Genomic DNA, 115,343 nt, shown 5'->3' with positions numbered 1-115,343 from the left:
TTGTTTTTAAAACTTTTAAATAAGACTTTAAATAAGATAGAAATTATTTCCCTAAACCTTTACTCCTGCTTTCATAGAACTCAATAGATTGATCAATTTCATTTTCGGCCAAGGGTAAAATTTTAATTTTAAAAACCATACTTCGCATTCAAACGTCGTTCTACTTCCTCCCACGAATCTGCTTCTTTTTCATTAGAAAGATATTTTGCTCTTTCTTCAGCAACTAAATCATAATGGGAATCGGAAACAATTGACTTTTTTTCGTCATGATTTATGGCATCAAAAACGCTTTCTAAAATTTCCAATTTAGAATCGTCTTCAATAAATTTTCCAAAATCTTTTATCAATTTACGTCGTAGTTCTTTTGTTTCCATTTCATTTGTATTTAATTCAAATTTAAGCCTTTTTGTTTTTGAATGTGTTAAGATTGCTTTCTTTTTTGCTCGTGAAGTCGCAAAGTTTATACACAAACTTGCCATCCTGAGCAACGAAGGATCACATCAATAACTTAACAAGGATGGCAATTTTGTTTACGGAATTTCATGTGTAATCCTTCGTTCCTCCGGATGACAGGAAAAACTTTGCGAATTTGCGGGATTATTCTAAAAACTTAACCCCTCAAAATCTTAGAATCATAAAAAAAGCCTCTGAGCCTTTGCACCTCTGAACCTTTGCCCCTTTCTCAAAAAATCACCGTCGAATTCTTCACTTCACTAATCATAAACATGCTTTGTGTGCTTCCGATGTGTTGTAACGAGGTGAGTTTGGTTACAAGAAATTCTCTGTATTCCTCCATATCTTTCACTAATACCTTTAAAATATAATCGTAATCACCACTAACGTGATGACATTCGAGAACTTCGTTGAGTTTTATGACTTCGCTTTCAAATTTGGTTAGGAATTCTTTGGTATGCTGAATGAGTTTTAAGTGACAGAAAACTACAAATCCTTTGTCGATTTTGGTTTTATCTACTAATGCCACATAGTTTTTGATTATGCCTTCCCGTTCTAATTTTTTGATGCGTTCGTAAACTGCTGTTACCGAAAGATTCAGTTTTAAGGACAATTCTTTGGTTGTTTTTTTACTGTCGGTTTGTAGTAAGACCAGGAGTTTTTTATCGGTGGCGTCTAAAGTCATTTTTAGGGTTTATGGGTTGTTGTTGCGATGTAAGAAAATCTATTGATTTGGATTTTCTAAATCAAATTTAGATAAATAATCTTAAATAAGCCATTTGTATAGTTTTAAAATCTAATTATCATCTGTACTGTTGATTAATTTTCTCAATAAACGTTATTTTGAATAGAATTTCTTTTGAAAATGAATCTCCTGACCCCGATAGCAGCGACATCTTTTTATGATAGGTTCAGCATAAAAGAGATAGCAGATAGCAGGACAAAGGCGATAGCGAACTGATGCAGTAAATAGCTCCTAAAATCCAGGTTGGAATTCTGCAAGCAAAGAACTTGAAACAAACAAAAACTTGAAACTAAATAAAATGAAAAACTTTAACCCAGCAGACAAAATTCAGGATTTGCAATACTTTGGTGAATTTGGCGGTGTGAACCCTTCGATTTCTGATTCTTCGACTTATACCTTTCTTTCGGCAAAAACGATGTTTGATACTTTTGAAGGGAATATGGAAGGCTGCTATTTGTACTCACGCCATTCTTCGCCTAGTAATTTGTACTTAGATCAGGCTTTGGCGGCGATGGAAGGAACAGAAACAGCCAATGTTTCGGCTTCAGGAATGGGCGCAATTACGCCTACACTATTGCAATTGTGCGGTGCGGGCGACCACATCGTTTCGAGCCGAACGATTTATGGAGGAACTTATGCTTTTTTGAAGAATTTTACACCTCGTTTTGGCATTGAAACCAGCTTTGTAGATATTACCAAACTGGATGTTGTCGAAGCGGCAATTACAGCAAATACAAAAGTTTTATATTGTGAAACGGTAAGTAATCCGTTATTAGAAGTAGCGGATATTGCGGGTTTGGCTACAATAGCTAAAAAACATAATCTGAAACTGGTGGTCGATAATACGTTTTCGCCTTTATCCGTTTCTCCGGCAAAACTTGGTGCTGATATCGTAATTCATAGTTTGACAAAGTATATTAATGGCAGCAGCGATACAGTGGGCGGCGTAACTTGTGCCTCTAAAGAATTTATCAATTCACTGAAAAACGTAAACTCAGGCGCAAGTATGCTTTTAGGACCAACGATGGATAGTTTAAGATCTGCAAGTGTGATGAAAAACCTTCGCACGTTGCATATCCGAATCAAACAACACAGCCACAATGCTCATGTGCTGGCTGACAAGTTCGAAAAAGACGGACTTAAAACGGTTTATCCGGGATTAAAAAGCCATCCGAGTCATGATTTGTACAAAACTATGATTAATCCTGAATATGGTTTTGGCGGAATGCTGACAATTGACGTTGGAACTTTGGCTAAAGCCAATGAATTAATGGAATTGATGCAGGCCAGAAACCTGGGTTACCTGGCGGTAAGTTTAGGATTCTACAAAACACTATTTAGTGCTCCGGGCACTTCGACTTCAAGTGAAATTCCGTTAGAGGAACAACACGAAATGGGATTAACTGATGGGTTGATTCGATTCTCGATTGGTCTGGATAACGATATTGAGCGTACGTATCAAATGATGAAGGCTTGTATGGTGGAACTTGGGGTCTTGTAAAGCTAATTTCACAGAGAGTTTACACAGAAAGAGAGATACATAAAAGTTATTTTACGCAGATTTTGAAAGATTCCGGCAGATATAAACAGATCTTATTTATTACGATCTAAATTAAACCTGTGGGAATCTGCAAGATCTGCGTGAAAAAAACCTTTTTTAACCTGCTGTAAAACAAAACATCCGTTCTGAAATCTATCAGAACGGATTTTTACTTTATCTTGGTCCGTAATGACTAAAGGATTTCCAATACTTATCCTTATAGATTTCATAACTTATTTCAAACGCCTTACTATGTTTTTTTATTAATGTATCTAAAACTTTGGGCGGTTTTCGGAAATCTTTACAGGCAAAAAAGATTTCCCGTTTATTATTTGCTGTTTCGCGTCCAACATTTAAATATCCCTCTGAATCGGGTAAACTTAACATTATTTCCTCTTCGATTTTATCTAATTGTTTATAGGTTTCCTGATCAGGCATACCACTTTCGTTTGTTTTTTTAAATGGAATTTCAACTATCAAAATCCAGGGATGTGATGCTTTTTTATCCCATTCTATAAGAGTTGTATTGATCACTGCTAAAATAATTCCACCCTCATTTGTTTTTCCTTCAAAACTTCCGTAGCCATCATTTTCAGTATCATGTCTGGTACCTTCGTATTTTTCGATAAACTCTTTTTCTCTCCAGATTAAATAGTCTTTTAATTTTTCGACTGGAATTAACTCTTCAACAATTTCATGGTTCCCGGTCACATTCATTTTATCTATTAGCGTAACAGAATGCAATTCTCCCAGGTAATTATCAAGAAAAATATAAACCCCATTTGTTATGGCTGCTTTTTTGCTTTCTTCAAAATGATCGTAAACAATGGTCAAATCAATTTCGTCGGGATAACCTTTATGGATATTAGGATAAAATTTTAAATTATCTTTATTAAAATCAAAATTTTCATAACTGATTCCAACATCTTTAATATCTGAAGCAGATTTAAGGGCAGTAAACTTCCAGCCTTCTATTTTTGGGGCCGCATTTACCAGCTCTTCAATCACGTATATATTTTTAATTGCTCCGTCAGGGGTTAAAATCAATTCGGCAGTCTGATCATTAAACATTCCTGTCAAAAAATAAATTCCGGGGTGAATTTCATTCAGTTTAGGAGCCAGTTTATCAAAGAAACCTGCATGTATATTTTGACCACTTTTTACAATATTAAAAAACTCTTTTTCATTTTTTAAAAACCAATTCCAAAAATCATCATACGAATCTATTGGGGATTGTTTTTTACCCAATATTTTATCAAAAAAACTCATGTATAAAAAATTAAATTTAAAAATTTACGAAAAACAAACCTAAGAAAAAACGTTCAAAAAATAGCGTATTATATAAAAAAAAAGCATAAAAAAAAGCCGTTCATAATTTGAACGGCTTATCACTTTTAACTCTTCACTTTATAACTTCTCTACAAAGTTTAGTTTGCTGTTTTTTCGACTATAGGTAAAGTAAATCAACAATCCGATTAGCAACCAGATGGTGAAATAAATCCAGTTCCAGACACTTAGTTCGGCCATCATGTAAAGACAGCAAATAAGTCCTAATAACGGAATTAAAGAAAGGTTTTTTCTAAAAGCCCAAACGGCTAATCCCGCTAAAACGAATAAAAATATCCACATTGGGATTTTGTGTTTGAACAAACTAAAACCTGATTCGTATTTTAGTGAATCCTTGATTGGCAATCCTTTTACTACCCCGGTATATTTAGCATCATCGTCCTGGTATTGACTCAATAAATGTTCTAAATCCGAAGTTTCGGCAGTTTTGTTCTGCACATCGATACTTTCTAAATAATGGAAAACTTTTGCTGATTCTTCTTTATCTAAAGACGTAATAATGGTCGTTGCATCGTTTGTTTGTGCTTCATTATTAATAAAAGCCATTGTTGCCTTATTGTTGAAAGCAAAAGCGTAATACAATCCGGCAATCATTAAAACCGGTAAAACAAATTTTGAATTAATATAAGGTGTCCTGAATTTTCCTCTTGGAATTTCGGGCTTATTTTGCAAGACCAAAACTCCCGCACAAACCAAAACAAAGGCAAATAAAGTCCCGATACTGCATAAATCGGTTACCATCGTTAAATTTAGAAACAAGGCAGGAACTGCTACTACAAAACCGGTAACGATTGTAGCAAATGAAGGCGTTTTATATTTTGGATGAACGGTAGAAAATTTCTTTGGCAATAAACCATCACGGCTCATACTCATCCAGATACGGGGTTGCCCCATCTGGAAAACCAGTAAAACACTCGCCATCGCAATTACGGCACTTACGGCAATAATTCCTGACATCCATTTTAAGTCTAATTTATCGAAAACAAATGCCAGAGGATCCCCAACATTTAATTCGTTGTAACGTACCATTCCGGTTAAAACCAAGGCAATGGCAATGTATAAAATAGTACAAATAATAATGGCCCACATCATTCCGCGTGGTAAATCACGTTGCGGATTTTTACATTCTTCGGCAGTTGTCGAGATCGCATCAAAACCAATATAGGCAAAGAAAACAGCCGACACACCTTTTAAAACACCACTAACTCCATTTGGTGCAAACGGATGCCAATTGGCTGTGTCTACGTAAAAAACACCTACGGCAATAACCAAAAGTACGATGCACAGTTTTACAATAACCATTAAATTACTGGCATTACGGGATTCTTTCATTCCTCTGTAAACCAAAGCAGTAATTAAAACAATAATAAACAAAGCCGGTAAATCAGCCACAAAATGGAAAGATCCAATAGTTGGTGCCGTAGTCCAGGCTGTATAGGCTGCCTGCAAAGAAGCGCTTAAATTTTCGTATGTTTTTCCGCCTTGCATTAAAGCTGTGGCATCTTTAAATCCGTTTGAAGCCGTTAGATAGTCCATCTGGATCCATTGCGGGAGATGAATTCCGCCACTCTGGAGCAGTCCCGTAAAGTAATCACTCCACGATATGGCAACCGTTATATTTCCGACAGCATATTCCATGATTAATGCCCAGCCAATAATCCAGGCAATTAGTTCTCCAAAAGCAACATATGAGTACGTATAAGCACTTCCTGAAACCGGAACCATTGAGGCAAATTCGGCATAAGCAAAAGCCGCAAAGCTACAGGCTAATGCTGTAAATAAAAACAAAAAGATAACTGCCGGGCCACCATCTGCACTGGCTTTTCCGATGGTACTAAAAATTCCGGCTCCAACAATAGCGGCAATTCCAAAAGCTGTTAAATCTCTGGTTGTTAAATGCTTTCCTAATGCATTATGACCATCTGCTTCGTTTTTTGCAACTTGTTTCAGAATATCTTCTACCGTTTTTTTTCGGAATAAACCTGATAATGCCATATGTGGTTTTGCTTTTAAAATTAATTTATTTCGGTCTTTATGGTTTTATTTTGCAAATAATGCAAAAATTATCCTGATTTCAAATATATAAAACGATTTTGTTTTAGCACATGTTTTTTTCGCCACGAATTGCACAAATTTTCCCGAATTATTTTTTCTGCCACAGATTAAAATGATTTATACAGATTATTTTCTATCAATTTCACGCAGATTTAAAAAGATTAAGCCGATTTTTTAATCTTTGCGAACTTTGCGGTTAAGACTTACTTCAGGCAATTCCTCAAAATACTCACCGGATGCTGTGCTTCTCTGTTTGTTCCGTCAAAAATTTGATGGCGGCAGCTGGTTCCTGCGGCAGCAATTTTTACGTTTTCGGCGGTGGCGCGCACTTTTGGGAATAAAGTATCTTCTCCCATTTGCATACTGACCTGATAATGTTCTTTTTCGTAACCAAAAGATCCCGCCATTCCGCAACAACCGGAATTGTAAATCGTAACCGTATTATTTTTAGGTAAATTCAGCATGGCGAAAGTCGCTTCTACCGAACTCAGTGATTTCTGATGGCAATGTCCATGAATCTTGATTTCTTTCTTTTCTTCTGAAAATGAATCCGGCGTTATTTTACCGTCAATGATTTCTTTTTTAAAGAATTCTTCGATAGTAAAGGCGCTTTGCGAAACTCTTTCAGCATTTTCTTTATCATCTGCCAAACGTAAATATTCATCTCTAAAAGTCAGAATTGCCGAAGGTTCGATTCCAATTAAAGGCGCTTTTGCAGAAACCAAATCTTTAAAGATATTTACATTGACATTGGCAATCTTTTTGGCTTCTTCCAGGAATCCTTTCGATAAATACGTTCTTCCGCTTTCTTCGTGATCTACAACAAGCACTTCGTAACCTAATTTTGTCAGTAATTCAAAAGCATCGATTCCGATATTGACATCGTAATAATTCGTGAATTCATCATTAAACAGATATACTTGTCCGTTCGGAAAATCGGTTTGTTGCGGTTTATGATTTTCGTACCATTTTTTGAAAGTTCGTTTTGCCAATAGCGGAACTTGTCTTTCCGGCGCAATTCCCATGCTTTTTTTTACCAGGGATTGGTTCGAAATAAAATTGGTGATCGACGGAAACAAACTTCCCATTTTATTCAGTTTTGCGTTGTGTGCAAAAATCTTATTTCGGGTCGAGAATCCGTTTGCTTTTTGGTATTGGTATAAAAATTCAGCTTTTAAAGTAGCAACGTCTACATTACTCGGACATTCGCTGGCGCAGGCTTTACAGCTCACACACAACTCAAAAACTTCATATAATTCTTTCTGGTCAAATTTATTTTCTTTTTCAGAATACGTCAAATATTCACGCAACGCATTGGCTCTTGCACGCGTTGTTTCTTTTTCGTTTTTGGTCGCACGATAACTCGGGCACATCGCTCCTCCTGCCGATGGCAATTTTCGACAATCTCCCGATCCGTTACATTTTTCGGCAGCACGCAAAATCCCTAAACTGTCTGAGAAATCCTGAAACGTTTTAATATCCGGTTCTACCCTGCCCGAAACCACACGATGGTTTTCATCCATTTTTAAAGCGTTTACAATCTTCCCGATATTCAAAACCGAATTCGGGTCAAACGCTAATTTGATTCTTTTCAGCAATTCGTAATTCGTTTCGCCAATCATAAACGGAATAAATTCACCGCGCACAATTCCGTCGCCGTGTTCCCCGCTTAAAGAACCTCTGTATTTTTTGACCAAAACCGCCACATCGGTCGCGATGGTTCTGAATAATTTTAAATCAGATGTTTTTTTCAAATTCAAGACTGGACGCAAATGCAGTTCTCCCGCTCCGGCATGCGCATAATAAATCGCACCTTGACCGTGACGTAACATCATGGCCGAAAACTCTTCGATATAAGCCGGTAAATCGCTCAATTCTACTGCTGTGTCTTCTATCGAATCGGCGGCTTTGTCATCGCCAACGATACTTCCTAAAAGTCCGAGGCCGGCTTTTCTAAGTTCGTTTACTTTTTCGATATCAGAACCGTAAATTTTTACAAGTGCGTAACCAAAGTTATTTTTTTCTAAATCGGCCACCAAGGCATTTGCCTGATTTTCGGCATCTGCTGCGTCATTCGAAGCGACTTCAAACATCATAATCGCTTTGGGTTCTCCAACCAAAAAGAATCTGTTTTTAACATGTTCACGACTTGTTTTCGTACAATCTAAAATTGTGTCGTCGATCATTTCGCAAGTGTACAAATGGTGTTTCATGGCCACTACAACAGATTCCAGCGATTCCTGAATGCTATGATAATGCGCCACGACCATAATATTATGTGCTGGCGGCAAATCGTCAACCTTTAACGTAATTTCTGTGGTAAAAACTAAAGTTCCTTCGCTTCCGCAAAGTAATTTTCCAATGTTAATTGTCGGTTCAGTTCCGCCAAACAAATCCGATTTTAGTAAAACATCAACAGCATAACCCGTATTTCGTCTGTGAATTTCAGGTTTCGGAAACTCTTTTATAATCTCGTCCTGCGTTGCTTTTACCGAAAGTTCGTCGTAAAGGCTTTTGTATATTTTATTTTCCAGAGTATCACCTTTGGTTTTTTCGATAAATTCAGCCGAGGTCAGTTCCTTAAAAACCACTTCAGCACCATCGCTCAAAAGCCCTTTGATTTCTACAATTTTATCGCGCGTAACGCCATAACGAATCGAAGTAGTTCCCGAAGAATTATTCCCCACCATTCCGCCAATCATACAGCGGTTTGTGGTTGAAGTATTCGGTCCAAAAAATACGCCGTGAGGTTTTAAAAATAAATTCAGTTCGTCGCGAATCACGCCGGGCTGAACCGTAACTGTTTTTTTTACCGGGTCAAAATTCAGGATTTGAGTAAAGTTTTTCGAAACATCGACCACAATTCCGTCGCCAACGGTTTGTCCGGCAAGCGAAGTTCCGGCGGTTCTTGGCGTAATCGAAATATGATGCTGCGCCGCAAACCGGATTATTTTACTAATATCTGCTATCGTTTTGGGCACGGCAACCGCTTTTGGCCGGATTCGATACACCGAAGCATCGGTCGAATAAAGCGTTTTATGAAGATCATCGTATAAAAGTGTTCCTTCTAATGACGTGGCTAATTGTTCTAACTCCTTATTTATTGACATTATGGCTGAATTTATCGCTTACAAAAATAAGTTTTTTTTAGCTACAGAGCTGCAAAGAGACAAACGTTCAGCGGTTTCTTTTCTTTGCCTTTTTTACACAATTGTTGCGGTGATCCTGGCAGAAGACTTTTGAAATCCGAAATTTGAACTTTACTTATTGGAATTTTTAGAAGCTATTCCTGCTATCCGTTACAATCTTTTGTGCCGAACCCCGGCAAAAAAGGATTTTCACTCCTATCAGGGCTAGCGCAATTGGTTTCATGAGAAAGTTCTTTTAAAAATTCAGTTTAGACAAAAAACAATTATATATTATTTTTCTTACTATTAAAACTTTCTTTTTCTATATTTGCGCTTCCTAATTTACAAAATCATGACATCTAAAAAACTTTTGCCTGTGTGGTATGGTTGCGGTATTGGAAACAACCGTAACACTTCTGTAAGTCTAGGACACCTTAGCTATACGGGTTTTATATTTCCTAAATTACAGAGTTATGAGTACAAACAACCTATCAAAAGAAGCCGAAACAAGGCTCATGAATTTTTCAAAAACACAATTGATCCGCAGGAAATAGCGAAATCTCTAAGACAAGTAAATTATGTTCTTGCTTTAGGACCTTTGAGGCAACATGAAACGCTTCAAAACGAAAAAATAAACCTGGAAAACAACTTTTATTGCCTCAATGAATTGGCCGAAATTTTGCATCCGTATCTGGATGCAGAGTAGATTTCTTTTTTTACAACTTAAACCTCGATCTTAAAAAATCGAGGTTTTTTTATGGATACAAGATTTTATCTCCCTCTTACTTTCTTAGAATAGTATAAATGTCTGATAGTGTTGTTTTAAAAACGTATTGTGACGGTTTTATGCAAAACATTGTTTTTATTTTGCTGATCAAGCATAAGTTAAATAACCGAAAAATGTTGGATACAGTGTATTGGAATAGGAGAAAAATAGAACTTGGCATGGGTTTAAAATGGTATTTTAGTATTATGCTTTTAATGCCGATAGTAGTTTATTCTCAGAAGGAAGATTTTAAGAATAAAGGATTTAGCGTTGAAGCATCAGCGATAGTCCTATTTCCATATGATTTTAAAATACCTTCTGAACATGATGAAATATCTGAAACCAGTACAAAATCCAAAATATTAGGAACAAGTGTACACTTAAATTATTACATCTCTAAGAGTTTTGCTTTTACAGCAAGTAGTGGTTATGAATCTATCAACCAGCCAAAAATTGCTTACATCCCAATTAGCAGTGGAATTAAATGGGTCCTTAACGACACAAAAGAAAGCCTTTTAACTTCTTTTGATTTTGGAGGCCATTTGGGACAAGTAGAAAAATTTGGTGTTTTATTAAGAATAGGTGTTGGATATCGATTTGTGACTGCAAAAAAAATACTTGGCGATTTTGAATTATGCTATTCTCATCAAAATTTATATAAAACATTTATCAAGCAGGATAACCGAACGATAGATTATCACAATATTGAAAGTGCCGGATTTAAAATAGGAATAGAAATATATTAAATAATTTAAACAATGAAATTATCAGAAATAATAACCTTTTGATTTGTACTAATATTTGGAACAAAGAGTATATCCCTCTGCTCGCGGGAGAGTATAAACAATAAAGAAAAGAAGCCGCCACCATATATGAGACGGCTTCTTTTTTTTTAAAAAACAATAATATTGCTTACAAAATTTTAATTTATAATTGCAAGCCTAAAACATTTATAAAAACCATTTGTTTATTAGCTTCAGTTTTCGCCAAAATTAATCTCTTAGCTTCTGGTAAATAGTTTGTAAAAGTTGTAATTATTGTACCATTATCATCTAAGTTCACTATTTTAAGGTTGTTGTCAATCGAATCGTTATTCAGTCTGTAAATTCCCGGAATTTCATATTGCCCTTTTAAAAACGTATTTATAAAATAATTTCCTTTGACATTTTTCACACCAATTGATTTATAACCTTCTCTGGTTGATCGTACATTATAATCTACCGTTCTTTTTAATTCTCCATTCAGATCAAATATTAACAAACTTGGGTAACCATTTGAGTATTCAGGAACTTTAAATGTAGAATTAGGAAAAGTAGGATCTGGTTTTGTTCCACTTTGAAAATCACAATCTACAAATAAATGAATTTCATCATTTTGTATAAACAATGAATTGAAATTAACTTTGGATAAATCTTTAATATTTCTCAAACTCTCGACAGGACTATTTTTCAAGACCGTTCCTACATTTAAATCATATACAAGAACTTTATCATATTCTCCGCGATTTATTCCGTGAGCATAATTATCAAATGCAATCAAATACTCGTTTGGACCAACAGAAAATGAAATTGGTTTTTTTATTTTAACATCTTCTTTACCAAAATCTTTATTTTCAATTGTATTTCCGTCTGCAATCGCCAGTACGTTTTGAGAACCTGTCTCCTTTGTTGTTCTTACGAAAATAAATTTTCCTCTGTCACTTAAAACAACGCTTTCTGTAAACGAGAGTAAAGGAAAAGAAACTGGCTTATTCCAAAGCAAATCTCCAGTTCTGCCGTCAATAAGGGTGCATTCATTTTCTTCGGCAATTTTTTTATTGGCAAATTTACTATAAACAACCCCTATGTAATTTTTGTTTTGCGAAACCATTGCATATGTTGTTCCTGATTTTGAAAGACTTTCAAAAGTATATTCTGCAACAAGTGCTTTATCGAACGTACCCGTTTTTTTATCAAAAGTTATTTTATGGATTTCTTTCTTTTTTGTTTTGTTTGAATAGCAATCAGTTAAAACGACTAATTTTTCATTTCCTAATTCAAAACTTCCAAGGTAATTATGTAATGTAAAAACATCTTTATATGGAAACTCTTCTGTAAATGTTTCTACTAACTGATTTTTTTGATCAAACTTTCTAATAATAATTTTGTTAGTAGCCTGCATTCCGCCGTCAACATTAATTACAGACGACATAAAATGATTGTAGTTATCTACAAGAACTACTTTCTGATCGATTTCTTTTAAATCATAGTCAAATTTGGTTCCGTATTCTTTTGTAATCTGGCTAAATCCAGACATGCCAAAGAGTAAGAAAAGAAACGATAGTATTGTTGTTTTCATATTATAATTTTTATGTAGTTTTATAAATTTGGCTTTCGATGGCTTTTAATTCTGTTTCTTCATTTGAATTTAATTTCATATAAATTAAGTTTTCCTGCATCTCATTGAGTACTTTTTCTGCATCCGTTTTTTTATCCAGGGCAAGATTCAGATTCATCAAATTAAAATAAATAAACTTTGCAATTTTAGCATTAAAATCAGCTTTTGGATCTTTAAAGTCAACCTTAGTAAGTGTTTCTTTCCAGATATCTATTCCTTTTTGCATTCCTGTAAGGGCAGCAGTATTAATTTGTGGATTTGTAGGATTTAGTTTTTTTAAATTAGTCGAAACATAAATATCTGCCTTTTCTAAATCATCATATTGCCCTTTATTTTTAACGCTTTGAAGTTTTACGCTGTATTTTATTGTTTTAAAAGCAAATGTCTGGTTTAAATATTCATTTATAAAAGCCACCACTTTTTTTAAATGCATTTGCTCTTCATAAGGTTTGTTGATATTATTTGTAGGAGACGAACTGATATATTTATATTCCTGAAAAAAAGTTTTATTTATCTTTTCTTGTCCATTTTGCTTCACAATCAATGTAGTCGGCTGGTTAGCATATGTTTGCCCGGAATTATCCTGAAAATTTGTCTTTTTTATGTCTAATGAAATAGTAAGATAATTTCCGTCTTTACTAAATCCATCAATATTTATCTGAGAAGCCAATACATTATTATCTATAATAACATAGTTCTGAAGATTGGGTTCATGATAAACAGGTTTAATAGGAGCTACATAAAGTGGCCTGTTTGGAAGAACAAGTTTAGGATTTTGGCCTTTATCTGTAAGGGTTAAACGTTCTAACAAGGAAAGCTTTTTAAATTCTTCCGATTCTGACTTATATTTAGCATTTGCTTTTGCTACATCAGCGTCATAATCGGCTAGTTTTTGCTGAAATTCTTTTTCGCTATTGGCATTTACTTTATCAAAGTTGTTTAGCTCGTTCTGAAAATCGGTTTTAGATTGAGCATAAACTTCATCGCTTGTTAAATTGTAAGGAGAACTAACTGTAACTGAATACTGACGAGAACCTGCGTCAATGATAATTTTTGGTTCTTTTAAAAGTTGATAAGGTATCAACTCTGCAGAAATACTTTGAGCATTCGAAGCAAACAACGGAAGCAGAAAGAATCCTATGAGGTAATTTAATTTCATATAATAATTTTTATTTGTTTAAAATTCCTACGAAAAAATAGCGTAATATAAAGTGGAAAACACTATAAAACATTTATTCAAAATGTTACTATTTATTATGTCCAAAAAAAACAAATATTTATGAAAGAAACTTACGGTTTTCCTCAAAATGTATTAAATAATAAAAACCAGCCTTTTTGATTTAGCCGAAAATAATTCAATCTCCCGCTGGCACTGGCATCCCGCTCATGAACTCAAAGTTTTTTTAATAGAAACGTCTTTGTAAGTAATACTGCAAACTGGAAATAAGGTTCGGCAAGAAACTATGCAGATAATGATTAAACTGTTTTACTGTATGTACATGAGGGAACACTCGCGCTACAAACACCTGAGAAACTTCTCTTTAAGGGCACGGATTGCCAATCTGCGCTATCAAACGGACACTAAAGTAACTTATCCCAAATACCAAGATTTATCCTTTAAATCTATTAAGCCCGCTATGCGAAGTCTCCCGACTTCGTACCCGTTCCAATATTTCTTTTTTAACTTCTGAACTTTTCACTAATTAAGCTGTTCTTAATGAGCATTGTCGCTGTAAAGCCAAGAAACTTTGCAGATCGGATTAATGATACAGCATAAAAAAAGAGACCCGCAAGTCTCTTTTTTATTTAATATATATTTACAAATGATTATTTATCTTTTAATATTTTTTCCAAATACTCAATTTTATCTTTTTCAGCCTGTAATAAACGCTCGTAAAGCTTTTTATTTTCTTCTATAGATTCCATTAATTTATCTAAAGGATTGAAAGTACAATGATTATTAAATGTTCCATTTCCTCCGCCGATACTATTATCATAGAAATTATTGAAATAATTAATTGCAGCTTCGTCTGAGAAATTTTTAAGAGCTTCAACACTTACTCCCAAAGCTTTTGCTACATCAATAAGTTTTTCATCGCTTATAGTTTCACTGTTTTCAATTGCAGATATTGCCTGTTGGTTGGTTCCTAAAGCTTGTGCCAAAGCTTCTTGTTTCATATCACGAAGTTCACGAATACGGCTAATTTTTCGCCCTATGTGGTTTGGTTTTGTAAGTGTGCTCATAATTCAAAGATAATAATTAAGTATAATAAAGCGCAATAGGTAAAAAACATATTTATCGCTGTACCATACGGCCAAAAATGATTTGATACTCTGCAATCTATTTCTTTCTTATCCAGGCCAACCAAAAGTACAATTTTTCTTACAATAAAAATAATGAAAATCTAATTGTAAAATGATTAACAAGTTACAACTAAAAAATGTACGCCTTATGGAAACCAATGAAATTAAAAAATTAGAGAAATTAACCCGCTGTGCGAAGCCTACCGAATTCGTAATCAGCTTTTAATCTTTAAAAAACAGCCTGTCATTTTTGCTTTATTTCTTACGGAGCATATTCTTTTTCTTTTGGAATTATACATTTGATACTTGTTCCCATTATTTTATTTAAGTTAACAATCAGGATTAAACAATTTATTTCCAAAAATAATCAACGCCTTTTTTAAAATGCTTATGTAATCACAAAGGAAACAGCAGGTTACATCACTAAACAGGTTTACTGGTATTATTCTTCTAAATACAACTTTGCTTTTTTTCGTGCTTTATAATACTTTATCAAAAGCGCAATAAACCCTGAAAACAAATTAAGTAAAATCATAAATAAACAGAACTGAAAACCGAACAAATTCTTAGCTATAATCAAATCTAATTTGGTAGATATAATCTGTTGATGATGGTAGAATTGCCAATTTTCATAGTTGCTATATTCGTCATAGTTACTCTTTATTACTTTTAGGAACCAGGCACATATTATAAAAATGAATACCGAAACGAATACAGATACTTTTTCGTTTATATAATAAATTATGCCCGAAAAAATTAGGTTTGTAACAGTACCCAAAAGTACTACAGGCACAAAAAATAGTGCAAACACAGCTGGAGAGTCAAAAAAAACGAATACCGCAATTATCAGAATGACACTACTCGAAATTGTAAATTGTATACCAAACTGTTTCATCCTTATTTTTAGCTGCGCCTTTTCTATTATTTCCTTGAAATTAGGTTCAAATATATCATTCTTTATTAAAATTCAGTACTGCTATTTATAATGCCAGCGCAAAAAATAACTTGCGACTCAAAACAACCGGGCGCCAGCATCGGCAAAATTTTTAATTCGGGGACTGTTAGGGCTTAATTCGGTTACGATAGCATCTATTATATTCAGGTCACAAACTTTATGGGGCATTTTACCATTGATCTTGTCTGAAGTTGCCAGAACAATGACTTTAGCCGAAGCTTTGATCATTTCTTTTTTAATAACCGAAACTTCATATCCCATCTCGGTAATCCCCTGATTGACATCTAAACTGCTCACACCTATAAAACAAACATCGGCCTTAATTTTTGAGAGCACCTGAACTACATCTATGCCCACAGTTACCATGGCATTTTTCTCTAGTTTTCCTCCAATAAAAATCAGTTCTATATGAGGGTGCTGCGACAATTGCATGGCAATAGGCAGGCTATAGGTATAAATAGTAGCAGAAAAATCAAGCGGAATTAGCTTGCAAAAAGATAAATTGGTAGTTCCTCCAGTCATGATAATTACCTGTCCTTCACTTAAAAACGATAAGGCTTTTTGCCCCACGATCATCTTCTTATCTTCATTGATAATCGCGATATCAAATACATTCTTTGGCTTATCCTTTACCAGAAAGGCACCTCCATATACTTTATCAATCAGGCCTTTGTTATTCAATTCATTAAAATCCCTGCGTATGGTATCTTCGGAGATATTTAACTCCAGTGCGAGATCTATTGTATTGATTTTTTCGACATTCTTAAATTTATTCATGATAAATTGATGTCTTTCCCTTTTAAGCATCTGATTTTTTTAACAAATATAAAATATAATGCATTATTATGCACGATTAAAGGATGCCAATTTAAAAATCACGGGCTTAAATTAAAAATAAACATTAAACCAAAAAATAAAATGCATTATTATGCATTTTATACAGATTAAATTAAATAAGACGCAAAAAATGGCATTAATTAAAAATAATTTCTACATTTAGATTCTCTAACTAAACAAAAATTTTAAAATGAAAAAACTATTATTTATTTTATTTGGAATTATCTTGTTTGCGCAACCCGTTTTTGCCCAATCAAAAACCGTAACCGGTACAATTACAAGTGAAACTGATGGACTTTCTCTACCAGGAGTATCGGTTCTAATTGAAGGAACATCTAAAAGTACCGTAACCGATCTAGATGGAAAATTTAGCATTGCAGTAAACGAAAACGAAACGCTTCTTTTTAGTTTTGTTGGGTTTGCTACCAAAAAAGTTAAAGTTTCAGCTAACACGAATTCAATTAATCTTAAACTGGCCGAGGAGCTCAACACACTTTCTGAAGTAGTTGTATTAGGATCTACTGTTCGTGCAACCCGTAAAGAGCTCGGAAATGCCGTTACCAGTTTAAAGGGCGAAGACCTTGTAAAAGCGCAGCCAGGCGGACTTTCGACCGCTTTGCAGGGTAAAATTGCCGGTGCCCAGGTTTCTCAAAACTCAGGTGATCCTGCAGGGGGCTTTAGTATTAAACTAAGAGGAACTTCTTCTATATTAGGTTCTTCTGATCCGTTATACGTTATTGACGGGGTTGTTTTAAATAATGCCACGACCAATGTGACCAACTTAAATGTAACCACCGGAAATTCTAATATGCAAATTGGTCAAAACAGATCTTCAGATATTAATCCGAATGACATACAAAGTGTTGAAGTATTAAACGGAGGAGCGGCCGCAGCTATCTATGGCTCAAGAGCTGCTAACGGAGTGGTTTTAATTACGACTAAAAAAGGTGTAGCCGGTGAAACCAAATATACTTTTTCGACTAGTGTAACGTCTAACCAAATTCGAAAAAAATTAGACCTGAATATGTCTGACAAACAGTTTGTAAGCACTTCTCCTGCTTTGTTTCCTATTCAGGGAAATCCTGCCAGTTCTACTACAGTAAATGTATTAGGAAGAGATCTTGAAACGAGAACGACAAATGTACAACGATACGATTATCAGGATGATATTTTTACTACGGGAGCGGGAACTGATACTTACTTTTCGCTACAAGGAGGAGATGAAAAAACAAAATATTTTGCTTCGCTTGGCTATTTAGTAAACGAAGGAATCATTAAAAATACCGATTTTAAAAGAGCCGGTGCAAAAGTAAGACTGAAACACGATTTCAATTCGAAATTATCGGCAACTGTAGGATTGAATTACATTAATTCAGGTTCAAATGAAAAACCGGATGGAAACGTTTTCTGGAGTCCTATTAACGCTATAAACATTACCAATAATACGTACGATATTAAACAAAAAGATGCCAATGGCAATTATTTAGCCGTTGACCCTAACAGGATTAATCCGCTTTCTATTATAGATAATTTCAAAATCAAACAAAATACAGATCGTATTATTACAGATTTACAATTGAACTATGTTCCGTTTAAAAACTTCAATGCCGATATGATTTTTGGTTTAGACAATTATAACCAAAGAGGAAATGTATTTATCCCGAGATACACCTACACGGTTAACCCTGCTTATTATAATGATGGATATGTTTCTGAAGCTACTAACCGAGTGGTTCAGTTTAATAACGACCTGAATTTAAGATACCTTTGGAATATCAGCCCAAACTGGAAAGCCACCACTTATGCGGGTTATAATGTGCAGACTTACCGTGATAATTTTGCTGCTGTTGAAGGACGTAACTTAAAACCTTTTATCGAAACCATAAATGCTTTTAATACTTTAATTCCGGGTTCACCAAGTTCCAGCCAGTCCAGGTACAATTTGTGGGGTTATTATCTTCAGGAAACTTTTGGTTACAAAGATAAATTATATGTAACCGTGGCAGGAAGACAAGATGCTTCGACGATTTTTTCTAAAGACAACAGATCCCAGTTTTATCCAAAAGCAAGTTTAAGTTATGTGCTTTCTGATGAGAAATTTATGGAAGGCATTCATGATATCGTGAGTTCTGCCAGACTTAGAGGTTCCTGGGGAAAATCAGGTAGTTTAACCGCTATTAAACCTTATGCCCGTTTTACCAATTATGCTACCGGAACACTTTTAGGAAACAGTACTTTTACAATTGAAGGATTCAAGCAAGGAAATTTAGACTTAAGACCGGAACAAAGTGTGACGTATGAAGTAGGTGGTGATTTTGGATTCATCAAAGATCGTCTGAACCTGTCTTTTAGTTATTATAATGCTGATATTGATGACTTATTGTTGCCGGTGCAGTTAGCAGCTTCTGAAGGAGCAACAAACACGATCAAGAACATCGGACAAATGAACAATAAAGGATTCGAAGTGAATCTTAAATACGATCTTATTAAAAAAGAAAACGTACGCCTTGATGTTTTTGTAAACTACAGCAGCAACAGAAACAAAGTAACAGGATTGCCGCAACAACGTTTTAAACTGGATAGCAATTTAGCCGGGGCGCCTGTTTTTGTTGAAATGGATAAACCTATCGGGATTTTCTACGGTACTTATTTTGCCAGAAATGCAGATGGGAGTTTATTGCTGACCCCTGGCGGATATCCTCAAACTGAAAAAGGGGACGTAACTACCGGTGCACCACAAAGAGATGCCAACGGGCAACCAACAGGAACGATTCTGAACAAACAAATTGGAAATCCAAATCCGGATTATATCATTTCGTTTGGAGCAAATCTGAACTACAAAAAATTTGGTTTATCTGTATTATTTGATGGTGTTCAGGGCGTAGATGTTTTTGATGCTGATTACAGAACCCGACAAGGGGTTGGATCCGGAACATTGGTTACCAAAGAACTTAACGGAGAATTACCACGCGGCTATATCTGGTCTGTTTACAATGTAGAAGAATTCAGGGTCGTTGACGGTAGTTACTTAAAATTAAGAGAGGTATCTTTAAACTATTCTTTTGGAAAATTAAACAATTTCTTCGATGATTTAATTGTTACCGCCAGTGGAAGAAACCTGGTTTCATGGGATAAATTTACAAGTTTCGATCCCGAAACAAATTCCGGCGGACAATCTTCGGTTGCGAAATACAATTTTGGAACAGTGCCAATTCCTAGTTCTTACTCATTGGCTGTAAAAGTTCAGTTTTAATCAAATAAAAAATATCATGAAAAAAATATTCATCCCTATAGTAGCCTTTGCATCACTTTTAATCAGTTGCAATGAAGAGTATTTAGACCCAACCAAACCGTCTCAGGAATTAGTTTTTGGTTCTCGTGAAGGTCTTATTGGTGCCGCAAACGGATTGCAGCAACTGTGGAGTATTGACAGAACAAGCCCAGTTTACAATACCATTACCGGTAACGGATTTACAACAAAAGAACTCCGTTTACTAAATGCCGGAAATGTTGACGAAGGAGAACTTTCTGTTGGTGGCGAAGTGCTTTCTACCAAAAATAATGTAGTAAATAATCTATGGTCACAATGTCTTGTGATTAAAGCTGAATCGCAAAAAGTAATTGATCATATCGATGTTTTAACAGCCGAAAATGAAAAAGCAAGTGTTCTGGTTCATGCCACTATTTTTAAAGCAATGGCAATTACAACCCTGGTACAATATTTTCAAAGTGTTCCCCTAAAAACAGGAAAAAATGCCACTTTTGATACCAGAACCGATGTGCTAAACGAAGCTATTAAAATCTTAAAAGCAACAGAACCATATCTGGAAAAAGCAACCGGTGTTTCAGGTTTGGTAAGTACGGTTAATTACAAAAATACCGTTTACGCACTTTTAGCCCGAACCTATTTAATGGCCGGAGATTATGACAATGCCATCGCTTATGCGACCAAAGTAGATCTTTCGGCAAAATCGGTATTCGCTTTCGATCAGATTAGTCCAAACCCAATTGCCTATATTTCGATTACCACAAACAATGTATTTCAACCGGTTGATTTAACATTAGGGTTGCCGGCAGCCCTGGCTCCTTCAAGTGCTGACGGAAGATTGAATTTTTATATCAAACCCGGTTCAAATCCTACAACAGCAACTGGTTTCTTTGACACGAACATCAAATCAATCCCCGTTTATTTACCTGGTGAAATGACACTGATTGTAGCAGAAGCATACGCCCGAAAAGACAACTTACCACAAGCCGTTATTGAACTCAACAAAGTTTTGACCAAAACAGCCGCAACAGATGCTTACGGAATTGGGGCAAACCTGGCGCCATATACCGGAGCGGTAACGAAACCAGCTATTTTAACCGAAATTTACAGAAACCGTTGTATCGAAATGTACATGTCAGGTTTAAAATTTGAAGACAGCAGAAGATTTGAACGTCCTGCTGCAGGAACAGCCGGTGCCGAAAGAAACCGTAACTGGTACCCTTATCCGGATTCTGAAAGAAATAATAATACCAATACCCCTGCAGATCCTGCAATATAAATATGCTAAAAAACGGGGCATTGTGTTATGCCCCGTTTTTTTGTTACCTATTTTTAGATTCTTGCCTGATTACTATCCTATCAAAAAAAGAACCGGAAAAAAAACAAAAATCAATTATATGAAATCCACATAAATAGCGTTCAAATTATAATTTATGAATTATTTACTATAGTCCGCTAAAAAAACTATTTTTGGTTTCTGTTAAAAAAGATTGAAATGCATAAAAATCAGCTACTACTATTCTCTATTCTATTTTTATTTTTCTTTGGATGGAATTCCAACGCACAGGAAAAAATCGTATACCCTAAAAACGAGTTCAGAGGGGTATGGATTGCTACTGTAGTCAACATCGACTGGCCAAAAACAGCAATAGACGGTGTTGAAAAAGAAAAAGCAGATTATCTGGAGATTTTAGAAGCCTATAAAAAACTAAATTACAATGCCGTAATTGTTCAGATTAGAAGTGTTGGTGATGCCTTTTACCCGTCAGAATTGGCGCCGTGGTCCCGTTTTTTAACCGGAAAAGAAGGTCAGGCACCCAATCCGTATTACGATGCATTGGCGTGGATGATCGAAGAAGCACATAAAAGAGGTTTTGAATTTCATGCCTGGCTGAATCCGTATCGTGCGACCTTCGACTTAAACAAACAGTTATTAAGCCCAAATCACGATATTTTTAAGCATCCGGAATGGATGATCGAATACGGTGGAAAATATTATTATGATCCTGCCTTACCTGAAGTTCAGGAACATTTGACCAAAGTGGTAAAAGAAGTCGTTGATAAATACGATATCGATGCCATACATTTTGATGACTATTTTTATCCGTATACCGTTCCCGGAAAAGTATTTAATGATACTGCATCTTATAAAAAATATGGTGCAGGCTTAAGCATTTCAGATTGGCGTCGTGCCAATGTAAGTAACTTTGTACATACAATTTCAACTACAATAAAAGCCAGTAAACCGTGGGTTCAGTTCGGAATAAGTCCGTTTGGGGTTTGGCGTAATAAATCAGTTGACCCTAAAGGTTCTGAAACACAATCGACTTCAAATTACGACGATTTATATGCCGATCCGGTTTTATGGATGGATCAGAAATGGATCGATTACATCCTGCCACAATTGTATTGGAGTATGAATAATCCAAGGGCTTCTTACTCGAAATTAGTAAAATGGTGGTCCGAAAACTCTAATAATACTGCCCTTTATATTGGTCATGCGTCTTATAAAATCAGAGGCGACAGCGACAAAAGCTGGAATTTTGCTACTGAAATCCCAACACAGATTGATTTTGCAAGAAGTTTCAAAAAAGTAGGCGGAAGTGCGTATTTCAGTTCTAAATGGTTTATGACTAAAAACTTTGATATCGTGCGCCTTTTAGAAGAAAACCAATACAAGTACCCTGCTCTTCCGGCAGCAGTGCCAAATTTAAAACATATTGTTATTGACATTCCGGTAGTGAACGAATATCAAAAAGACAGCGTTCACTATGCTTTCAATATTAAAGCGCCATTGAATACAAAGGTGCGCTATATCGTACTTTATGGAGGAGAAAGCACCTCTAAAACAGACATCAACGACGCTACAAAAATAATTGATAAAATTGCCGTTTGCGAAACTAACGGAACTATTTTATTCTCTATCCCTGCCGAAAAAATGAATCAGTACAAAGCTTGTGCAGTAACATTTATTGATTATTTTGCAAACGAAAGTACCCCGACTACGATCGACCTAAAAAAGACATTTAAACTCTATTCACCTGCACAACCTAATGAAAACAGATAATAAACCCTGGTTCTGGATTCCGCTTCTTAATTTTGCATCTGGCCTGCCGTATGCTGTAATCATCTCAGTTTCTGTCATTATGTACAAAAATCTGGGTATTTCAAATGAAGATATTGGCGTCTACACCAGTTTATTATACCTCCCGTGGGTTATAAAACCACTTTGGAGCCCGTTTATAGAGTTAACAGGAACCAAAAGAAAATGGTTTTTATCGATGCAATTGCTTATTTCGATTGCCTTTTTATTAGTCGGTTTTACAATTCCCGCAAGTGGATTTTTCATCATGACCTTAGCTATTTTTTGGGTTGCGGCTTTTGCTTCGGCTTCTAATGATATTGCCAGCGATGGATTTTATTTATTGGTCTTACCAAAAGAGCAGCAATCTTTTTTCCTGGGAATCAGAAGTACTTTTTACAGGCTTTCGATGCTTGCCGGAAACGGATTAATCGTTTTGTTTGCCGGTTACCTGGAACATAAATACGGAGACAATACCAAAGCCTGGTCGTATACCATGATTTTCGTTGGTTTATTGATGACATTTATTACGATTTACAATTTCATTTTTACTCCAAAAAATGAAATACATACAATTGAAAGTAAAGACAAAGCACACCAGCAAAACTTTGCCACTATATTTATAAGTTTCTTTCAAAAAAAACAAATTGGGGTTATTCTGGCTTTTATCCTGGTTTTCAGACTTGGAGAATCTCAGTTACTTAAAATGTTAAGCCCATTTTTACTGGACGGAAAAGAGTTGGGCGGAATGGGATTAGATACTGAAGCCGTTGGAATAATTTACGGAACTTTAGGCATTTTTGCTTTGACCATTGGAGGTATTCTGGGAGGCATTGCCATCTCTAAACACGGCCTTACCAAATGGATGCTTCCTATGTTTCTGGCTATGCATCTTCCTATTATTGGTTTTATCGGATTAGCCCATTTTCAGCCGGATGCGATTTTTCATCTCCATTTAAATTTTTATTTTTTCGAAATCAATTCTCCTCTTAACCTGTATACCTGCATTACTGTTATTCTGGAACAATTTGGATACGGTTTTGGTTTTACAGGTTTTATGATGTATTTAATACATGTTGCCGAAGGAGAATCCAAAACAGCACATTATGCACTTGCAACTGGTTTTATGGCATTGGGAATGATGCTTCCGGGAATGCTAAGTGGTTTTATACAAAAATATTTAGGTTACGAAAATTTCTTTGTTTGGGTATTACTTGCCACAATTCCCGGTTTGGTACTTTCCAGATTTTTAGATTTTCCAAAAGATTTCGGTAAAAAAACAGAATAACAGCTATACAATATAACGCCCATGGAAATCAATGAAAACATCCAGGTTGAACGAAACCTGAAAGCAATTGAATTGGAAAAAGCAGGAGAAATTGAGAAAGCAATTGCGTTATACGAAGAAAATATTAGCGAAGGTTTTAAAGGAAATCATCCTTATGACCGACTGGCAACGATCTACAAAAATCAACTTGATCTGGACAATGAGATCAGGGTTTTAGAAAAAGCCATTATCGTTTACGAAGAAATCACTCTCGAAGACCGGTTAGAAGGTTTACCTAAACTTTTTCGTTTCAAAAACCGACTTGAAAAAGCCTTACACACCAAAACACAGCTTGCCAAACAAAAGAAAAGCAAGCTTAAATAAGCATCAATTTTAGCATATTTTATCATGACCAGCTTAAAAAGAACCAACTCTGACGATATTGATTTTAAAAACCTGGTAGTTTTATTAGATCAGGATTTAAAAATCAGGGATGGAGAAGATCACGCCTTTTACAATCAGTATAATAAAACGGATACCATAAAACACGTTATCGTTTATTATGAAAATGAAATTGCCGTAGGTTGCGGTGCCTTTAGAGAAAAACAAAGCGATACCGTCGAGATCAAACGCATGTTTGTACATCCTGACTACCGCAAAAAAGGAATTGCATCTGCTGTCTTAGCCGAATTGGAAATTTGGGCTGCCGAAGCAAAGTATGCTTGTACCATTCTGGAAACCGGAAAAAATCAGCCGGAAGCCATTAACTTATATCAAAAATTAGATTATACCATCATTCCAAATTATCCGCCTTATGAAGAAATGGATAATAGTGTTTGCATGAAAAAGACTTTATAATAATGAAAATAACACCTCAAGGATTAAGACAAAAAGTGGGACAATTCTTTTTTCCCGCCGTATTCATCAATGATACCGAAGAAAATATTCAGGAAACCGAACGTTTGATAAAAGAACATAATATTGGCGGACTCACCTTTTTTCACAGTCGTGCCAGTGCCGCTACAAACTACGAAAGCAAGAAACAAGTCGTTTTTAATGATGATAGTTATCAAAAAATCAAAGACCTGATCGTTCGTTACCAAAAAGCCGCTTCTACTCCACTTTTAATCAGTATTGATGCCGAATGGGGATTGGCGATGCGTATCGAAAAAACTCCGCAATATCCGTATGCCATTACACTTGGTGCTTTGCCGGAAAGTAAATCAAATCTGGTTTACGAAGTGGGGAAACAGATTGGTTTAGACCTTAAGGCTGCCGGAATTCATTATAATTTATCGCCTTTGGCAGACATTAACAATAACCCAAATAATCCGGTTATTGGCTATCGTTCTTTTGGTGAAAATAAAGAAAAAGTCGCTGATTTTTCGATTGAATATTTAAACGGAATGTCGGAAGTTGGCGTTTTAGGCTGCCTGAAACATTTTCCAGGACACGGAAATACCAATATCGATTCGCATTTGGGATTACCGGTTCTAAACGAAACGCTTGAAGAATTATTAGAAAACGAATTGTATCCTTTCATCAAAGGAATCGAAAATAATGTCGATTCTATTATGATTGGCCACCTTGCCGTTCCGAGTTTAAACGACGGAAAAGACACATCGGCAACCTTATCAAAATCCATTATCGAAACTCTTTTACGCAAGCAATTAGGTTACGACGGTTTAGTAATTTCTGACGCGTTAAATATGCACAGCGTTTCTAAGTTGTATGAAACCAAAGGAGAACTGGAATGGGAAGCTTTCAATGCAGGAAATGATGTTTTGTGTTTTGCCGAAAATGTTCCCGAAGGAATTGAGTCAATTCTTAAAAAGGCTTCGCCGGAACGTATCGAAGAAAGCTTCAACAGAATCATGAAAGCCAAAGAAAAAGTTGGCATTTTGTCTGATAAAATTTTTACTTCAGGTGAATTAGATTTCGAAAAAGCATCCCAATTAAATCTTGAAATTGCCCAAAATGCAATTACAAAAATAATAGACAATTCGAATACTGAATTAGCTTTCGAAGCACAAAAAAACAATCAATTAGCAAAATTAAGTTTATATAAAGGTGTCGGAAATACATTCTTTCAAACCTTACATTCAAAATTAGAATCTCCTGAATTTGCTTTTGAAAATTTAGAATCTTCCGATATTTCAACCATAAAAACAGCATTAGAAAATTTCGAAACCATTTTGATTGCATTATTTGTTCCAAAAGCAAAACCAATGCATAATTTCGAAATCAATAATGAAGTTTTAGAATTACTTTCTGATTTACTTGAGACTAAAAAATGCATCGTTTATGTTTTCGGAAACCCGTATGTTTTACCTATTATTCCAAACCTTAAAAAGGCTTCAGGGGTAATTCAGGTCTATCAGGATTTTGAAGAATTTCAAAAAACAGCCGGAATTCAATTTTTAGAAAATATTTCCTGCAACGGCATACTTCCGGTAAATATTGACATTCAATAACTTACAATTAAATATAACTAAATACTATCAACTTATAAATATTAATAATCACATCTTATTGTAAGAACCCTTAGTTATGTCCTACTTTTGCACCAGAAATAAATTTTTAACGTAAAACGAAAAATATGTCTTTAGTAGGAAAAAAATTCCCAAGTATTGCAGTAGATGCTATCTCAGAAATGGGTGACAATTTAAAAATCAACATTTTTGAAGAAGCAGTAAACAACAACAAAAAAGTATTATTGTTTTGGTACCCAAAAGATTTCACTTTTGTATGTCCAACTGAATTACACGCCTTTCAAGCTGCATTACCAGAATTTGAAAAAAGAAATACTATCGTAATCGGAGCTTCATGTGATACTAACGAAGTACACTTCGCCTGGTTAAACACTCCAAAAAACAACGGTGGAATCGAAGGTGTAACTTACCCAATCTTAGCGGATACAAACCGTAACTTAGCGAACATTTTAGGTATCCTTGATATCGAATCTACAAGCTACAGCGAAGAAACTGACTCAGTAGTTATCGAAGGTTCAAATGTAACTTACAGAGCTACTTACCTTATCGACGAAACGGGAAAAATCTTCCACGAAAGTGTAAACGATATGCCATTAGGCCGTAACGTAAACGAATACTTACGTATGGTTGATGCTTATACTCACATCCAGGAAAAAGGTGAAGTTTGTCCTGCAAACTGGGAAGCCGGAAAAGAAGCAATGTCTGCAGACAGAATTAGTACTGCTGAATACTTAAGCGCAAACTAATTTTTTATAAAGACACAAAGGTTCATAGGTACAGAGTGACAAAGTTTTTTTGTTACGATCTACAAAGTTTTAAACTTTGTCCCCTTGAACCTTTGTTCCTTTAATACTCCTAAAAACATACGGTAAAGATTAACAACAAAGCTTTTTGTTGCGACATTTTATGAAGTTTAAAAACTTTGTCCCTTTGAACCTTTGCCACTTTGAACCTTAAAAACAAAAAACATGTTAATCGACTTAAACGAAGATACGTTAGCAGATTTAGTTGCTAAAAACGAAAAAGTAGTAGTACAATATTCAGCTTCATGGTGTGGAAATTGCCGTATTATGAAACCAAAATTCAAAAAATTAGCCACAGAAAATGAAGCTATCACTTTTGTTTTGGTTGATGCAGAAAACGCTCCTGAATCAAGAAAATTAGCCAATGTAAGCAACCTGCCAACATTCGCCACTTTCGTAAACGGAAAATTAGTTGGAGAAACCCAAACCAACAAACAAGAAGTTTTAATCGACCTGGTAAACGCAATTGCGTAAATTTAGACAGTTAGACTGGCTTAGATTTTTAGACTTCTTAGAAGTTGTCTACAAACTTTAAAAAGGTCTAAGAAGTCTAAGAATGTCTAAAAATCTAAGAAGTCTCAATATGAAATTACCCGTAATAAAGCAATTGACCCAATTCATCGAAGAAAACGATCAGGATTATATCATTGAAACAATCGAAGTTCTGGAAGCAATGACTGAAATCCCGTCTTTAAAAGATGAAGAACTTGATGTAATTGGCGAATTAATATCCAATATGTACGGTGCGCTTGAAGTACACAAAATGGTAGTTCAGGGCACAGATAAAAAAGAAGCCTTAAATGCGTTTATGAAACGTGTTCTAGGTTCTATCGATAAATAATCGGCCTCTTTTTCCTAAGAAGAAAAATAAAAAACATGACGTAAGAAACGCTTTCATTCAAAGAGAGCGTTTTTTTTGTTTTCAGTTTTCGGTCTTAAACCCAAATTTGTGATCCTTCGTTCTTCAGGATCACAAAACAACAATAGAATAATCTGTGTAAATCAGTTTAACCTGCCTTATTTGCGGGCAATAGGTACAGAAATCTTTCATGAAATTGTTTTGTTTCCAACAATGACAAATCCAACTCTTAATCTATACTTAAACCCCTAACAAATACTTTTAGATTCAAATATTAATCCTTACTTTTGAACCTCATTAATTTAAACAAACATCATGGCTTCAATAACATTAGGAGGAAATCCGGTACATACTTCAGGTGAATTACCAACAGTTGGATCACAACTAGCTGATTTCAAATTAGTACAAAACGATTTGTCTGTTGCTTCATTAAGTAACTTCGCAGGAAAAAAATTAGTTTTAAATATTTTCCCAAGTGTTGATACAGGAACTTGTGCAACTTCTGTTAGAAAATTCAACGAAAGTGCAAGCGGTTTAGAAAACACTACTGTTTTATGTATCTCAAGAGATTTACCATTTGCCCAAAAACGTTTTTGTGGTGCAGAAGGTTTAGAAAACGTAGTAAACTTATCTGATTTTCAAGAAGGTAGTTTTGGTAAAGCAAACGGTTTAGAAATCGTTGACGGACCTTTGGCAGGTTTACACTCAAGAGCAATTATTGTTGTGGATGAAAACGGAAAAATTACACATACGGAACAAGTTGCAGAAATTGCAAACGAACCAAATTACGAAGCAGCTTTAGCAGCACTATAATACCTATAAATGGAATTTCAAAAAGACAATACTTTTGTTACAGGCCGTTTAAAAAGCATGACGTATGCTTTTAACGGTGCTGTAAAACTTATCCGGACAGAACACAGCATCATGGTTCAATTCTCCCTGGGGATTTTCATGACCATTGCCGGGTTCTATTTTCATATTACACAAACTGAATGGCTTTGTCAAACCTTGGCAATTGGTTTAGTTTTAGCTATTGAAGGACTAAACACAGCGGTTGAAAAAATAGCTGATTTTATTCATCCTGATTACAGCAAACGAATCGGATTTATTAAAGATATTGCTGCAGGAGCGGTATTTTTTGCCGCAATGACAGCAATCGCAATAGGCTTGATTATTTATATTCCAAAATTCATATAGGCAAGGAACGCAAGAATGGCAAAAACAAAAAAAGAAACTGTAGACAAAAAAAACGAATCCAAAACTGAGAATTTAAGATCCTGGAGGCCCAACAAACAGCAACGTTTTGTTTTGGGTTGCCTTTTGATACTCTTTTCTGTTGCATTACTGGTTGCATTCATTTCATTTTATGTCAACGGACAATGGCAGACAGATCAAAGTGCCGTAAGCCAGCTTGGTGACCGTACTGAAGTGGTCGAAAACTGGCTCGGAAAATTCGGAGCTTATCTTTCTGATCTTATAGTCTACAGAGGTTTTGGTCTCGCTTCTTTTATCTTAATACGTTTATTTTTCCTAACCGGATTATTTCTGGCGTTAGAAATGTCAACCAAAAAACTAAAAAGCATTTGGTTTTGGGATTTATTTGCTATTATTATAGTTTCTGTTTTATTTGGATTTTTCGCCACTTCTGCTCCTGAACTGGGAGGAACAATTGGATATGAATTAAACTTATTCCTGCAGGATTACATTGGAAAAACAGGAACCCTGCTGACCTTACTCTTTGGATTAATCATCTATTTAATTTTTAAAATTAAATTATCACCGGAGAAAATTCAGTCTTATTTTGATTCTACCAAAAAAGAATTGAAATCAGAATTAGGGACTTTAAAACCACAACAAGCAGAAAGCGCTTATAACCTGGAAGAATTTGCTATCGAGGAAGATCCTGAGCTAGACAATATTCATTTAAAATCTGATGTCAGCCAATTCGAAATCAATAAAGAAGCTTTAAAACCAACCATTAATCATTCATCCGAAATTGATCTGAACCCGGTTTTAAAACCTCTTCAAATGGACATCAATCCGGTAACCGTAACTCCGCCTGTACATACAGAAGAATTTGTTATCGAAAAAGCAGAAGAAGAAGATATTATCGAAGAAAACCTGGCTTCACGCCTCGTTGCCGACTTTGGATTATTTGACCCTACTTTGGATTTATCCAACTATAAATTCCCAACCATCGATTTATTAAAAGAATATTCGACTGGCGGAATTACAATCAATCAGGAAGAATTAGAAGAAAATAAAAACAAAATTGTAGATACACTGCGTAACTACAAAATTGAAATCGCACAAATTAAAGCAACCGTTGGTCCGTCGGTAACTTTATACGAAATTGTACCGGAAGCCGGAATCAGAATTTCAAAGATTAAAAGTCTAGAAGACGATATTGCGTTATCTCTTTCGGCATTAGGAATTCGTATTATTGCACCTATTCCCGGGAAAGGAACAATTGGTATCGAGGTTCCTAACAAGAACCCTACTATGGTTTCGATGAAAAGCGTTATTGGATCTGCGAAATTTCAGGAAGCCGAGATGGAATTACCAATTGCTTTAGGGAAAACCATTTCGAACGAAACTTTTGTTGTTGATTTAGCGAAAATGCCCCATTTATTGATGGCAGGAGCTACAGGGCAGGGAAAATCGGTTGGACTGAATGCCGTTTTAACGTCCCTTTTATACAAAAAACATCCCGCCGAAGTAAAATTCGTCTTGGTCGATCCTAAAAAAGTAGAGTTAACATTATTCAATAAAATTGAAAGACATTATCTGGCCAAACTACCTGATACGGAAGATGCTATTATTACCGATAATGCAAAAGTAGTCAATACATTAAACTCACTTTGTGTTGAAATGGATAACCGTTATTCTTTATTAAAAGATGCGATGGTTCGTAATATTAAAGAATACAACGAGAAATTCAAAGCCCGAAAATTAAATCCCGAAGCCGGACACCGATTCTTACCTTACATTATATTAGTTGTCGATGAGTTCGCCGATTTGATTATGACTGCCGGTAAAGAAGTCGAAATTCCGATTGCGCGACTGGCCCAATTGGCGCGTGCTATTGGTATTCACCTGATCATTGCAACGCAAAGACCGTCCGTAAATGTTATTACAGGTTTAATTAAAGCGAATTTCCCTGCGAGAATTGCTTTTAGGGTAACTTCTAAAATTGACTCAAGAACTATTTTAGACACACAGGGAGCTGATCAGTTAATTGGCCGTGGAGATTTATTATACACCAATGGTAACGATGTGGTTCGTGTACAATGTGCTTTTATAGACACTCCTGAGGTTGAAAAAATCACGGATTTTATTGGTTCTCAAAAAGCATATGCCACAGCTTATTTGCTTCCGGAGTTTGTTGGGGAAGAAACTGGCATTAATCTTGATATGGATATTTCCGAAAGAGATACCTTATTTAGAGAAGCTGCTGAAATTATTGTCAATGCACAGCAGGGTTCCGCTTCATTATTGCAAAGAAAATTAAAATTGGGTTACAACAGGGCCGGTCGTTTGATCGATCAGCTGGAAGCAGCTGGAATTGTTGGTCCGTTTGAAGGCAGTAAAGCAAGAAGCGTAAACATATCTGACTTAAGTGCTCTTGATCAATTTTTTAATAATGAACAAAATTAATCCCATCATGAAAAAAATTCAGGAAATCCAAAACAATTCTATTACTAAGATGACTAAAAAGTGCTTTCAAATGGCCGTTATTTTGCTATTGAGCTTCACTTCTATTCAGGCTCAGGATAAAAAAGCAAAAGATTTATTGAACGAAGTAACTGCTAAAATAAAAAGCTACGACAATATTGTTATTGATTTTAAATATTCTTTGAACAACGCCAAAGAAAACATCAATCAGGACAGTAAAGGAAATGTAACCATGAAAGGAAATCAATATGTATTGAATTTTATGGGCGTTACTAAAATATTCGACGGGCAAAAAACATACACAATCAACCCTGAAGACGAAGAAGTTACCGTTTCTAAAGTAAATGAGAAAGACGATAACGCTATTACACCTTCAAAAATGCTTACTTTCTTCAATTCCGGCTACAAATACAATATGGATATTGTACAAAATGTTAAAGGAAGAAAGATTCAATATATCAAATTAGCACCTACAAGTACTAAAGATCAACGAAAAGAAATCCTGCTAGGCATTGATATTCAGACTAAACACATCTACAACTTAATCGAAACCGGGAAAAATGGAACAAAAACCACTTTAACCGTTAATTCTTTTAAAACCAATCAGCCTTTATCAAAAAATCAATTTACCTTTGTAGCGAGCAAATATCCAAAATACTACATCAATAAATTAGATTAATTACGAGGTTGAAAATTTTAGACAAATACTTACTAAAAACATTTCTGATTACGTTTACTACGGTATTCGTAATCCTTTTTTTTATATTCATACTTCAGACTGTATGGCTTTTTATCTCTGAACTTGCAGGTAAAGACCTGGATTTGATGTTGGTTGTAAAATTCCTGTTATTCTCAATGCCCCGAATAATTCCATTGGTTTTACCACTATCGGTTTTATTGGCATCTATTATGACTTTTGGAAACCTGGCTGAAAACTACGAATTTGCAGCAATGAAGTCATCCGGAATCTCTTTACAAAGAGCGATGCGGGTGCTAATCATCTTTATCTTTTTTTTAAGTATAGTGGCCTTTTGGTTTGCCAATAACGTCATTCCCTATGCCGAATATAAATTTATCAACTTCCGAAAAAACATAGCCCAGGCAAAACCAGCAATGGCAATTGCCGAAGGTCAGTTTAACGATGTGGGGTTCTACAATATTAAAGTCAATAAAAAATCCGGAGAAAACGGAAACATCCTAACAGGAGTTACCATTCATGAAAAGCCTAGTAATAGCGGTGAAAATAAAACAGTTATAAAAGCTAAAAACGGTAAATTGATGAGCAGTGAAAAGTCAAGCATCTTAAAACTCGTTTTAAATGACGGTTATTACTATCAGGATGTTACCCCAAAAAAATACGAAGATCGAGCAAAACTGCCTTTTATAAAGGGAGCTTTTAAAAAGCAGGTCATTAATATTGACTTATCCGAATTAAACAAAGTAGACGAAGACAAAGAGAATGTCGGCAGCACAAATGCAATGCTTAATGTTAATGAACTGCGTTATACTTTAGACTCTTTAAATAAAAATCTGGACAATGAAATTATCTCTTTTTCAGAGAACATAAACCAACGTGTTGGAATCAGAAAACCACCGGTAACCATTAAAACAGATAAAAAGAAAAAACCTTTACCAGATAATCTTTTATCTTTATATACAAACAAACAGAAATCTGATATCCTCAAAATGGCCAGCAGCAATGTAACCAGCAATATCTATTCTATTGAAACAACCCAAAAAGACCTAAAAGACAAACAACGTGAAATCAACAAACACTTAACTGCTCTATACGAGAAGTTTGTAATTGCTTTTGCCTGTTTTTTAATGTTTTTCATAGGAGCTCCGCTTGGTGCAATTATTCGAAAAGGAGGACTTGGTTTACCAATTGTCTTTGCCGTTTTAATTTTTATTACTTTTCACTTTATCAATACTTTTGGAAAAAGGCTTTCGCAGGAAGGCGGAATGTCTCCGTTTATGGGATCATGGATGTCCTCTTTTATATTATTGCCATTGGCTGTATTATTAACATATCGTGCAACAAACGATAATGGATTAATCAACTTTGATGCGATAACTACCCCAATATCACAACTATTTCAAAAAATTGCTGAGCGGTTTTTCCCTGCTCAAAACAAACAATAATTATGTCAACAACAAAAATACAACTGAATACCATTGAAGAAGCTATAGAAGATATTCGTCAGGGTAAAGTAATCATTGTAGTCGATGATGAAGATCGCGAAAATGAAGGTGATTTTTTGGCCGCAGCCGAAAAAGTAACACCGGAGATGATCAATTTTATGGCTACTCACGGACGTGGTTTAATTTGTACCCCTCTTACTGAAAGCCGTTGTAAAGAATTAGATTTACGGGCAATGGTAACCAACAATACAGATCACATGGAAACTGCTTTTACGGTTTCTGTAGATTTGAAAGGAAATGGGGTTACCACAGGAATCTCTGCTGCTGACAGATCTAAAACGGTTCAGGCACTAGTTGACGGAAATACCAAACCACATGATTTAGCACGCCCGGGTCACATTTTTCCTTTGATTGCAAAGCAAGGTGGTGTTTTAAGAAGAACTGGCCATACAGAAGCTGCTATTGATTTTGCAAGACTGGCCGGATTTAAATCGGCTGGTGTGATTTGTGAAATCCTAAATGAAGACGGAACGATGTCCCGTTTACCTGAATTGATAAAGGTCGCAAAGAAATTTAATTTAAAATTAGTTTCAATTGAAGACCTTGTAGCCTATAGAATGCAACACGACAGTCTAATTGTCAAAAAAGAAGATTTTGATATCGAAACCCGTTTTGGAACTTTTAGATTAAGAGCTTACGAGCAAACGACAAACAAACAAATCCATATTGCTTTAACAAAAGGAACCTGGAATCTTGGAGAACCAATTCTAACCAGAATTCACTCCTCACAGGTAAATAATGATTTATTAGGCACATTGACTAATAACGCAGAGCAACAATTAGACGATATGTTTAAGGTTATTAATGAGAATGGAAAGGGCGCTGTTATTTTCATCAATCAGGATATGACGGCTGTAAATTTGTTAAACCGAATTGCAGAGCTTAAATCATTGCAATCGAACGGAACATTAAAAGCGCCGAAGATAATTATTGACAGTAAAGATTACGGAATTGGAGCTCAAATCCTGCATGATATTGATATTTCTAAAATTAGACTGGTATCAAACACAGAGCAAACAAAACGTGTAGGAATGATTGGATATGGTCTTGAGATCACAGAATATGTAAACTACTAATAGATGGGAACATTAGAAGAAAGAATTCAAAAATCTGAGACACATATATTCAAAGCTGTTTTTCCGAGTACTACGAACCATTATGACACGCTATTTGGCGGAACTGCTCTTCATCTTATGGACGAAGTTGCTTTTATTTGTGCCACGCGTTTTAGCCGTAAAAAAGTAGTTACAATATCTACAGGTCAAATTGACTTTAAAAAAGCGATTCCAGCAGGAACTTTAATTGAATTAGTAGCAAAAGTAGATAGCGTTGGAAGAACCAGCTGCAAAATTCATGTTGATATTTTTATGGAACAGATGTATTCAGAACTTCGTGAAACGGTAGTTTCAGGAACTTTTTCGTTTGTTGCAGTTGATGAAAACAAAAAACCAACACCAATTTTAGACGATCTGGAGTAATTTTAAAAAATAATAATTTTCGGGAATACTGATAATTAGACACTTAAAAATTAACTTAAAAAAAGAAGTGAAAAAGTTTTTATAATCGGAAAAGCGCACTATATTTGCACTCGCAATCACAAAATGATTGCGACATACTGGAGAAATGGCAGAGCGGTCGAATGCGGCAGTCTTGAAAACTGTTGACTGTAACAGGTCCGGGGGTTCGAATCCCTCTTTCTCCGCTGAAGGCTTTAAACGAAAGGATAGCAAACTTTTCAAAGTTTATAAAAAAGCCCGAAAAAAGCAGTAAACCCTGCAAATCAAACGATTTGCAGGGTTTTTCCTTTTATACCACTTTTCAATATTTATATAATCGAACAAAATCTTTGTGGCACATTCGTGGCACATTTGGAATGGAGTGGATACCTTTTCTGCCACAAAAAGTTAAGGCGGTTTTCTAAAAATTTCACCAGTCTAAGTTTTGTGGCAGAATCGTGGCACATTGTATTTTTGAAAACCAGATAGTCAACAAAAACAAGGGTTAAGCAGTTTAGGTTCGAAACTTTTAGAGTAAAATTTTAGAACCATAAAAAAATTCCAAAATCATAAGGCTTTGGAGTTTTTTAAATTCTGTGGGCTGTCATGGATCATAGTCGAACACCTTGCGCCTTTTTTAACTCTTTTAATGAGATTTAAAAATTATTAATTCACTAATTATCAATGCTTTAATTTCAATTTATTGTAACCGTTATTTCTACTTTGGAATATGGAATTTATTATTTTATTGTAAGGTTGGTCAATAGTTAGCATCAAAATGGGGGTGAAAATGTCTATTTTCATGTATGAGGGTTTATCGAACACTATTGATAAGCCATAATGTGAGTTTCAGAACGTTTTTTGAAATGAGGGCGAGGAAGAGTGAGCGGACTAAGTTCTTGAATAGTTTGTGGGATACTTTGGTTAGGAGAATGGATGAGGTTTAGTATTTAAAGGCTATGTCAATACGTTTACTCTTATAGAATTATGTAAGCTTGTATAAATATTTTTGGGTCCGAGCATTTTACTGAAACTAGCGAAATTGAACTTGGACGTTTCATTAAAAAAAGCCGAAACAATTGTTTCGGCTTAATAAAAAATTAAAGCTTTAAGTTTTTTTACTAGCTTAACGTCCAATTGCTTATAGAGTCATATGAAGTTTTGTCGCAATTCACAGAAACATGGATGTGTTTGTCATGAGGGTTGGTGCCATTGTATGCCCGCCATGTCCATGCTGCGCTACCGCCAACGGGAGTGGAATACATTTTTTTCTTGTTCCAGATGACATATTTTATCCTTGGATCCTTATTTTTTTCAAACCATTGTGCAAGTACCGAACAATCACATTTGTTTTTGACATCATGAGTAATGTCGAAGGCGGTCACAACCCCTTTGTTTGTTTCTGCATCCCAAACCCAGGGATTGTGGTCGGATTCGGTTTCCTGATGGGCCGCATCACCAAACCAACCGTCTGAAAGTTTGCTCCTGTTTGGCGCCATTGCATTTACTTGGCTTCTCAGTTGGGCCAGACTTTTTGCGATTCTGCTGTCGTCTATTTTCCATGGCTTTGGGTTGGTGTTTTGTTCGCAAGAATCAAATCCGGCCACATTTGATAATTCTATTTTTGCATCTGAATCGTCGCAATGGTTTGTCGTTACATCAACATCTGCAAAACTGAACGTTTGCTGCGGTTTTTGCAGGCTCAGGATTTTATTTTCCAATTCCTGGATCTTTTTTTGTTGCTCGTCAAGTTTTTTCTGTTGTTCCTCTTGTTTGACAGTCAGCTTCACGATGATGAGCGAACCAATACTGCGGATAATCCTGACACTCGAATAACCAAATACAATTCCGTATCCAAAAAGGATGAGGTAATACCAGCCATCAATTCCCGGACAGACAGGTTTTCCATTGACCTGAGTGAAAATGCATTCTGCGTGCATCTTAAATTTTTCAATCCCGCCGAGGCTGTGGTTGGTCATTTCGTAGATGAGCGGTGTGAGAAATGCACCGGCAACACCTATGGTAAGATAGCCGAACAGTTGCCAATGGTCTTTTACAAATTTAAAAATCGTTTGCCAGAAGCCTGGTTTTTCTTCTTCTTGGAATGAAGCTGCGGCCGGAGGCTGGTAAAGTGGCAATCCTTTAAAGTCTACAAAATACTGAATGAGACCAGCTAGAAGTCCGGCTAAAAACAAAGTAATAATCATTTCTTCCATTTTTTTTTGGTTTATTGGTTAAAGAGCATCAAAATTCTCGATTAGGTTGAACATGGAAGGACCCGGGCTCGAAGCCCTGACACCCATGCCAAATTTGGCAAACGAACTCCAGAACTGCCGTATGGCTTCCGTTCTGTCGGCAGCTGTTACAAGATGATCGTCCTGCATCGATTGCAACGCCCTGAAGATTGCATTGCGGGCATCGATGAAACTCGGATTGGCGTTGGTGAGCTTCAATCCATCAACAACCGATTGCCAACAGATGTAATAGGATTTGTCTTTCCCGATACTGCGAGATAAGTGCCTTGTCCAATGCATCAGCGTTGCGCACCATAGTTCCCCACGATTGTGCGGACCGCTTATTTTATCGATTTTTCCATAGGTTAAAAACTGGTCATAATCATCATTGTAAACGTGTTTACGGATACCGCCTGCTTTATTGGTTACCCAGTCACCGGTGATATTTTTTTCATCTGTACTGTAATAATTCTGGATTGACAGTGCGAAATAATCGCTCCAGCCTTCGCCCATTGCCTGACTTTGAGGCTCTCGTAAAGATCCGTCATTCATCTTCCCGCCAACAAGCCTCGTGGTGACGCCATGCACGTATTCGTGGAAAACCACATCTGCATCCAATGCGGTATGGCGTCCTGAAGCGGCCAACCCCATTCTCATAACAGGCGAGGAACCATCGATCGGGGTCGACATGGTCGCTGTGCCTGAAATTGGCCCACTGAACGCTTTGGCAATTACCGGATCGTCATCGTCAAAACTTCCCGCTTTAGAATCAAATCCCAGCAAATAGAAGAAATCGTGGAGGTAATTGCAAAAATAGAAGATGTTCAGTGTTTGCTGTTCCTTTTCGTCGGAGGTGTTAAAAACCACCTTGTTCATTCCGTCGACAATTCCTTTCACGTGATTCAAGCCATCGCTTTGAAAGGCAATAACATTTGTGCCTTTGGTTTCAGATGATGTTACCCATTCCTTGAATGTTACCGAAGTCCCATTGCCGGCAAACGGATAATCATTTCGTGTAAGCGGAAATGTGACCTCTTCCTTGGGATAGCCGCCGTTTTTTTTATGAACATAACCTACTGCATCGGCGTGGAGGGAAATTTTTTTCAAGTACAGGATTTCGATGTGTTCATTATTAGATGCCGAAACAACTGCTTCGTACTGCAAACCTTCCTCATCAACAGTCACCGTGAATTTCCACGAAAGTTCTGCAGTTGGCCCAATGTAAAAGATCACGAGGTTGGCCCGGATGTAATCGGCAAATATACTTTTGTCTAAAACCGTTGGGAGACAGGTGAGCTGTGGAAATTCTATTATTTTTTTAGGTACAAAATCGGCGGACGGATCAAATGTGCTTTCAATCGGCCCACCAAGCCAGTCTGTGTCATCTTCTGATTTGTCGGTCTTCAAATAATCGGCAACCACCGCCATGGCTTTGCCGGCAGTTACCTCTGGCCGGATGTTTATGGTCTCGGAAATCGTAACGCTGTCGCCAACAGCAGACTCCAGGCCGCCTTCGGAATTGAAAATTACCGCACGGTTGATCAGAAAAACCGGAATTCCTTTATAATATTGGTAGGCATTTACAATTTTGAGCCCCGTGCTCGTCTCTGCAATATTCGGGTCGGGAAAGTATTCGGCGACAGTGCCTGACTCGAACCCGAAACTCTCTTTTTGCTCCTGGAGATAGCCCAGTGCTCTTTCAATCAGATTGCCTTCTAAAAAAATGGGCTGTTCGGTTTTAATCGCCCGAAGGTTTCCCGTCCACAAATTGATTTCGGGCCGGGATTCAATTTGACCTCCCAATAAATCTATGGATTTGGCTTTAGCAAATTCCATAAAATGATTTTCCCTTTCGGTCGTGCTTTCGAAAGCCGAAAGATTTCTTTTGTCAATTTCATTTATCATGGCTTTATTGTTTTGGTTTGTAAATGTTATCGGCAACAAATATTGGCAACTCTGTTTCACCTTTGTCGGTGTAGATGGTTAGCGATACAGAGGCGTACCCGTTGGTATAGCTGTCAAATAAATCGTCAATTGAAATAGGAGTGCCGTTAACCAAAATGGCCGGCGTGTGGCCCGCCAGGAATTCCATTTGTCTGACCGGAATGACGGGCAACATTTCTTTTCGCGTTACCAGTTCGTCTGTACCGATCAGGAATTTTGCAGTCGATTTGTATGGCAATTGTGCTGCGGCAATCTGATCAAAAACAGAAGCTATATGCACGCCAGGTTCCAACCTGATCGGCAGATGGTATTCGAGGTGAGGTGAGGCCGGGCTTTCTGGCTGGACAGTATCTGTTTCGTAAACGAATGCTGGGTTGCCGATTACCTGTCCGTTGTAAATTCTATTCCTGATGGCCTTTATTTTTGGCAGGATCGACAATACCCGATCGGTTTTGGAAAAAATATTCAATGGCCCGATAACCACCGAAGGATTGGTCTTTAAAGCAATCCCAGTGCTGTTTTTCGGAAATTCGATGTTCAATGAGCCACTATTGACAATGCTCCATTCTGTCCCGGTTTTATGCAACTCGAATGTATAACCTTCCTGATCCAGTAACGATTGCGCGAATGCAACTGTAGAAAACCTTTCCATATCTTTCACAAACGCTTCGAGCAAACTCACCTCGCTTGGAAATTTTATCGGATCAATTTCTGGTTCTGAAAATATTGCGGCCCAATAGGCGATGAAACCTTTTAAATCGGTTTTATCGTTGGCGAACGCTGCGGTCGAAGTTTCGAATGCCAGATCCACAACGACGATATCATTATCGCTGATGTAGTTGTCTTTGATTTCCAGCTCATAATTCCACAGCCCTGCAGATTGACCATTGTCCCAATTTTCAACAGCAGCGTCACTGTCTTTAAACAGCTGGTTGGCCAAATGTTTTAAAATAATCGGTTTTTGAGGAAACTCGCGTACGATTTTGCGCCATTTTTTCACCTCGTATTTGTCTAAAACTACAGGCGTGAGCAGCTGGATCCAACTAGATTGCTGTATGTCCTCAGAATTCGGGACGTTGGAAATGTCATACTCGATGTGGGTAATTTCGGGTAGGGTGTCGAATGAAATATCGGTTTCTGCATCCGTCTGGTCGAACAGTATGACCCATTCATCCCCACAGTCACCGATTTTGGAAGAAACAAGATTGTATTTTGCCGATTTGAGATTGACGCTCAAACGGTGGTATTTCTCCTCGGATGTTTTCGGGTCATTGTATTGAAGGACGTCTGTGGCCATTAATTTTGTCCTGACCATTCCTTCGTAGTTGTAGAAATTGCTAAGTTTGTGCAACAGCAAATCGCGGAATTCTTGTTTCTGGCCGACACTTACAGCAGAATCGTTTTCGACCCAGTCAAGTTGGTTTGTAAGCTCATTGTTTACAATACTTCTTTTTCCTTTGAGCAGGCGATTGTACAAGTCTTTTACTTTTTGCTGTAAGTTTGCATCGCTCGCATAAATCTCTTTGGAGAGTTTCTTCGCATCCAGCAAATCATCAATTTTTTCGAGGACTTTGCGCATCGATTTATCGATGTCGACGTTTGAAAATGAATTTCCTAAAGTGCCGTCAACCGTGACATAATTGCCAGACCACAGATTTTTACTTATGGGCTTGATCCCGAAATAGCACGACTTGTCAAATTCTTGCTTGTCGGCTTTAATTGACCTGAGGTTTCGGGCGTTGACAATGTAAATCGCTTTTTCGTTTGTGCTGCCCGTTTTCCCATCCGTGGATTTGAATTCTGAAGAAATCCCAAGGTTGAAATTGTTATTGGTTTTCGCCAGGATCTCATGATTCAAATCGGTTAATTTGGACTTGGCTTTGTCGGTCAAGTTCAACGGCCTGATCGAAGACGTTGCGTTATGCGTGAGTTCATAATCCCAAATATAAGGCTGTACCAATTCTGATAATTGTGTCTGGTCACTTTTAAAAACAGCATTCGGAGCTGTATGCATCAAACAGTTGGTGTCATTTCGGCTCAGATTTATCCCAATAAGCAATTCGCTTTTGAGCTTGAAATTTGAATGGACGCCAACGGTGTAGCTGGCAGAATCGAAAATTGTCGCAGGCATATGGTATTTTTGATCGTCGTCCTTGAGCAGTAAATTTTCGAGTTTATCGAGCAACCCCAAAACCATCTTTTGCCATTTTAGTTTTTCTGCCGGGGTTTCGATGCCGTTGATTTTTACTGTTGTTTTCTCATCAGTCAATTGCGCCAAAATGGTATAGAAACTGGAAAGCAATCCGGGAACAATATCTTTGAGCTTTTCAACATCGTTGGGTTCGATTTCATCACCGCTGCTATATTTATAGGAATTGTTTTGTTTTTCAATCCCCGCCATATCGAGAATTTCCAAAAAGTTGGATATCAGCGAAATATCAAATTGCAGTAGTTCGGAATTGCTGTCGTACTGCTTAAACCAATAAGAAAATTGCATCAGCGGCCATGATTCGACCGGTATGATTTTATCGAAATACAAATGTGTGTATTCAGCCGTGGCTAGATATTGGTTATTTTGGCCGGCTCTGTTCCCAAAAACGTCGCGCAGGTTGATGCCAAGCTTGAATTTGTTGCCTGTTTCTTTGTATCGGTAAGTATTCCTGCCGATTGCGTCAACAGTGCCATCTGGTTTTTTGTCGCTTTGTATCACAAGCGGCGTAAGGTGGTTGTAACGCAATTTTGAAATCAGGGCTGATCCGTCTGCCTGGACTTCGTTTGTCGGCATGATTGGTAAAACCTTATCGTTGGACAGAATAATTTCGCCGGAGGTTTTGGACAAAGTGAATTCCAACGGTAGATAGTTGTTGTAATTCGGCGTATTGATGCTGTTGTCTCTCGCCACATCAAACCCTAAGGTATGGGCCGGTATTGCTGGATGGTATTCCAATACCTCCTTGTCGGAAACTTCATCGTTAGATAATTTTATCGCATCAAGGAAAAGGTAATGGCTGTTGTTTTCCAACTGCTCTAAAATCACCTTGTTGTTTGCCGCATCCTCTTGAATATTGAGTTTAAGCGCATTGAAATATACCGGAACCTTGGGCATTTCACTTTCGAAGGAAATGATAATCGTCCCATCAGAATTGACGTTTGGCGCGTCTAAAATCAAATAATAACCGCCGTTGTTGGTGGTGAGCGCTTCCCAGACCAGCCTGATGAAATTACTTTGGTTACGATTTGAATCTTCCCAGTATTCCGTCAGGTCTTCTGCATCAAAAGCGACCCTGCTGTCGATGTCGAAAATAGGAGGCGCCGTTCTTGGCGATAAATTCGTTTTGAGAATCGTTGCGTGTGCCGTGGTCAATTTAGTGAGCGCAATTTGCTGTTGCGGCTGATTGGGATCTGCTTCGGGCTTGAAATAGAAATTAATTGCCGAAAGCGCAGCCATCGATGAATCTTTATGAAGCGCATTCATGAGGTTGAGGTCGTCTGCAAACACATCCACTATTTCCACAACGTTGTCGCGGTGCTTTTTGACCTTTACTGCGACATTGAGACATTTCTTGATGCCTTTTAGATCGGGAACATTTGGTTTGTTTGTTGCAAAGAGGACCTTGTCGTCCTTGTATTCGGCATAATTTACATCAAAAGCATACTGTGTGTTCGACTGGTTTTGGCGTGAAAGTTTTCCCGGAATTTCGAAAAATCTGAACTCATCCTTGCATTCGAGTTTTCCGTTCTGGACGGCCAACTTAACCGGCATCAGTTTGAACGGACGCGTAAACTCGATTGGCGCGACACCGAATTCGTTGCGCAGCTTGTCGAGTGCAAAACCATTCTCAGCTTTAAAGTCGTCAATGAAATTGAGCATCTCAGTTTTCCGGTCTTCGTTTTCAAATATGGAGTTGGTGATTTCTTCCTCGTCTATGAAGACTTTGACTTTAGATAAATCCCTGACGCCAATGGGCTGCACAGTTTCTTCCTGCTCCAGTATTTTGTATAGGGAGCGCGTCTCTTCCTTGCCGTCTTCGAAAGGCAATCGCAAACCGCTGTTGTAGAAATAATTCACCTGGCCGATTATTTCCGGCAGTGCCTTATTTGTTTCCCAAGGATTAGGGTTTCCGTCAAGAATAAAGTTACCGTCGGCATTTACGCTGATTTCCGGGTTGTATTCGGGTTCGCCCTTGACTTTTTCCTTGCTGTTGTGCAATGCTTCGAGTGTGAGTAGTGCCAAGAGTTTGAAGAATTCAGGGATGATCACTTCGGTCCTCAGGTCTTTATTGTCTTCCGGGGCAAATGCTTGCGTTTGGTTTTTCCTTCGGTCAAGGAATTGGGTCTTGTAATCGTCGAAGAAATCTTCGATCCATTGTAAGGTACCGTCATCATAGGCGCGAATTTCCTTGATTTCGCTTCCATTGACCGGAAACCAGTCGACTAAGCCCTCGATTTTGAGGTTAAAACCATCTTGTTTTTCGAGCAACACGGTGTTGTCTTTGTCAACGATTTTGATGTGTTTTGAAATCGGGGCAGGGATTACCAAATGTTCTTCCCGATATTTTCCGTTGATCGAATTGTCGTCCTGTAGGTCTTTCAATTCTTCAGATCCGAATAAGAAATGTGTTTTGAGGATTTGGTCGACTTCTTTCCAGTCGGTAGAATTAATGCCGCTGATCAATGTAGGTACATAATCATCCAGACGGATGTCAATTTTGACCATCGTTTTCACGCCATCGATATCTTTCCATGCGTGGCCATTGACCAATATCGAGCGCAGCGTTTCGTATCGGTTGGCGTCAATTATTTCTTTTGCAGCCAGGCCGTCGATCAGGTTCGCAAAAAACGGCTGGATGATACGGTCCTTGATAATATTCCTGTCGGAAAGTTTGATGTGATCCCCATCTGTCGTTTTACCGAAAAAAGGAATCATAAAAGTGTGCAGGAGTTTCAACGATTCGCCGCCATCTTCTTTTACTTTAGAAAACGCCGGCAGATACATCATTGGAACTTCTTTTAGGTCTTCTATAGCAATGGTGACGATCGGAAGCGATTCGGTATCCGTAAGCAACAACAACGGATTTTCGTCGAAAGCCATGAAAGAACTTCCTGAATTTCCGCTGCCGCCAATCGTATATTCAAACCGCAACGTTTGGTTGAAGCTCAAACGAATTTTGACACAACCGATTTTGATGGTTACCCTGACGATTACCTGTCCTTCGATATAAACGATAACCGGTTGAATGCCTTTAGACAGATAGCCTCCGTTGGCGCTTTCGGTATGGTTGTCGCCGATGTAAATCAGTAACATGCCGAATTCGGCTCTCATTGATAAATATACGGAGGCTTTGATAATGCCAAAATTAACATAGCCGATGAGTTCGGCGAGAACGCCAACCCGGCCAAGTACCGCAAAATGGTCGGGGAATAGCTGTGCAAGCCCATCTTGTTTTTTTTCAAAAGCAAAGGCACCTTCCAGAATACCGTACAACGTTATTGATGCGCCAAGAAAGAGAATGCCTTTGTCGAAATAAAAGCCGATTCCGGTCCGCATCGCAAAACCGGCTTGGATGATCTGAAGTTTATTTGTCGAATAGGAATCACTTATTACGCCTTTGAATAAAGTGAGCGAAGCTGTTTTCGACATCATCATGTAAAAGCCGAAGAAACCAACAAAAGGTGGTGCCGAGCGCAATTGTAAAAACCCGGAACGAGACCAGTCGTTGCTGTTCCTTGGGAAACCGATATCTACTTTCCAGTCTCCATTGGTGAAAATATCTACTCCTATATTGGGCAGTTTCAGGAAAGCTCCGCCCAAATCCTGGTTCCGCAATTCATCGGGGAGTTGGATTTCGGTAGAATAGACACCCAGGCTTTCGGATAATTTTTTATAAATGATGTCAATTGTAAATCCTTTCAAGATATCGCCTTTGAAGCCAAGGTACATTCCGTACAAAACCGGATCGTTGAAAATAAATTTCAGTTCAATGGGCCAGTCTTTTGGAAGAATGGCTTCCGATGCAATGAGCCAGTTTCTCTCAGGCTGGAACTTTAATGTCTTGTAGGCGTTGTCATCGCATCCGTCGAAATTTTCGAGCGAATTTTTAAAAGTTTCGTTTTCCTTTATCTGTTCAATTGCAGTAACGGTAGAGGTAACTGTGGATAAAACGGGTCCCATTCTTTGTCCCATACCCAAAATCAGATCACCGCTTTTTTGGTTGTTGTAGTTGATGAGCCATGCAACTTTTTTGGAAGGATTAGAGAAATCGGTAATGATAATGCCGTTAAATGAATGGTCTGAATCGGGGAGTTGTTTACCAAAAATAGTAATCCGCGCATCCACTAGTCTGAGGAAGTATGCGCTGCATTTGTCGGAATCTTTGGGTTTAAATTTCCCATAGTTCAATTCCTTAACATCCAGTTTTAGCGCCCCGAATAAATCGAGGTGAAGACCGTCGTTGCTCGGACCATTAAGTTTGAAACCCAATGCAAACCCTCCGTTGAACGACCATCCGACCAAAAGTTGCCCTTTCAAAGCCTTTAAAGCACCCAGGTCGCCGAGTGTTCCCAGATCGAAATCGAAAACGAACGAAAACAGGTTTGCGAAATCAAAGTCTTTCCAGTCTTGTTCTTTCCAATCAACTTTAGGTTTGTCGTATTTTAATTTGAAGAAATCCCAATCGGGTATGCCAAAGTCAAATTTACCATCGCCCAGACTAATTTTTGGCAACTTGAATGTTTGGAAATAACTGAATTTTACCGGAAAGCTGCTCAAAAAACCATTGCCGTCAAATTTTATTTTCGGCAGTACCAGAAGTTTGGAAGTATCGAAGTTCAATTTGGGCAGCTTGCCCGACAGCAAGTTGAATTTGAAACCGATATTCTGAAAGTCAAGGCTCTCTATAGAGATCAATTCCGACAATGCCCACGAATTGGCATTCGCAGAGGCGGAGAGATCAAACCTGAATTCTTTCTCATCATCGGGACTGGTGAAGCCAATCTTGTATATGGTTATATCCTTTAGGACATTGTCTTCCCCAAAATTTATTTTGAGGTTTCCTTGGGCATTAAAATTGAACTCATCTCCGCCGTCAGTTTCCTGGTAATTTCCCTCGAGCCGGATGAGGTTTATTCTTTTTTCACCAACTGGATTTGAGGCTGCATGCGATAACGGAAAATCTTTGATTTCAAACGTCACGCTGTTTTCGAAAATATTGGGAATCTGCCAGAAAGCAAACGATTTAAAATGCACGATGGTTGAATTCTCGAACCTGACCAGCAATTTTGAAAGCAGGAACTTGTGCTTTAAATCGTCTTTTACATTGGTGAAATGGCTGCAAACGGCCGGATAGTCTACTGATCGTTCTACTGGTTTGTCTCCGCCGACGATATCATAATCTATGATGCCGTAAAAGGAGGTATTGCTGATTTCGATGTGTTCGCCGCCCGATAATTTTGTCCTGTTGACGGGAAAGGCGACATACTGGAATTTGAGTTGGGTTTGTAGCTTTAAAGTATTGTCTGCGTCTCCAGTGGCGTCGTCAGGACCAGCTTGCGAAGCCTTCAATCCTTTGAAAATCGCAGGCATGCCTTTGTCTTTGATTGGAATGTTCAGAATCACAATTCCGTCCCATTTCGGACTGTTGAGAATTTTATCATTGAAATACCGGTAGTTCTCATTGTCAGGGAAAGTGGAGTATTTTTTAATGCCGTCGCGCACGGCATCGTAATTGGAAGGCTTGAAGATGCCGAAATTGCTCCATTTCAGATCGTCCTCCAACAAGTCTTTAAATGAATGACGGCTGAATTTAAAAATGATGAAAGTTTCGGCAGTGACCGATTTAAAGTCGTTTAGCGCCACCTGGAATTTGGTATCGCCTAAATTGAACAAAACCTCTACTGTTTGCAATACTTGGGGATTGCTTAGCATGGCCGGCGTAAGCACAAAAAACACATCGTCTTTGGAAACCGACAAATGAAAATCGGAATTCAAGGCAACATTTGAAATTTCAAACTTGACAATGCCTTCCGGATTGATAAGGTTTATGGTATCGCCATTTCTTAAAAAGCCTTGCGGAGTGACATAGTTTTTGGTTTCGAACGAAACCGGTGCAGTCCTGAAAGAAGGATCATTCTTGGTAATCTCATTCTGCCGGATCTTGGAAAAAACTTTCTCAAGAGCCTGCAGTTCGTAGTTGTCTTTAAAGGATAAAGTTGGTATGAACGGAAGTGCCGTATTCGCAGCGTGTGTTGCCATCTCTATTGGCGCATAACTGATTTCACCATTCGAATTGTTCACAAAAAGTGGCGATTTCTCTGAATCGAAATGGTAATTTGTTTCAGCATCAAATACAAAATAGCCCGCTTCGCTTGGAGTAGTGATTTCTTCAATCGCAATGGTTTCTTCATTTACCAGAAAGGTATTGCCTTTTCGAAATTCAATAACAATTCGGACATCTTCTCCTTCTGTGGCCAGCGATTCCGTACCAGAAAATCCAACAAGTGCACGCGCCTTATTGGTTGATATTTTGCCTTTTGTAGGAGATAAAATATAACGGTTTCGCTTGGCATCTTCACTGAGGACGACTTTAGAGAATGTAAATTCTACCTCTTCGAGGCTATTGGTTTCAAGATTATTGCCTTTGGCGTCCAAGAAATTTGTCTTGATTCCCAAATCAGAATTAGTCGAAATTTTGAAACTGGAGTTGTTGGAATTATTGTATGGGAAATAGGCTGCCGACATGTTGCAGCCGACCATGTTTTTCTTGTCGAATATATTGGCCGTAACCACCGGTTCTTCAGACGGATCGGCATTGTCGAATATTTTTTTAGAGACATAGGGAATGGCCAGGTGGAGGCTGGATTTTTCCTCGGTGAATTGCGAGGTAAATTTCATACATCCCACATCATTCGATAAGCCGATGGTAAAATGCTTAAAATTTGCGACCGATTCATTGATCTTAATTTGGAATTCCTTGCCATCATTGCGCTTGATAAACAGGTCGTCAGCACCGTTGACCTGTATCATGCTTGCGTCAATGCCGTTGAGCGCAAACTTATGTTTCGTTGCCAAATTGCTTTGTTTGAAGCTGAGCAAGGCACCCGAGATGATGTTCTTATCGAGCGTGATTTTTTGGGATTTCGAGAAAAGGTCGTTTCCGAATGCATCAGCCCATATCAAGGCTGCATTGTGCGTACCGAGTTCGTCAAAAACTTTGAGAATGTCGTCTTCATTGAGTTGGCTGATGTCTGTATCGGTTTCATAAAAGAACAAGACCCAGTTTTTATTTTGGTCAGAGATAAAGGCATTGTCGAATGCAAATTGCCCGGCACCGTTGTTATTTTTCCAATAAATTAAAAGTTTGCGTGTCCCAAGGGTATAAAATTTTGTTTGCTGGTGTCTGATGAAATCCATAGTTAAAACTGTGTTATGATGCGATCGTTTGGCAATAATAGTAAGGTCTTTTTGGCAGATTCGGTAATTTCGAGTTTGACCAGCCTGCCGTTGAAAACCCTGAAAATTTCAATATTGTAAGTAAGCAACCCTTTGTTTACAAGTTGTTCGACATTGGTGTTGAAAGGAATGCTCATTGGAGAATTATCCTTGTAAATGGTGTATTGCACTTCCATTTCCGACCTTTCGCCAACGACGCCAACATTAGGGTAGATGGGTATTCCGGCGGCGCATTTTTTTGGGGAAAACAAAGACGTAATATCATCATTGAGTACCACTTGGGGATTGCAATCATAAATGGTAACACAGCAGGCATTGATATCGTTGGTGGCTAATTCTTCTTCCAGGTTGCCGGATTTCATTAAAGGGTGGAACAAGGCGATGTAGGGCGAATTGGTGATTTTAGACGACAATTCCAAATCACTGCTTCCGGCTATATTGTAGTAAGCGACCAACACATCTTGACTGTTTTCATCGAGATGCTTGATGTCTCCGCCAATCAGGTTGCTCGCAAATTTTGCCTTGTCAAGTTTTAAATAGGGCAATTGCTTGATGTCGCCCTTTCCGCTTCTGTAAAACGACAAGGAAGAGGTTCCGTCCCAATCCATTAGGAGGTGCTTGGTTCCGGCAACCTTTTTTTCAGTTCTCGAGGCCAAACTGGCTTTGAGTTGAAATTTTGGATTCAACAAGATAACGCTGTAAAGGTCGTGCTCAAAATACCCAAACCGCGCCAAAGACGCTTCTTGCGGTACAGGAATCACCTCGAATACTTTCTCAACGATGTTTTGGGTGATGCTTTTTGCCCATTCCTTTTTGTTGGGATCGCGGTCGATTTTGGTCAGCAATTCCATCGCCAGTTGATACGCCTGACCGGCCGGATTGCCATTTTCATAAATTTTGTGGAAGTGTATATTGATGGTAATGGAAATGTCACTCGTATGAATATCTGCCAATTGACCGTCGCACCCGGCTTTTCGTTTGCTGTGTGCTACGATGGCATTTTCAATCCTGTCAACGCAATGGTAGTAATTGTCGCTCAATTGACCTATAGTAACTGTAAAATCCTCGTATTTGTGTTTGAGGTTGCCGCTACCGCAGGCTAATTTTTTGATTGCAGGGGGGACAATGTACTCAGACTTGTTGTTGGGCTTTTCTATTTTATAACCACATTGGCAATAGCTACTTACACAAGGTGACCAAAGCAATAATACTAATATTCGGTACTTCTTCATTATTAATTATTTTAAATAGTTAAAAAAATAACCTAACATAGACGGTAAAATTTAGGGCTATAAGGAAAGCTTCAAAAAGCCTGTGTTTACTAACTGCATCATTTATTCAGCCGGTTTCCACATATTATCCTTTCCTCAAAAATAATATACCTATTCACTAGTATACTTTTTGTAATTAGAATTAATTAAGCAGATAGGTAACAACGTTTGTACCATTTTATATGTGTAAATTAAAACAGATAAAAAACTTAAAATCAAATAATTATCAACTTAAAAAAAATACTTTTTCACTTCTTAGGATTTTTCCTTGACTCACGGAATAGTATCATATTCTAATTTCGTCTTAGAAGATAATTACGTCATATCATCGTTATAATCAGATGGCTGTTTTAATTCCTTTTTTATTAACATATAACCATATATCAGTCAGTTCTTTTTTTTATTATATTTTATTATTTGATGTCAAATCTGTCAGTGGCTTTCCCTTCCATTTATCACCTTCCATATCCACGTACAAAGCTGAATGGTTACCTGAAAATGAAAATGTACAGGTTTTTCCTGAATTAATACAATAAAGTTTTGAAAGAGAAGCCATGGTTAATGTTTTTAGTGATAATTCATTATCTTAATGGTTTTTACTATTTTATAACTATTCATCAAAAAATTGCAATTTTCACTATGTTCTAAGAACATTTTTTTTTATAACTTATTTTATGTTTAAAAATAGATTGCATTTTAATGGTATAAAATTATTTAAAAAAAAGTAACTCAATACAAGTATAAATACCCTTTTTATCCTGATATACAATACATTATATTAAAAAAAACAAAACAGATGTCTTTATTGTCGGAAAGACTTAAGGTGCTTTTTAAAAAGTCTTTTGGAGTTGCTTTCGATTTTGCCACTAAAAGCTAAGGCAGTTTTTGAAAGTATTTCACTTAGATAAGTTTTGTGGCACATTCGTGGCACATTTGGAATGGAAGGGATACCTTTTTTTCCACAAAAAGTTAAGACGGTTTTTGAAGATATTTCACCATTCTAAGTTTGTGGCAGAATCGTGGCACATGGAGTTTTTGAATAATAGAAATCCAGCATAATCAACAGCTAAGAAGTTTAGGTTCGAAACTGTATTAACAACTTTTTCTATCTTAAAAAAGGAAAATAGTCCTTCATTATGGAAAACCGTAAAAACAACATTGCTTTAAAATCGAACTTTACATATTAAAGTGTAGCAAAGATTCATTCATAATTTCAAATTAAATTTATGTTAAAACGAACTATTTTAATTGAAAACAAAATTTCCATAACGACAAAAAACAATCAGCTGGTACTAAAATCAGAAATGAAAGAGAGTTCTATTCCAATTGAAGATATCGGCTTTCTTGTTCTCGATCACAATGAAATCTACCTCAGCATTCCTGCTATGAATTTACTTGTTGACAACAATACTTCTATTGTTATCTGCGGAAAGAATCATTTTCCTAATGGAATGCTGTTAAACCTGAACAGTCATCATATTCAACAGGAAATATTCAAAAATCAGATTGAAGCTTCTATACCATTAAAAAAACAATTATGGCAACAAACAATAATTGAAAAAATTAAAAACCAGGGGCAGTTACTCGAAAAAATAACTGATTCCAAAAATAGTTTTGTATTTCTAGCCAGTAAAGTATTAAGTGGAGATTCATCTAATATGGAAGGAGTAGCAGCACAACATTACTGGAAATATTTTCCTCAGCCAAATCTAGAATTTGATGGAATAAAACGAGAAAGATATGGAGACTATCCTAATAATTTCTTGAATTATGGATATGCGATTTTAAGAGCTGCAACTGCAAGAGCTCTTTCCGGAAGTGGCCTACTCAATACATTAGGAATTCACCATAAAAGTAAATACAACGCTTTTGCGCTTGCTGATGATATCATGGAGCCGTTTCGTCCCATTGTGGATGAAAAAGTCTTTGAAATTATGAAGCGTTTTGATGAACAAGAATTAAACACTGTTATTAAGGCTGAATTATTACAAATATTAACTAGAACAGTTTATTTTAAAGATGAGAAAAGCCCTTTAATGATAGCTTTACAAAAGACTGCAAGTTCTCTCCAACAATGCTTCACAGGAAATCGAAAAAAAATTAAATATCCTATCTTATGGAGCTTAACGGATATCGAATAATGTGGCTATTTGTTTTTTTTGATCTCCCCACAGAAACAAAAAAAGACAGACGAAATGCATCTGGATTTAGAAATAATTTATTAAAAGATGGATTTTCTATGATGCAATATTCTGTTTATGTACGCCACTGCGCAAGTAGTGAAAGCGCCGATGTTCATGAAAAAAGAATCCACAAACTACTACCACCTTTAGGAAAAGTAAGTGTACTTCGAATAACCGATAAACAATTTGGTAATATTTTAAATTTTTGGGGAAAAGCAGCTTTACCATCAGCACCTCAACCCACGCAACTAGAATTATTTTAATACTACGCTATTTATAATATCAATAAAATTCAACTCTCAAAATCTTATTTACTAAACCCTACAATAGAAAAAATGCCTCAATTATGGGTTGTCAAACCATAAAAGAGGCATTTTTCCGAACGATATTGATATATAAACCCCTATATATCAGAAGGAAACAAGCCGACTAATATCGTGTTTTCTAATCTTTAATCAAACCACAACGAAAGATCATGGTTAGACGATATAATACAAATATCGTGTTTTCTAATCTTTAATCAAACCACAACCTACTTTTTCCGCTCTTTCTTTTTCAAATAAATATCGTGTTTTCTAATCTTTAATCAAACCACAACTATGGGAAACGGACAACGCCTGCAGGGCATAATATCGTGTTTTCTAATCTTTAATCAAACCACAACCTTGTATTTACAATTGCTACGTTTTTAAATAATATCGTGTTTTCTAATCTTTAATCAAACCACAACTATCGAGGTCTGTTCCGTTTATTGGTCTTGAATATCGTGTTTTCTAATCTTTAATCAAACCACAACGTCTGCTAGTGCCAGTATTGGCAGTCCGTTAATATCGTGTTTTCTAATCTTTAATCAAACCACAACCATATATAAGAGTATATGCGTACCGTCTTAATATCGTGTTTTCTAATCTTTAATCAAACCACAACTCATATAGTAATGGTAATGGGGGCACTATAATATCGTGTTTTCTAATCTTTAATCAAACCACAACGAATATCGCCTATTTTATAATGACCGAAGGAATATCGTGTTTTCTAATCTTTAATCAAACCACAACTGCCGTTGGTACACTAAACTCTATACGCTCAATATCGTGTTTTCTAATCTTTAATCAAACCACAACTACGTCGTGATTGCACCTCCTACATTTTTGAATATCGTGTTTTCTAATCTTTAATCAAACCACAACTCCGCACCTTGTATCGATAAACCTAAGTACAATATCGTGTTTTCTAATCTTTAATCAAACCACAACCCAGAAGGTAAGACAGCTATTTTCGGATTTAATATCGTGTTTTCTAATCTTTAATCAAACCACAACGTAGTATTGTTTATATATGTCCCAATACATAATATCGTGTTTTCTAATCTTTAATCAAACCACAACTGCTTCATTGTTTGCGTTGAATTTTCCTATAATATCGTGTTTTCTAATCTTTAATCAAACCACAACTCTCCACCTTTTTCCTTTAAGTAATCGATAAATATCGTGTTTTCTAATCTTTAATCAAACCACAACGGTATGTCTAATGTAGACATCAAAAAATCAAATATCGTGTTTTCTAATCTTTAATCAAACCACAACGATCAGTGCAGGTCTGTTTCTACCTGCCATAATATCGTGTTTTCTAATCTTTAATCAAACCACAACTAACCAATTAAATAATCTAATGAAGTTATCAATATCGTGTTTTCTAATCTTTAATCAAACCACAACTTTAGTTATTACATTCCCTGTATCAGAGAAATATCGTGTTTTCTAATCTTTAATCAAACCACAACAAACAAAGATGATCATACGTTAATAATGATAATATCGTGTTTTCTAATCTTTAATCAAACCACAACATAGTATTTGAAACCCCGCCATTACCTGCTAATATCGTGTTTTCTAATCTTTAATCAAACCACAACCCTGAAGCCTTTCTGAATTCAATGGCCAACAATATCGTGTTTTCTAATCTTTAATCAAACCACAACCTGTCCTACAACAGTTCCTGATATACCCATAATATCGTGTTTTCTAATCTTTAATCAAACCACAACTTTATTTGTTAGTTCATATATATGAATACAATATCGTGTTTTCTAATCTTTAATCAAACCACAACTAGCTAACTCACTAAACTAATTGAATATGAAATATCGTGTTTTCTAATCTTTAATCAAACCACAACGATTGTCCTCTTACCTTCCCTTTCTCCTGGAATATCGTGTTTTCTAATCTTTAATCAAACCACAACCTATTCTATCCATGTATGGATTGTGAAGGTAATATCGTGTTTTCTAATCTTTAATCAAACCACAACCTTTGATTGCGCTTACTGTGTCTGCTAGTAATATCGTGTTTTCTAATCTTTAATCAAACCACAACTTTTGCGTCTGATCTTTCTAGGTATTTGCTAATATCGTGTTTTCTAATCTTTAATCAAACCACAACCATTGTGTCTGACCATGTTTGTACGTGTTCAATATCGTGTTTTCTAATCTTTAATCAAACCACAACGTATGCTTGTTCCCTCTGTTATTCCGTCAAAATATCGTGTTTTCTAATCTTTAATCAAACCACAACTCTATATCCATGATCTTTATAATTTGTGGAAATATCGTGTTTTCTAATCTTTAATCAAACCACAACTATATACGTGAAATCGCTAATCAAACACAAAATATCGTGTTTTCTAATCTTTAATCAAACCACAACTGTGATTCAAGATTTTTGATAATATCAGAAATATCGTGTTTTCTAATCTTTAATCAAACCACAACTAAAAAACTGAAAGACAACCATCAGCACAAAATATCGTGTTTTCTAATCTTTAATCAAACCACAACTAGGTTTGCGTAACCTTTGCGAATTGTTTTAATATCGTGTTTTCTAATCTTTAATCAAACCACAACGCTTCAGGCCTTCAAAGATGGTAGGCGTAAATATCGTGTTTTCTAATCTTTAATCAAACCACAACTATGACAGATGATATGTCATTTAAGCAATTAATATCGTGTTTTCTAATCTTTAATCAAACCACAACGTTGTCTGAGCAATTAATATCCAATACTGTAATATCGTGTTTTCTAATCTTTAATCAAACCACAACCTATTTGGTCGAAGTATGGATTGTGTAGATAATATCGTGTTTTCTAATCTTTAATCAAACCACAACTCGTGTAAATTATATTTAATCAACACTTCAAATATCGTGTTTTCTAATCTTTAATCAAACCACAACTTTCTTTTAGTTACGTACATAGGTATAATTAATATCGTGTTTTCTAATCTTTAATCAAACCACAACTCAGCAACCCCACTCTTTTCGACTACTTCAATATCGTGTTTTCTAATCTTTAATCAAACCACAACACGTCAGTTATTATTACTTCTGCGTCTTTTAATATCGTGTTTTCTAATCTTTAATCAAACCACAACTCTTCCTTTTGAAATAATGTAAACGGGATAAATATCGTGTTTTCTAATCTTTAATCAAACCACAACGCGGGTAGCCCGTGGCTAAATCGATACTCTAATATCGTGTTTTCTAATCTTTAATCAAACCACAACCGGAATTCCCGGCTTCATTCTTAAAATTAAAATATCGTGTTTTCTAATCTTTAATCAAACCACAACTGTGCTAGTCTTCATTTATTTAAATCTAATAATATCGTGTTTTCTAATCTTTAATCAAACCACAACCTCCTAACGTTCCAATTAACACTGCTGCAAAATATCGTGTTTTCTAATCTTTAATCAAACCACAACCTTATCGTTTTTGTCAATGTTGCTTTAGTAAATATCGTGTTTTCTAATCTTTAATCAAACCACAACAGAATTGTTGAATCCATTGCAAACGGCATTAATATCGTGTTTTCTAATCTTTAATCAAACCACAACATAGCACTAAGCGCATTAATACGCCATTGTAATATCGTGTTTTCTAATCTTTAATCAAACCACAACTTGTCTTCAATAGAATCTAAAACTAATTTTAATATCGTGTTTTCTAATCTTTAATCAAACCACAACCTAACGACAATACTATCTAAAATAGTGTTAAATATCGTGTTTTCTAATCTTTAATCAAACCACAACGATAAAGGAGGTGAATACGATGAAGCGATGAATATCGTGTTTTCTAATCTTTAATCAAACCACAACTATGCATGACTACTCAACTCTTAATATTTCAATATCGTGTTTTCTAATCTTTAATCAAACCACAACTGCCAATTATCATTATCCAAAGAATACTGCAATATCGTGTTTTCTAATCTTTAATCAAACCACAACTCCTTAATCTTAGATAATGTAGGACTTAAAAATATCGTGTTTTCTAATCTTTAATCAAACCACAACTATCTAAATAGTTATTACTTGCGACGGTCAAATATCGTGTTTTCTAATCTTTAATCAAACCACAACTCCCCGCCAGTTCAACATTTATAGGTATAGAATATCGTGTTTTCTAATCTTTAATCAAACCACAACTGTCTAATTCTGTTCCGTTTATAGGTCTTGAATATCGTGTTTTCTAATCTTTAATCAAACCACAACCTACCAGTTTTTCTTCAGCCGCCTGTACTTAATATCGTGTTTTCTAATCTTTAATCAAACCACAACATTGTATTGGATATCCTCACAAAGAAATAAATATCGTGTTTTCTAATCTTTAATCAAACCACAACTATTTGCTTCTAATACAAATTCTTCCGCTAAATATCGTGTTTTCTAATCTTTAATCAAACCACAACAGCCAGAATATTATTGCGTGCGTTTCGTTAATATCGTGTCTTCTAATCTTTAATCAAACCACAACTTATTTATACAAAATCAATGAATCAGGTTAAGTATTGTGTTTTCTAATCTTTGTTCAAACCACAACGAAAATCGTTGAACCAAAATCGAAAGTCGATTTCTATTGTGGTTTGAATGTTTAAAATCAATATCGATATAAAAGAAATCTTGAAAAATATTATATTTTTTCAATTTTTCCAGATGGCAAAACCTTAAAATCAATTCCCTCAACAAATGCTGAAAATTGGCTTGGGCTCATTTTTCTTGTTGGCTTATTTTCTCCTAATTTAAAATCTCCATCAGGCTTAAAATTATCTTTTTTAATATCATCAGACTTACGAGCCTCTTTAAAATATCGTAAAAAAATCACTCCAAATTCATAAAAATTGTTTCCGGATTTAACTCTATTAATTGACAATCCTTCGATTATATACATTCTTCCTTTGAAATCATTAACTTCTGTAATATCTCTTAATTTCTCGCCTTTTTCATAAAAAACGACCTGCTGTCCTTTTTTTAAAATTACATCTCTATTATTACTCTTTGCAATTGGAATCTGTATTTTTTTTCCTTTAACTTCTTTCTCTTTAAATAGAGGATAATAACCTTGCCCTTGTTTTATTAGCTTTGCCAAATTAAAATTGTTAATTAACTCAAATTCTCTCTTACCATCTACCTCATAAATTGCCATTGCATAATTCTCGTCATTTTGCCCATACACTTTTTGTTTATGTTCGTGACGGGATTTGGATAATTGATTATGTTCCTTGATCTCCAACGGATTTTTAACTGAATTAGAATACAATCTAACTTTATTAATTGCAATCTCCTTTTCTTCATTCATCCAAACTTTTTTACCTTCAGCTAATTTATTTTTTTGCTGTGGATTAGAGGAAATCAACAAAACCTTATTTTCAATCGCTTCTTTTACTTTCTCTTTTACAACCTCATCAACAATACTTTCTACATCGGAAGCCTTGATACTTTCTAGATCCTTTCGAATGACGTAACGGATTTCTTCATTATTCAAAGGATTTTTAATTGCCCCATAGATACTGTCTTGATGCAAAGATCCCCGAATAGTATCACCTTGCTGCAACCTTGGAATTTTCTTTCCGTCGCTATCTATCTTGTAAATTATCTTTTGATTTGCATCTTTTTTTACGATATTGTTTCCATTAGTGTCTTTTTCCGTTTCTGCAACATATTGTTTTTTACCTCTAATTCTGACAATCTTTTTAGACTGTTTTTTTATATTATCTGGCGTATAATGCGAAACCAAAATCTCTTCTTCTATTTTCTTTAAATCTTCCTTAAAAGTTTTCCAAGGCTTAGAATCAGCCAATAACTTTCGTGCGTCATTAACTTGTTCTTTTTCTTCTAAAGTCCAAGCTTTAGCTAATACATCATACTTCTCTTTGGTCATACAGGCAATGGTAATAGCATCGATAGTATGATGGGTATGCTTACTTCTGTCTTTTTCAAAAAAGTATTTTTTATCATTTTCTTGATAACTTTCCTGAATACCCCAAATTTTTCTGAATTCGGCGACCATTCCTCCTTTTACACTTTCAACTCTATTGAAATAAGATTTTAAATAAGCTTGAGCGTATTTAGTAATAATTCCTGTGTCAGGAATCTGACTGTTCTTAAAACCTACTTTAGGCTCTTCCCAAATAAATCGCTCATATTTCCCCTTTAAATAATCTCTCTTTAGTGTTAAATAATGTCTTCGTCTTATTTTTCTATCTTTTACTTCCTTTGTTGCAGCAGCTTTTATAGAGCGTGAAATTATTTCAATTTCCCTACTTAAATTATCCGCTTCTTCTTTCCAATGGGCGATCCTTGGAAGGATTTCTAGATGATTATTTAACTCAATAGGCATTTTATTTCCTTTAATATCTCTGTTGAATTTCTGACTGCAAAGTGTTTTGTTCATTTGCGAATTGTCTTGAGAAATGCTTCTTGGAATAGTATGTTCGATATCATACTTTGGATTGCTTCCGATTATATCACAAATACTTATATTTCTACCTTGTTCATATATTTCGGCTCTATTTTGCTCAAGCCAAAGTTGATAACGCAACAAATCATCTTGGGTCGGCTCAATCTCTTTTCCGCATTCTTCTAAATAAAGCTTCCTTATTTCTGAAGCTGCTTCTTTTCGTTTCTTCTCTAATTCATTTTGATAGTCCTGAATACCTTTTCTTTTATTAGCATCGTTAAGTTCACGAGCCATTTCTATATGAATCTTTGTTTTTTCATCAATATGCCCTTCAACAATTAAAGTATTCAATACTTTTCGTAATTGATGTAAGGCACGCATCGCCATAGGATTTTTTATAGAAGCTGTCAAAGGGCTGCCTAGCACCAATTTTTCATTTCCAAATTCATCTTTGATGATTTTCTTTTTGAAAATCTCAATATCTGATGGATGATAAAGTTTTTTCAAACGTCTTTCATTGCTGCAAAATACTTGTCCATCTTCATTTTCACCATTTAAGAATTCTAAAACTTTTTCGTCTAAGCGTTTAATTTTTACAAATTCATGGGCTTTTAGCTGCTCAATAAATATTGGAAATAATTTATCCAACACAGCTTGTTTATCTTCAATAAAATTATAATTGAAAAATGGAACCAGTTTTTTATTCAAATCATTTTTATAAGTATCTTCTGCTTCCTTCGAATAATAACAATTTTCCGTTTTGCAGTCTTTTATTAAAGAATTCACTATTTCTAATAAACTATTTTCATAAGTATGATTTTGTATAATTAAGGCTATCTTATCTTGAATATATTTTCTTTGTATTTCATCACTCCAAATTTCCTCATCAATAATATTTTCAACATTTGCCATAAATACTGCGTGAGAATATAACAGACCTTCTTTGACATATGGCAGAATCTTATTAATGGCATTTAAACTCAAGCCTGCATAGTCTTTTTTCAGACGAATTCTGCTAAAAGCCTTTGCATTTTTATCACTTAAACCAAGTTTATCCTTTGCATATCCATATAAATAAACATCTGAAGTTGAAACTGATAGCAGGTGCCATATATCTTTATAATCAACAGTTCTAGAAACTTCTTTTTGCTTTGAATTTAATGTTTTATAAGTAAATATTTTTGTTTGCCAATCTTCTCCAATTGTGTTTTTTAATGATGCAGAAAGGGGACAGCCTGTAACTGTATCTGCTGATTTATAATTAAACCAATAATGAAATTCATCCTTTCTAGATGATTTATAAAATCCAAAAGTAGCTCCTTTGGGAATTAACTCTTTTGCTAAATCTTCAAAATTGAAATTATCTTTCTTTCTTAAAAATTTAGGTATCAGGCTTAACTTTTCTTCTTGAGATAGAAATCTTAGCGTTTTTTCTGATTGAGTTCCAAATTTAATTGTATTTAAATAAGTCCACATTCTGTACTGTTCAAAATCTGGATGGGAAACAGAACAACGAGATTTGCTTTTTTCAAAAGAACATTTTCCGATCAATCCCTTTTGTGATTTTAAAGGACGCTGAAAGAAAATAGCTTTATATAAATCTTTAATCAATTCAGAATATCTTTTTTCTGGTAATTGCTCATTTTCATTAATGCCTTGAATTCCTTGTACTTTACAAACTATCTCAAACTCTTTTAAATAATGTTCTTCTCTGGCTGTATACTTATTTCTTATCCTATCTTTATTGTATAAACTAAAAAAGTATTGTCCCAAAGTTGAAAAATTTCCATCTATCATTGCTTGAGAAATTTCACCAATTTCCCTTTTTACCGCTCCTAAATCTTCTTTTCTGTTTAATCGGGCAATTATCTCTTCTTTTACTTTGACAATATCATTCCCGTTTTTTATTGCAATAGCTTTCAGTGCGTTATATAATGTTTTGAGTTTAGACTCTCCATCGTCTAGATCTTTTTTAAATCCGCCTTTGATATTTTCATCAATAATTCCAGTATTAAAAAAATAGTCTTTTAATTCAATAATTAATTCATCCGTAGAACCTAAATCTTCAATTATTGTTTGAATAATTGGACAATGTTCTTCCAATATTCCCTCAGCCGATTGATCTAGTCTATTACTCAGGAATCCACGTCTTTGCGCAATATGATATAATGCTCTTCCAAATTCGAAGGCAGTAACCTTTCCTCTACTGGCTTTATCTCTAAACGCATAAGGATTGATATTTTTATCTTCATCTGTTCGAAGCCATTTTAAGAATTCAGGATTAAGCGGATATTTTTTAAATCCTGATTTTTTCCATTCTTCCACTTCATCAATAGATAAAGGACACATTCCATTTATTGAAAGAACTTTTAATGTTTGATACTTTCGTAGTTTTCTTCGGTACTTTATTTTCCTAGCGCTTCTATAGCCGGTACGTTCACTGGCACGTGAACTTTCAATTCCTTTTTCAGATTTTACCCCCTCAGAAAATATTCTGACTCCCTTATCAACAAGAAAAAAATCATCCCCATCCTTGTCTACAATAGCCCATCCAATACTATTTGTTCCTAAATCTAAACCTAATATTTTTGCCATGATAAAATCGTTTTTTTAACAACTTCGAAAGATAAATAAAAAACAATTTACCACTTTACGGTTTTCCTTTTTCTATATAATTTCTTTTTCTATATATTTGTAGCTGATTAAAAATTCTAATCTTTAATCTTATCACAATAAGGCTATATGCCGTAGATGAAAATCTTTAGTCCTGCTTCGGTGGGACTTTTTTTTGCATTTCACAATTATATTTTCTTTTATTTATAACAGACAATAAAATAAGTATTTCCATAGTTTTACTTATCTACAATGACGGAGACAGTGAAGGTAACATTTAGTTTATAACAATAATGCTACACAGCCTAAATAAAACCTTTAGTAATGCTTCGGTATGATTTTTTATATAATTAAAAATCAATTATATTTAATTAGTTTAAAATTTGACGTTCTGTCGCATCTGTCAGAATCAAATATAAGAATTTAAGTAATTTAAAAGTTATCCCGCCAATCTACAGAATGATTTAAACATAGTTGTCCCATGTGCATCCATCTGATTCTTTCTCAGCATATGCACAACTTCAATTCCACTCAATGTTCTTCTTGCTGATTCAAAGCTTTTAAAGCCTAACCCGTTATATATCCTCCATTTTATAAATCGATGGTCCTTCTCTACAATATTGTTGAGATATTTACACTCCCGAATTTTAATTTTTGAGAACGAACGCTTGTTATAGACTTTGATCGCTGCGGTATTAGAACCGCTTTTATCAATGTTTATTACTCTTGTTATGCAGTTATATTACTAATTGCTTTAATTAGAAAAGACTGAGTGCTCATTCTTTGTCTTCTTCTGGTCAAAAGAAAGTCTACTGTATTGCCTAGTTTATCTAATGCTCTATATAAATAACACCAAATACCTTTTACTTTGATATAGGTTTCATCCAATCTCCAACTTGTACCTACTTTACCTTTTCTCTTCTTCATTTCTGACTCAATGAAGGATGTAAACTTAAAAACCCAGCGCTGAATAATAGCATGATCAACATGAACTCCTCGCATTTTCATGATTTCTTCAACATCCCGATAGCTTAATGTAAATCTAAGCTTAAAATATACTGCCTGCAGTATAATAAATTTCGGATAGCAATGACCTTTCGTATTCATGACTTTAACAATTTAAAAAGGGCAAAGTTAAAACGTAGCTAAATGAGACAGAACCGAATATTTTCATTAGTTAATTCCGATCCATTTAGCAAAAAATCATTAATCGATTAAGGCCATTCTTTATAAAATTTAACAATATTTGTAAAACAACTTTAAAAAACAGAATATTATCAGATAAACAGGTATAAATACGTACTGCATATTCTAACTAAAACTTTTTCTTTGTTTTCAACTTAAATCTTTTAATTCTTCTGTACATCCTATTACAAGAAATAAAGGTTTTAGATTATTCTCTTAAAAAAATCGTAGCAATCTGGAAATTCAATTTTCAGCTTTACCTAAAAAGTAATAATAAAATATGGAATCTATTACTATAATTCTTGACAAAAGCATTAATGCCCAAGCTTATGGAATCAGCGGGGAAGTAACCACCCAAAATGCAGCAGCAAACATAGGAACTCTTGTTCATAACAAGGAGTTCAAAAGGGCTAAAGAATTAATTGAAGACTTCATCCCTGAAGATGGTCAAAGCGAGAAGAAGAATCTGCATAATACGATTACGGTCTTAGGCACCAGAGGAAGCGGAAAAACTTCATTCCTCTTATCCATTAAAAGAGAGCTTTCCGAGAATCAAACCGGAAAACACCTCCAGATACTTGATATCATTGATCCTACTCTAATTGAAGAAAAGGGACACGTCTTCTTAAATGTAATTGCCATCATAAAAGAACTGATCGATAAAAAACTCAACTTACTGGAATGTGATCCTTCCAAAAAACCGGCCTACAGCCGCAAGGAATGGCGCGCAGCCCTTAACAAACTTGCTGCCGGCTTACCTTCTATCGATGGTATTGGAACTAACGGTCTAGACAGCTGGCAGGATCCGGAGTTCGTGATGGATAATGGACTCAAAGCTGTACACGCCTCACAGGAATTAGCCGATAACTTTAATGAATTTCTGCGCTTATCTCTCGCTATTTTAGAGAAAAAAGCTTTTTTGGTAATGTTTGATGATATTGATGTTGATGCTACAAAAGGCTGGGCAGTTTTGGAAACCATCAGAAAATATTTTATTGGAGGCAGATTAATTACTATTGTCAGCGGTGACAGTCAGTTATATTCTACAGTTGTACGCCAAAAAAAATGGCAGAATTTTGGAGACGAAATCCTAAAATATGAAGGTAAACTTTTAGGAAAACTCAACGTATTTAATGACATGATTACTGAACTGGAATCACAGTACCTGCAAAAAGTATTGCAACCTAAAAACAGAATCCATCTCTCGACAATTGGAACCAGCAAACGTTATGAAGGGAAGAAGATGTTTTATGTTTACGAAAAAGCCACTAAAGATATAATTGAGAATGATGCTGCGAATGAAATTAGCGCAATATACACTCGAATTCTAAAATACTTCGGAATCAATAACGGCTATCAAGCCAATGCCTACAGTGATTACCTGCTCGAACTTCCTTTAAGAACCCAGGTTCAGTTTTTAAATTTATTTGATCTTAAAACTGGACTTTACAAAAGAGAAGATGCCAATATCGTTCCCCTGACAGACATTTTTTTAAGTGATCTCTATGCTAAAAACATCGATATTCATACTGCAATTCGATCTCCAAAAAATTTAAACAGACTAATCCTTGATTTTTTACTTCGTGAACGTAAACTTGAAGAACTCTATCAGCTCCAGCCTATCACCACAGAAGACAATCTTAATGCCAGTTTACTGACTCTTAATTTTTTATCCTCCTACAATATCCAGAAAGACCAGTATCTTATTTTTGATTACTTTATTAAAGTCGGCTATACCAGAAATCTATTGCCTCTCTTAGGATATTTTGATCAAGATTATGCCTTATTGCCTTCTATTGAAGATTTATGTAACAATACGGTCATCTTAAATGATAATGTCTTAAAGGATGTTGCAGGAAAGATTATTGCCTATATGAGAGGTACTATTGATCTGAAACAAACCAACAGTGAAAAAGTATCACAAGCTGGCACCATCCCCATCTTCGGATTGGCATCAAGCCTAAAGAAAGACAGTAAACTGACCTCGGACCGTATTGACAGTGTGCTTAAAAATGAAAATGCTGATTATGTGCAGCAGAGACTCGTATATATGCCCCTCAGCTCTAATCAATATATTTACAAGCAAGCATCCCTTCTAACCTATTCACCTTATTTACTCATTGGCGCAATTGGAGAATTGATCCGAAAACACAAACTTGATGATTTAAAAAATGGTTTTACCGAACTATCACAATTCAGAGGATATATGATGCCTGACTTTAAACGAGGTCCTGGAAGCGATGAAATTACAGGTACCGAAGAAGATACTAAGGAACTCAGTGACAAGAAGTTACCTGGAAGCGTCGATATCGAATTGGTTTTTGGCCGCTGGGTGGAAAAATATCCGGCAGAAGGAATGAAAATAGCGATCCATTTATTAGGAAAGATTGCCACCCGTTTTTTTTATGCTCTTACTAATCTCGAAGGTAAAGTGGGTAATAAAAATCTTGGAGATGTTTTCCACTCCCACATACTTGCTTTCATAAATGCGGTTCTAGTTGAAGACTGCAGGGAAAATGCTAATGAGTTCTCCTCAGAACTTAACTTAAACAATACCAATTATAAGGATACCATTTTCCTTAACAACATAGACAAACTGCTGCAAGAGGATGACAAAAAGGTCAAAACTGTAAAAAGTCGTCAATTGTCTTTTTCTCAGTGGCTATTATCCTGTCCTTTGCTTCTCGTGTATTTAAAAAAGGATGCTAAAGTAAAGAACAGCCTTAAGTCTTTTTGTGGTGACTATTTGAAAGATGATCAAAATGATGGACAGATAGACCTACTGCTTAATACAGATCTAAGCAAATTTTTGGATAAAATCCCTATCAGAAGGGAATATGAATCAAGGGTATTCGTTTCTCCAAGCGTTATTGCAAAAATAACACCTAAAAAGAATGATAAGGTTCAACTTTCTATAGGAAATTTAGCCCATTATGATCAAATATTTGAAATATTAACACGAATAAATTTTTCCTTTGACAAATTAAAAACAGATACAGTAACGGATGATTTGAGAAAGGAACTTAAGGCATTAGGAATTATACGTCCATCCGAATCTAATTTCATTAAATTCCAAGAATATCTTACAAAATATACTAAATAATAAAAAATGCTTAAATTTTTACTATCTGATAATGAATCGCTTGCAAATTATACACATGGACAATTTGTTTCTTTTGAAGATGTAAAAAGGCGATTGCTGTTAAAAAGCAGAGCGCAGAATCCGGATATACCCGATCATCTGTACCGCCTTCAGCAGCAGGAAACGTTTAAAGATATAGAATTCTTATCTGATATTTTCGCAAATGGACTGGCTAAAATAGCAGAAGATTACCTTGAAATACAGGACAATAAAATTTATGTAAAGCCGCCTCAGCAGAACAACTGGCAGGATACTATAACGTATATTCCTCCTTTACTGCTTCAATGCGCGTTGTTGCATAAAAAAACCAACGTAAGCGGTCTAAAAAGCACTGCAGAGAGGTACCAGTATTTTAAAGAGTATCTCCTGCCTAATTCCCGTTACACGTCAATTCCAAGGGCAAAAATCCCTCAGCTCGATTATTATGTAAAACATCATAACGGTCTTCATGATCTGCATATGCACCTCAACGGGGCTCTGGAAACCGATCAGGTATGGCAGGACTTTCTTTTCAACCCAAATGGAATTTATCAAGACCTTTTAAAGGGATTCCAAATTCAAAAAGTGAGGGAACAAATGGAACAGGAATCAAATCTTTTGGAACCAGTGAAATATGTAACGCTTTTAGCCACAGCACAAAAACTTAGAAATTACTTTTATTATTTTCTCTATCCATACCGCAATAGTGGATATGAGCATTTAAATAAAGTAGCGCTGCTTAATAAATTTGTAAGCATGGACTCTGACCTTCCCCGCAGCCCGTACCACCCATTTTCATCCTTGCTCAGCGAAAGCGACAATCATTCCTGTCTTATGTCCGTGGAAGGTTTTATGTACATCCTGATCTTAGAAGAATTAAGAAAAACCAGCAACGAGCTCCTGGCAGGTTTATTTCATTTTTATCTTCTTATTCTGGGTCTCACAAATCGACTTCTTGTACAGCAGACGCATCAAAATGGATTCGAACAGTTTCAAAAACACACTTTAAATGGATTAAGGGAAAACAGTGAAAAAATATTTTTGCGACGCTATTATCAAATGCATGGTAATGATTTAGATCTAATCAGCTTTCTGGAAGGCCGTTTTTCTCCAAAAGAATCACAGCTTGAGATGGTCAATTTTCTACAGGCAATTGAAAAAGGATGGAAGAAAATGATACAGCAGATTAGTGAAAACTTTGCTAATGATCCCATAGGCACAGTCAAAATACCAGAACTGAGGCTCATTGCCCATTTTATAAAAAAAGCGGATGCCAAACCTGATGCCCAAGTAAGACATAAAAAACTGCGTATCGAGGTGGCTAAAAAAGGACAAATTTTGGTACTGCTTCTTCAAAATTACCCTGACTATAGAAAAAAAATAGTTGCTTTGGATGCTGCTGCCAGCGAATTTGATGCTCCCCCAGAAGTCTTCGCACCTGTATTTCGTAAAATGCGTCGTGGCGGTGTAAAGCATTTTACCTATCATGCCGGGGAAGATTTTTACCATATTATCAGCGGAATCAGGGCAATATATGAAGCAATCGTTTTTTGTGATCTTCAAAGAGGTGATAGAATTGGCCATGCTGTGGCTTCCGGGCTTTCTCCGCGGCAGTGGCAAAATTGCGTTGGTTCAGATTTACTGGTTAAGAAAGGGGATTATTTGGATGATCTCATTTTCAGTTATCATCTGATCATAAAAAGCAAAATCCAATCTCTACATAACATACTTCCCTTTATTATCAATAGAGTAAATGAACTGAGTTATGATATTTATAACCAACATTATCCAATAGCAATCCTGGAACAAGCATGGCTGATGCGCCAATGCTGCCCTTTGCATGCTTTGGAACAGGATAGGACAAATATGACTTCAAAGTCAGTATATGATGAAGAGGAATGGTCCTATATGCTGGAGAAAGGTTTCGCTAAAAAAAGAATTCAGAATTCAGAAGATAAGGTTTTGGAAGTCTTTGAAATCTATCATAATGCTAAATACAGGAGAAAATTTGATAAGATTATCAGCATCGATTCTTTTGAGATTCTAAAAGCGGAGCACATTGAGATATTACAGATAACCTTACTGCATGAAATGACAGTAAGGGAAATTGTCATTGAAACGTTGCCAACCAGTAATGTTCGTATCGGTTTCCACAAAAACTTTTCGACCTATCATTTAATAAATTGGATAAAATGGCATGACCAGGGTAAAAGTATTCCGCCAATAGTAGTAGGCTCAGACGATACAGGAATCTTTGCAACCAACATTTACAATGAATATGCAAATATATACTGTATGCTGGTCAATACCTATAATCTGCCTCATGCTAAAGTTATGGATGTGGTTCAGAGACTTGATAAGGACAGCCACATTTACAGATTTGAATAAAACTTAATAGCAGTAAGATGTTTTTAATTTATTTTGAATCTAATTAGATCTTAACTTAATGATCTGAAACACAAAAAATAATTCTGACAGCTATTATTGAAGAACATACAGAAGAATGCTTGCCCATATGAACTAATTCAAATCAAATTTTTTTATGTGGCGGCTTGGAATCCTTTTCTCAACTAGAAAAAAGAAAATAAAAGTAATTCCTCAATTTAAAAATTTGAATTACACTTTTTTATTAAGTCCTTAGTAAATAATTTTATAAAACCTTTTAAACACTACTAATACAAAAAATTAAATGCGGAGCCTCTTCATCCGAAACAAATTTACCATAAATCATCTAAAATCTATTTTGAAAATAGACGCTTTAAGTTTTGTGGCAAAATCGTGGCACATGATATTTTCGAAAACAAGAAATCCAGCAAAACAAAGGTCTAGCGAGTTTAGGTTCGAAACTTTTAGATCTACAAATAATTAAAAAAATTAGTATGCAGAGTTTTATTGCAGAATCGTGGCATGTTGTATTTTTGAAAACTAGAAAATCAGCAAAATCAATATCTGCCGAGTTTAGGTTCGTAACTGTATTGCAGCATATCTGAGCGTGCTCGGTGCTGCAGGCATACAGCTCACACCATATGTAAAGTATTTATTTCCGTTTTTACTTATTTTATAACAGTAAATATGTATGCTCTATATCATATGGCAGTCAAAAAAAACAATTATATTCCACTAATACTTTGCGCAACCGGTTCAGTTCTTTTAATAATATTTGGATATTTTTGTTCAATAAGGGTGTTTCAAATTATTGCTATTGTACTTCTTTTTATGGGCTCAATATTAAACAGTGCGCTGTAATTCAGAAGAAAACTAAAAATAAATTAAACTTACAAAGTAAAGCCATCCTAATTTAAGTGGAAAATAAAATCAGCAGAAACGAACCTACTAACTAAAATAAACAATTACAATTTATAAAACATTTAAACTAAGTTCTATTGATATTTTTGTTATTTTTATGTTGTTTTCTTTACTGTAAATCTTTTTATAATCCTCTCTGCTATTTTCTAACATCTATAAACACCAAAGCTTTTCATTACTCAGTAAATTCATTTTTTCTTTAATACCCTTCAAAGATTTATTGAATCTTCAATTCATGTCAAATTTTAATTGTAGTGAAGAATTGTTTTAAAGACCTGTGCGTTTATGATGAAATCGAAAAAATGATTGATGTTTTTTTTAGATAATCCTTGTCTCTTTAATAAAAAATATTGTTCATTAATAGATGATTGCACCATAATAATCAAATATCTTCTTCTAAAATAGAACGCTTGGAATTTAATATGATCAATTATGGCTAATAAAAACTATTTCAAAGAATAAACAGCTATTTATTGGCCGATTAGTAATATCTAAAAATTTGAATGTGCTGGGATGTGCCAGGCAACTTAAAATTTCAAGAAATACTGTTAAACGTTATGCCAGAATATATGAACTTTTTTTTTCTGGGCTTGTGTTGATACCAACTAATCATAGTATTTCCAATCGAAATGTTTAAGACCGATATATTAAAAAAAGAAGTAGAAGCTCACAAAATTAAATATATACTAATCCACTATTAAAATCCTTGACTTGCCCTATTGTATCCCTGAATTAATGCATCCATTCTTTTTGGGCTATCTGGATGCGAAGCCGTCCCGGTATAAGAAAACATTAGATTCATTGCAGATAATGCGTCTTGAATGCTAGGACAACCCAATTTGTAGAGAACATAGCCTGAAATGTAGTCAGACTGAAGTTCTTTTGTCCACGGATGCAAAAATGATCCGTACCATGAAGAGTGCATTCCAAAATGATGACCTACTTCATGTGCTAAAACCGAAATAGGCGCCCATTGATTATTTGTGTACAGATAGTTCAAGAAATTTGGATTGTAAGTAATAAATCTATTGCCAAAATTATCGGCAAATGCGCATGCATTTTGAACTTCGCCTCGATATACAGGTATTTCAGAAATACCTAAAGTGGCACATACACTAGTGACTACATTTAATGCCAAGTAACTGGGTGGTTGCATTCCTGATGAACATGCCCCTCCTGAATATGAGCAATAATAAATTTGCGAATATCCTTGAAAAGAAAACAATAAAATTGCGAAAAAAATCTGTTTCATAGCGTAATTTATTTAATATAATAAAGACATTCAGTTATGTAGTAGTTAGATTATTAATTAAAATATGTCATGAGAACTTTGTATAAATGTATAGGCTTCGATTCGCTGTGGTGTATCGACTGTTATTGCAAAGGTTAGCCAACATAAACTTAAATCAATCTTCTTGTTCTTTGACATTTTAAATCTATATTTTGGAATAATAACTGTATTTGAAGCATGTAGTGTTTTGTTTATTTCTAATACATTGCTTTTGTTTAAGGGGATCCAGCCCTCTGATCCAAAAGTGCTTAAATAAACTCTAACGTATTTTATTGATAAGCTGTCTCCGGGGATTTTTTTTCTAGGATTTTTTTTTATGATTCCATACTGTGGTTGAAAAATAATTTCATTGCTATTAATTTTAACTTCACCTTTAATTGTACAAACTAAAGGAAACAAAGTGTCGTTTAGTGTGGATTGAATAATACAGTTTTTGATTATTGTTCGATTGTCGTTTACCGTATTTAAATCATTTTTCTTTAAATACACGATCTCATCAAGTGGTTTGGGTTTTCCAAAAAAAATACAGCTGGCTAACAACAGTGATGAAAAACAGCTTATAAAAACAACTGTATAAACAAGGATATATCCTGCAAATTGTAAAGTTTTATCTGAGGATTTTGTAAGAGAAGAAAATACAAACAATAAAACCATTAATCCAATCATAATAAGTATACTTATTAATGGAATCTGAAAATTGTTAATTCCAAATGACTTAATTATGGCAATAACCGCCACAATTCCAGCAACTGACAAAGCATATTTTGTGACGGGAACTTTTTCAATTGCGACCTTTATTACTACAAGTGGATTCATATGCTCATTTATTAACTGGTTTTTATATACAGTTGAGACAGTCAATTTAGATCATAACTTTTAAAAACTATTGAATTTGTTTTATGATATGGTTATATTAACGGATTAGTTATGTGAAGTTCAAAAAAAATAAACCACGATAAAGTCTGGTAGTGAACTAAAAAAAATCGTTGATTATTTGCAGGTTAAATTACTGTAATTTATTGAAATTCAAATAGGTATATTTACCTGTTTTGCTGTAAATAACTTCTCAATAAATAACTTAGGAAAGTGAAAAGTTTCAGAAAAATCTGAACATGAATTAGTGGGAATTAAAAAGACACTATGTTTGGAGTGGATACCTTTTCTGCCACAAAAAGTTAAGGCATTTTTTAAAGATATTTCACCTGTTTAAGTTTTGTGGCAGAATCGTGGCACATGGACTTTTGAAAAATGAAAAGTCCAGCAAAATTAAGGCATAAGAAGTTTAGGTTCGAATATATTATAGTGCTTAATTGGATCCCGGATGTTCTACATTTTTAATATTAATTACTTCAATTTTTTCTACTACAAAAAAAGTGTCTTTAAATCATTTATAATCTACTAATTGATTGGCATATAAACCAAAGTAAAATTGAATCTTTGTGGTTTTTTATCATTGTATATCTTAGAAATAGTAGGCACATCGTGCCAGGCATGTGCACCTAAGATATTTAAACATCCTGGATTGTCGTAAAAAGGGATTAATTCGTCATTATATTTTATTCTTATACAACCATCCACATTCATTGACATCGGAAACTGAGCATTTATCATATCACCATAATGGGAATCATGATGTAGTCCAATAAAATCATTCTCCCCATAATAGAAGATGCTGCCGTAATCATAACGATAATTTTCTCCTACGGAAATCATAATAGGTCTAATTAATTCTGATATTTTAACAGACATCATTTCCAGTTCGTCACTAAATATCTGCCAAATCTTATCATTTGCAAGTGCAATCTTATCATACTCTGTTCCAGGCTTAAAAAACAATCTTTTAAATCTATGCCCTGAAATAGAACGACCAAAATACTCTCTATCTTTTCCTTGATAAGACACAAAGTATTTATACGAGTTATCAATAACATACTGGTAAAGATTTGCTAGAGCTTCACTATCTATTATTGATGGTATTTGAACGAAGCCTACCTCGCGAAATGTTGTTGCGTACTTTTCAATATCCTCATCAGTAATGTTTGATATTGAAAATATTATTGAATTAATTACTTCTGAAATTCTATACTTTAAATCATCTTTATTACACATTAAAACAATTTTTATATTAATTAAATAATGCACTTTATTCACAATATGTATATTTATGAGGTAAACGTTCTGTTTCCCAAGATAAATTACATAAAGATCGACATTTGGATAATTCTCGTGTTTCAAATGCTTTTTTACTATTCCAAATACTTTGAAACGAATTTGACTTAAAATTACCAAGGTTTGTGTCTGTATTTGCTGAATAGTAACACGGATACCCATTCAGTTCACTATCTATAAATAACTTTGTAAATGCACAGCAGCAAAAATCAATTTCATTAAATAACGAACCTTGACCTTCTGCCTTGACAGTATTATAAGGCACTATCCCTTTTAATTCTGGGATGACTTTAGCTCGATCACTTATTTTTTTATAAAATTGTTTGACAGAATTTTGATAACTTTCATCATTGTTTTTTAATTCTAATTCATTTCGTGGTACAATTGGAAAAAAACGAAATACTTTAACACTTGGAAAAAAACGATCAATTAACTTATCTGCCGTATCTAAATTGCCTGGAGTCAGAACAGTAGATATACAAATTGGCTGATTTAAGTTGCAGAGATTTTCGATAGCACGAATCGCTTGGCTTCCACCAGCACCTCTTTGTAAATCATTTATTTTAATGTCAGCTGAATCAAGGCTAACAGCTACAGTAGCCTTTGGTGAGTGTTGATTGAATTCCTTGGCATATTTACTATGAGAAAACTTAATTCCATTCGTATTGACAGTAATTTCACTTATTCTTCCAGACACACATTTTAAGAAATCAAAAAAATTAGGATGAAGCGTTGGCTCACCTCCAGACAGAAGTAATGAAAACACTTTTGCATCACATAGATCATTGAGAAGTTTAAGCGTACTTTCCTTATCAGCAAATTTTCCATTAAAAGGCATTGCTGAACAATAGTTACAACTTAGCTGGCAAGATGATGAAAGAGCCATTTCAACATGTAAGGGCGCTGAAATCAAAAAATTGGAGACTTTAGTCATTTTTTTTTCGCTAAAGTTCAATTTCGTAATTTGTTAATTGTTCTTGGAATGAGATAAAATCGTCATGTGTTAATGGAGAGGGACTTTGTGATAAATCATCCAAAGTCTCACCGTTTTTAATTCTTTCAAGAAGACTAAATGCATCTTCATCCACAGTAAAAATTTGTGCTGTCATTCCATACACAAATAAGCCTCCCCAAGATTCTTTACGTAAATCAATTAAAGGTACTAAACCTTTAATATTTTTGTCGCCCGATGCAGGGCCATGGAACCAGCCATTAAAGGCTAATTGCCCAGATTTAATTGAATGTTCAAAAGATACACGATTTAATAATAATTCAATTTTCATAAGTCAGTTTTTTTTATTAGTTAAAAACCTTAATACATAATATGTTGAAAATTCAAGACTCTAAATAATCACACCATTAAAAACTTACATTTTTAAAATTAATCAACTGTTTTTCAATTAGCTAATATAAAAAATTCTTACAACATAAGAAATTATTTTAGTTAATAAACATACACCAAGTGTGAGCCAGAAAAAAATAGACTTAACTTTTTATTTCATATGGTACATTTGATATAACGTTTGTGATGTAATTACTTGAGATGAGGAAAATTCAAACAAAATTCGGGTGTAATAACATATAATTCTTTATCAGCATCACTAATGGGTGCATTCAAAAAAGATGAATTTTTCTACATATATGTGGAATTAGCGAACCAGATTAAAATGGTTTGGTAAGAAGAAATGTTTATTTGATTGGAACTGCTACTATTTTTGCCACAAAAAATTAAAGTTGTAAGGCTGGTTATTACCTATTTTCGATAATTAATAGTTATTGTGGCAGAATCGTGGGACATTGTATTTTTGAAAACCAGATAGTCAACAAAAACAAGGGTTAAGCAGTTGAGGTTCGGAACTTTTAGAAACTGTATTAAAGCTCCAATATAAAAAGTATCAATATCATTAATTCTGAAGCTTTTCTTGGTGCTGTGTCTTCAGAAATAATGAAAATAAAAAACTCCAAAGTAATAACGAGGGCACTGAAAAAGTAAATAGCAACCTAGAATTCTTAATTAAAATGTTTTAATAATTACACTTCTAAAAACTAATCGAACAGTTTTGAGTTAAATAAAAATGGATTTTAGTTACACGCAAAATATAATTTGAAGTTGACAATTAAAGCCTTAACACTCAGAGAGCTTTATAAAAAGGCTTACATATTAGTAAACGACGTTTTGTAATATAATCGTAGCACTAGGGTTTTTAAAAATTTAGAAACGAAGTAAAACCAAGACTTGAGAAGTTTACGTTCGAATATATTTCCATAAATCATTAATTTTCAGAATGCTGAAATAGAAGATTTTAAAAGCTATTGAGCGTTATTAAAAAAATATACTATATACTAAACTTACAGTGAATCAATATCGAGTTTGTTCTGATATTTTCCATGTTCCTTTAATACAAAATTCATAATTCGCAGGCTCTCATCGAACTGTGGCTTTTTAAATCTAAAGGAAGGCCCGGAAACACAAAGCACCGCAATGGGTCTGTTTTTATGAAAAATAGGGATGGCAACACAATTAAGATCCGGATCGTAGGCCTCTACATCTAAGGCATATCCTGCATTCTGGATGGTTATGATTTCCTTTTCCATCAGTAAAAAATTTTCTTTTTCAAATTCTTTAGCAAGACTAGCCTGTAAATGCTCAGAATAAGCGAGGAAACACTTACCTATCGCCGTAGTGGTCATCTCGTAATCTTTTCCCATATTAAGGGTAATCTTTACAGCTCTGTTGGGCTCACATTTAAGTTCGTGCCTGTAATAGGATCCCATCTGTACTGCAAGGTAAGAGGACTCCTTTGTTAGAGTAGATATTTTTTCAAGTAAAGGACGTATTTCACGTTTAAGCTCATGGACTGAAAATGACGGCACATACAAGGATTCAATCTTTGGGCCTATTTTATATCGTGGGCTGATATCATCCTGTTCTAAATATCCAAGCTGTTTAAGGGAATCTAAAAAACCATGAACAGTATTCTTTTTCAAATTTAGAGCCCTGGCCACATCATTGAGCCTTACAAAATTTCCATTGGAAGCAATATACTCCAATATTTGAAATGCTTTTTTTACCGATTGATTCATAAGTTCGAATATAATGAACAAATTTACATTTTAATCTTCACAAGAGGTTATAAGTTCGACAAATATCTACATTTGCCAGCAATAAGAACAACAACTCTTCTGCATTATAAATTAATTGGGTTCTAAAATTACCGAAAGGGCCCCCAATAGATTACATTATGAACAATTCGATTACAAATGTACTGGTTACCGGTGCAAGCAATGGTATAGGTCTTGGTCTTACCAAAAAATTATTACAGGAAGGCGCGGCAGTAATTGCCATAACACGCTCAGGAGAAATCAGCAATTTTTCACATCCAAAACTTACTATTATCAAAGGTGATATTAGTAATGAAGAAAGCATAAAAAATGCCGCACAACAGGTAAAAGAACTTGGAATCAAATTAGACGCTTTGATAAACAATGCCGGGGTTGGCCTGGATTTAGCAGACGAAATTCCTTCCGCAGCACTTATGAATGAAACATTTGCTACAAATACAACCGGAACTGTTTTGTTTACCGAAGTCTTTTTAGAATTTGTTAAAGATGGTGGACAGATTCTGTTTTTATCAACAGCAATGGCATTAATACGTAATATCGCTCCGAATGCTCCGGCATACCGAATGTCAAAAGCAGCGATAAATATATATGCAGTTATGCTAAGCCAAAGGCTAGCAAACAGAAACATACGTGTCACTCCTTTACATCCAGGATGGGTACAAACCAGAATGGGAGGCGATACCGCCCCTGTAACTCTTGATCAATCGGTGAATGGAATTTACAAAGCGATTACTGAAAATAAGCAGACTGGTAAATTTTGGAATATAGAATTAAATGCTGTTGAAGAATATTAAATTATATAATACAGTAACCTCTATGTTGCTGTCATCGTAATCAATAAATTTAAAACCCGGAATATTCAATATTCCCGGGTTTTATTTTTTTACTCTTACAATAATTGAGCATAACTGTCAAACAAATTAATGTCCTGAAATATTTTTAGCATGTACTACAAATTTCAACTTCTTTGCACAGTATAAGCCAAAAAACAGAATATATAAGTAACAAAAAACAGGCACAATAAAGGATTTCTGTACACCAAAATCAGAATCGGCAAGCGCTCCTTGAATCATAGGAATCAAAGCTCCTCCTAAAATCGCCATAACCAATAGAGATGAACCCTGACTAGTGTATTTCCCCAGTCCTGCAATACTCAACGTATAAATATTAGAAAACATAATGGAGTTAAAAATCCCAATTCCCAGTATACTGTACATCGCCATTTTGTCTTTAGTGAAAATACATAAAAGTAACAGAATAACATTAATCACAGCAAATATTGCCAATGTTCTTACCGGTGCAGATTTTCCAATCAAAAAGGCTAAAAAGTTTAAAACCAGAAACACAAGGAAAAAACTCATCTGACTAAAAGTAAGATTAACTATAAAATATATTTGAACCTTTGAATTATAGTGTTGAGTTAAAAATTAAAAGTAACAAGCCAAAAGAAATTATTTCAGTTCCAATTAATTCTAAAACTGTCGCTTTACTAATGGTTGCTGTTGTTTATCCTTCAAAGGAATAAAAAGATATTTCCCACTGGCGATTGTTTGCAACGAGTGCCTACTTTCCTTATAAAACAAGTCATAGCGTTTGCAACGCAGATAACTACAATAGGAGTAACTTTACACAAGTATATTCCTGTTTTTTTATTACTTTTCTTTTAAAATCAATATATTTGAGAAAAAAGAATGTCTGAGAAATATAAAGTTACAGATAGTACAGTACCCACTTTTATTATCATAACAGTTGTTGATTGGGCTGATTTGTTTGTGCGTCTTATTTACTGTAATATTTTTCACGAATCATTAAATTATTTGTATCAAAGAAAAAGGATTGAGTGTGCATGTTACTAATTCTCCGATTGGTGTAAATTTTTGATTAGACCTGGAATTAAAACCAAGCAATAAATATGGATAATAATTAGGACTGTATTTTTCATTTATACGATATGTTCTTAAACTGTTTGCTAACTTGTTTATATGCGTAACAATCTACACAAAGCTATCCAAATTTGGGTAGTTTTGTGTGATAAAATATTAAACATTATTAAAATCCGTATTTCATTATACTATAATAATCTTCAACAAACTGGTTAGATATTTTAATGCTTCCCGCTACAAAGAAAAAGCTTCAGAGAAATCCGGAGCTTTTTTTGTTTAGATATTGGTGGGCTCATATCCTTATACTATACCATTCAAAATTTGGTATTAATCCTAAACTTTAAGGATAAAAGCTTTTTTACTTTAAGCAATTCAATCATTAAACGCTCCAACCATCAATTAAGGCAACATACCTAATTATCTGTTTTTTTTCATAATTAATTATTATTTTAAATACAAAAAAACCATATACCTAAGTTAAAACAACATTAAACCATAAAAAAGTAAAAAAACAATTTTATTTTAACAATTAACTAAAGTTAAAATTTCTAATTATCAGTGTTTTACATTTTTAACAATAAAAAAAACAATAAAAAAATCCCAGAATGAGGGAAACCGTAATTAAATACAAGAATTATAATCTAGTTTTGAGCGCGTTAACAAATAAATAACATAATTAAATACAATAAGATTTACAAAAACAAATTCAGTACTCAAATAATTTCAAAAAATTAGAGAATACCTAAATTTCAAATATGATTAAAAACTAAGATTAAAGGCCCCTTACCTATCCATATAATTTAATTGTTTTATTCTGTGAAAAAAAATACCCAATCGATATTAATCACATTTAATATCATCCTATTATTCTTGTCATTATTAGTTTTAGTTTTAAACTATACAAAGAGCAACACCATAACTGTGTATGTAGATAATGAAAAACTCTTCAATAGCTTTGTTATGACTAAAGAGCTAAAAGGTTTAGGAGAAAAAGAATTTAATGCTAAAAAAATAAGTCTTGATTCTTTATATCTAAAATTACAATCTCCAGAAATTACAGATTCAGAAAAAAAAATATTGATGCAACGATTTGTTCAGGGAAAAGAAGAATTAAATCAATTTAATGAATACTTCGCTTCTGAACAGTCTTCTAAAATTTGGGCAAGGATTAAAAGCTATTCCTCAGAATTTTCAAAAGAAAACAAATACCAGCTTATCATCGGATCAGAAAATAAAGGAAATGTTTTATATGCTGATGAAGATATCGACGTAACAAACGATTTACTTACCTATATAAACAAAAAATATGAAGGAATTAAGTAAACTTATTTTCGTTTTGCTTTTTTTTACTTTATTCTCTTGTAAAAAAGATAATCAATCAGCAAATCCAGACGACTCAGAAATTAGAGATCGTTTTTTCAACCTCGAAAAAATTGGATGGAAATCTCGCCAGTATACTCAAAAGGTCGAAGACATTGGTTTTACTGCAACCGAAGTTCCAATTCAATACTATCTCTTAAAAGATTTAGGTACCGAAAATCTTAAAACAGTAGACTCTCTTTATGAAGTAAATAAAAGAGAGCGTATACTTGAATTTACTTTTCAACAGGAAGAAGAAAAAGATTTGCTCTCAAAAGATTTTACCGGAATGGAATATACAGATGCTGTAAAATATATGTCGTTTGGGTTAGACAAGGATTTTTATGTCGTAACATCCAAAAAAGATACTATTGCCTGTTCAGGCGTCACTTATGAACGAAACTACAAAATAGCTCCTTATCAAAAAGTAATACTATTCTTCTCCGGAATAGATCCTAACGAAAAAATACAACTTGTCTATACTGACTTCCTTTTTAGAAAAGGCACTCTAAAATTTAAATTTAAAGATACCTACACCCAAATAGCCTTATGATCAAGCAAAGAAAAATAAGTAAATTTAAAAAAACGTTAGCTATTTATTTAGCAATGATGATTCTTCTGGAAACCTTTCAGCCTATGCAAATTTATGCATTAACCGGAGGGCCGTCACAGCCGGAGTTCGAAGCCTTTACTCCTATCGGAACTTCTGATATGGTAGATCTCGCAAGTGGCGATTTTAACTATAACATTCCGATAATGGATGTGGGCGGATACCCTTTAAATCTCGCCTACAATTCAGGAGTAACTATGGATCAGGAAGCTTCCTGGGTAGGACTGGGATGGAATCTTGACGTAGGACAAATTAACAGACAAATGCGAGGTTTGCCTGATGATTTTAATGGCGATGAAATGATATATGAGAACAATTTAAAACCTAATGTTACTATTGGTGCCAATGTTAATGCTTTTTTAACCGCATTTGGAGTTAAAGAAGGCTCTGGAGGAAAATCGATAGGCGCCAAATTAAGTGCCGGAATGGGGATCAAATATAACAATTATGAAGGAATTACTGTCACCAATAGTTCTGGTATTAGTTATGCTATTTCCGACAATCTCTCTGTGGGAATGGATGTAACCTCATCTGCTTCAGAAGGTGTCTCTGTCTCACCAAGTGTTTCATTTTCTAAAAAAATACAAGAGAAAGAATGTTCGAATAATTATTTAAGTGGAAATCTGGGAGTTAATTACAATAGCAGAAAAGGAATAGAAACTATGACACTTTCATCTAGTTTGAGTAAAGTTGATGCTTATAATCATAAAACACTTGGTCAAGATCAATTATTATCAAGCTCTCTTTCCCTTATAAATGCTTCTTTCACTCCAACCAAGAGAGTTGGTATGTCCTCTTCTAATTATATGTTTAGTGTAAATGTTGAAGGAGAACTTTGGGGAATTGAAGGGGGAGTAAAATTTTCCGGATACAGAACCAGTCAAGGTATTAAAGATTCCGAAAAAAACAAGATTGAAAAAGCTTATGGTTTTGAAAATACTTATAATGCCGGCAAATCGGATATTTTAGATTTTAATAGAGAAAAAGACAGAATTTTTAATAAAAATACAACTTCATTACCTATTACCAACAATACTTATGATTTATACAGTATCCAGGGGCAAGGAATTTCAGGCATGTATCGTCCTTATAAATCTCAGGTAGGTTATGTATATGATAATGAAACGACAGATGCCACATCGGGAGGTACTCTAGGTTTAGAATTTGGTGCTGGCGGTGGTGTTCACTTTGGAGTAGATGCAACCGTAACATTAGGAAAGAGCAATTCTCTAATTTGGGAAAATTCAAATCCTTCTTTAGGAAGATTCAAAGAAAAAAAGAATAATAAACCAGACTATGAAAAAGTCTTTTTTAAGAATATTGGGGGCACACATGTAGATAAGGAATTGAATCTTTTAAACGATAACTTAGGAGGATATAGCCCTATAAGGTTAAACATTGACGGGGGGAAATTTTCAAGAAAAACTACTCAAAGATATTACAGCAGTAAAAGCACAATTCCACTAGAAGGTACGGGCACAATCGCTAGAACGAAACGCTTATCAAGAAATCAATCTATTGAAAAACTAACACGTCTTGAAGCATCAAAATTTGGATTTACAAAATATGATGAGACTAATCAATTTAGTCCATTTTCTGTAAAAGGAAAACAAGATCACCATACATCAGAAATAAAAATCACAAAAGATGGTGGAGAACGCTATATCTATGGAAGAGCAGCTTATAATGCCATAAAAAAGGAAGTTACTTTTGATGTAGGTAATAACACTGTTGACTATAAAACGAATCTGGTGAATTACAATGCAGATGTTGACAACTCAACTAAAAATGAGCAAAGCGGCGATCAATATTTCAATAGAATTACTACTCCTGCCTATGCACACTCCTATTTATTAACCTCTGTATTATCATCAGATTATCAGGATTTGAGTGGTGATGGTCCTTCAGATGATGATTTGGGAACGTATACCAAGTTCGAATACGAAAATAAAAACAGAGACAAAGCACATACTTACAAATGGAGAGTTCCTTTTAATTCTAATTCTGCCAATTATGATGAAGGTCTTCGCTCAAGCAAAAAAGACAATAAAGGAAATTATATCTATGGAGAGAAAGAATTACTGTATGTAAAAAAAATCGAAACCAAAACACATATAGCCATTTTTTATCTTTCTGAAAGAAATGATGGTTATGGTGTAGCTAATGAGAATGGAGGTCGTGGTAATGATTCTAAAATGTATAAACTGGATAAAATCTCTCTTTACTCTAAACCAGAATATAAAACTAAGGGTGAACAGGCAACCCCTATAAAAGAAGCACATTTCGAATACAATTATAGTTTATGCCAGGGTATTGATAATAATAAAGATAAAGGCAAAACTGATCCTTTGTCCCTAAATCAACAAGGAAAACTAACTCTTGCTAAAGTTTATTTTACTTACAAGAATTCAAAAATGGGAAAATTTACTCCCTACGTTTTTAAATATGCGCCAGGAAGTACTGTATATAAAAAAAATGGAGAAGAAAACTTAGATTATAACATTGCAACTGATACTATAATAAACAACCCCCGATATAACATGAAAGCTTACGATACCTGGGGAGGTTATAAACCATCAGAAGAAAAATTAAACGGACAAACATTAGGGAATTTATCAAATGCCGAATATCCTTTTGTAGAACAAAATAACAGAGAAAAAGCAGATCAACAGGCTTCTGTATGGTTATTAAAATCTATACGTTTACCATCAGGAGGTCAGATCGAAGTAAAATTTGAATCTGATGATTATGCTTTCGTACAAGATAAACAAGCCATGCAAATGTTTAAAGTTGTTGGAAGTAGTGATGATAAAATACCTGCAAATAAAGAGAATATTAATGAATCCAAAAGAATTGAATTGGTGAAAAAATATCTCTATGTTGAAATAGACCCAAGTCTAAATATAAAGGACAGTAAGATTGGTGAAACATTTTATAATAAATATATCAAATCTGTAGGAACAGAATCCAATCCTCTATATTTCAGATTCTTATTAAACATGGTAAATCCAAATCCTTTACCGGGAAGCAATAAAGACAAATACGATTATGTTACGGGTTATGCTAATATAGAACCCCCTACTCAATCCGAACCAATAAAGTGTGGATTCTTTGAAAATAATGGTAAAAATTATGCTTCTATTCCTATTACGTATGTTGGACAAGGAGACAAATTTACTAAGGAAACGGATACTGATAAAAATACAAATCCAATACAAAAAGCGGGTTGGAATTTTGGAAGACAAAACTTAAACAGACTTGTTTATAGTATGACTAATGAAGAAGACACTAACAATGTAAAAGGTGTTGTAATGGAACTAATTGGCTGGATCCCTACTCTTCTTGACATTTTTACAAGTCCAAATGAAAAATTAGAAAGAACCGGAATTGCCAGTCGTTTTATAACCGGAAAATCATGGATTCGTCTTATGAATAATAATGCCTGTAAAATTGGGGGAGGTAGTAGAGTTAAAAACATCGAACTCCTGGATCAATGGAATTTGATGACAAACAATAGCGATAATGATAATTATAAGCAGTCATATGGACAAGACTATACTTACAAAGACAAAGACGGAAATTCATCTGGTGTTGCTAGTTACGAACCACTAGGATCTAAAGAAAATCCTTTTGTAAAACCTTTTTATGATAAAAAGAAAAAAGATCTATTATTAGGTCCGGACAGTAACAATTATGTTGAGGAACCTATGGGAGAGTCTTTCTTTCCTTCTCCTAAAGTGACTTATAGCAGAGTAACTGTGGCTAATTTGGCACGTCAGAGAAAAAATGATCAAAACGAAAACTTAGTAGTTAAAAAACATGCGACCGGATCTGTAGTAACTGAGTTTTATACGTCTAAAGATTTTCCAACTATAGTCGATCGTACTGCTCTGGCTTCTAATTTTGATTCCTCTACTGCTCTGGCTAGTCTTTTAAATTTAAATGTAAAAAATCACATAACAATGTCACAGGGGTTTTCTATCCATACCAATGACATGGATGGGAAAATGAAAAGCCAAAGAGTATATGGAGAAGGACAAACTGAACCAATATCCGGAGTTGATTATAATTATAAAACGATAACTGATATTCAAAATCCAAATCAAGGAAGACTTGACAACACAATACAAACAATTGATTCTAAAAGAAATATTAATAAAAAACTTGTTGGAGTCGATTATGATGTTATTAACGATTTTAGAGAAAGCACTACCACCACTACAACCGCTGGTATTCATGTTAATATTGCTACACTACCAATTACAATATTTGTAATTGTTGTACCTACACCTATTCCCAGCTACTCTAAGCATGAGGATCAAATCAGGACAGCTACAACAACAAAAGTAATTCATAGTTCTGGTATACTTTCTGAAAAAGTGGCTTATGATTCAGGAGCAAAAGTAGCTACAAAAAACTTGGCCTGGGATGCTGATACAGGAGAAATCTTATTGACCCAAACCACTAATGAATATAATGATAACTACTTTAATTTCAATTTCCCGGCTTATTGGAGTTATGATGGAATGAGTCAGGCAGCAAAAAATGCTGGATTAGAATCTGAAATTATAAAAGTTGGCGATAATTATCAATTTAAAACGAATAATACAATCTCTGACTATTTAATTAATGGTGACGAAGTATATGTAACAGGATTTAATGCCGCTGGAGATATCAGGGATAGTAAGGCCTGGGTTGTGAAAGCTGGAAATGCTGATTTTAAACTTCTTGACATAAATGGAAAGTTAATTAGAGATATTGATGATAAGGGAAAAATAAAAGTCATTCGCTCTGGTCATCGCAACATTCAAACTGCTACAATGGCTAGTATTACTTCAATGAGAAACCCACTTTACAACTATGATGCAAACAATATTGCCACTACAGTAAGAGATACAATTGCAAAAGATCCATTTCGTCTTGCAACTGCCAACGATAGAATCGTAAATGCTTCTGCAGTACAATATAATGATGTATGGCCATCACAATGCGAATGTAATTTACCTAAAATGGTTTTTGTTAACGGCATTTTACGATATGAATATGAAAATGCTGCTAATTCTGATGATGATGCGGAAAGTAATAATTTTTACAACCCCTATGTTTATAATATTCTTGGTAATTGGAGAGCAAATAAATCCTTTGCATATTTAACTGGAAGAAATTATACACTTGATCCAACTCCTCGAAAAACAGGATTCTTTATGGACTTTGCTTCCTTATACATTTTCAAAAATAATAACTGGGTTATCAGAGACGATTCTAATTATAAAAAATGGACGTTCGCATCTGAAGTTACACAATACAATCCGTGGGGACAAGAGCTCGAAAATAAAGATGCTTTAAAACGATATTCATCAGCTATATACGGCTACAACAATCGTTTTCCCGTTGCAGTGGCATCGAATACAAGATATAGTGAATTAGCCTCTGACGGTTTTGAAGATTATGATAGTAATCCGGAAGAATGTTTAAAGGCTTCTCATTTTGATTATAAAGCGCAATTAAAACAAAATGATATCAGTATATCTACGACTCAGTCTCACACCGGAAGAAAAAGTTTGAAAATAGCACCAAGTAAAAAAGCAATAGTCAAAAAACAAGTGATTCTGTGTGCACCTGGGGAAACAAGTACCCAATAATTAGTTATAAAAACAACTATTAAAAAAATATTGATTTAATAATAAGAATTGGTAATAAACTAAAAATATGTCAAGAATTTTTAAACTAAAAAAATATTGGATCTCCACTCTATGTCTGTTACTTTTTTCATTAACAACAGTTGCTCAGGAATATAGTGATGAGACAATTGGTTTTGATTTGGTAAAAGAAACAGCCATTCTTAAAAAGTATGGTGTCACTGATCCAAATATGGCCAAAGAGATCGCTTTAATAAGAAAAATGTGTACCAGACGTTATCTTGCAATTGAAAAAATTAATAAAACCATTCTTCAAAACATTCATCCAACGGCTCAAAAATCAGCGAAGTTAACTGCCAGATCTACGGCAGTTACAGTCGCTGATATACCACAAACCGAACGAGATGTACTGCAGGCATTTTATAATATAGCTACAAATAAAAGTAATTTAAAAGGCTGGAATTTTAGTAATCCTGTAACTTCCTGGAATTCTCAAAATGGAACCGGATGGAACGGAGTTACAATAGTTGATGGACATGTTACTAAATTAATATTTGAATATGGAATTGACCTAAATGGTAATATTCCTTCCAATATTGCTCAGCTTAGCCAATTAAAAAATCTTTCGATAATTAATAATAAAAATATTAATGGATCAATACCGCCCGGGATTGTAGGTTTAACAAATCTGGAAACTCTTGATTTATATCAAACTAAGTTAACTGGTACGCTGCCAAGTAATATAGGCTTAATGTCAGCTTTAAAATTTCTGAGATTAAGCAATAATTTGATGACTGGCTCAATTCCAACTTCAATAGGGCAATTATCAGAACTTCGTGCTCTTGAAATTACTAATAGCCAATTATCCGGTACAATACCTACTGAAATAAGCCTATTAACAAAACTCCAATCTATAGCATTGTATGCAACCGGAATAAACGGTGAAATACCGCAGGGAATTTTCCAATTACATGATCTTGAATTCATTGCTTTTGCTGGAGGTACAGGATATATACCTCCTTCCATAGGCCAATTAACCAAGCTTCAATATTTAGATTTGGGTATTTCCAAAATAAGAGGAACATTGCCAGCTGAGTTAGGACTATTATCTGAGTTAACCTATCTTTCAATTAACAATAGCCCGGAACTAACCGGTACCATCCCTTCAGGAATTTTTCAATTACAAAATTTAATTGAGCTATTTATGGTTGGCTGTCCAAATCTAACCGGATCACTTCCAAATTCTGTCAACCAACCAAACATACAATCTATTTACTTAAACAATAACAACTTAACAGGATCAGTACCCGTTTTTAACTGTCCTAATTTAGGAGAAATATACTTAAGCAACAATAAGTTTAGTTCTGTATCGCCACAATTTGGGCAAGGTACAGCACCTATAGGTACAATAAATTTAAGTTATAATAAGTTTTCAGGAGCTGCACCTGCTTCACTTTTTCAACTTCAGAGTTTACATGAAGTATATTTAAATAATAATGAATTAAGTGGTCCGTTACCAGTCAATATTGGGAATGTTAATATTCTGGATTTAAGTTATAACAAATTTACCGGATCAATCCCTCTTTTTAGCAATATCGCTAATCTAACGAATGTTTTCTTAAACAATAACCTGTTAAGTGGCAACATAAGTAGTCAAATTGCCTTTGGATTTACATCAAATCTATCTGAACTACGTATAGAATCAAACAAATTCACATTTGCTGACATTATGAACTTAATGCAACAGCATATTGTACCCGGTCTTACATATTCACCACAATTAAAAGTAGGACAACCAAAAACAATTAACACTGCTAATCCTATTGTACCGCTTTCTATCGATTATGATAATCCCACACCTGATGACACTTTTCAGTGGTACAAAGGGATATCTCCAAACGGAGTATTAATCAACTATCCTGGTATGACTTCTACCGGGCCCAGATTGGTTCTGGAAGATGTAGAATCCTCTGATTCTGGATATTATTATTGTGTAGTAAAAAATCCACTCCTTGGTGGTGGTGGCCCCGGCCAACAACTAGTTTTAGAAAGCGAACCAATTCTGCTAAATGTATTGTGTCGTCCACAAACTACTGGCACATTGAATATAACCTCCGAAGATTTTTTAATTGGAAGGCCTGTTAATTTTTCTTTTGATACTAGTACTCCTAATGTATATTTTAAATGGAGTTTTTATGATCTAAATGGTGTAGTTACAGGGAGTACCGTACTATCCTCCAGTACAGTTTCAAAATCCTATAATCTTCCCGGTACCTATAAAATAAAATTGGAAGCAATACAAAATAACTGCACAACAACTATTGAAAAAACATTTACAGTTGTATCATGTATCCCAATTACAGGAGCAATAAAAGTTACAAAAACAACCAGTTATCCTTTTCAATTTTCAAATCCAGGCAGCATTTCTGCAATTGCCTGTAGTGAAACTGCTTTCCCTGTTAAATTTTATGCTTCGACACAAACACTTAATATAGGCACACAGCTTTACACAAACGAAGGCTTGACAAGTGCTGTAACAAATGGGATTTCCTGGTATCAAAATCAAACTAATGCCACATCCTATAAAATCGATGCAAGCGGTAAAATAACCGAAACTTTTTCTTGCAGCAGTCCTATTGGCTATGCGTTTAGATTTTCAAGTCCCGGCAGACCTACTTCTAGTGAAGTTTGTTCGCAAACTGGTTTTCCCGATACATTCTATGCTGCTTCATCTTCTTTAGGTATTGGAACGCAACTTTACCTGGATCAAAATTTAAAAACTCGTGTAGGTAGCGGAAATTTATGGCGCAAAGAAGGGATTAATGGATTAACATATCGAATCGATAATGATGGTAAAGTAGCTGAAACCTCCTCTTGTACACCTGTTTTACAATCTTATTGGTATAAAGCAGACGACCCTGTTGTAAGCCCACAGCAAGATTATGTAGTTTACATTTCTGAAGATGGAGATGAAAGGACTGCATACTTATCTAGAGAAGAAAGCGGAAATCCTTGTCAAGAAATAATTGCCAGAAGAATTGTGCGAGCAATTAGAGTTTCTCCATGCACTCCATAGTCGAACCTGCAAATAGTTTTACTTTCAAGCTTCCAAAAGAAAGAGAATCGGATTCCATGGCTTGTCCAAAAACTAGTTTTACAAGTACACATTATACTGATACATTGATTTTACAAATTGATATACAATTGCTTACACATCAATTCAGTTTCAAAAAATTATGCTAACATAAGTTTTATAATAGTAAAAAAACGGCTAAATCAAATAATCTCCTAACAAGTTTATTTATTGAAGCTCATCTATTTCGAAGATTTGGAGCACACACACAAGGTCGATGTGAAGAAATACAAGCCCGAACTATTCAAAATTGAATTAGTTACTTGTAAAGAATGAAAAATAAAAAAGTGCCAGTTTATTAATAAATATTAAATAAGTCTGTAATTAAAATATAATATGGAAAATATTTTCAAAACATATAAAAGTTGGATAATCAATTTAGGAATAATCTTATTTTCATTCACATCTTTTGCTCAAACTTACAGCGATGAAACTATTGGTTTTGATACTGTTAAAGTTTCTGCAATATTAAAATCACATGGTATTTCTGACAAAGACCTTAATTATGAACTTACTATAGCTAGAGAGCATTTTACTTTATTATATCGTATGCAAAAAAATGAATTAGACAAGATTCAACAAGGGCAAAAAACTAAGCAAAATTTAAGTACTGCAAATAGCAAAACAATGAGAACATTAGCAGTTCCGGATATACCTCAAAGTGAAAAAAATGCTTTATTAGATCTGTACAATAGCACTAACGGAGATAATTGGACTGATAAAACAGGTTGGGATTTTAATACTCCTGTTACATCAAACTGGTATGGAGTAACTGTTTCTAGTGATAATCACGTAATAAATCTTACAATACAAACCAATAACCTACAAGGTCCACTTCCCGAAAGTATTGGAAACTTAACACAGTTAAAATCTTTATTTCTTGGTGCAAATAAAATAACTGGAACAATACCAACTAGTATAGCAAATTTATCTAATCTAACTGTAATAAGTTTAAATATTAACCAATTAACGGGTGGGATACCATTTGATAATGCTAACTTACCTAATCTTAAGACACTTTACTTGTATAGTAATAAACTAAATGGTAATATTTCTGCCAACATTGGCAACCTGCAAAGCTTAGAAACCTTAGCAGTAGATATGAATGAATTAACTGGAACAATACCAAAATCGATTGGTAATCTGACTAAATTATCTCAGTTTTCTTTAAATTTCAACCAGTTAACCGGAGAAATACCAAAAGAGATTGGAAATGCTTCTGCCCTTGAATATATTCAAATTTCAAGTAATAAGTTAACTGGTAAAATTCCTGTAGAAATCAAGAAATTGGCACTATTAAACAATTTGCATTTAGGGAATAACGAGTTAAGCGATCTCATCCCTCCAGAGATAAGCCTTTTATCTAATTTAAAATCATTTGATATTAGTCGAAATAATTTTCGTTTTGTAGATTTTGCAAATGAATACCCACTATATAAAAGTCGCCCTAATTTTTCTTTTTACTATAATTCTCAAAAAAATATTGATAACACAGCAACAATAACTGCGGGAATTGGTACCTCTGCCACATTAACTATGTTCGAAGACGGCAGAACAGCAGGTACAGATGCGTTTCAATGGTATAAAAATGGAGCTGCGATATCAGGAGCTACATCGAGAATCTATACTATCCCAAATGTGCAAGCTGTTAATGCCGGAAGCTATTACTGCATCGCAAAAAATACTGTAATAACAGATCTAACTTTAACCCGAAATACTATTCAATTAGTTACCGCAGCATGTACCAATGTATCCGGTGCCATTAATTCATCTCTGGAAAAGTTTTGCATCACTGAGCCAAGTACGTTTTCATTTCAAACCAGCAATACAAATTTAAAATACAAATGGTCTGTAACTACAGCCGAAAATGTCGAAATAGATTCAAAATCAGATGATGTCACTGGTAATTATGCTTATACTTTTAGTAATCCTGGATCTTACATTATCAAAACCGAAGTAACAAATCAGGCAGGTTGTATTACAAATTTCACCAAACCAATTACAGTAATTGATTGTCAGACTTTTTGTGTAAACCGTCCAATTAATCTGTCTTTTGAAACAACTGCTAAAAACATAAGTTATAAATGGTACACTGTTAAAAATGGAACAACTCAGCAACTCAACCCAATTACAAATACAACTGGTTCCTATTCTTTTACACCTCCCAATTCTGGTTCATATACCATTCATTTGAATGCCTATTATAATAATGAATGTACTTTTGAATTTACAAAAAATGTTACCGTTGAAAAATGTGAAGATTTTATCTCCTGTACAAAGAATAATCCAAATACTCCAAATATTAAGGCCATTTTTAAAACCTTAGCTAATAAATTAGTCAACCTTCCCGCTGAAACTATAAAAAATGGATATACCTGCGATGAACTAAAGGCATTAGCATTTTATATTAAAGATGAAAATCCTGCTATATATAATTTCGTTCATAACACACAACAAGGTTTTATTGCTTTTTCATTTTCAGAACACACTGATTACGATGTAAAAATTGCTACTAACGGAAATTCAATCGCAGATTTTAATCTGGATGATTATGAATCCAATGAAATTGTAACTAAACTAATAGCACCAAGTGGTCATATTGATACTTATATTAACCATATTGATTTTTGCTCTGAATTATATTGTGTGAATCACGTTGCTTTTGTATTAGACGAATCAGGATCGATTGACCTTACTGAAGCAATTAAAATCAAGAAGCAATTAAAAAAATACATACAACAACAAGCTAATGATAATGACAAACTGCAATCGAACATTTATGTTTCTTTAACCGGAATGTCTGACAGTGATAGTGTTACAAGAGAAGACAATATAAAACCAACCAGATTAAGTAATACAGATCCTGCCACTTTAAAAAAATTCAATAACTGGATTGATAATTATCGTACACGCAACGGAACTGGTATAAGTTCCTCTTCGGATTATTGGAAAACCGCTTTAGACGTAACGCTAAATTCTTCTATAAAACCAAATGTTGTTATTATGATTACCGATGGTTGTGAAACGAGTAACGTAGAAGCATTAAGAGACCAAACGATGGCACGATTTAGTAATTCGAAAAGTACTCTTTTTACCAATCCTGATAAGCCTCATTTATATGTAGTAGGTATCGAAAATGGATTTTACGTAGATGGTGGTATTACAGGCGTAGCATCACTAGCTCGTAATGAAGATCCAAATTATGTTCAGTCATTAACTGCATCAAATAACGAATCAAGAGTTGTTCCTGTCTTGCGAACATCACTAAAATATCTACTAAGCCTGGGGGAAAAAGAATACCCAGAAAGTAAAATTAACGATTTCAGATACGATTATTATGGCTACGAAAACTTTGATCCATTAGGAACATTAGAAAACGAAGCTTTCTTCTCAGATAATCTAAAACTTAGCAAATTTACTTGTGGGGATCCTACTGACAAAAACTATTGCTCAGATTGTTTAAGTTTTCAACCTATACCTGGGAAAGAATATCTGTTAAGTGCGTGGGTTAAGGAAGAATCTGCTCTACAGGTAAAAACATATGAAAATGCAGTAATAAATGTCATTTTTTATAACAGTGCTGATACTGATGATGTCAGAAACCGAATTGGAACAGAAAAATTAGTTGCCAAAGGCGATATAATTGATGGATGGCAAAGGATTACAAGTAAATTTTTAATTCCAAATCTAACAAAAGCGATTGGTATCGAACTTGAAAATTTGAGCAATGGACTTCCTGTATACTTTGATGACATCAGAGTTCACCCACTTGATGGAAGCGTGAAAACATTTGTCTATGATTCTGAAACTTTCAAACTGATGTCTGAACTGGATGAAAACAATTATTCGACTTTCTACGAGTATGATAATGAAGGTGGTTTAGTTCGAATCAAAAAAGAGACCGCTAAGGGAGTTAAGACAATTCAGGAAACCCGCTCAGGTACTATTATTAATAACTAGATTAATGTTTATGTTTCGCAAAATAATATTTTTTATCAGTCTTTTATCCCTTGGTTCTATTGCATATAGTCAAACCGTAAGTGAAGTTTTGCAACAAATGGGAAAACAATATACAATAGCTGAACCTCTTCAATACAATTCAAATTATGCTCTATATAAAAGTGCTGATTCTAAAAAAATAGAGCAGGCCTATAAGGGGTTTTTTAGCAAAAATTCTTCTAACGAAATTTACATGAAAATAGATCAAACTGAAATATTAAACTCAAAATCTATTAATCTAAAAATTAGTCATCCTGAAAAAGCAATTCAGATTGCTGATCCGATAAAAAATTATTTTGGAACTTTCGATATTAAGCCTTTACTAGATCTATGCAAAATAGAATCTTTTAGAGATTTTAAAACTCATTGGGAAATCACTTTATTGGCAAAAAAGTATTCAGCTCTTCCCTATTCTAAAATCATTATACAGATATCAAAAAAATATTATCTGCAAAAATCAATTTTTTATTATAGTACAGCTGTCAATTTTTCTAAAGATTACAAAGCTCCAAATTCGTATTATCCACGATTAGAAGTTACCAATACCAACTTCAGTAAAAAAACTCCTAATCCTTCGATTTTTATAACCAAAAATTATATCACAATGATGGGCAATAAAAATTATGTTCCCGTTGAAAGATTGCAGCATTACGAAATTATTGACCAAAGAACCATTTCCAATAAATAAAATCAGATATATGTCTATCAACAAATATTTAATAGCATTTGCATTTACTCTTATTTCATTGTTGTCATTTGCACAACAAGAAACCCATGCAGAAAACAAACTTATTGGAAATCAACTGCAAAGTCAAGATACTTTGTTTATAACTGACCCTAAGTTTGCAGATATACAAAAACAAACTGTTTTTACATCAGTAAATCCAAATATCTCTATTCATTTTGGCTTTAATGACGATAGAAGCAATGCAACAGAATATAAGAAAATCTACTCTTCTAGAATTATATTAGCCATAACCCCTTATGACAATAACAATCATAAAATAACTACTTATAAAGATGAGAATCAACTTCCTATATCAAATTTTGAGGTTACTTTAAATATAAAACACGATAATGTATCAAAAGGACTTACGTTTGATGATTATGCTGTTTATACAATTCCCGGAATTCACAAAGCTGCTATAAAGATAAAATCGATTACTTATTATAATGAAGCAGGAACAGATACTATAATCAATAATTCATTAGCTTATTTACAATTAAAATTTAGTACAGATCGTTACTACAACCTGGAGCTAAGTAGTACTAAATATAGCTCTGTACTTCCATTAAATCATCAATTCATCAAGTACAACGGAACAAATGAACCGGAGGTCAGGAATTCCAGTGATGGCGCTGATGAAATTGCAATAATTTGGCATAAAGATAAAGAAGCACCAGCTGTAGAATATGAACTTGAATGGACCTGGATTGATAATTTTGCAACAGACGGAGGTACATTACCCGCAAATCAAATTCCGTTAACTGATCAGGATTTCAGGTTAAATAGTACTAGAATTCAAACTAAAGATACACTCTATAAAATTCCACTTGTATATTCAAAAGGATATATTATTTATAGAGTAAGACCTATTGGTCGATTTTTAAACAATATTTCTAAAAATTACTACGGAAACTGGACCTCCGGTTTTATGGAATCACATAAACTCGTTAGCGAATGGTCTCATTATTTAATAATAAATCAAAATCATGAATTAGGCAAAAAAAACTGGCAGTACCAGTCTTCTTTTGCCGAGGATGGAAAGAAAAAAGAAGTAGTTAGTTATTTTGACGGTTCATTGCGAAATCGCCAAACAGTTACCAGGATAAACTCGAATAATAAAGCCGTCGTTGGCGAAGTTATCTATGATAATCAAGGTCGGGCAGCTATTGAAGTGTTACCTGTTCCGGTAGAATCTTCAGGTATACGTTTTTATCCCGATTTAAACAAAAATGAAAGCGGCACGTCTATCTTTACCCATAAAGATTTTGACTGGGAGAAAGAAGATGAAAAAATATGTGCTCCCACTCTTATTTCAGGAATGGCTATTACAAGTGGTGCCAGTAAATATTATTCTAATAATAATGTAGAAAAATCCAATTATCAGGATTTAGTACCCGTTGCAGATGCTCTTCCTTTTTCTCAAATAGAATATACACCTGACAATACCGGACGTATTAAAAGAAAAGGTGGTGTAGGTAAAGAACATCAAATTGGTACTGACCATGAGATGAGATATTTTTACGGCCATCCTGAGCAAGGAGAACTTAATCGATTATTTGGTTATAAAGTTGGTGATGCATCCTATTACAAAAAAAACATAGTTATTGATCCTAACAACCAGATTAGTGTTAGTTATTTAGATCCTCAGGGAAGAACTATTGCTACGGCATTGGCAGGAGACAATAAAGGAAATTTAATTTCTCTCTATGATGAGACAAAAGCTGGTTTACACCTAACAACAACCAAAGATCTACTGACTAATAATGACAAGTATGCTTCTGGAAAGAACAATATCATTCCAGATGGTATTCGTGTAAATACCTCCGTAAATGTAATAAAAGAGGATGTGGTAAAATTTGATTACTCGTTAACCAAAACAATTGGCAGTTACAATGATGAATGTTTAAGTAATAAATTTTATCCTTTTGTATACGATTGGACGATTACTATGACTGATGATTGCGCTAATGAATTATTACAAGAATTAGGCGATTCAAAACGTAACGCTAAAATTGGACTTGTGGACCTTAGCTCTTACGCACCAACAACTTTGTCTATTACAAAAACTTTTGACGGAAAACAACCCAAAGATGCTACGACCTTTAAATCTTTGAGTGTAGGAACTTATAATTTAAGTAAGAGATTACAGATTGACACAGATGCGTTAGACAAATATGCAGATGACTTTATTGATCAATTAAAAAAGGGTACAGCTTGTAAGCCTGCTATTACTGAATTTGAAGAAATAATTCAAACTACAGATTGTAATGTAACTTGCAGAAGCTGTGAAGAAGCTTTAGTTACCTCTAATTTAGAAAGCATTTCAGACAGAAATAGTTATATTGCGGCACTTCCTGTAAATGAAAGCGACCTTGGAAACCTAAACAACAGAGAGCCTTTTATAATTCTCGCAGAAGCAAAATACGCAACTTCTAACATACCTGACATAGGCCTTTCTCCTACAGAAATAGCCACTTATACAACCCACTATAAAAAAGAATTTAGAGCTTTACTTGCCAATTGCAGAGAGCTCTGCCAAAAACCAGTAAATCTGTGCAGTATTAATGAAGAGACTTTATTGTCAGATGTTAGCCCTAGCGGACAATATGGTTCTGTAGTTGGACTGGAAACAGTTACAGACTCAACTCAGGTTGCCCGAGATGTCGATAAATTAAGCATCTTTAACGAAAACAATCAATTATTGTACTTAGGATATACTAATGTAACAGAGCCTGAATCTGAGACTTCTCCCACACTTATAACATCCAAAATATCAAAATATAATTGGAGAAGCCCTTTTAACGGTTCTTATAAAGATGAAAACGGAGAGATTTCAAAAATTTCAATTGTAAAAAATGGAGAGGGCTATTCTCCGGCTTTAAGGCCACCTGCTAATGATAATGACATTATCCCGGTTACAGAGGATCCAACTAATGCTGATTATGCTTTTGTTGAACCTCAATATTTAAATAGTGTCAGAGATTTTCTTGCAGCATGGCAACCAAGCTGGGCAAAATCATTAATACAATACCATCCTGAATATCAATACTATGTATACAACAAAGCTATTTGTGATCAAGTAGACGCCAATGGCACCAATTCAGACGGTTTTGATGAAAAGCTAAGGGATTTAGAGTATTATGATACTGAAACTCAAACTGTGATTGATGTAAATAACACCATTTTTTCAGCAACCGGAATTCTCCCACGAATAATAAATTCACTAGGCTCAATCGATCCATTCTACATTCAGAAACATACTGCCGAGGAACAAGACGAATTTGACGCGCGAAAAAATATCCTAAAAGAGGCCCTGGAATTAAATTACGATGGACTGACTTCTGGTGCTCTAAAAATGAACATGTTGCAAACCGCTTACTATTTTGCTGCTTTTTCAAATGGCATTGCTGTTCCCGCAGATATTCAAGCAACTCTAAGTCAAAACAATAGTGCATTATTAAGTACTATTAATAGTTCTTCTAATTATTTAAAACAAAGAATCTGGTCTAACTTTAAGAGCTATTATATTGCTTTAAGAGAAAAAACACGTACGGTTTTTAGTCATATGTATGCTAATAAAAAGTTAGCTAATAATGACTGTATAGGCAACGCAGAAAGTATTAATTCTTATGCTAGTTTATTTAAAAAATACGACAAAATTACTCCTAATAATGCTTTAAAAGTTACAGAATTAATTACAAGGTCCCTGACTCCAAATGGAGCTACTTATACGGAAGCTATTTGTTCAGACGAAACAGCTCTTTTCTATAAAAATAAAGAAAGACGTTTTGTTGCAGCTGATTATGGATATAATGCGGAGTTAGATGATCAGGAAATAATGGAAAATGCAAAAGCAAAAGCCAATGCTAATTTGTTTGTTGAAACCGGAAAATGTCCTTTAGCATTAGATATGGAAACTTTCTTAAAAGGTTTAACAGATGCAAATATTCAACCAAATGGTTTGTTAGTTAATACTCCTGCATCCAGAATGCCTTACTTAACAACTGGTATATTTAACGCACAGATAAACCCTGACTTTAACTTAAGTACAGCTTCAGTGTCACCAATATTAATTGGAAAAAAATCCGGGAATGACTTAACAATAGGTTTCTACCTGGATCAAAACGCGGCAAATAGTATTGCAACTCCTATTACTCTAAAATTTGCGAACCCGGGTGCTTACAAGAATCCTTGCACTGGTAGTAGTACCCCTCCTCAATGGGAAGATATTATAAGTTTTAAAAATATTTATTATGATTTATATGATGCTGCCACTAAAACTTTTAAATTTAAAATAATAGCAACTATTCTTCGTAAAGGTACTACTGCATCATGTAGTACTCCAGATGAGATAATTGTAGAAGGTTATACGAAGGCAGCAGTAGGTGAATGTCATTTTACCGGCGGAACCGGCGTAGGTGAAACTCTTGCTTTTGAAAATTCTCAGTGTAATAAAAAAGAACTTTTTGGAGCCGGACTAAAAGAACTAATGCTTCACTTACAAGCTTCACCAGCAGGTTTGGCCTCTCAGGATATTACAAATGACAATACTTTTGTTCAGGGATATTTATATCGTTACTTTGGTATTAAGCCCGGAGATGTTGTAAAATGGGATGCCAATAATGCTACTGATTCAAGATCATTTTCAATTTTAGTAAATGATAAAAAACACCTGTCAATAGGTGCAGGAAATGGCAGAATTAGTGTAGGGACCATTACGGATCTCTTCATTCCTTCTTCAAATAGCGGAAACAGTATAACGGTAAAAACTAATAATTCTAACGGTCCTGCAATAAAATATTGGAGTATTTCTACAGGTAATCGTAAACCATTGTATTTTGCTTGTTGTGCACCTTGTGGAGAAGATGATTTTGATGGGGATGGCTATGGAGATCTTTGTGGAGAAGTTATTGTAAAACCAGATACTGATGGTGACGGAATTTATGATGACGTGGATAATTGTATAAACACCCCAAATCCAGATCAAAAAGATTCCAATCAAGATGGTATAGGAGATGCTTGTCAAGAATGTGAAAAAAAGCATATTGCAATTATATTCAGAGCTCCCCATAGCAGAATTCCGGGTGGGGCAGAACGTAATGATCATGAAAATTTACAACAAGGGGTACTTAACTTTTTAAACTTACATACTAGCCCTTCAAAACAATTTTTCTTAACTTCAGCTGACGACTGTGACGGCTGTGGATTCTTAAGGTTTCAAAGTGCACAAAAAAGTTTAGATGACACTCCATATGTAAATTCAATTGGTGCTTATGAAATTCAGTCTGACCCAACAGCAATAAGAATTCAGGATAACAGTTATTCAAATAATTTTATCAGCAATTTTAATAATATAATTCAAAATAATCAAAGCGGTGGTGCTTATGTTTCAATAACAAAAAAAGTAGATCGGGTTTTTTACATTTTATCAAGTATAGGAGAAACAAACACGTCACCATTAATAAATTCATTCTCAAACCTATACAACCCTACTACAGGAAAAGCTTCAAAACCATATTTTATATTTTTTGTTAATGATGTAGGTAACATTTTTAATAAATTTCAGCCAGTACAAATAGCAATAACTCCAATACAGTATATGACGCAAATAGGTATAATACCTATACTTGGAGAAAATTATTCCGTATTTAATTATAATGATATGTCGGGAGTAAATTTCCCTAATATAATAAGTAACTTACTGGAGACCGAGTTTCAAAAAATTCCAAAAGGAAATAATGATTGTAGTATATTAAATGCAACAGCAGCATTAACAAAAAAATCAATAAATTCTGGCTTAAGCACAAAATCAACGACCACTTTAAAAGTAGGCACACCTATTTGTAGTGCTGTATGCATACCTCAACCTGTACCACCAATAGTTTGCAGTGACAAATGGACTGAATTCAAAACTGCCCTACAACTACAAATGCCAGGTTATACAATTCCTGCTAAATTAAAAGACAACGGAACCTTTTTCTGTGAGGCTAATTATGGCTATATCAGTACAGATTATATTACTTATTTAACAAAACTCGAAGTTACATCAGCTCAGGATGCAAAATTTTTAACAATTGCTGAATTTGGTAGTACCAAACTAAAATATGGTAACACTGCTACCGCTGCTGCTGTAATTGCTTATTCTAATTATATTAAGACACAAAATCCTAATATTATTGCTGACACAGATACATGGATAGAATTTGCCAATAAATATGTTGCCAACAACGATTTTTGTGCTCCTGCAACTATGGCACCTTCATTTAGTTTAGATGTACCAGGTTCACCAGAAGATAAAACGCCATGTGAAATCTACAAAAAGGCAATAAACGATGCCAATATTCAACAGGTGTCTGAATCTTTTTATGCAGAGAAAAAAGAGGCTTTTAGACAAAATTATTTAAAAAAGGCATTAGAAGGTATAAATGAAACTTTAACACAAAAATCTACAGATAAAGAGTATCAATATACTTTATATTACTATGATCAGGCAGGAAACTTAGTTCAGACGGTTCCGCCGGAAGGAATTCAACGATTAAAACCTGCTTCTGATATCACTATTAATAATCTGAGAGAAACAAATACTCAAAAAGAAGATACATTATCTGTAAATGGTGTTAAGGTCGTTCCTTTTCATAAATTAAAAACCCAATACCGCTACAACTCTTTGAATCAGTTGGTATGGCAACAAACCCCAGATGGTGGTCAAACTCGTTTTGCTTATGATGAGTTAGGACGGATTATAGCTAGTCAGAATGCCAATCAAATTGGGAAATCCCAATTTAGTTATACATGTTATGATGCCCTTGGCCGAATTACCGAAGCGGGTCAGCTAAAAACAAAAACGGGAGTTTCTTTAACCATTAATGATAACGGGCGATTAATAGACGCAGGAGGAAATGAGATTTCTTCTGATGCTGTCGAAAAAACGATTAATTATCCATACAATATTACTGATACAACTGATCAGGTAACCAAAACCATCTATGACAATCCTGTAAAAAATACTCAAAGTTGGTTTACCTCATACGGATCTGATAACAGCCATAAGCGCGTAACAGCTGTTTTATACTTTGATACATTCGAAAGTAAGTCTGCCGTAACTTCTTATACAAATGGTATTTTCTATGATTATGATGTTCATGGCAATGTCAAAGAGCTCGTGCATCATATTAATAACAGTACTGAATTGAACAGTATGAATGTTGGTGCCAAAAAAGTAGTATATGATTATGATTTAATTAGCGGAAATGTAAATAGAGTAACGTACCAGCCAAACGACCCAAATGATCAGTTTATTCATCGTTACGAATATGATGCCGATAATAGAATCCAGCAAGTGTACACCAGTAAAGACAACATTATCTGGGAAAAAGAAGCCAACTATTTGTACTACGATCACGGTCCGTTGGCACGTGTTGAAATTGGAGATAAACAAGTTCAGGGCCTTGATTACATTTATACCTTACAAGGCTGGTTAAAAGGAGTTAACTCTGAAAAAATCGGAACTGCAAATGATGCCGGAAAAGACGGTTTAAGTGTAGCTCAGGATGCCTTTGGTTTCGCACTCAATTACTATAATGGTGATTACAAATCTCGTGTTGGCACCAGAGACAATAGTATTTTTAGCTTAAGTAAAGATCTTAATCTGGAGAAAAAAGACAACAATTTGTACAACGGGAATATCAAAGAAATGATCACTTCGTTATCAAATACGGATGCGGCACCTATTGCTACACAATACAATTATTATCGATATGACCAGTTAAACAGAATCATGGAAATGACTTCTAAGTCTGTTTTGGGAAGCACAACTGCGAACAGTTATGCCTCTAATTATAGCTATGATCGAAACGGAAATTTAAAAACTCTTTCTGCTTCAGCTCCTAAAAATGGTGTTATTACTGACATGGATCAGTTAACTTATAATTATAATTCAGGTACAAACCAATTAAGACGTGTAAACGATGCTATTGCTAATAACGTGTTTACAAATGGTGCTGCAGATGACACCTCTTTAGATATTGACAATCAAACCGCCGAAGAAAACTACGAATACGATAATATTGGTCAATTAACAAAAGACAAACAAGAAGGTATAAATATTGACTGGCGTGTAGATGGTAAAGTAAAATCAGTTACAAAAAACAACGGTACCATTATAAGTTTTGAATATGACGGTTTAGGAAACCGACTTGCAAAAACAGTAACTACACCAACCAAGATAACGACTACTTACTACGAGCGCGATGCACAAGGAAATGTTTTGAGTACTTATGAAATGATTAAACAAGGTAATTTAATCACTTATTACCTTGTAGAACAGGACATTTATGGTAGCAGCCGACTTGGTGTTGAAAAACGCCGAACAAAAATTAGCCAGTATACTGCCGCCGCACAACAACTTAAAACAAGCGCCCTAAGAAGTAAAACCGTTGCAACTGCTGAGCCTATGATGGCTCTTGCCACTGCCCCAGTTGTTACTGCACAATCAGGTTTAAACTTTGATGCCAAAACAGACAATGCTTCCTGGTTAGAAACTAATGGAAATTCTATCAATTTGTTTGATAATACAATTCAAAAAACAAAGAAAATAACCTTAAATACGCATTTAAAAATCAATGAAACTGATACTAAAGTGAAATTAGTAGCGGCTCTTCACGGAACCTTAAAAGAAGGTACATCATGGCCGTCAGATGGCTCACGATCTTATTTAAGTTCAATTTTCTTATCTGTTAAAAAGACTACAACAGGAGGTTATTTACCTTATCTATCAATAGTAAAATACAGAAGAGATCATAATTCTTATAAAAACAACTCCGGAAACAGACGTTACAGTTACAGAAATTTCAGGTATAGAACTGATTATGAAATTGTATCTCCCGCTATTCCTGAAAACGAATGGGACATAACAGCAATAGTGAAAGAAGGAGCTACAAAAGCGGCCAATTATACGGTAGAGTTAACCATAAACGGAAATATTTATACCGCTGTTGCTAAGGCAACCGTTACAGAACAAGACGGAAGCAATAAATACGAAAATAAAGCGATGAGGAATGGAGCACCAGACATTAGTATTGTCGTGCCAAAAAACACCCTTGGAGCTGCAGCTTTAATATATCGCCCAGGTGAAATTGTACCTTATGATGGCCTTAAATCAGAAATGTGTGATTTTAGTTATTCTATAGACAACGGACAACTTCCTGAAGACAAAAAAATCAATGAGTATAAATTTGATGAATTAAGTGGTATTTCTGCAGGCTCAGTTAATGGGCAATTCATGAACTTATCAGGTAATATTCCTTATTATGGTGCTACTCCGTTTACTACTGTAACATATGCTCAGACCTATTGCGGAACGAAAGATGGTGATATAGATGGTGATGGAGTCAAAGATATCGAAGACAATTGCCCATATGTATTTAATCCAAACCAAGAAGATGATGACCATGATGGCGTAGGAAACGTTTGCGATAATTGTCGCTATACACCAAATGGAATAGCACAAAAAGATCTTGCAGAAGTAGGAAATCAATTAGACACAGATGGAGATGGTGTGGGTGATGCATGTGATAATTGCAAATATAATGCTAACTTTGACCAGAAAGATAACGATGGTGACGGATATGGTGACGTCTGCGATAATTGCCCGGGCAAACCTAACCCTGATCAAAAAGATGACAATAAAAATGGTATAGGAGACATATGCGAAGGAGAAGCACAAGGCGAAGGCCAAAATGCTACACCGGGAGCACCAATTATAGCATATCGTTTTATAGGAGACAAACAATATGAATTATCGAACCATTTAGGTAACGTTCTTTCGGTAATTTCAGACCGTAATCTTTATCTTTACGATCATTATTCAGCTGACGTTATTAGCTATTCAGATTACTATCCTTTTGGACAGTTAGTGCCTAATAGACATGGTAGTTCTGACTCGTACCGTTACGGCTTCCAAGGGCAAGAAATGGATAACGAAATTAAAGGTGAAGGGAATTCGCTTAATTATACTTTTAGGATGCACGATCCGAGGATTGGTAGGTTTTTTGCGGTGGATCCTTTACAAGAAAATTATTCCTGGAATTCTCCTTATTCTTTCAGTTCAAATAGAGTAATCGATATGATTGAACTTGAAGGTGCGGAAACAAAAGATGCAGTTGCTTTAGGAACTATGTTAGTAACAACTGGCAATGCTGTTCAACTCTCAAACTTTACATATAATGATGCTATCGAATTGGTTTCTAGAAAATCTGAAAAAACACCTGATTTTGGTTGGATAAAATATGTTAATAGAGGTGGAATTGTTGCTTTATTATTACGTGATTATTTAAGTCCAAATGTGGGTGGAGACAAAACTGAAATTAGAGATAGCTCTATTAAGTTTAATTTTGGTGTCTTGGAAATTTCTAGAAGACTTAGTGGGACAACCTTTTTATTTGTTCCTATTAATAGTAAAGGACAAAAAGATTTGACTAAACCTTATGAGCCAAATCCAATGGAAATTTTCACTAATGACCCCTCAAAACTTAGTGATAATTATTTAGCAGGAGTGATCCAAAGAACAAATCAAGGAAACAGCACATTTTCTGATCAAAACTATTTAAAAGAAGCAATAAAAAGACATAATGTTATTAAGTCAGATGATGGAGGCTATCTAATATATGAAAATCCAGGGCATCATGATCCTAGAGGTGGTAGATTGCCTTATAATTCCACAAAAAGTGTTATTCCTTCAAATGATTTAGAATTATGGAAAAATAGTGTTTCTGATCCAGTTGATTCAGAAACTAGATGGACGAAAGAAGGTAAGGGAAGTAAAGCTGTTTATCATCGTTTTCAGTCAGATAATAATGGAGTATGGCATTGGAATGGCTCAACAAATGGTAAGGATAAAAAGGGAAATCCTAGAGAAATAAAGATAAACAATGTTCCAAATCAAATTCAAAAATTATGAAAATAGTAGGTAATAATTCTATTTTTGCCGTAGAGTATGAAGTTACTGATAAAAAAGAACTCATGGGATATGCAAGGATATGGTTTAATGGAGAGTATATAGGATCAAAAAAGGAGTTAATTTATTTAAAAAGTTACCTTTTAGAACGATTAAAACGTATCAGTGAGAAAAAAATCTTAAATATTAATAATGATAATATTATTGAAAAATACAATCTATTGGAAAATAGATTAAATGATTTAGAAGATAATGATATTCATAAATATTTAGTTTCTTTTGGAACTTTATCAGATGATTATACAATTTTTTCCTATTTGACGGATGATGATTTTATTTGTGTTATTTGGAAATTAGTTGGTGATTATCCTTGCTTTGATGATATTAATTATAATGACAGAAATGTTAAATTTTTCAAGATTTTAAAAAAAGATTATTTGATTGAATTGGAGAAAATTGAAAAAGATATATACGATTCAGTTTACCCCCCAGATAACTATGGTTTTGCCAAATAAAAATTGTTAAAATTTTCGATTATTTTTTGCGAATAATTCAATAGCTTTATGTTGTAAAAACACAATAAGTCTTGCGAAGGGGAAGAAGTTTTTTTACTTCTTTCCTTTCAAAAGAAAATTTATTATTTGTTTTGGATTAAGCTACTTTTCTTTCGTATAGCTTATTATCCCTTACACAAGCGCAAATTATGTGTACTAACTTGTTTCTAATATTATTTATTACTAGCATTTTATTTTTGCCTTGGGCTACTTTTCTTTCAAAATAATCTTTGAGTTCCCCCAGCTGGTCCGAGCAGAAATAATCACAACAGCTAGTGCGAGTGTCACACTCGTACCCACAAAGAAACTCGACAAAGTAATTAAAAAAGAAACCCCGCAAGATGCGGGGTTTTATGTTTTATAGCGGTATTTTTATTGAGCTAACTGCTGTATTTTCTTTTTGGTAATAAAGGCATCAATTAGAATTTTAATTACAGATTTATCCCGATCGCTCGGATATGCGCAACGATAGCGCGGAAATTCTTTCCGTGCCCGCAAGGATAAGCGATAAAGAGAATAAAAAAACCTCGCCAATTGGCGAGGTTTTTTTATGTTTTATACAATCGAAAACGGTTTTTGATTGTTGTTGATTTTAGGAAAGAATAAATCTTTAAAAGTAAAGTAAAAATATAGTGTTATAAAAGTGGTTAAAGCAACAAATAAAGCTGAACCAATATAAAATCCATTTGCTGAAAATTCATGTTGTAACCATGTGGGAGCAAAAATAAAAAGAGCAACAAAAAGGAAAAATAAAAATCCTGTTGCAACAATATATTTAAGGATTTTTTTTTAATTGAAAATAAAAATTGTACGAAAAATCTTTTATTTTTTTTCTTTCAATTGAATGTTTATCTTAAATGTTTTGCTATTTTTACAAGGATTGAAAATGAAAGAGAACGTTCTTACCAAAAACCAAGTACTCGCGCGAGGTAAATATTGAGCAGGCACATACTGGTATGGCTTCCAAGGTCAGGAGAAGGATGATGAGCTGAAAGGTGAAGGGAATTCTTTGAATTATTCCTTTAGGATGCATGACCCGAGGATTGGTAGGTTTTTTGCTGTTGACCCATTGTTTAGAACTTATCCTCATAATTCGCCTTATGCATTTGCCGAAAATAGAGTTATTGATGGAATTGAGTTAGAGGGATTAGAGTGGATGCCTCGAATAGGATTTATGTTTGAAAACACGAGTACTATACCAAGAGTTTCAATTGCGGAAGAGGTAGTTAACACAGGAGTTGCTAAACCAAAATGGAACGCAGAAATTACTCCATGGGAAAATTTAAGACATTTTTTTAAACATGGTAACGATATGCATAGATTAATTCAGGGTAGTAATAGATTCTCTAGATGGGTTTCTGAGTTTACAACGGAGAGCGGTAAAGGAGGTAGTAGAGTTGACTTATATAGAATTCTTTCTAAAGGAGGTCAAAGAATTGCACAATTTAAAGAAATCAAACCTAATTCTGCATTTGGAAGAAGAGTAGGACCTGGACAACTTGGAAGAGCTGTTAATGATTTTATAAAAAGTGGTAAAGCTGAAGCATTAGGTATTGATAAAATCGAACAAGGAATGATTTATTACGAACCTATAATAGCGGGGCTATATTATAATGTTCAAAAAGGAGAGACGTTATCAGAAATAGCAAATGATTTTGGGACAACTGTTAATCAACTTAAAACAATAAATAATATTAATGACCCAAATAAAATTCAAGAAGGCCAATCAATAAAATTACACCAAGATAATGTAGATGCACTTAAAACTCAGATGATGATGTATATAGAAAAATTAAAAGCAGATGAAATATATGAAGCTGAAAAACAAGAAATGATAAAACAAGGTACCTATCGTGAATTATAAGTAAAAAATTATGATGACAAGAATATTATTTAAAAATTTATCAGTTTTTGACGTTCCCGAATTCAGTTTCACTATAAAATTTCCAGAGTCTTTATGGATGTTTAGAAAAGTCACTAAAAATCAGTATTGGTTTGTTAATAAGAAAAATAATCAAGCATTGATTTTAGAATATTTCGATGATATTGTTTATAACGAAGAAATTATTAAAAACGAATTAAAGAATGTTTTTTCAGTTGCTCAAATAGGTGACTATAATTCATTAGTGAAATGCAAAAGATTTGTTGATGATGCTATATCACAATATGAATGGATAATAATAGATTCAGGAAGGAAAATTCTATTTTCATGTTCAATTTTAGATAAAAAAACTGAAAAAGAGAAAGATAATGATTATAACGAAGCTTTTTCAATTTTAAATACTTTAAAAGCTAAGTAGCCAGTAGTGTTCCTAATAAGGAATTCGTTAAAAATATTCCTGTACTTAGACAGCCAGCTCTACGAGGTGTTCTAATTAGCAAAAATGTTCTTAAAAATCTGGATGCTGTACGAATGTCTCCTGACTTCGCACCCACAATCTAAAGCAAACAAAAAAGCCACTTCATTACGGAGTGGCTTTTGGATTTTATAGAGTTGCTACATGTTTAGGGAATAGCCGTAAATGTACCTGTGGTGATATTGAATCTTTTTTCTACTATTTTAGTACCGTCACAGTAACCTAATGGAAAACCTGATCAAAAAGATGACAATAAAAATGGTATAGGAGACATATGCGAAGGAGAAGCACAAGGCGAAGGCCAAAATGCTACACCGGGAGCACCAATTATAGCATATCGTTTTATAGGAGACAAACAATATGAATTATCGAACCATTTAGGTAACGTTCTTTCGGTAATTTCAGACCGTAATCTTTATCTTTACGATCATTATTCAGCTGACGTTATTAGCTATTCAGATTACTATCCTTTTGGACAGTTAGTGCCTAGTAGACATGGCTCAAGTGATAGCTACAGATATGGATTCCAAGGACAGGAAAAGGATGATGAGATTAAAGGGGAAGGGAATTCTTTGAATTATACGTTCAGGATGCATGACCCTAGGATTGGGCGTTTCTTTGCAGTTGACCCATTAACCAAATCATATCCTCATAACTCACCTTATGCGTTCTCTGAAAATAGAATAATGGATGCTGTTGAATTAGAGGGAAAAGAAGCCTTCTTTATTCATGGAACAACAAGTAACAATAAAAGATGGCGAAATGATGATAATTCTCTAAAAGAAGGTACAAAACAATTACTAAGATTACAAAATAGCAAATATGTAAATACTGGATTTGAATGGGGTAGTATATGGAAATTTAATTATGGTAACAATTTCTTTAATGATGTTGAAGATAGAACAGAAGCAGCAGCTGAATTAGTAAATTATGTAATGGCAAAAAGAATCAAAGGTGAAGACATTACTTTAATAGCTCATAGCCATGGTGGGAATGTTGTGATTCAAGCAGCTCCACTTTTGAAAGCTGCATTAAATTCTGTTGGCGAAAAAGATATTAAAATTAATATTATCACAATTGCAACTCCTGCTGTAAATAATCCAAATAGCGTAGAGAATCCTGAAATGGCAGAAAAGATTTTTCCATCTTTAGGAAAAATAATAAACAAACATATTCATATCTATAATCCCCAAGATAAGGTTCAAACTGACCTAGCTAATAGTGTTGATGGTGAAAAGTATGAGAGATATTATAAAAATAAAGAAACCGTAAATGTTCGTTTGGATGTATTAGATGAGTACATAGGTATTACTACCGATGCACATAGTGTTGACCACGATAAGCCAGAAGTCATTAAAAAGAATATAGATAATAAAACAATTCCAAAAATCGGTAAATAAATGAGAAAGACAGCAGTAACTATTATTATCCTAGCTAATTTATATCTTCTTTATTTTTATATAATTGATATTGTTAAGTATTTTTCAAACCAATATAATTATGATGGAATGAGATATTTAATTCCTTTATTTACAGCGGATATTTTCTTTTTAGTCAGTTTAGTTTTGATGTTTTTTTCATCAATTAGAGGTAAGTATTTTTTTGGATATGTGATATTAGCTGTTGCTCATAATTTGACCATAGGCATTGGAATTGAAAACACTCCATTTGCGGGACTATTATTAGTAATTATGACAGTAATTTATATTTTTAAAATTGTACCCTCTGCAAAGAGTTCTAATTAGCGACTAATTTTCTTTTATGTGCTCTACGAAAGTCTCCTGACTTCGCACCCACAATCTTAAGCAAACGAAAAAGCCACTTCATTACGGAGTGGCTTTTAGTTAATAAGAAATACTATTATTACGGAATAGGGTAATGTTACAGATTAGTTTTTTTTACAAAATAACAGCGTAACGAACTGAAAAAGAATATAAAGTATTAATTATTGAGTATAAAAAGAGACAACCAGTTGGTCGTCTCTTCTATTTTTGAACTTTTTAAAAGCCTTAAAATACTTTTGTCTTACCTTAGTGTTTCAAATTAGGTCATGAAAATAAAATGTAATTGGATATACATTTAAAAATAAAGTAGCTTTCGAAAATGCCGGTAAATGGTCATCTGCATTGCCAAATGGAGTATTAGATGAAAATATTGGTAATATGAAATTTGATAGTAATGGAAATCCATCAACAACTTCTGAAGTTAAAAATGCTCCTAAGCCTAAAGAAAATAAGAAAAAACCAATAACGATAACTCCGTCAAATGGAAGAAAAGGTTAAATTAATTAAATTTATAATTAGATTGTTAACGTTTAGTTCGTTCTTATTATCGTGCAATGATAATAAGAATGGAACTTATAATATTGGAAATTTTGATAGCTCTAATTTACAACCTAAATTAGATTCTAAAATAAGAAGCAACTGGGATTGTGAGGGATTTTACAAAAATGATAGCTTAATAAAATTGACTTTTTTTGACAAGAGCAGTAAAGCTTTAATAAAAAAAGATTCAATAATATATAGAAACAAACTTAGATATTTTATTAACGTTTCAAATGTTAGTTTTAATTCATTAAATATTAAATTATTCAAAATTACTTTTGTACAGAAAAAACGAATCCAAAGGCATTTTTTAATCCATCAAAAAGGAAAACTTTATTTAATCTGTATTGATGAAGAAAATGGTAAATCAATTTTTATCCGTCAAAGAATTAATACAAATTTGTACAAATTAGAATTGAAAAGTGTGGAAGAATATCTTGACAACATCAATACGTTCAAAAAAAGAAAATATTATTTTTCGGATTTTAGAACATATGAAATGCTATACAAAAACAAAATTTTGATAATAAAACCATCCCATTATTTTAGCTGGGGAGTGGGAAAAGAATTCTCTAAAGAATTTCCTGAAAATTATGGGAGTTTATACTTAGATCTAGATAAAAATGATGAAATAGTATATTTAATGGATAGTAGTGCTTATTGACATGAATGTTGCGAATATGGTAGTTTTTCACAGTTAGTGATATGAGAATTTAAATTTCTAACATGTTGAAATAGAATAAATATTAACAAAAAATAATTTAAAGATGAGCAGTAATGCGGTAATGTATCAGATGTGTTGGTGATGTAAAATTAAACCCCAAAACAACAAAATTTTTTAAACGAAATTAACATGAAAAAAAAAGCAGGTTCACTAGAAGAAATAATTAGTTACGGTTTAGACACTATTGAAGACGGGAAAAGTGTGAATTTATCTTTAAAAGATTTTTTATTAGTTTATAGAACTATAGAAGAATTGAGGCGTTTTTTTCATAATAAAGACCATTATCCTGATTTAGAGACTATTCATAAATATGTTGGAAATAAAAATCATGGAATGGGAGTTATATTAAATAAAATTTATTTAGGTATTTTAGATAAAGCTATTGATTCAGATATTGAAGATTTATTAGAATCGAAATCTTTATACTGCAATCTTATTCCTTTTTATTATAATTATAAAGAAAAATAAAAAGGTCATTGAGTAAATTATTGAGAATGTAAATAAGCAATCTAAAGCAAACAACAAAAGCCACTTCTTACGGAGTGGCTTTTTTGATTTTGGAAAACCCGAAGGTTGTTTTAATTTTACTGTGCTATTAAAAAAATCCTTGATAATCTGTAAATGTGAGATGGAATAATTAACCATCAAAACATGTGATACTATTACCTTACCCATTCTTATAACCTATAAAATCATCGTTAAAAGGATTTTCTTCATTTTTAAAATTAGAGTAAAATTCATTAGAATAAATAAAATCTTTACTAAAATTATTATCCACATTATAAACTTTAGAAAAAATTAATATAGCTATAGTATGATAAATTTTTCTATCTGCCAGGTAATCAACTAACATCTCATAAATATAATTCTCTTCTTTAACCAATTTATTAGCTAAGTCAATTTGTTTTGCAATATTCATAAACCTAATCTTTAATAAGAATCACCTACTTCATTTAATAAAAAATCAGCTCTAACAAACGTACAAATTATTTTTTTTTAAAAATATGGCCAAAAAGCATATTGTCTAGCCTTAAAATAATTTTATTTTGAAGTCCATTACCTCTAATCTCCAGATATCTACTGACTCCACCCCACTACAATAATAGTACTGCTGAATATGATTCTAATATTTAGTTTTTTATTTTATCTCAACCACCACTTTTCTCTGTTTTAGGTCATAATATCTAAGACAAAAACTTAAAAAACACATAAACAGCAACAATATTTGCGAAAAACAAAAAAACAAACCAAAATGAGGAAAACCGTAAAAAAATTAGAAAAATATAAAATAGTTTTGCTTATCTGAGATAACATCTGTATGAAAAGTATTGTCCGAATGTTGTAAACAAAAACTATTTTGATAAAAAAGTATATTGCTCACATTTAAAAAATAAAGCTAGCCCCTTGAAAACATATACAATACCACGTTTTATAATTGTCTTTTTTGCATTTGCATTATTTTCCTTTGTTGATCCTTATATGATCAAGAGAATTTCGGATAAAGATTTTAGATATGAGTTTTACACCACAGACAAAAAAATCGAACCTAAAATCACAAAAACCTACTATTGGTTCAAAGGCGGACTTATACATGAAGCTCAGGGTGGTATAGCCGGTGATTTACTAAATGATAAATTTATTAAAATGTATCATAGTAATCAGTTGGCAGAACAAGGCCAGTTTAAAAATGGCTTGCGTGTAGGGGAATGGAAAACCTGGTATTCAAATGGCACATTAGCAACTACACTAAATTATCGTAAAGGTTTAAAATCAGGAAAATATTTTAGATATAATGAAATCGGCACCTTAGTCGAACACGGAAAATATTCTTCCAATCTAAAAACAGGAAGATGGACCAATACAGACACCAAAGAAATAACAACATACCGAAACGGTATTATTGTGAAACAAAAAGAAACCTTCACTAAATCTGAAAAATACAGAATTAAGCAAGAGAATATTAAATTAGAAAATGCACAGGGCGCTCAAAAAGAATTAGAAGCAACATCTGATGCCATGAAACTTGCCAGTTATAAAGCAAAAACAAAAGAAGAAAAAGCCATTGCAAGCAAAAAAGCAAAAACAGAAAAAGAAGCAAAAATCGCAAAACAAAAAATAGAAAAAGCTACAGAAAAAGCGACTAAGAAAGCAGCCAGAGAGCAAGCCAAAAATGAACCTAAAAAAGATTCAAAAGTAAAAACATTCTTTAATAATCTTTTTAAAAAGAAAGATAAAGCTCCAAAATAATGGTAAAAGCTCATAGTTTGCTATATGCCATATACATTTGTCTAATCGTTTCTATAATTTGCGGTGCATTGTTGTATTTTTCAAATTTATACAATCAGCTTAATTTATATTATAACCTACAGGAGGAACTTTATATACAAAATCAATCGGTTTTAAATTTTGCTTTAGGAAACAAAACAATACCTGCAGAAATCGATAAGGATGAAAATTCAGGTATCGAAGGTAGTTTCGAAACGAAAATTTATGGATTGTTGTCTCTTGTTTTAGCCAAATCGTACACTGCAAACGACACCGTTTCATCTGTTCATTTTGTTGGAGAGAGAAACATTGATAAAAATGCGATTTATTTAACCAATCTATCCAAATCTCTTTTTTATTCAGGAAAAGTAAAACTGATTGGAAATAATCAATTACCAAGTACTTTTATCGAAACATCTTATATCAACAATAGCTTAAACAAGCTTACTGCAGAAGGAAAAATTACAATCTCTGAATCGCAGTTACCTGAAATTAATCCCGAATTTAAAAAGATTCTTCAAGGAATAAAATCTGAAAAAATAAAACTTTCAGATGTCGAAAAACCAAAAGATTCACTGTACTACAATTCTTTTTTTAATATCACAAAAGAGATTTCTGTAAAGTCGTCTCTGGGCAATCTAATATTCAAAGGCAATTTTATATTACGATCTGAAGATTCTATTCGGGTAAAAAAAAATACCGTTCTGGAAGATGTGATTTTAATTGCTCCCAAAATAACTTTCGAAGAAGGATTTACAGGAACGGTTCAGGCATTTGCATCTAAAGGAATTGAACTTGAAGAAAAAGTTACCTTAAAATATCCATCGGTAATTTGTGTATATAATGAAAGTCCCGACGAATCAAAAATTAAAATAAAAAAGGGATGTTATATAACGGGTGCTGTTGTTTTATTTGGAAACTCACATGATTTAATAGATAAAAATACTATCGAAATAGACGAGGAAGGACTAGTTTTTGGCGATTTGTACTGCACTGGAAAATTGATGCTCAAAAGCAATGTTTACGGTTCTGTTTATACAAATCGTTTTTTTCTGAAAACCGGTGCATCATCTTACGAAAATATGATCAGTGATATTGAAATAAACACCAGTAAACGTCCGGAATATTTCATTTCAATTCCATTATTCAATACAACAACCACTACCTATGGAGTCATTAAAAAAGTGTTGTAATGTAAGAGGTAATTCTCTTCTGGAATCAGTTATTGCGTTAACCATTATTTCGGTTTGCCTGTATTTTGCCATCATGATTTTTGCATCTGTTTATACACCAAAAACATCGGCCAAATTTTATAGCACTCAAAATAAAGTCAACGAACTTTTTTATTTATCCGAATTAAAAAATGACTCGATTTCGAACGAAAATGAAAACGAAAATCTAATTATAAATGAAGAAACAATTAATAAAAATCTTAAAAAAATTTTAATAGAATATAAAGGCAGTGCACAATTTAAATTCGAAAAAAGTTTCTATGTACAAAAACCGTAATAGCGCGTCATCCTTGCCAGCTTTCTCTATAATTGAGGCTGTCGTTGGCATGGCTATAACGGCTATTATTATGGGGGTTTTGTTTGTTATTTTTTCGATTATTACCGGCAGAATGTTAGACTTTAAAAACCAAAATCAATTGGTTAATGATCTCAACAGATTAACATATAGTTTAAACAAAGATATTTTTGAAAAAGAAAAAATGACGGTGCTGGAAAATGAAATTTATTTTAATGGATATACCGGAGAAAGAGTTTCTTACCTGTTTTCAGATGACTATATTTTGAGAAACAGTGAAACATTTATTGATACTTTCAGAATCAAATTAAGACAAATAGTTGTAGATACTCTAAGAAGTAAATCGGAACAATTTGTTTTTCAGAAAGTAAAATTAAATATCGAATCAAATGAGAAAGAATTGGATTTAAAATTTTATAAAAGAGTCTATGCAAATGAATTACTAGAAAAAATGAAAAAACAATGAGTTTTGATTTAACCACATACAAAGCACCAAAAGCAGAAAAGAAGGATTTCAGGATTGAAACCGGTTCTTTTGAATTCTCTAAAAAACTTTCTGATAAAAAAAAGGAGATTTTTTACAGAGAGCTTGGTATGCTTTTAAGATCTGGCGTCGATTTTAAGAAAGCATTGGAAATTCTGAGTAATCAATCCAGTAACAAATTTGAAAAAGAACTGATCCTTCAAATCAAAGAAAAAGTGGTTGAAGGAAAAAGTATTTACGAATCAATGCGAGAAAGTAATCAATTCTCAGCTTATGAATATTATAGTATTCAGATTGGTGAAGAAACAAGAAAATTAGAAGAAGTTTTAGGTGAATTGCAAAAGTATTTCAACCGAAAAATTCAGATGAAAAGACAAATTATATCAGTCATGACCTATCCAACGATCGTGATGTTAGTGACAGTTTTAGTTTTATATTTTATGCTGAATAAAGTAGTACCAATGTTTAGTTCTGTCTTTAAACAATTTGGAAGTGAATTACCAAAAAGTACTCAAATTATCCTTAAAATAT

Annotated in this window: 67 protein-coding genes, 1 tRNA gene, 3 pseudogenes and 1 CRISPR repeat array (1 of these 72 running past the window's edge); of the genes and pseudogenes, 46 read left to right on the top strand and 25 right to left on the bottom strand. The window is 34.4% G+C overall.

The features are described from left to right. The 3 genes and pseudogenes from ACHRWY_RS19135 to ACHRWY_RS19125 all read right to left on the bottom strand — a co-directional run. A pseudogene (locus ACHRWY_RS19135) lies at positions 1–28 on the bottom strand (type II toxin-antitoxin system RelE/ParE family toxin) (its annotated part extends 152 nt beyond the left edge of the window); the annotation flags it as partial. A 100-nt stretch (positions 29–128) separates the two neighbouring features. Further along, the gene (locus ACHRWY_RS19130; protein WP_395356815.1) at positions 129–374 is read right to left on the bottom strand and encodes a hypothetical protein; all 246 of its coding nucleotides are present in this window, start codon (positions 372–374) and stop codon (positions 129–131) included. A 308-nt stretch (positions 375–682) separates the two neighbouring features. Further along, positions 683–1,138, bottom strand: coding sequence for an Lrp/AsnC family transcriptional regulator (locus ACHRWY_RS19125; RefSeq protein WP_133509395.1), 456 nt, complete (start codon positions 1,136–1,138; stop codon positions 683–685). A 358-nt stretch (positions 1,139–1,496) separates the two neighbouring features. Here ACHRWY_RS19125 and ACHRWY_RS19120 point away from each other — a divergent pair, with 358 nt between their 5' ends. Further along, complete coding sequence (locus tag ACHRWY_RS19120) at positions 1,497–2,699, top strand: aminotransferase class I/II-fold pyridoxal phosphate-dependent enzyme (RefSeq protein ID WP_395356814.1); 1,203 nt, start codon at positions 1,497–1,499, stop codon at positions 2,697–2,699. A gap of 213 nt (positions 2,700–2,912) precedes the next feature. Here the strand turns inward: ACHRWY_RS19120 and ACHRWY_RS19115 are convergent, their stop codons facing one another. The 3 genes from ACHRWY_RS19115 to ACHRWY_RS19105 all read right to left on the bottom strand — a co-directional run bounded on the left by ACHRWY_RS19115 (position 2,913) and on the right by ACHRWY_RS19105 (position 9,250). Further along, positions 2,913–4,007 carry a DUF695 domain-containing protein gene (locus tag ACHRWY_RS19115; protein ID WP_395356812.1) on the bottom strand — a complete coding sequence of 365 codons (1,095 nt, stop codon included), beginning with the start codon at positions 4,005–4,007 and terminating at the stop codon, positions 2,913–2,915. Between the two features lie 138 nt (positions 4,008–4,145). Beyond that, positions 4,146–6,080 (bottom strand): amino acid permease, encoded by a 1,935-nt coding sequence (locus ACHRWY_RS19110; protein ID WP_395356811.1) that lies wholly within the window; start codon positions 6,078–6,080, stop codon positions 4,146–4,148. Positions 6,081–6,343: 263 nt separating this feature from the next. Beyond that, a complete protein-coding gene (locus ACHRWY_RS19105) occupies positions 6,344–9,250 on the bottom strand; it encodes an FAD-binding and (Fe-S)-binding domain-containing protein (protein ID WP_395356810.1) in 2,907 nt (968 codons plus the stop codon). Positions 9,251–9,620: 370 nt separating this feature from the next. Between ACHRWY_RS19105 and ACHRWY_RS19100 the strand changes: the two genes are divergently transcribed. Together ACHRWY_RS19100 and ACHRWY_RS19095 are read left to right on the top strand one after the other, a co-directional pair. After that, the gene (locus ACHRWY_RS19100) at positions 9,621–9,974 is read left to right on the top strand and encodes a hypothetical protein (RefSeq protein WP_395356809.1); all 354 of its coding nucleotides are present in this window, start codon (positions 9,621–9,623) and stop codon (positions 9,972–9,974) included. A gap of 98 nt (positions 9,975–10,072) precedes the next feature. Beyond that, positions 10,073–10,780, top strand: coding sequence for a hypothetical protein (locus ACHRWY_RS19095; protein WP_395356808.1), 708 nt, complete (start codon positions 10,073–10,075; stop codon positions 10,778–10,780). A gap of 181 nt (positions 10,781–10,961) precedes the next feature. Here ACHRWY_RS19095 and ACHRWY_RS19090 read toward each other — a convergent pair whose 3' ends face one another. The 4 genes from ACHRWY_RS19090 to ACHRWY_RS19075 form a co-directional block, all read right to left on the bottom strand. After that, positions 10,962–12,371: a hypothetical protein gene (locus ACHRWY_RS19090; RefSeq protein WP_395356806.1), complete on the bottom strand. Its 1,410-nt coding sequence runs from the start codon at positions 12,369–12,371 to the stop codon at positions 10,962–10,964. A 10-nt stretch (positions 12,372–12,381) separates the two neighbouring features. Further along, positions 12,382–13,569 (bottom strand): hypothetical protein, encoded by a 1,188-nt coding sequence (locus ACHRWY_RS19085; protein ID WP_395356805.1) that lies wholly within the window; start codon positions 13,567–13,569, stop codon positions 12,382–12,384. A 668-nt stretch (positions 13,570–14,237) separates the two neighbouring features. Further along, a complete protein-coding gene (locus tag ACHRWY_RS19080; protein ID WP_395356804.1) occupies positions 14,238–14,654 on the bottom strand; it encodes a helix-turn-helix domain-containing protein in 417 nt (138 codons plus the stop codon). A 1,072-nt stretch (positions 14,655–15,726) separates the two neighbouring features. Beyond that, the gene (locus ACHRWY_RS19075; protein WP_395356803.1) at positions 15,727–16,476 is read right to left on the bottom strand and encodes a DeoR/GlpR family DNA-binding transcription regulator; all 750 of its coding nucleotides are present in this window, start codon (positions 16,474–16,476) and stop codon (positions 15,727–15,729) included. A gap of 220 nt (positions 16,477–16,696) precedes the next feature. On the opposite strand from ACHRWY_RS19075, the gene ACHRWY_RS19070 reads away from it, so the two are divergent. The 19 genes from ACHRWY_RS19070 (at position 16,697) to ACHRWY_RS18980 (ending at position 36,597) form a co-directional block, all read left to right on the top strand. Further along, the gene (locus ACHRWY_RS19070) at positions 16,697–19,759 is read left to right on the top strand and encodes a SusC/RagA family TonB-linked outer membrane protein (RefSeq protein ID WP_395356801.1); all 3,063 of its coding nucleotides are present in this window, start codon (positions 16,697–16,699) and stop codon (positions 19,757–19,759) included. 16 nt (positions 19,760–19,775) lie between these two features. Beyond that, positions 19,776–21,053 (top strand): RagB/SusD family nutrient uptake outer membrane protein, encoded by a 1,278-nt coding sequence (locus ACHRWY_RS19065; protein ID WP_395356800.1) that lies wholly within the window; start codon positions 19,776–19,778, stop codon positions 21,051–21,053. Between the two features lie 216 nt (positions 21,054–21,269). Next, the gene (locus tag ACHRWY_RS19060) at positions 21,270–22,841 is read left to right on the top strand and encodes a glycoside hydrolase family 10 protein (RefSeq protein WP_395356798.1); all 1,572 of its coding nucleotides are present in this window, start codon (positions 21,270–21,272) and stop codon (positions 22,839–22,841) included. After that, complete coding sequence (locus ACHRWY_RS19055) at positions 22,828–24,144, top strand: MFS transporter (RefSeq protein ID WP_395356797.1); 1,317 nt, start codon at positions 22,828–22,830, stop codon at positions 24,142–24,144. The genes ACHRWY_RS19060 and ACHRWY_RS19055 overlap by 14 nt, the downstream gene beginning before the upstream one ends. 21 nt (positions 24,145–24,165) lie before the next feature. Further along, complete coding sequence (locus tag ACHRWY_RS19050; RefSeq protein ID WP_395356795.1) at positions 24,166–24,507, top strand: hypothetical protein; 342 nt, start codon at positions 24,166–24,168, stop codon at positions 24,505–24,507. A 24-nt stretch (positions 24,508–24,531) separates the two neighbouring features. After that, complete coding sequence (locus tag ACHRWY_RS19045; RefSeq protein ID WP_395356794.1) at positions 24,532–24,981, top strand: GNAT family N-acetyltransferase; 450 nt, start codon at positions 24,532–24,534, stop codon at positions 24,979–24,981. A gap of 2 nt (positions 24,982–24,983) precedes the next feature. Further along, entirely contained in the window at positions 24,984–26,597 is a 1,614-nt protein-coding gene (locus ACHRWY_RS19040; protein ID WP_395356793.1) for a glycoside hydrolase family 3 protein, read from the top strand. 125 nt (positions 26,598–26,722) lie between these two features. Beyond that, the gene (locus tag ACHRWY_RS19035; RefSeq protein ID WP_395356792.1) at positions 26,723–27,361 is read left to right on the top strand and encodes a peroxiredoxin; all 639 of its coding nucleotides are present in this window, start codon (positions 26,723–26,725) and stop codon (positions 27,359–27,361) included. Between the two features lie 222 nt (positions 27,362–27,583). Then, entirely contained in the window at positions 27,584–27,892 is a 309-nt protein-coding gene (locus ACHRWY_RS19030) for a co-chaperone YbbN (RefSeq protein ID WP_072964537.1), read from the top strand. A 109-nt stretch (positions 27,893–28,001) separates the two neighbouring features. Then, positions 28,002–28,259, top strand: coding sequence for a DUF6952 family protein (locus tag ACHRWY_RS19025; protein ID WP_017495510.1), 258 nt, complete (start codon positions 28,002–28,004; stop codon positions 28,257–28,259). Between the two features lie 333 nt (positions 28,260–28,592). Further along, positions 28,593–29,090 carry a thiol peroxidase gene (tpx, locus tag ACHRWY_RS19020; RefSeq protein ID WP_395356791.1) on the top strand — a complete coding sequence of 166 codons (498 nt, stop codon included), beginning with the start codon at positions 28,593–28,595 and terminating at the stop codon, positions 29,088–29,090. Positions 29,091–29,099: 9 nt separating this feature from the next. Beyond that, positions 29,100–29,474, top strand: coding sequence for a diacylglycerol kinase family protein (locus tag ACHRWY_RS19015; RefSeq protein ID WP_395356789.1), 375 nt, complete (start codon positions 29,100–29,102; stop codon positions 29,472–29,474). A 15-nt stretch (positions 29,475–29,489) separates the two neighbouring features. Beyond that, positions 29,490–31,934 (top strand): DNA translocase FtsK, encoded by a 2,445-nt coding sequence (locus ACHRWY_RS19010; RefSeq protein WP_395356788.1) that lies wholly within the window; start codon positions 29,490–29,492, stop codon positions 31,932–31,934. A 7-nt stretch (positions 31,935–31,941) separates the two neighbouring features. After that, the gene (locus ACHRWY_RS19005) at positions 31,942–32,631 is read left to right on the top strand and encodes an outer membrane lipoprotein carrier protein LolA (RefSeq protein WP_395356787.1); all 690 of its coding nucleotides are present in this window, start codon (positions 31,942–31,944) and stop codon (positions 32,629–32,631) included. An 8-nt stretch (positions 32,632–32,639) separates the two neighbouring features. Further along, the gene (locus ACHRWY_RS19000; RefSeq protein WP_395356785.1) at positions 32,640–34,094 is read left to right on the top strand and encodes an LptF/LptG family permease; all 1,455 of its coding nucleotides are present in this window, start codon (positions 32,640–32,642) and stop codon (positions 34,092–34,094) included. 2 nt (positions 34,095–34,096) lie between these two features. After that, positions 34,097–35,230, top strand: coding sequence for a 3,4-dihydroxy-2-butanone-4-phosphate synthase (gene ribB / locus ACHRWY_RS18995; RefSeq protein WP_395356783.1), 1,134 nt, complete (start codon positions 34,097–34,099; stop codon positions 35,228–35,230). Between the two features lie 3 nt (positions 35,231–35,233). Next, positions 35,234–35,632 carry an acyl-CoA thioesterase gene (locus tag ACHRWY_RS18990; RefSeq protein ID WP_395356781.1) on the top strand — a complete coding sequence of 133 codons (399 nt, stop codon included), beginning with the start codon at positions 35,234–35,236 and terminating at the stop codon, positions 35,630–35,632. Positions 35,633–35,771: 139 nt separating this feature from the next. After that, positions 35,772–35,856, top strand: a tRNA-Ser gene (locus ACHRWY_RS18985). A 600-nt stretch (positions 35,857–36,456) separates the two neighbouring features. Then, positions 36,457–36,597, top strand: a complete 141-nt coding sequence (locus ACHRWY_RS18980) for an RteC domain-containing protein (RefSeq protein ID WP_395356780.1) — start codon at positions 36,457–36,459, stop codon at positions 36,595–36,597. Positions 36,598–36,771: 174 nt separating this feature from the next. Here ACHRWY_RS18980 and ACHRWY_RS18975 read toward each other — a convergent pair whose 3' ends face one another. The 4 genes from ACHRWY_RS18975 to ACHRWY_RS18960 are packed head-to-tail and all read right to left on the bottom strand — an operon-like array spanning position 36,772 to position 50,508. After that, positions 36,772–37,866 (bottom strand): hypothetical protein, encoded by a 1,095-nt coding sequence (locus ACHRWY_RS18975; RefSeq protein ID WP_395356778.1) that lies wholly within the window; start codon positions 37,864–37,866, stop codon positions 36,772–36,774. 18 nt (positions 37,867–37,884) lie between these two features. Then, positions 37,885–39,789, bottom strand: a complete 1,905-nt coding sequence (locus tag ACHRWY_RS18970) for a M36 family metallopeptidase (protein WP_395356777.1) — start codon at positions 39,787–39,789, stop codon at positions 37,885–37,887. A gap of 4 nt (positions 39,790–39,793) precedes the next feature. Next, positions 39,794–49,237 (bottom strand): hypothetical protein, encoded by a 9,444-nt coding sequence (locus ACHRWY_RS18965; protein WP_395356775.1) that lies wholly within the window; start codon positions 49,235–49,237, stop codon positions 39,794–39,796. Between the two features lie 2 nt (positions 49,238–49,239). Continuing rightward, positions 49,240–50,508: a hypothetical protein gene (locus tag ACHRWY_RS18960; protein WP_395356774.1), complete on the bottom strand. Its 1,269-nt coding sequence runs from the start codon at positions 50,506–50,508 to the stop codon at positions 49,240–49,242. A gap of 1,265 nt (positions 50,509–51,773) precedes the next feature. On the opposite strand from ACHRWY_RS18960, the gene cas1 reads away from it, so the two are divergent. Then, complete coding sequence (gene cas1, locus ACHRWY_RS18955; RefSeq protein ID WP_395356773.1) at positions 51,774–52,688, top strand: type II CRISPR-associated endonuclease Cas1; 915 nt, start codon at positions 51,774–51,776, stop codon at positions 52,686–52,688. After that, positions 52,664–52,993 (top strand): CRISPR-associated endonuclease Cas2, encoded by a 330-nt coding sequence (gene cas2 / locus ACHRWY_RS18950; protein ID WP_073485070.1) that lies wholly within the window; start codon positions 52,664–52,666, stop codon positions 52,991–52,993. Before cas1 ends, cas2 begins: the two co-directional genes overlap by 25 nt. 168 nt (positions 52,994–53,161) lie before the next feature. Continuing rightward, a CRISPR array of direct repeats spans positions 53,162–57,608; the repeat unit is 36 nt; unit sequence AATATCGTGTTTTCTAATCTTTAATCAAACCACAAC. A gap of 90 nt (positions 57,609–57,698) precedes the next feature. Here the strand turns inward: cas2 and cas9 are convergent. Both cas9 and ACHRWY_RS18940 read right to left on the bottom strand, forming a co-directional pair. Beyond that, complete coding sequence (cas9, locus tag ACHRWY_RS18945) at positions 57,699–62,060, bottom strand: type II CRISPR RNA-guided endonuclease Cas9 (protein ID WP_395356772.1); 4,362 nt, start codon at positions 62,058–62,060, stop codon at positions 57,699–57,701. Between the two features lie 457 nt (positions 62,061–62,517). Then, positions 62,518–63,185: pseudogene (locus ACHRWY_RS18940) on the bottom strand (IS6 family transposase). A gap of 358 nt (positions 63,186–63,543) precedes the next feature. Here ACHRWY_RS18940 and ACHRWY_RS18935 point away from each other — a divergent pair. Both ACHRWY_RS18935 and ACHRWY_RS18930 read left to right on the top strand, forming a co-directional pair. Beyond that, on the top strand, positions 63,544–66,366 hold the full coding sequence (locus ACHRWY_RS18935; protein ID WP_395356771.1) for a hypothetical protein: 2,823 nt from the start codon (positions 63,544–63,546) through the stop codon (positions 66,364–66,366). Between the two features lie 6 nt (positions 66,367–66,372). Then, positions 66,373–68,772 carry a hypothetical protein gene (locus ACHRWY_RS18930; protein WP_395356770.1) on the top strand — a complete coding sequence of 800 codons (2,400 nt, stop codon included), beginning with the start codon at positions 66,373–66,375 and terminating at the stop codon, positions 68,770–68,772. Positions 68,773–70,387: 1,615 nt separating this feature from the next. On the opposite strand, the gene ACHRWY_RS18925 is transcribed toward ACHRWY_RS18930, so the two are convergent. The 6 genes from ACHRWY_RS18925 to ACHRWY_RS18900 form a co-directional block, all read right to left on the bottom strand. Continuing rightward, positions 70,388–70,828 carry a hypothetical protein gene (locus tag ACHRWY_RS18925; protein WP_395356769.1) on the bottom strand — a complete coding sequence of 147 codons (441 nt, stop codon included), beginning with the start codon at positions 70,826–70,828 and terminating at the stop codon, positions 70,388–70,390. Between the two features lie 171 nt (positions 70,829–70,999). Further along, on the bottom strand, positions 71,000–71,797 hold the full coding sequence (locus ACHRWY_RS18920; RefSeq protein ID WP_395356768.1) for a hypothetical protein: 798 nt from the start codon (positions 71,795–71,797) through the stop codon (positions 71,000–71,002). Between the two features lie 582 nt (positions 71,798–72,379). After that, on the bottom strand, positions 72,380–73,132 hold the full coding sequence (locus ACHRWY_RS18915) for a hypothetical protein (RefSeq protein WP_395356767.1): 753 nt from the start codon (positions 73,130–73,132) through the stop codon (positions 72,380–72,382). After that, positions 73,125–74,084, bottom strand: a complete 960-nt coding sequence (locus ACHRWY_RS18910; protein WP_395356765.1) for a radical SAM/SPASM domain-containing protein — start codon at positions 74,082–74,084, stop codon at positions 73,125–73,127. The genes ACHRWY_RS18915 and ACHRWY_RS18910 overlap by 8 nt, the downstream gene beginning before the upstream one ends. 10 nt (positions 74,085–74,094) lie before the next feature. Continuing rightward, positions 74,095–74,433, bottom strand: coding sequence for a hypothetical protein (locus ACHRWY_RS18905; RefSeq protein WP_395356764.1), 339 nt, complete (start codon positions 74,431–74,433; stop codon positions 74,095–74,097). 1,066 nt (positions 74,434–75,499) lie between these two features. Further along, positions 75,500–76,234, bottom strand: coding sequence for an IclR family transcriptional regulator (locus ACHRWY_RS18900; RefSeq protein ID WP_395356762.1), 735 nt, complete (start codon positions 76,232–76,234; stop codon positions 75,500–75,502). Positions 76,235–76,392: 158 nt separating this feature from the next. Between ACHRWY_RS18900 and ACHRWY_RS18895 the strand changes: the two genes are divergently transcribed. After that, positions 76,393–77,067, top strand: coding sequence for an SDR family NAD(P)-dependent oxidoreductase (locus ACHRWY_RS18895; RefSeq protein ID WP_395356761.1), 675 nt, complete (start codon positions 76,393–76,395; stop codon positions 77,065–77,067). 126 nt (positions 77,068–77,193) lie between these two features. On the opposite strand, the gene ACHRWY_RS18890 is transcribed toward ACHRWY_RS18895, so the two are convergent. Beyond that, on the bottom strand, positions 77,194–77,634 hold the full coding sequence (locus ACHRWY_RS18890) for a hypothetical protein (RefSeq protein WP_395356759.1): 441 nt from the start codon (positions 77,632–77,634) through the stop codon (positions 77,194–77,196). 1,338 nt (positions 77,635–78,972) lie between these two features. On the opposite strand from ACHRWY_RS18890, the gene ACHRWY_RS18885 reads away from it, so the two are divergent. The 8 genes from ACHRWY_RS18885 to ACHRWY_RS18850 all read left to right on the top strand — a co-directional run bounded on the left by ACHRWY_RS18885 (position 78,973) and on the right by ACHRWY_RS18850 (position 105,092). Next, positions 78,973–79,479, top strand: a complete 507-nt coding sequence (locus ACHRWY_RS18885) for an OmpH family outer membrane protein (protein ID WP_395356757.1) — start codon at positions 78,973–78,975, stop codon at positions 79,477–79,479. After that, positions 79,463–80,068 carry a hypothetical protein gene (locus ACHRWY_RS18880; RefSeq protein ID WP_395356755.1) on the top strand — a complete coding sequence of 202 codons (606 nt, stop codon included), beginning with the start codon at positions 79,463–79,465 and terminating at the stop codon, positions 80,066–80,068. Before ACHRWY_RS18885 ends, ACHRWY_RS18880 begins: the two co-directional genes overlap by 17 nt. Further along, the gene (locus ACHRWY_RS18875; RefSeq protein ID WP_395356754.1) at positions 80,065–85,767 is read left to right on the top strand and encodes a hypothetical protein; all 5,703 of its coding nucleotides are present in this window, start codon (positions 80,065–80,067) and stop codon (positions 85,765–85,767) included. The genes ACHRWY_RS18880 and ACHRWY_RS18875 overlap by 4 nt, the downstream gene beginning before the upstream one ends. A gap of 67 nt (positions 85,768–85,834) precedes the next feature. Further along, the gene (locus ACHRWY_RS18870; RefSeq protein WP_395356753.1) at positions 85,835–88,840 is read left to right on the top strand and encodes a leucine-rich repeat domain-containing protein; all 3,006 of its coding nucleotides are present in this window, start codon (positions 85,835–85,837) and stop codon (positions 88,838–88,840) included. 393 nt (positions 88,841–89,233) lie between these two features. Beyond that, positions 89,234–92,857, top strand: coding sequence for a VWA domain-containing protein (locus ACHRWY_RS18865; RefSeq protein ID WP_395356752.1), 3,624 nt, complete (start codon positions 89,234–89,236; stop codon positions 92,855–92,857). A 10-nt stretch (positions 92,858–92,867) separates the two neighbouring features. Beyond that, positions 92,868–93,584, top strand: coding sequence for a hypothetical protein (locus ACHRWY_RS18860; protein ID WP_395356750.1), 717 nt, complete (start codon positions 92,868–92,870; stop codon positions 93,582–93,584). A 10-nt stretch (positions 93,585–93,594) separates the two neighbouring features. Beyond that, positions 93,595–104,580, top strand: coding sequence for a thrombospondin type 3 repeat-containing protein (locus ACHRWY_RS18855; RefSeq protein WP_395356749.1), 10,986 nt, complete (start codon positions 93,595–93,597; stop codon positions 104,578–104,580). Continuing rightward, a complete protein-coding gene (locus tag ACHRWY_RS18850) occupies positions 104,577–105,092 on the top strand; it encodes a hypothetical protein (RefSeq protein ID WP_395356748.1) in 516 nt (171 codons plus the stop codon). Before ACHRWY_RS18855 ends, ACHRWY_RS18850 begins: the two co-directional genes overlap by 4 nt. Positions 105,093–105,228: 136 nt before the next feature. Here the strand turns inward: ACHRWY_RS18850 and ACHRWY_RS18845 are convergent. Beyond that, positions 105,229–105,369 (bottom strand): annotated as a pseudogene (locus ACHRWY_RS18845) (IS110 family transposase); the annotation flags it as partial. 831 nt (positions 105,370–106,200) lie between these two features. On the opposite strand from ACHRWY_RS18845, the gene ACHRWY_RS18840 reads away from it, so the two are divergent. The 6 genes from ACHRWY_RS18840 to ACHRWY_RS18815 all read left to right on the top strand — a co-directional run bounded on the left by ACHRWY_RS18840 (position 106,201) and on the right by ACHRWY_RS18815 (position 111,004). Continuing rightward, complete coding sequence (locus ACHRWY_RS18840; RefSeq protein ID WP_395356746.1) at positions 106,201–106,995, top strand: LysM peptidoglycan-binding domain-containing protein; 795 nt, start codon at positions 106,201–106,203, stop codon at positions 106,993–106,995. Positions 106,996–107,005: 10 nt separating this feature from the next. Further along, a complete protein-coding gene (locus ACHRWY_RS18835; protein ID WP_395356745.1) occupies positions 107,006–107,431 on the top strand; it encodes a hypothetical protein in 426 nt (141 codons plus the stop codon). Positions 107,432–107,751: 320 nt separating this feature from the next. Then, positions 107,752–108,888 (top strand): RHS repeat-associated core domain-containing protein, encoded by a 1,137-nt coding sequence (locus ACHRWY_RS18830; protein ID WP_395356897.1) that lies wholly within the window; start codon positions 107,752–107,754, stop codon positions 108,886–108,888. Continuing rightward, positions 108,889–109,233, top strand: coding sequence for a hypothetical protein (locus ACHRWY_RS18825; protein ID WP_395356743.1), 345 nt, complete (start codon positions 108,889–108,891; stop codon positions 109,231–109,233). 520 nt (positions 109,234–109,753) lie between these two features. Then, positions 109,754–110,476, top strand: coding sequence for a hypothetical protein (locus ACHRWY_RS18820; protein ID WP_395356741.1), 723 nt, complete (start codon positions 109,754–109,756; stop codon positions 110,474–110,476). Positions 110,477–110,665: 189 nt separating this feature from the next. Beyond that, positions 110,666–111,004, top strand: coding sequence for a hypothetical protein (locus tag ACHRWY_RS18815; RefSeq protein WP_395356739.1), 339 nt, complete (start codon positions 110,666–110,668; stop codon positions 111,002–111,004). Between the two features lie 199 nt (positions 111,005–111,203). Here the strand turns inward: ACHRWY_RS18815 and ACHRWY_RS18810 are convergent, their stop codons facing one another. Then, the gene (locus ACHRWY_RS18810; protein ID WP_395356738.1) at positions 111,204–111,455 is read right to left on the bottom strand and encodes a hypothetical protein; all 252 of its coding nucleotides are present in this window, start codon (positions 111,453–111,455) and stop codon (positions 111,204–111,206) included. 485 nt (positions 111,456–111,940) lie between these two features. Here ACHRWY_RS18810 and ACHRWY_RS18805 point away from each other — a divergent pair, with 485 nt between their 5' ends. The 5 genes from ACHRWY_RS18805 to ACHRWY_RS18785 form a co-directional block, all read left to right on the top strand. After that, positions 111,941–112,783: a toxin-antitoxin system YwqK family antitoxin gene (locus ACHRWY_RS18805; RefSeq protein WP_395356736.1), complete on the top strand. Its 843-nt coding sequence runs from the start codon at positions 111,941–111,943 to the stop codon at positions 112,781–112,783. Next, the gene (locus ACHRWY_RS18800; RefSeq protein ID WP_395356735.1) at positions 112,783–113,994 is read left to right on the top strand and encodes a hypothetical protein; all 1,212 of its coding nucleotides are present in this window, start codon (positions 112,783–112,785) and stop codon (positions 113,992–113,994) included. Before ACHRWY_RS18805 ends, ACHRWY_RS18800 begins: the two co-directional genes overlap by 1 nt. Next, positions 113,969–114,310: a hypothetical protein gene (locus tag ACHRWY_RS18795; RefSeq protein ID WP_395356733.1), complete on the top strand. Its 342-nt coding sequence runs from the start codon at positions 113,969–113,971 to the stop codon at positions 114,308–114,310. The genes ACHRWY_RS18800 and ACHRWY_RS18795 overlap by 26 nt, the downstream gene beginning before the upstream one ends. Continuing rightward, entirely contained in the window at positions 114,294–114,794 is a 501-nt protein-coding gene (locus ACHRWY_RS18790) for a type II secretion system protein J (RefSeq protein ID WP_395356731.1), read from the top strand. Before ACHRWY_RS18795 ends, ACHRWY_RS18790 begins: the two co-directional genes overlap by 17 nt. Further along, the coding region (locus ACHRWY_RS18785; protein ID WP_395356729.1) for a type II secretion system F family protein at positions 114,791–115,343 on the top strand (553 nt) is incomplete at its 3' end. The genes ACHRWY_RS18790 and ACHRWY_RS18785, both read left to right, overlap by 4 nt.

The sequence above is a fragment of the Flavobacterium sp. FlaQc-48 genome, from assembly GCF_044007335.1.
GTDB lineage: Bacteria > Bacteroidota > Bacteroidia > Flavobacteriales > Flavobacteriaceae > Flavobacterium.
Note: the sequence above shows the minus strand (reverse complement) of the source record. Positions and strands in the feature narration are given on the sequence as shown.

Coding starts and splice junctions, on each gene's coding strand:
- ACHRWY_RS19130 (WP_395356815.1), bottom strand. CDS start 374: ATGGAAACAAAAGAACTACGACGTAAATTGATAAAAGATTTTGGAAAA.
- ACHRWY_RS19045 (WP_395356794.1), top strand. CDS start 24,532: ATGACCAGCTTAAAAAGAACCAACTCTGACGATATTGATTTTAAAAAC.
- ACHRWY_RS18970 (WP_395356777.1), bottom strand. CDS start 39,789: ATGATAAATGAAATTGACAAAAGAAATCTTTCGGCTTTCGAAAGCACG.
- ACHRWY_RS19050 (WP_395356795.1), top strand. CDS start 24,166: ATGGAAATCAATGAAAACATCCAGGTTGAACGAAACCTGAAAGCAATT.
- ACHRWY_RS18850 (WP_395356748.1), top strand. CDS start 104,577: ATGAAAATAGTAGGTAATAATTCTATTTTTGCCGTAGAGTATGAAGTT.
- ribB (WP_395356783.1), top strand. CDS start 34,097: ATGTCAACAACAAAAATACAACTGAATACCATTGAAGAAGCTATAGAA.
- ACHRWY_RS19085 (WP_395356805.1), bottom strand. CDS start 13,569: ATGAAATTAAATTACCTCATAGGATTCTTTCTGCTTCCGTTGTTTGCT.
- ACHRWY_RS19040 (WP_395356793.1), top strand. CDS start 24,984: ATGAAAATAACACCTCAAGGATTAAGACAAAAAGTGGGACAATTCTTT.
- cas9 (WP_395356772.1), bottom strand. CDS start 62,060: ATGGCAAAAATATTAGGTTTAGATTTAGGAACAAATAGTATTGGATGG.
- ACHRWY_RS18855 (WP_395356749.1), top strand. CDS start 93,595: ATGTCTATCAACAAATATTTAATAGCATTTGCATTTACTCTTATTTCA.
- ACHRWY_RS19105 (WP_395356810.1), bottom strand. CDS start 9,250: ATGTCAATAAATAAGGAGTTAGAACAATTAGCCACGTCATTAGAAGGA.
- ACHRWY_RS19065 (WP_395356800.1), top strand. CDS start 19,776: ATGAAAAAAATATTCATCCCTATAGTAGCCTTTGCATCACTTTTAATC.
- ACHRWY_RS18895 (WP_395356761.1), top strand. CDS start 76,393: ATGAACAATTCGATTACAAATGTACTGGTTACCGGTGCAAGCAATGGT.
- cas1 (WP_395356773.1), top strand. CDS start 51,774: ATGTTAAAACGAACTATTTTAATTGAAAACAAAATTTCCATAACGACA.
- cas2 (WP_073485070.1), top strand. CDS start 52,664: ATGGAGCTTAACGGATATCGAATAATGTGGCTATTTGTTTTTTTTGAT.
- ACHRWY_RS18810 (WP_395356738.1), bottom strand. CDS start 111,455: ATGAATATTGCAAAACAAATTGACTTAGCTAATAAATTGGTTAAAGAA.
- ACHRWY_RS18890 (WP_395356759.1), bottom strand. CDS start 77,634: ATGAGTTTTTTCCTTGTGTTTCTGGTTTTAAACTTTTTAGCCTTTTTG.
- ACHRWY_RS18870 (WP_395356753.1), top strand. CDS start 85,835: ATGTCAAGAATTTTTAAACTAAAAAAATATTGGATCTCCACTCTATGT.
- ACHRWY_RS19120 (WP_395356814.1), top strand. CDS start 1,497: ATGAAAAACTTTAACCCAGCAGACAAAATTCAGGATTTGCAATACTTT.
- ACHRWY_RS18815 (WP_395356739.1), top strand. CDS start 110,666: ATGAAAAAAAAAGCAGGTTCACTAGAAGAAATAATTAGTTACGGTTTA.
- ACHRWY_RS19095 (WP_395356808.1), top strand. CDS start 10,073: ATGTCTGATAGTGTTGTTTTAAAAACGTATTGTGACGGTTTTATGCAA.
- ACHRWY_RS18795 (WP_395356733.1), top strand. CDS start 113,969: ATGGAGTCATTAAAAAAGTGTTGTAATGTAAGAGGTAATTCTCTTCTG.
- ACHRWY_RS18880 (WP_395356755.1), top strand. CDS start 79,463: ATGAAGGAATTAAGTAAACTTATTTTCGTTTTGCTTTTTTTTACTTTA.
- ACHRWY_RS18975 (WP_395356778.1), bottom strand. CDS start 37,866: ATGGAAGAAATGATTATTACTTTGTTTTTAGCCGGACTTCTAGCTGGT.
- ACHRWY_RS18825 (WP_395356743.1), top strand. CDS start 108,889: ATGAGAAAGACAGCAGTAACTATTATTATCCTAGCTAATTTATATCTT.
- ACHRWY_RS19090 (WP_395356806.1), bottom strand. CDS start 12,371: ATGAAAACAACAATACTATCGTTTCTTTTCTTACTCTTTGGCATGTCT.
- ACHRWY_RS18860 (WP_395356750.1), top strand. CDS start 92,868: ATGTTTCGCAAAATAATATTTTTTATCAGTCTTTTATCCCTTGGTTCT.
- ACHRWY_RS18875 (WP_395356754.1), top strand. CDS start 80,065: ATGATCAAGCAAAGAAAAATAAGTAAATTTAAAAAAACGTTAGCTATT.
- ACHRWY_RS19115 (WP_395356812.1), bottom strand. CDS start 4,007: ATGAGTTTTTTTGATAAAATATTGGGTAAAAAACAATCCCCAATAGAT.
- ACHRWY_RS18920 (WP_395356768.1), bottom strand. CDS start 71,797: ATGAATCCACTTGTAGTAATAAAGGTCGCAATTGAAAAAGTTCCCGTC.
- ACHRWY_RS18865 (WP_395356752.1), top strand. CDS start 89,234: ATGGAAAATATTTTCAAAACATATAAAAGTTGGATAATCAATTTAGGA.
- ACHRWY_RS18990 (WP_395356781.1), top strand. CDS start 35,234: ATGGGAACATTAGAAGAAAGAATTCAAAAATCTGAGACACATATATTC.
- ACHRWY_RS19060 (WP_395356798.1), top strand. CDS start 21,270: ATGCATAAAAATCAGCTACTACTATTCTCTATTCTATTTTTATTTTTC.
- ACHRWY_RS18935 (WP_395356771.1), top strand. CDS start 63,544: ATGGAATCTATTACTATAATTCTTGACAAAAGCATTAATGCCCAAGCT.
- ACHRWY_RS18930 (WP_395356770.1), top strand. CDS start 66,373: ATGCTTAAATTTTTACTATCTGATAATGAATCGCTTGCAAATTATACA.
- ACHRWY_RS19100 (WP_395356809.1), top strand. CDS start 9,621: ATGACATCTAAAAAACTTTTGCCTGTGTGGTATGGTTGCGGTATTGGA.
- ACHRWY_RS19125 (WP_133509395.1), bottom strand. CDS start 1,138: ATGACTTTAGACGCCACCGATAAAAAACTCCTGGTCTTACTACAAACC.
- ACHRWY_RS18910 (WP_395356765.1), bottom strand. CDS start 74,084: ATGACTAAAGTCTCCAATTTTTTGATTTCAGCGCCCTTACATGTTGAA.
- ACHRWY_RS19110 (WP_395356811.1), bottom strand. CDS start 6,080: ATGGCATTATCAGGTTTATTCCGAAAAAAAACGGTAGAAGATATTCTG.
- ACHRWY_RS18980 (WP_395356780.1), top strand. CDS start 36,457: ATGAGGGTTTATCGAACACTATTGATAAGCCATAATGTGAGTTTCAGA.
- ACHRWY_RS19015 (WP_395356789.1), top strand. CDS start 29,100: ATGGAATTTCAAAAAGACAATACTTTTGTTACAGGCCGTTTAAAAAGC.
- ACHRWY_RS18800 (WP_395356735.1), top strand. CDS start 112,783: ATGGTAAAAGCTCATAGTTTGCTATATGCCATATACATTTGTCTAATC.
- ACHRWY_RS19070 (WP_395356801.1), top strand. CDS start 16,697: ATGAAAAAACTATTATTTATTTTATTTGGAATTATCTTGTTTGCGCAA.
- ACHRWY_RS19025 (WP_017495510.1), top strand. CDS start 28,002: ATGAAATTACCCGTAATAAAGCAATTGACCCAATTCATCGAAGAAAAC.
- ACHRWY_RS19075 (WP_395356803.1), bottom strand. CDS start 16,476: ATGCTTAAAAGGGAAAGACATCAATTTATCATGAATAAATTTAAGAAT.
- ACHRWY_RS19055 (WP_395356797.1), top strand. CDS start 22,828: ATGAAAACAGATAATAAACCCTGGTTCTGGATTCCGCTTCTTAATTTT.
- ACHRWY_RS19030 (WP_072964537.1), top strand. CDS start 27,584: ATGTTAATCGACTTAAACGAAGATACGTTAGCAGATTTAGTTGCTAAA.
- ACHRWY_RS18790 (WP_395356731.1), top strand. CDS start 114,294: ATGTACAAAAACCGTAATAGCGCGTCATCCTTGCCAGCTTTCTCTATA.
- ACHRWY_RS18965 (WP_395356775.1), bottom strand. CDS start 49,237: ATGGATTTCATCAGACACCAGCAAACAAAATTTTATACCCTTGGGACA.
- ACHRWY_RS18900 (WP_395356762.1), bottom strand. CDS start 76,234: ATGAATCAATCGGTAAAAAAAGCATTTCAAATATTGGAGTATATTGCT.
- tpx (WP_395356791.1), top strand. CDS start 28,593: ATGGCTTCAATAACATTAGGAGGAAATCCGGTACATACTTCAGGTGAA.
- ACHRWY_RS18960 (WP_395356774.1), bottom strand. CDS start 50,508: ATGAAGAAGTACCGAATATTAGTATTATTGCTTTGGTCACCTTGTGTA.
- ACHRWY_RS18820 (WP_395356741.1), top strand. CDS start 109,754: ATGGAAGAAAAGGTTAAATTAATTAAATTTATAATTAGATTGTTAACG.
- ACHRWY_RS18905 (WP_395356764.1), bottom strand. CDS start 74,433: ATGAAAATTGAATTATTATTAAATCGTGTATCTTTTGAACATTCAATT.
- ACHRWY_RS19005 (WP_395356787.1), top strand. CDS start 31,942: ATGAAAAAAATTCAGGAAATCCAAAACAATTCTATTACTAAGATGACT.
- ACHRWY_RS19010 (WP_395356788.1), top strand. CDS start 29,490: ATGGCAAAAACAAAAAAAGAAACTGTAGACAAAAAAAACGAATCCAAA.
- ACHRWY_RS19035 (WP_395356792.1), top strand. CDS start 26,723: ATGTCTTTAGTAGGAAAAAAATTCCCAAGTATTGCAGTAGATGCTATC.
- ACHRWY_RS18835 (WP_395356745.1), top strand. CDS start 107,006: ATGATGACAAGAATATTATTTAAAAATTTATCAGTTTTTGACGTTCCC.
- ACHRWY_RS19080 (WP_395356804.1), bottom strand. CDS start 14,654: ATGAGCACACTTACAAAACCAAACCACATAGGGCGAAAAATTAGCCGT.